The organism is Paenibacillus illinoisensis NBRC 15959 (assembly GCF_004000925.1).
Lineage (GTDB): Bacteria > Bacillota > Bacilli > Paenibacillales > Paenibacillaceae > Paenibacillus > Paenibacillus illinoisensis.
The window spans coordinates 344,916-460,258 of the sequence record NZ_BIME01000004.1 but is presented as its reverse complement, the minus strand read 5'-3'; the positions used below and the strand labels follow the sequence as shown (position 1 = coordinate 460,258).

The window sequence follows — 115,343 nt, the reverse complement described above, 5'->3', positions numbered from 1 at the left end:
CTGCCATTGATAATTTTGGAACTGACTGCTTGCGGATGCCGCCGTATTTTGTTCTTCCATCTCCTTCAGTACTTCTTCATCCGTTTTGGTTGCATTTCCCTCAGTTTGACTGCTGGCATCAGGTGTAGCGGTTGTTCCTTTATCTGCTTCTTCATTCGATTCAGCCTTGTTCTCACCTGACTCTGCTGCTGGAGTTTGCTCTGTTTCAGCAGCCTGCTGTCCTTCTGCAGCCGCAGGATTCTCCGTTTCCTCGGAAGCTGGCTGGCCAGCAGGATCAGAACCGGTTACTTCACCTTCGTTCACAACTTCATTGACAACCAAACCTTCTGTAGGATCAAGAATGCCGGCTGTCTCTTTGACTTCCCCCTGATTGATACCATCCACTTGCTGGCTTTCCGCCACTGGGGCATTAACTGGACCAGAGTCCTCTGTGAACAGATAATATGCGGACAAAATGACCATCAGACTCAGCATAGAAACGAGCCATACCGTTTGGCGTTTGTTATTCATTAGAACTTCCTCCTCAAATTAGCTTGATTCGCATAATAACTGGGCCATTCCACTTGGATTGCGCTTGACTAGTCCTGCTTACGCGGCACGACCGATATTCGGTATGCAGCGACATTCAGTCCTTTTTCCACGGCATCGGTTATCAAATCCTTCACGACCTTGTTTTCGGCGCCTTTGGCAACGACGAGCACCCCCCTGATCTGTGGTTTGAGCTTTTTCGTAACAATCGGTGTCTGATCCCCTGAAATTTCATAAGTAATGATCTCGCCATCGCGGGTATATTGGGTCATGTGCCTCTTGCCTCCGTTTGCATCCGTCTCCTCGGTCAACTGCTGCGAATCTTTTACGTTTCGTTGCACGACCAATTCCTCGGTGGAGTCGACAGTGACCATGACATCCACCGTTCCTACACCAACGATGTTTTCAAGTACACCCTTGATCTTGTCTTCAAATGCGAATTCTATGGCCTGAAACGGATTTTGATCTGCCGGATCAGTTGGTAAAGACGCCATCGATGCTACCGGATCCGGGGGTTCTCGTCCGATGTTCTCGGAATCAATCTTTTTCACATTGACGAAGGAGTTAAACAGCATAATTCCTACTCCGATCAGGCCCAGAATGATGAGCCAGCGGAACGTCTGGCTTCGTCTGGCTCCGCCTTCGCCTCCACCGAGCAGGCCTTCAATCTTTTTAAGCCATTGCTTCATCGGATACCCTCCTTTTTTTTACAACGCCTGAGCGCTTTTCTGTTCCTTCACCTGTACGTTGGTGGCATCAATATCCCACTTTTCGGTGAGCAGTGTAATAATTTGCACAGCTTGCTCGGAGCGGGACGTCCCCTGTTCTTTTTGATCATTGCCTCCAGAAGCTCCATTCACAGGCTCGGATACGGTCCCATTGGGTTCATCAACATTCTCTTTGCCCACCTCAATCTGTACTTCAGGCACCTGTACCTGTCCAATCTCGATTGGCTTCGGAGATGAAGCTGCTTCAGAAGAATCCCCAGCTTGTTCAGCTCCAAACACCGGACTGGAGTTTACCGCTGTACCTTGCTGTTCAGCATCATTTCGCTTCCCGCTCCCAGGAGGGGACATTTGCACGATGACACTTTTAATCACGGGCAGATCCCCTGCGGGAGAAGCCTCTGTATCGGCCTGGCGTTTGGACATGACCAACTGGACTTCAACGGATTGAACCCGTTCTCCAGTCGTTTCCTCGATCTGCCCCTTCATCACACTCGCGAGTTCCCGTGCCGTCCACTGCAGGGATTGTTCCTGCTCATTCGATTGCAGCTGCCTGCCTTGAGCCAAGATCTGTTCCAGTGTGACATTCCCATCCGATGGTGATTCCATGGCTGTCATGGCCCGCTTCAGTTCACCAACCGGATCACTCCGCAGCAGCTTGGTAATGGGAGACAGGAGTGTTAGGAGGATAAGGAGGCTCAGCACAAGCTTGACGTAACGCTCCATGGAGCGGTTGGGTAACAGCATATCCACGAATGTTGCCAGCAGCACGATCATGATCAATTCCCGGAGCCAAGTGCTCAGCCACCCCATCCTTCCAGCTCCTTTCCCGAGATCACCTTCTCATCTCATCATGATTGTCAGGTTGCCCGCAGTAAGCAGTATCGTAATTGCCAGAAAAAACATCAATCCCACGGCAGCCAGAGCTGCGAAGACATAGATCATCGATTTCCCTATGGCTTGCAGGCAACCAACGATCGGCGTATCTCCTAACGGCTGCATGATTGCTCCCGTAATGTTGTAGATAAGGGCAAGTGTCAATATTTTCAGCGCAGGAAACGCACATAAAAACAGAATGATAATGACACCCGTTAGGCCAATGGCGTTTTTGACCAGCATGGAAGCCGTGATAACGGTGTCTGTTGCATCTGCAAATGTTCTTCCCACAATGGGGACAAAATTGCCTGCGATATACTTGGCGGCTTTGAGGCTTACGCCATCTGCAACGGAGCTTGAAGCCCCCTGTACTGAGATAACCCCGAGAAACATCGTCAGCAGAATGCCGAGTAATGCAATGCTAATGTTGCGAAGCAGATCTGCCAGTTGAGTCAGCTTATATTTGTCTGATATTGAACTGACAAGGTGCAGTACAGCCGAGAAAAATAATAGCGGAAATACAACGATGTGAATCAGCGTGCTGACCAGATGGATCATGAAAATGATCAGCGGATGCGTAACAGAAACGGTAATGATGTTACCCATGGAGGCCAGGAGCGTGAATAGCAAAGGCACCATAGCCATCATAAAGTTGACCATACCTTCAATGGCTTCCTTGGCATATCCAATGGCTACGCTGAAGCTGTTAATCGCAATGACGATGATGACCATGTAACAGAGGGAGTAGGCGATTTTACTTATGTTGTTTTTCTCAAATGCGGTCTGCAGTGTTTCCAAAATCATGCTCAGCACACTCAGCATCACGATGGTGACGAGCAGTTTGCCGTTATATAAAATCTCATGCAGCATGAAAGTCCCAATGGCCACAAACACTGATTTTAGACTGAATCCCTCATTCCCCGGGATAAGCATATCCATGAAAGAAGGGGTCTTCCCATCCGGAAAAAAGCCACCATATTGCTGCATGAGCTGATCCCAATATTTCTCCACTTGATCCTTGGGAAGCTGATCGGCCTGCTGCTGCATCCATTCATCCGAGGGTGAGCTTGAGCCTGCTGCAACCTGTCCCATTATGGCAAACAGAAAACACAGCACCAGCACAATTGTAAGACGCCATCGCTGCTTGTCTTGCATCATGTTCATTTGCTGTATGCACGCCTCCTTCTAGACCGGCATCAGCTTCATGACGGTTTCAATAATAATGCTGATGATCGGAATAGCGAGTACGAGGATCAATACCTTACCGGCAAGTTCAATCTTGGAAGCGATGCTCTCCTGCCCGGCATCCCTTACAATCTGAGCACCGAATTCGGCAATGTATGCTATACCAATAATTTTCAACACCGTTTTCAGATAGATATTTTCCATGCCTGAATTTTCGGCCAGCCGCTTCAGCACCTCAATCACAGCGCCAATCTTGCCAATGAGCAGCATGAAAATCACAATGCCTGTCGCAGCCGCAATCAGAAAGGCAAACATCGGCTTCTGTTCCTTAACGATGAGAATAAGAACTGTTGCAATCAGGGCTAGACCCACGACTTGGATAATTTCCACAGGTCACCACCATCCCGGCTTCATGACCGTTTTCATTGAAACAGAAAGATCGATTTGATCTCTTGCAGCAGGCTGTCCAGCATGCGAACAACCATGAACAATACAACGACAAATCCGATCACGGTCACCCAGTGCGCCATATCTTCCTTTCCCATTTGTTTCAGCACCGTATGAATCATCGCAATGATGATTCCGATGCCCGCAATTTGGAAAATTGCGTTCACTTCTAGATTCATGACCTTGGCACCTCACTATCGCGGCAATTTCAAAAGATCAGAATGACGATTAACGCTCCGACAAGCATCCCGAGACTGCGGCTCATCCGTTCGTATTTCATTTGATCGGCTTGAGCACGGGATTCCTCATGCATAAGTTGTTGAATGGCTAGCGAAATGTGTTTGGTCTGATCCTGACGGTCGCTGGTGCCAAGGCTGTAGCTTAATTGCAGCATGACTTCCCTCTCATCTGCTTTCATCGCTGATTTTCCCCATGCTTGTTCAATTCCGGACTGCAGACTCTCTCGTGCCGTGTGACCCAGCGGAGGCTCCATTTGCTTGGCTGCATGAAGAAATAGGGTTTTGACAGGCTCTCTGGTTTGAACTCCCATTTTCCCCATCGCATCGGGAAGCGGGGTCAGTCCGTAGTTGATCTCCGTCATCAACCGCTGCAGGGCAGCAATCAATTCTCGCAGCTGTCTAGGTCTGAGCGCATACTGTTTGGCACGGTAGAAACCCGCGAGTGTGCTGGCAAGCAGAATCATTACAGCACCCAGCATGTTAACCAAAGGCTTCACCTCCTGCCTCGGTCTGCTGAAGACCTCGCATTTTGCCATCGGCCACCTTGAAGCTCATGCCTCGGCTCGTCCGCTGCAGCTGAACATAACGCTGAAACATCTGTGCTGCGATTAAGGTGCGCAATGCAGGCCTGGAAGACAGCTCGGACAGATCCCGGCCGTGGGCAGTTGCAATAACCGAAACACCGGAATGCAGTGCCTCCATCACAGCTTCTGCATCTTCCGGACGGCCGATCTCGTCCACGATAAGCACGTCTGGCGACATGGAACGAAGCATCATCATCATGCCTTCCGCCTTGGGACAACCATCCATGACATCGGTTCGGGGACCGATGTCAAACCCGGGTACACCTTTATAACTTCCGGCGATCTCGGATCGCTCATCCACAATGCCAACCTTAAGACGTGGCCTTAGCCCCTGAATCAGCTCACTGACACCTGTTAGCTTGGTTCCACTACTGATTTGTCTGGCCAAATCTCGCAGCAACGTCGTTTTCCCTTGCTGAGGCGGTGAGAGTATCAACGTGTGGAATACCTGTCCGCTCTTCAGATCCAACAGATGGGGCAGGATTCGATCAGCTACCCCATGTACTTCCCGAGCTACCCTGACGTTGAAACCATTAATATCACGCAAATATTCCACTCGGCCGCCGCTTAGCACCGTTCTGCCGGCCAATCCAATTCGGTGGCCTCCCGGAATGGTGATGAATCCTTTGCGCAGCTCTTCTTCCAGCGTATAGAGCGAATGATTGCTGATCAGATCCAGAAGCCGGTGTGTTACCTCTTTTTGAGGAATATAAGCTTCTTCAGGCTTCGCTGTCGTGCTGCCTTGTGCGGTAAGGAAGTGATAGGCGTTCCCAGCATTGATCTCGAGCGGCCTTCCTTCGCGGATACGTACTTCCTCCACTTGTTCCAATATAGCGGGCGGCATCCTTCCCAGAATGGTTCGAATCGGTTCCGGAAAGAGATCCTTCCAGTTCACCTTCATGAATAGGACCCTCCAACCTAAAATCGTATTTACCGCGTATCAGGTGCTTGTTCCTATCTCAAGTCTATGCCTGTACATTCAATTTATGACGCTGAAATCTAGCATTTCTTTCAGAACAGGCCTGAGAGTCAAATATCATAGATCCAGCTTCTTCTAGGCACCCGTCTATATCATCATGCATATAGTGCTTGCAGACATGTGAAATCCATTCCGGATGGAAGACAGTACCATCTATCCCCAATTGAAGAGAGGAGTTGTGGGGAGTGCAAGTCGACGTGGTAGGCAATGTGAATGAAGTTCGAAGAATCGATATCGCAGGGCGAAGTGCCGTTGTAATCGACGTGCTGCGTACAACAAGTACAATCGTTACAGCCTTGGCCTATGATGCTGCGGGTGTCATCGCGGTGGAGACCGTTCCTCAAGCCAAACAGATGACTGTTAAAGATTCGATTCGCGGAGGGGAGCGTTTCAACAAAAAAATCGCTGGATTCGAGGTGGGCAATTCCCCCTATGAATATATGACGCAGGAGATCGCGGGTAAAACCGTGATCCTGACCACTACCGATGGGACACGTGCGCTGATCAAAGCTTCCAGGGCAAAACATGTGCTGGCGGGTTCATTTCTGAACGTGCAGGCTGTTGCAGCTGCTCTCTGCCTGCTCCGAAGAGACGTTCTGTTGTTATGTGCAGGAGATCAGGATGAATTCGCACTGGAAGATGGATTGTGTGCAGGATGCATTATTGAAGAGCTGTACCGTCAGTCCCATTACCCTATCAGGCTGAACGATCTTGGCAAGGTACTGCATCAGGCGGTTACCCAGTGCGAGGACACTTTACCGGATCTTGTCCGTGTATCTACAGGTGCAAGGCGGCTTGACAAATTGGGCAGGATGCATGACGTCACCTACTGCTCCCAGTTAAACGTGCTCGACTGTGTACCAGAGATGAGAGAAGATCATCGTATGGAATTGTTTCGGGGCTTGGAGGGAGAAAGGATATCCAAATTACTGTGAAGCAAAAAAAAGGTGTTCTGTCGCCTGGGTGGCGATACAGAACACCTTTTGTTCATTTATACATAGGCATCAAATTATCTGCGAACTTGTGGACCTCCCACGACAGCCTGTTCTGCCGTGTCGAGATCATACGCTGTGTGCAGTGCTTTGATCACATCATGAAGTTTGTCACCATCGATGACGCAAGATACCTTAATTTCGGATGTGCTGACCATTTTGATGCTCACACCTTGAGAAGAGATCACTTGGAACATTTTAGCTGCAACTCCTGGATGGCTGACCATGCCAGCACCCACGATTGATACTTTAACCAAATTATCTTCCGATGTGACTTCACGGTATGGCAAACGGCTGTGAAGGCCCTCTAGGACACGCAGCGCGTTCTCGCGATCAGACAGTGCCACCGAGAATGAGAAGTCTGCTTTACCGTCCATCACACCACTTTGTACGATAATATCGACATCAATCTGTTCAGATGCAAGTGCACCAAACACCTCGGCAAGAACTCCCGGTACGTCGGGAACTCCCAAAATACTGATACGAGCCACATTTTTGTCATAGGCAATTCCGCTTACCACGACGCCTTGTTCCATTGCTGCTTCCTCCTTCACAACCGTTCCTTCATTATGGTTAAAGCTGGATCTTACAATCAAAGGCACACCGGAATGCTTCGCGTATTCAACCGCACGCGGGTGCAGCACTGCGGCCCCTAGGTTTGCAAGTTCCAACATTTCGTCATACGAAATTTCCTTAAGCTTGCGTGCGACTTTGACAATCCGGGGATCTGTCGAATAGATTCCGTCTACATCCGTATAGATCTCACACGCATCCGCCTTGATGGCTGCTGCCAGCGCTACTGCCGTTGTATCCGATCCACCGCGACCAAGTGTTGTAATTTCTCCATCTTCGGTCATGCCCTGGAATCCTGCAACGATTACAATATTGCCGTCCGCAAGCGCTTCATTCACACGTTCCGGATGGATATTATTAATTCTTGCTTTTCCATGTACCGGTTCAGTACGGAAGCCTGCTTGCCATCCGGTAAACGAAATTGCCTTACGTCCCAGTGCCTGAATGGCCATGGATAATAGCGAAATCGAGATCTGCTCTCCTGTGGTCAGCAGCATATCCATTTCCCGCGCAGGCAATTCACTGTTCAGCAGCTTCGCCTGATCAATCAGATCATCTGTCGTGTCTCCCATAGCCGAAACCACAACCACACACTGATGTCCTTCATCAGCTTTCTCTACAACACGTCCGGCTACACGCTTCATGCGTTCCGTATCTCCGACCGAGCTGCCCCCAAACTTCATGACGTACAATGACAACGCAAATCCACTCCCTACCTTGTGCAGTATGCATAATTATGTCCATCGCCATTATTCTCTCCGAAAAATGACTTTAACCCAGTATATTACGAAAGTGACTGATAGGCTAATCTTTTTTCGAAAAAACCCTCTGCCAAATCATTGGCAAAGGGTTGAAATCATTGTGTATTTTGCTTACACCCGTGAAAGTTACGCGCGGGAAGAGTATTTACCTTCACGTGTATCGATCAACAGCACATCGCCTTCGTTGATGAACAATGGCACTTGTACGTTCAGGCCAGTTTCCACTTTAGCGTTTTTGGTAGCACCTTGAGCAGTGTTACCTTTTACGCTTGGCTCAGTCTCGATAACTTTCAACTCTACGCTTGTCGGCAGGTCAATACCGAGGATCTCACCTTGGTAGCTAACGATTTTTACGTTCATGTTTTCTTTCAGGAAGTTCAATTCCCATTCCAGTTGGTCGCTTGTCAATGTGAACTGATCGTATGTTTCGTTGTCCATGAACGTGTGCTCTGTGCCACTTGCATACAGGTAAGATACGCCACGGTTTTCGATGATCGCACGGCCAATCGTTTCACCTGCACGGAATGTACGCTCAACGGTGTTACCGTTACGCAGGTTTTTCAATTTGGAACGTACGAAGGCAGCGCCTTTACCTGGTTTAACGTGTTGGAAGTCAAGTACAGTGAAGATATCTCCATCCACTTGTACGGTCAAGCCTGTTTTAAAATCGTTTACTGAAATCACGAAAAATCCCTCCTGATATGGTTGAAAAGTAGGCGATATAAGACGATGGTTATTTTAAAGTCGGACATCTGACTCATGACAACCTGCAAGGTGACCGTTACGGCTACGGATCGTTCTTCCGATCGCTGTTGTCTCCCCCTTTTTCTGAATATACTTCATAAATGGGAAAATGGGGAGACAAAGGCGAACGCTAACGCTTCTCCAGAATCGATTCCGTCTCCTTCACTACATTGCTTGTTGCCCATGCTTCAGAGGAAAACCCAACTAAAAAATAAAAATCGTATTATATCGCTAGTGGCTAGAATGTTAGCCGATAACGGTGAACTTCTTGTCCGACTTCGTTAAGATATGAATGCCTGTTTCCGTGATAACCACGTCATCCTCAATACGCACGCCGCCAAGTCCATCAATGTAGATTCCCGGTTCAACGGTTACAACCATGCCCGGTTTCAACACATCGTCACTTAGTTTGGACAGGCGCGGAGCTTCGTGAACTTCCATACCCAAGCCGTGGCCTGTGCTGTGTCCGAATTGATCTCCATATCCGTATCCTGCAATGATATCACGTGCCAGCGCATCTGCTTCCCGTCCGGTCATGCCCGGTTTCAGGTTTTCAAGCGTATGTAACTGGGCTTCCAGTACAATATCATAAATTTTACGCAGCTCTGGTACAGGTGTACCCGTTGCAATCGTGCGTGTCAGATCTGAACAGTATCCGTCAAGCAATGCACCAAAGTCAAATGTAATTAGCTCATTTTGTCCGATGACCTTGCTGCTCGCTACGCCATGCGGCATTGCGGAACGTTCACCCGAAGCTACAATGGTGTCGAAGGAAGAGGATGTCGCTCCATGCTTGCGCATGAAAAACTCCATTTCCAAATCCACTTCACGCTCAGTCATGCCCGGTTTGGCAAACTGCAAAACGTGGCTAAACGTAGCATCGGCCAGATCAGCAGCTTTTTGCATTACAGCGATTTCATCCTCATCCTTGAAGATGCGAAGTTGTTCCACGATGCCGGATACAGCTTTCAATTCAATGGATTGAAGTGCTTCAGCATAAGCGGAGTGCGTGCCAAATGTGACCGTATCCTGCTCGAAGCCAACCTCTTTGATGTTTGCTGATGCCAGCAGTTCCCGCACCGATTCCATCGGTTTTGGTCCATGCTCCACAACGGTAAATCCTTTTGCTTGCTGCGGTGCCTGTGTCATATAACGAAAATCAGTCAGCAGATAGGCTTCCTGTTCCGTAATCAGCACATATCCCGCTGACCCTGTAAAGCCCGTCATGTAACGACGGTTGATCGGGTTCGTAATCAGCATTGCGGTGAGTTCGCGCTCACGCATGGCCTCCCGCAACTTATTTACTCGTTTGTTTTCCATCGGTAACCCTTCTTTCTCTCACATTCCCGGGTCCCCGGCTCAGGTTTGTTTGTCCAGATGACGCACGAGAGCCAGCAGCCCCAGTTCATAGCTTACTTCGCCAAATCCGGCAATCTGCCCGATTGTTTCTGCAGCAATCACTGAATGATGTCTGAAAGCTTCGCGTGCATGAATGTTGGATAGATGTACTTCCACGGTAGGCACTTTGACTGCATTAATCGCATCACGTATAGCATAACTGTAATGTGTGAACGCTCCGGCATTCAGCATGATTCCGTCTGCATCGTCCATCGCAGCATGAATACGATCAATGATGTCTCCTTCGTGGTTGGATTGATAAAAAGCGATGGAGACGCCAAGCTCCTCAGCCTGTCTGCGAATCTTGTCTTCAATATCCTTCAGACTAAGCGTTCCATAGATGCCAGGTTCACGTATACCGAGCATGTTCAGGTTCGGGCCATTGATCACAACAATCCGTTTCATAGCTGCTCCATCCTTTCTGCAAATAACCATCTGCTATTTTAACACAGCCATTGCCGGATTGAGAAGCTTTTTTGCGGCTATGCTCCCGCTTTCTCGGGCTCGCGTTTCCGTTCGTCCGTGTACTCCATGGCTACGGTATAGCCGATGAACAGCCCCCACAGCAAAAAGAAGCAAAACTCAGTGATAATGGAATCCCAAGTCAGACGGTTTATCGGCTTCACCATGTCCAGTTTGGGGCCAACCAGTACAAAGATGATAAGCCACCAAACGATCCCGTAACCAATACCGGGCAAGGGGCCTTTCCATTTTCTCAGAGTATATGTGTAAATTAGTGCAGCCACAATGGAGAACACAATGAAAAACAGCCAGCCTGTCAGATGCCCTGCAGCGGTATAGATGTACTCATGTTTGAAAAAGGGCTCCGCCAAAAAGCCTAACGGGACGATACTGAAGTGAAGCAGGTAGTTTAGCCAATGTATCCCTCCCCAAATAAAGCCTGCAAAGAAACCAAGCTCCACTGCAAAAGAAAACGGTTTGGTATAATAATGCTGCCCCTGGCGCTGCTTGGAGCGTCTGCCCTGATTCGCCTGAATTTCCGCATCCCCATGCTTTGTATCCACATGAGAAGCGTGTCTATCCGTATATTCTGCCATCGATATTCTCCTTTGCCTCAGTCATCTGTGTCTAAATAAAACCAGATTTCGATCATTCTCTACCGGGTAGTATGTTCAGAACAGGACAAACTTAACAACAACATCTCAAGGTTTGTCCCTGAAACTAGAAATCGGTCTCAAAATTCGATACAATAGGGGTATCAAACTACCTTTGAACCTGAGGGTATAGAACAGAATAGGAAGGTGAATAATTTGCCTCAACAATCCAAGCCTGTCAGCTACGGGGGGCAAGCTGTCATTGAAGGCGTAATGTTTGGCGGTAAACATGTCAACGTTACAGCTGTTCGAAGAAAAGACGGCGAAATTACGTATCTGGAAGTTCCCAAGCAAGACAAGACCTGGGTCATGAAATTGCGGCGGATTCCGTTACTGCGCGGGATTGTCAGCATTATAGATTCAAGTGTCAAAGGAAGCAAACATCTTAATTATTCTGCTGACGCTTATGCTGATGATGAACTCGAACCTGAAGAGAAGGCGAAACAAAAAGAAAAAGAAGGTTCCGGTTGGAGCCTTAGCATGATTATTGGTGTTACCGCGGTAGCCATTCTATCATTCCTTTTTGGTAAAATTGTGCTCACGCTGCTTCCTGTCGTCATTGAGAATTTTTTGTTTAAAAATGCATTCGACAATCAGTTTTTGCATAATTTACTGGAAGGCGGCATTAAGCTGATTCTGCTTCTTGCTTACCTGTGGTTGATCTCACAGACGCCAATGATTAAACGATTATTCCAATACCACGGAGCTGAGCATAAGGTCATTAGTGCTCATGAAGCCGGTGAGGAACTTACACCTGAGAATGTTCAGAAATACAGTAGACTGCACTACCGCTGTGGGAGCAGCTTTATCATGCTGACGGTGATTATCGGTGTTTTCCTGTATTCCCTTTTCACCTACGACAACCTCTGGGAACGGATGGGACAGCGCTTGCTGTTACTGCCTGTTGTCCTCGGGATTTCATTCGAACTATTGAAGCTCACCAACTCGGTGCGTGACATTCCCGTACTGCGTTACCTCGGATATCCTGGACTTTGGCTGCAATTGCTAACTACCAAAGAGCCAACCAACGAACAGGTGGAAGTGTCCATCGCTTCATTTAACCGCATGCGTGAACTGGATGCCAAGCTTGCCAATGTATCAGCTACGTCCGAAGTACCTGTTGCAACACTCGATCCTGTGAAAGGGTGATTGATATGAACAAGCAGGCGGTCATGACTATCGTTTTTTGGGCAGCCATTGCTCTTGCTGCATTTGGAATAATAAGCACACTGGGAGACAGAGGTATTCTCGGGTTGATTATTCCTGTTGTCGTTCTTGGGGCTATATTCCTGCTTTATAAGTTCCCACCGGGGCGTTGGGCACGTAAAACCAAGCCCAAGATCAAACCTTCGGCACGCACCATGGCTAAGATGAAGGCTCAATCCGGGTCCGGAGCAAGAAAAAGCAGCGGTTCCTCCAAAAAACGGAAAGATTATCCCTTTCATGTCATTCAAGGAAATAAGGGAAAAAGCGATGACGATATTCCCAAGTTTCACTAGTTTTTATATGCAAAGTAAAAAGCACTGCTTCGTAACAGGAAGCAGTGCTTTTATTTGGTTATACAGGCGTTAAAGGCGGCGTTTGAGTTTTTTTTCGCTCTTCTCTTTTTTGTTTATCCAACTGCTCATCATAGAACTTTGTGTTCCACCGACTGAAAAACTCCGTACCTGCTGCAACACCCGATAAATACAATGCAGTACTTTCCTGTACGGACAGATTAAACTGTGTCGGCTTAACGCCCAGGGTTGGTATTTTAATCGTTCGGAAACGGTTAATCTGCTCAATATATCGCTCATCATGCGCTGTGAGCATCGTCTCAACCAATGCCTGAAGCATGCTTAAAGGACCTTTGATTCTGCTAGGCTCCCCCTCCGTCTTGCCAACCAACTTGAAACCGATCGTGGGAATGATGTCTCCATCGCGCGCTGTACGTTCCCCGTCAAACAACCATAACGGAAAATTACTAAGCAATCCTCCGTCCACGACATACACGAACTGATCGGGAAAACGCATGCCTTTGGACATCACAGGTGACCTGCGTATACCCACCGGATCGAAAAAATATGGAATACTGCAGCTCATTCTTACAGCCTTGGCTACTTCGAACTTATTAGGATCAATACCGAAACGCCGTATATCATCTGGAAGTACAAGTATAGTCCCGTTCGAGATATCTGATGCGGTAATCAGAAGCTTACCTGGTGGCAGGTCTGCGAATGTTCGAATTCCTTTTTGCTTGAGCATGTTCCCAATCCATGATTCAAGTGCTTCACCTGAATATAAACCCTTTTTCAAAAACAGCCTTGCCGCTGGTCCAATCCAGCGTATATCAAATATAGGTGATCGCCGCAGCAATGAGGCAAATGGCGTATTCTCTATGATGGATTTCATCTCTTCCGCTCGATATCCTGCGGCAATCAATGAAGCTACGATCGATCCGGAGGACGTCCCTGCCACACGATTGAACTGGACACCATAGTCCTGTGCACTCTGCACGGCACCTGCAAGCGAAATTCCCTTTACGCCTCCGCCTTCAAACACCCCATTGATTAACATATTAAAAACCCCCGTTCTCCAGGCAGTCCATTCCTACTGCCACTCTATGAGAACGAGGGTTGGTCATATTACGCTAAAATGAACTAAAGTCCATAATATGCTTTTAATTTCGCAATCAAGCCCAGCGGATTCTTCGTCAAATACTGCGAGCTAAAGTAAATATCGCCTTTGATCGTATCGTATTTCTCATTGTACACGAGCTGATCAATAATTTCCTGGGAAGTCTGCCAGCCAACCTCAGGCGTACCCAGCTTATAAGGCGAGTGCCCAATATACAGTTTAACGTCCGTATTAGCGACTTCGTTTGCCCACCAATCCACCACTTTGTCATAGCGTGCTGCACTTAACGTCATGCTCCAGTATACTTGAGGTGCGACATAGTCAATCCACTCCTGTTTGATCCATGTACGCACGTCCGCATTCATGCTGTCATAGGCAGTTACTCCCGCTTTGGTATCGGAACCTGTAATATCGACGGCTTTATTGCGCCATACACCAAAAGGGCTGATTCCATACTCTACACCAGCTTTTACTTGGTGAATGCTCTCACCCAGCTGTTTAACAAACTGATTGATATTATCCCGTCTCCACTCGGCACGGTCTTTGGTATTCAGTATGTTATAGGCCTTAAAGGCAGCATCATCGTTAAACGTTACGTTAGAAGGATAAAAGTAATCGTCCAGGTGAACACCATCAATATCATATTGGTTTACCACTTCCATAATAGTGTCGATGATATGCTGTCTGGCTTCCGGAATTCCTGGATTAATGTAAAGTTTACCAGATGCATTCACGATCCAGTCCGGATGCAGTTTGGAAACATGATTGGCAGCAAGTCCGGTTGTGCTGGCCGAGTTGGTTGCTCGGAACGGGTTAAACCAGGCATGGAACTCCAGACCCCGTTTATGAGCCTCCTCAATCATGAAGGCAAGCGGGTCGTATCCTGGATCCTTGCCCTGAGTCCCTGTTAGCACACTATTCCATGGTACAAGACCTGAAGGATAGATGGCGTCTGCATTGGCCCGAACCTGAACAAATACGGCATTGATTCCCATGTCTTTGAGCGTATCCAGCTGTTGAGTATACTCCAGCTTTTGCTTTTCCACATTGCCTTTGGCACTGGAGGAAGGCCAATCACCGTTCACTGTTGAGATCCATGCACCACGCATATCATCCGTGCTTGGCGTACTGCCTGTTCCTCCTGGATTTGCCGGGGTAGCCGGGTCTGGCGTAGGAGCGTCTCCTGTCGTCAAACGAATTGTCTGTTCTGCCTGATTCCAATTCACTGTAATTCCAAGGTTTTCACTAACGAATCGAATCGGAACCATAACACGGCCCTTCTTCAGTTCAACCGATGCATCCAAATCGACCGCGATACCATCTACCGTCGCTTGCTGGCGTCCACTGGTCATGGTGATGACCGATTCGGATTTCTTGATCGTTACAGTCCTCGAAGCTTGTGACCAAAGGACGGACGCTCCCAATCCTTCACTAATTACACGCAGCGGAACCATCGTCACATTCACTTTGGGCAAAATGTAGGGCGATACATCGGATTCCAAACGTTGACCATCCAGATAAATATCAATCTCTTTTTGTGAAGCAGCCTGCGCACTCAACCCAGCTGTTTGTAAACCCAGCACGAAAATGAGCAGCAGGATCAAACCATTACGAAACTTCATCAGTACAATCCTCCATCATCATTAAAATTCTCGGCAAATTCTGCTAGTTTAATAGACGCTCCAAAGGATTGGTTAGTTGCGATAATTCACCAAATTATGGACAACAAAAAAACAGAGGTATTGCTCTGCCATTTACAACGACAAAGATACACCCTCTGTTTTTTAAAAGTTTAAGCTCTTAAGGACCTCTGTGAATGGTCCTGTGCTGCCTCAGGATTCGGTATTGCTCATGAGTTCCTGAATATTTTGCAGATCACGCAATCGGCTCTCGTCCTGACGGAAATATTCTACCAAAGACTCGATGCAGGTAATGGAGTCCCAACTTAGATGATGCTCGATTCCTTCCACATCCTTGTAGATATTCTCTTCCTGAACACCGATCGTCGTCAAAAATTGTTCAAGCAGATGATGGCGTTCCATTAAACGTTTCCCCATCTTTTTCCCTTTTGGAGTAAGTACCAACCCGCGGTACTTTTCGTAAATCAGGTACTCGTCTTTGTCCAGCTTTTGGATCATCTTGGTCACCGATGAAGGATGCACTTCCAATCCTTCAGCTATATCTGACACACGAGCATAGCCCTTTTCATCAATCAGTTTGTATATACGCTCCAAATAATCTTCCATACTGGGCGTTGGCATCTGCTTCCCTCTCTTCTCTCTGACCGGCAATATTCTTGCCTGATCCCTATCTTATAATGATACATGTTATCAATACGCATTGGCAAGTCTTGTACGAATCAATCGCTATGTCGTTTGTAACACATGGGCGCTTCTGATCCGGTACGCAAGTATTGGCAAGGGTGACTTCTGCCCATGTGAGGCAAACTAAGCAAGTTCCTATTGAAAGGAGTGATTCCGTGAGTACAAGTGTAGCGCAGCCCCCGGTTCGCAAAGCAAAAGGTACTAAACCCTTTATTCCCGATTTGGTCTATTTTGAACCCGGTGCGCTGGAATATGAGAAGGGCAAACGGATTATGGAATGGGTCACTTCAAAAGAAATTCCATATCAGATGACGACCTCCCATAACCGGATCACCAATCTGCCTGGTGAAACAGAGCAGGAAAAATACCGGATGGCAAAGCGGACCCTGGTCGTAGGTGTGCGCAAAACACTCAAATTTGATCAGTCCAAACCTTCCGCTGAATATGCGATCCCCATCTCAACAGGATGCATGGGCCATTGTCATTATTGTTATCTTCAAACAACGCTTGGAGCCAAGCCTTACGTCAGGGTGTATGTCAATACCGATGAGATCATTCAGGCGGCCAAAGGCTATATCGATGAGCGAGCACCTGAAATCACCCGGTTTGAAGCAGCCTGTACTTCCGATCCGGTAGGACTCGAGCATATTACCGAAAATTTGAGTGATTTAATCCGTTTTATGGCGGATGAGGAATACGGACGTTTGCGGTTTGTGACGAAATATCATCACGTGGACCCATTGTTGAACATCAAACATAACGGTCATACCCGTATCCGGTTCAGTGTCAATTCGGATTATGTCATCAAGAACTTCGAGCCTGCTACCTCAAGATTTGAAGAACGTATTGAAGCTGCAGGCAAAATAGCCCATGCGGGGTACCCGTTAGGTTTTATCATCGCCCCCATCATGTGGTATGACGGATGGCAGGAAGGATACGCGGAGCTTTTACAGAAGCTTGCCGACACGCTTCCGGAAGATGCCACGAAGGATCTAACGTTTGAAATGATTCAGCATCGATTTACCAAAACGGCAAAAGCCACCATTGAGAAACGCTACCCAAAAACCAAACTCGAAATGGACATCGAGAAAAGAAAAATGAAATGGGGCCGTTGGGGGCAGTATAAATATGTGTACAAGGATGACCAACAGGACGCACTACGTGAGTTCATCACAGAGCAAATTTTTGAACACTTCCCGTTAGCGAACATTGATTACTTCACCTAAGTACTGACATCATATCCACGGTAGTGGCGATCAAAAAAGCAGGTTACATGGGACAGAATGTGCTCTGGCCTTCATGTAGCCTGCTTTGCTTATTTTCATATATTAAATAGATGGCCTTAACTGATACTTTGCTCAAATAATCATCCAATCGGGTGTAATCTGCTGCAGCCATATGGTGATTTTGGTCATTTGATCCGTGAATAGCAGCACACCCAAAAACAGCATCAGCGCTCCACCCGCTTTCATCATCACATTGGAATATCGCAAGATCCAGCGTGTCGAACCAATGAAAAAGGCTAGGATGAAAAAGGGTAAAGCGAATCCCGCCGTATAGCCGGTGATCAAGGCCAGCCAGGTTGTCGGTTCACTCGCAGCCATTGCAATGATCGCTGTCAGGATAGGACCGATACACGGCGACCAGCCTGCCGAGAAACCAATCCCGAAAATAAAAGAGCCCAGGTAACCTGCTGGCTTCCATTTTAAATCCATCTTGCGCTCTTTCATCAGAAACTGCGGTTTGAATACCCCTAGCAGGAATAAACCCATGAGCATAATTAAAATGGCAGATAACTGACGGATCAAATCACGGTTATCATTGAAAAATCGCCCAAACAATCCTGCTCCAAGTCCAAGCGAGTAAAAAACAGCCGAGAATCCCAAAATAAACGCCAGCGTGTGCGTTAACGTTTTAAGCCGTACTTCACGCTGATTGCGATCGTCTTTTAACCTTTGTACTGTCATTCCCGTAATGTAGGATAAATACGAAGGGTAAAGTGGAAGACAACACGGTGATATAAATGAAGCCAATCCTGCGATAAAAGCCAGCCACACATTAACATCAGGCATGAAGCGGTGGTCTCCCTTCCCTGGGGCTCACTTGCACGCGTATTTCTTCAGGCTCGGAACCCTTTTTTTCCAATCATCGTAAGAATCAGCATCATGATAAGCAATAATACAATCGTTGCTCCTGGAGCCAAATTCCAAATTCCTGCTACCACCAGACCAATGACTACTGCAATCTCCCCGATAACAACCGAGAGAATAATGGCCGACTTGAAACTGCGAGCCATAAGCAAACTTACCGCAACAGGAATGGTCAATAGTGCTGACACCAGCAGTGCCCCCACAATCTTAATCGCAGTACTAATCACCAGAGCCGTCATCACCGTAATCAGCATGTTAAGCAATTTTACAGGCAGTCCTGTAACTGCCGCAGCGTCTTCCTCAAAACTGAGCAGGAAAAACTCCTTATGTAGCAGCGCAACAACGATGACTACAATCAGCGTTACCACTCCAACCAACTTCAAGTCGGTAGAATCCAGTGTATAAATGCTGCCGAACAAGTAACTCATTACATCCGTATTGTACCCTTTGCCCAGTGTAAAGAACAACGAAGCAAGCGCGACGCCACCTGACATAATAATAGCGATGGATAACTCGGCATAAGTCTTATATGCCTTGCGCAGCTTCTCTATGGCAAAGGATGCGAGCACAGCAAAGACAAGTCCCACTGCAATCGGATAAACCTCAATCAAAAAACCGAGGGCAACCCCGGCAATCGTTACGTGAGATAGGGTGTCCCCGATCATGGACAAACGCCGCAGCACCAGAAACAGTCCAATCAGTGGAGCTGTAATACCGATCAGCAATCCTCCTGCCAGTGCACGCTGAAAAAAATCACTCATTAAAATCTCCAAAACACACGACTCCTTCAGCCTTGTCTAATCTAGTTGTACAATATCATTATCGTACCAGGGCAGTAGTATGCTGCAAATTGGTCTCGGCACAATCCTCCACCTCATGCGAATGACGAACATGAAAGTTGATTTTCCCGTTGGTTGCAGCCGCTTCTGAACCAAGATAGTTCTCCATCCGGTCCATATCATGTGAAACCATCAGGAACGTCATCCGGTGGTGTTCATGCATATGGGTTATGAGCTCAAAGAAACTTGCTTGAGACTCGGCATCAATCCCCACTGTAGGTTCGTCCAAAATCAACAAATCCGGGTGATTGATAAGCGCACGTGCCAAAAACACACGCTGCTGCTGTCCTCCGGACAATTGTCCAATCCGTTTGTTTGCCAGATCCTCGATACGCATAACCTCCAGTGCATCCGTGCACTGCTGCTGCGATTTGCGCGTCATCCTGCGGAACATATTCTTATTGTTGTACAAGCCAGACATGACCACTTCCCGCACGGTGGCAGGGAACAATGGATTAAATGCATTTTTTTGCGGGACATAGCCGATCCGTTCCCAATCCTTGAATCTGCGAATCGACTGTCCGAACAATTTGATATCCCCCTGCGCTGGAGGCAACAGTCCCACCAACATGCGCAGCAGTGTCGTTTTTCCCGCTCCGTTTGAACCGATAATACCGACAAAATCCCGTTCCTTGACCATAAAATCAAGATTTTCGATCACTCGCTGGTCACCGTAAGAGAAAGATAACTTCTCAATCTCAATGATTGGATCATGACATAGTGGCATGATTTGCTGCATGGCAAAGCCGCCCTTCATTATATATAAGGATTGCAAAACGAATCCTTCAGTCTATCTTATTTTAATGCGATCAGCAGATTTTGCAAATTTTTCTCCATCAGGGTGAAATAATCATCCCCATTGGCTGCCTGTTCCTTGGTAAGCCCTTCAACCGGATTCAGCACCATCGTTTCCACACCAGCTTCGCCAGCGAGTGTTTTGGCCAATTTGTCGGAGACCAGCTCTTCGAAGAAGATGTACTTGATGCCCTCTTCCTTCACAAGCTTGGACAGATTCACAATATCCTGACCTGTTGGTTCAGCATCCGGGGATAGCCCCATGATCGCATGCTGGGTCAAACCATAATCACGTGCAAGATATCCAAATGCTTGATGGGACACAACAATTTCTTTATTGGAGACTTTGGATAATTCGTCCGTAAAGCGCTGATCTAGCGCTTCGAGTTTGGTGCGAAGTTCCTCATAACGCTGTTCGTAACCATCCTGATGATCAGGATCTACTTCGACCAGACTATTTTTGATATTTTCAGCCATTACGATAGCCGACTTGGGACTTACCCATGTATGAGGGTCCACATGATGGTCTGCAACGTCCTCTGTGCCTGCTTCTTCTGCGTGTTCGTCTTCATGCTCTTCTCCATGGTTATGCCCATCATCACCTTCAGCAGTCAGCAAGCTCACTCCATCACTTACAGCCACAGACTTCACTTGAGTATCGCTGTTAAGGGACTTGAGAAAGTTAGGTACCCATCCTTCAAGGCCTGCACCGTTGTATAGGAACAATTGTGCCTTGGAGGTGTTTACAATGTCCTGGCTCTTTGGCGTCCAGTCATGGGGTTCAACGCCGGTTGGCAGCAAATTAATAACGTTTGTGTCTTCACCGCCGATGGCTGTTGTAAAAGCATATACAGGATAAAAACTCGTGATCACATTCACTTTGCCTTCCTCGATCTTGGCACTTTCCGAATTACTTTGTCCGCACGCCGACAACATGAGCAAACTGAGAATAAGCAAGCTGCTCCATAACCATTTCGTTCTGGTTTGGCCACGTTTGCTTGTATGCTGTATCCGGGTACCCCTGGTTTGAGTTGTTTCATTATACCATTTCACTATTGCTTCACTCCGCATCTCTTAATCGTAAACATTACTGAAAGAATTATAGGTAACCTGAACGTGGTTGTCAAGCGGTCGGGTCCTATTTATTCTCCCCTGTAGCGCAGAGTTCATAACAGTATATGCTTGTTTTCCTACGTTATTAGCAGGGCAATCAAGAGGAAAGAAAAAAAGCGACCTGATAGCATCGGGTCACCTTCATTCTTCATATAATCAAGCGTCGGACTAAATGTTCAGCAAAATTTATTTTACTTGTGCACCATTAGGCATATTGTCCGGCACCGTAGCCAGTGTTAATTGGTCTCCATGAGATGCCGCCAAAATCATACCTTGGGACAGCTCACCGCGCAATTTTACTGGTTTGAGATTCGTTACACAAATGACTTTGCGTCCAACCATCTCTTCGGGGGAGTAGAACTTCGCGATCCCTGATACGACCTGACGCTGCTCATAACCGAGATCCAGCTGCAATTTGAGCAGCTTATCGGCTTTTTTGACCGGTTCACAGGCGATAACCTGTGCTACACGCAGTTCCACTTTGGCAAAATCGTCGATGCCGATTTCTTCCTTGCTCTCAGGTGCAGTCACAGGTTCGGAAGCTTGAGCAGAATCACCAGCATTACCTTGTGCGCCATCCGCTTGCGGTTCCGCTTTTTTGCCTCCGGTCATGGCTTCAGCAATATACGCAACCTCCTGCTCCGAGTCGAGACGAGGGAAGATTGGGTCACCCTTTTGCAGAGCATTACCCGCTGGAATGACACCCCACTGCTTAGACGTATCCCAAGCTGTAAGTTCGCCTTCCTGAATACCAAGCTGTTCCCAGATTTTATGCGGAGCACGAGTCAGGAACGGCTGCAGCAAGATGGAAGCAATACGCAGACTTTCGATCAAGTGAGACATAACGGATGCGAGTTCATCCCGTTTCGCTTCATCGCGTGCCAGAGCCCAAGGCTGTGTCTCATCAATATATTTGTTACTCCGGCTAACAAATTGGCTGATCGCCGTCAGCGCAACGGAAAATTGCAGATTTTCCATCGCCTGCTCCACTTTATCCACCGCTGCAAGGCCGGCTTCTTCCAGTGAAGCATCGAATTCCGTTACACCCGAAGTAAATGCAGGTGCCTTGCCTTCAAAATATTTATCCACCATCGCAACGGTACGGTTGAGCAGGTTCCCCAGATCATTGGCCAGATCCGAGTTCACACGCTCTACAAAGCTCTCTGGAGTGAATGTACCATCCGAACCAAATGGAACTTCACGCAGCAGATAATAGCGCAGTGCATCCAGGCCGTAACGGTCAATCAGGGTCACTGGATCAACCACATTGCCCTTCGATTTGGACATTTTGCCGTCCTTCATCAATAACCAGCCATGCGCAAATACTTTTTTCGGCAAAGGCAGGTCAAGTGCCATCAGCATGATTGGCCAGTAGATGGTATGGAAACGAACGATTTCCTTACCTACCAGATGAACGTCTGCAGGCCAGAACTGGTCATACAGTGATGAATCGGATGATCCGTAGCCGAGAGCCGTAATATAGTTGGACAATGCATCGATCCAGACATATACGACGTGCTTCGGATCGCCTTTGACTTTAACGCCCCATTCAAACGTTGTACGGGAAACGGCCAAATCTTCCAGACCCGGCTTGATAAAGTTGTTGATCATCTCGTTCTTGCGGGATTCCGGCTGAATAAAACCAGGATTCTCTTCATAATATTTCAGCAAACGATCTGCATATTTGCTCATGCGGAAGAAATAGGATTCCTCTTTGACAAGTTCTACCGGGTGTCCGCTATCCGGACTTTTGGCAGCGACAATTTCACCCTTCTCATTCTTTTCCACATCAACCAGTTGGGTTTCCGTGTAGTACGTTTCATCTGGAATGCTGTACCAGCCCTCGTACTCACCCTTATAGATATCTCCCTGTTTAAGCAAACGATCGAAAATATCCTGTACAACCGTTTTGTGGCGTTCTTCCGTTGTACGAATGAAGTCGTCATTGGAGATATCCAGCTTGTTCCACAGCTCCTTGATGCCTACAACGATGTCGTCTACAAATGCCTGTGGTGTCTGCCCCTTCTCCTGAGCCTTGCGTTCAATTTTCTGTCCGTGCTCATCGGTTCCTGTCAGGTAACGCACTGCATAACCGCGCAGACGTTTGTAACGAGCCATTGCATCTCCAGCTACCGTTGTGTACGCATGCCCAATATGCAATTTGTCACTCGGATAATAAATCGGCGTCGTCAGATAAAATGTTTTTTGATCAGTCATGAAAGACTTCTCCTCCTTCATATGTCATGCTTGCTTTCGCGTTCTTAACTAAAAAAGAACACAAAAAACTCCCGCCCCTATGGGACGAGAGTAGATCTCACGTGTTACCACCCAAATTCCCCGTGCTTTTTGCAAAACACAGGCTCTGCCGGTCCTTCGACCGCCCATTAACGCTGGATCACGCCCCAGCCTTACGACAGCGTCTACATACACGTCTGCACGCTCGGAAGAGGTTCCTCCGGGACCATATTCCATCCTCCTCCCAGACCGGTTCTCAGCTCATCCGGCTCTCTGCACTGGGGGTGTGTCTGTACTTATCCCTTCACTGGAAATCATTATACGAAAAATATACTGAAATGCAGCCCTCTTTGTCAAGTCGGCAGCAGCACAACTACAACCATGTCATTTGATCATAGGTTAATGACTCCACCTTCATCCCTCATCATGTACCATGACCGTTTTTTCTGTCTTTGGCGGAACCAGATCAACGCCTCCCGGATGAAACGGATGGCATTTTGCGATACGCTTGGCAGCCAGCAGCGAACCTTTGAATGCACCATGAACCTCTATCGCTTCCATTGCGTATGCCGAACAAGTTGGATAGAAGCGACATGTAGGTGGCTTCAAGGGAGAAATATAATTTCGATATACCCGAATGGGCGCCTGTGCCACTCTGCGGGATAGCTTCATGGTTAGTGTTTCCCGTGATCGTGTGAATGCCCAGTGGACACTTTCGCCGGAGCATATTCCGCACAATCTTTGCAGTATCCGAACACTTCAAATTTATGATCCACAACCTGAAACTGTTCTGGAGCATCTGCCAGCTGCATCGGACAAAAAACGATCGGATAGGTCTTCTGACATTTTAGACAGATCATATGATGGTGATGGTGATCTTCACTGCAATGCGCTCTGAATTTTACACCGTCTTCAAAAATGACCTGCTCCAGCACACCCAAATCCTGCATGACACGCAAGTTCCGATATACCGTGTCAAAGCTCAGTCCGCTGTAAGTCTTACCCATATATTCATAGACGTCCTTGGGTGTAAGATACCCAGGAGATTCGGCAAATAACCGGGCCAGTGTCTTCCGCTGATCCGTAATGCGAAGTCCCTGTGAGGACATAGTATTAATAATCTGTTCTGTCGACAGCATGACTTCAAGCACCTCCTGTCATACAAGCATTATGCATACATCCTAAGAGCAAATCCAAATTAGCAAAAAGCTGGATTACTAAGGTTTATTCGTCCAGATGCTACCCATTGGACTTCATGGGAATTACAATTATGCAACGCTGATACCATGCTTGTTATTATAATTCTAATAATGCCTCAAATTCGGATTAGAGTCAACGAAACGACTAGCGCACTGTTCACCTCAGATCATTAAAAAGGACCCCATTCACATGGAGTCCTTCTCTGACGGTTCAGAAGATCATTTCTTCGGGCGACTTTTGGGGTGATCGGGTATATGAAATATAAGCTTTCACTCCAAACCGTCCGTTCCTTGTTGCCTGGTCAAGATTACTTCTCAGCCGGAAGCGGGGTGAACAGCAGATTTACAGGAAGATTGCTTCCTGGTGCCGCTGAAAACAGAATGGTAACACTCTCACCATAAGAGCCTGTGCGATAGAGTACACTTTGCTCGTTAGGAGCACTCAAGGATTTACCCTCGGAAATTTGTACAACCTGGCCGTTAACAAGTGCCACACCCGAATATTTACCGCCACGAGGGTTGAACGAGATCAGCGTACGCGGTGCTACGTTATTCAGTGTAATTTTATAAAGCACACCAAAGTTACCGGCGTTGGAAGCATCTGTGTAGGCCATCGGGTCTGTTCCGACAAGGTTTGGATCACTTGCATTGTCACCAAGCGGAAGACGGGAAGGCTTCGCACCTACTTCTTGATCATACGTGATGACACGTGTTGCATTCGGGTATGTTCCCCGGTTGTGAACACCGTCACGATCCAGTACAGGCAGCGTAGACCATACTTCCATCGGGTCTTTGTTTTCTTCAATCATAATAATGTTGTAGTCCAGTCTGTAATCGCTGAATACATCGGAGTACAGGGAAATGACCTGGCCCTTTTTCATCGGCAGGGCACTCAGTTCCGTAAGGATCAGCTTGCTCTCTCCAGGCTGCAGGACAACATCTGTTTTGCCAGTGCCTTCCTGCATGGATTTGAACCAGCGGTCAATCGACAGTTTCCCGGCAACAGTAGCAAACGGAGAAGGACCTGCGAAGCCCATGTTCTGCTGTTCCAGTGTCGCTGGATACATATTGTTGTTGGTAGCCACAACATACATTTTCACGTTTTTGCCCGTGTTGTTCACATGGTGAATCATGAAACGTGTTTGTCCAATGGAAGATTCCTTGTAGACAATCCCTTCGGTATTAACGGTTTCGGGACTGTTACTGCGAATCAGAATGCTTTGCTCATCATAGTAAGTGTACGGAACCTTCTCCATGGCAGGCACTTCTCCGCCATTAAAAGTGAACTTTCCACCTACCGGTGTGAACAATTGATTGAAATCGGAAAGAGTATACAACGTTTCACCCGTGATATTGATGATTTTGGAGTAGCTGTTACTCAGACCGTGTTTGTCTGTAACGGTAATCGTAATCGTCTTCGGTCCTGGGACAAAGAATGCCAGAGCGTTATTATCCCACTCCGTTGTCTCAATGGCATTTTCGTCGTCTGTGCTTTGATCAATGTAGGTGATCTTTTCACCCATTTTGTACTCTTCCTTGTCTGTAGTGAACATCGCTACAGGAGGAAGATTCGGTTTTTGGACCTGGATTGTTACAGAGTAAGGATCACTCCATTGACCGCTTGAATCCTGGACAGCATACGTTACCGTATATGTACCTGGTTGGTCGAACGAATCCTGACGGCCAGTCCAGCGCTCATCCACAATATCCAGTCCTTTGGGAGAACTGTATTTCGTTGTGTATGTTACGTTGTCACCGGCAAAAACTTCTTTGGGTACCGTGAAACTGGCTACCGGTTTGGTACTCAGTTTCAATACCACCGTTTTGGCGGATTGGTTCACTGTATAAGTAATGTTGAGTGCCTGTGTAATTGAAGTCAGCGGCACCATAAACGTATTCTTTTGTTGGTAAGCAGCGCCCTTCATCGTTCTTGCTTCACCATTAACGGTATAGATTTTGCTGTTGGTCTTGAAACGCAGCTCATCTTCCCCGCTAATAATGATCGTTTCCTTGGTCGTGTTGTCGTACTTCACATCATAGCCAACTCGGTCAACCAGCGCGCGGATCGCTACATAGGATACACCATTTTTGACAGCCATCGGCTGTCCGGCAAGGTATGTCTTGCCATCTTGCACCATTTTATTGCTGTTCATGTACAGCGTCAGGTCTCCGCCGGCAGTTCCGGACTGACCACTAGTGGAAGGCTGCTCAACCTCTACAGGTGTAGGTGCTGGCGCTTCTTCCTCTGTACCTTCTGCATCTTCAGATTCAGCAGGAGTTGCAGGGTCAACTGGAGTAACGTCTGTACCTGATGATTCTGTGGATTCAGGATTCGTCTCCTCCGTTGTATCGTTATCGGAAGTCTGTGTACCTGATTGATCTTTTACTTCGGATTCCGCTATGGTTTGTTCTTTCTTAATAACCTCAACGGATTTAACTTTGGCTGTATTCACTGGTGTCGAATCGCTCTGATCAGCTGCCTGTGCATTCGCAGGAATGGCTGCAAACGCCTGAAAAACAGCTAAAGCGGTAAGTATAGACAATTTCTTCTTCAAATTCATTCTTTTTCTTTGGCTCCTTCTGCTCCCATTTTATTAATATCCCCCTCAAAAAGTCATACTATTAGACGCTTGTCACCGGGAAAAGTTGCTAAAAATAATAGATTAGAAATGTAAAGTTTTAATAGAGCGAAAACACTATGAAAATAATTAGTTATCATTTCATCATCATTCAAAGATTTAATTGATATATTCAACAAAAAAACCTTACCATTATATGGATGAATATCACCACATAATAGTAAGGCCGTCTTTATCACTTTAAAGTTAACTTAATCGGACGGGCAAGCTTCCACTCGGATTCAGTTCACCCGTAATTAACAAGGAGAGTGCACGCACGACGGCAGGTGTATTTTCGTAAGTACATACGTAAGCTCCCGGCCTGGGTATTTCCAGCAGATCATAGGGATTACGCAAAGCTACAACAATTAATGAATGGTTTACACTCAGCCGTTCAATCAAGTAACGCTGACCTTTGGGAAGAACCCCGGCTGAGGTGTACGTGCATACAATGACTTGTTCTCCCTCCATCACACTTTTCGTAATTCGTTCTGCTTCTTCATATGACGGCTGTGTTGTTATTTTATGCTCCCGAACATGTTTTTTGTATTGCCCAAGCACCTTCCCAAGTGAATCCGAATGGGACCAAGGTTCATCTACCTCTGTTCGCTGTACAACCTCAGGCCATACAACAAACACATTTTGTTCGGGCTTTAATGGCAGTACACCGTCATTATGCACTACGGTAATGCTCTTGCATGCAATTTCATCTAACAGCACATTCTCCGGAACGGATGAAAACGAATATGGCATACTTAATTGTTCACTTGATTGTTCACTTAATTGATTACCGCAGCGTTTTTGCTTCCAATCCACGACACGCTCCAGTGCCAGGTCAATGATCTGCTCTTCGATGTCTCCATAGCGGACCGCTTCTACCACAGCATCTATAGCTGCAATTTGCTCCTCCAGGGTATGACTGACCAGAATCAAATCTGCTCCTGCCTTAACTGCACGAACAGCCGCATTCGCAACCCCATATGGTTTGGATATTGCGTGCATCTCCAGACAATCTGTAATAATAATTCCTTTAAACCCCATTTGTTCGCGCAGCAATTCATGTAATACGTTACGGGACAACGTTGCAGGAATAGGCTCAGGTTCAATTGCCGGAAAGATTACATGTGCGGTCATGATGGCATCCACACCTGCCTCAATGGCCCGGCGAAAAGGCCGCAGCTCCACCTGCTCCAGCCTTTGCCATTCATGCGGAACCGTTACCATGCCAAGATGTGAATCTACGGCTGTATCTCCATGCCCCGGAAAATGCTTCGCTGTTGCAGCTATGCCGCTGTACTGATATCCAGCAATGGCTGCCGCACCATGGACGGCGACGTTCTCGGCATTTTCCCCATAAGATCGCACGCCTATCACCGGATTAAGAACGTTATTGTTCACGTCAACAACGGGTGCAAGGTTCATATCGATCCCAATCCGCTTAAGCTCAGCCCCAAGAATCCGTGCACATTGATACGTGTAGTCCGGATGACCTGTTGCGCCAAGAGCCATGCTTCCCGGTACTCTGGTAATCCCGTCCTTATCAATTCTCGCAACCATACCGCCTTCCTGATCTACCGAGATCATAAGCGGCAGCTCACTGCTTTTTGCGGCCAAACTCTGCAGCTCGGCAGACAGTCGGGTCAATTGTTCCACACTTTCCACGTTGCGCCTGAAGTAAATAACACCCCCAACATGGTAGTCCTGTATCAACCTTGTAATCTGTTCGTCCACTTGCTGTTCATGAAAACCGCACATAAACAGCTGACCCACCTTTTGCTCCAGTGTGAAATGTCCCCATGAGCTCATGTATGCATTTCCTCCTCCAATGAAGTGGCTACTCTATGGCTTTGCCTGTATTCGGACGGCTTCATATGAAAATGTTTATGAAATACCTTGGAGAAATAACGCCGCTCTTTATAGCCCGTGGCTTCCCCAATCGACGTAATGCTCCATTCCGTTGTACTCAATAACATCGCTGCTGTTTCCATCCGTTTCTGGGTCATATATTCAACAAATGTAACCCCGACATGGCTTTTGAACAGCTGACAAAAGTAACTCGAACTGATTCCCAGCCAATCCGCTACCTCATCTATGCCAAGATCATGATCCAGACGTGTATCCATATACTCACATGCAGACTTGATCCATTCCGAAACCGAAGGACGCGAGGCGCTTTGTTTCTGACAATGCCGGTATCGCTCAATAATCTGGTGGTCCAGACATACGGGCGTATCGTCCAGAATAATCCTTGTCTTCATCGCTGAGTCTGCAGCAAAGATGGCATTAAGCCTCTTTTGAATACGCTGAGCTAGTTGATCTGCTCTGGTCTCCCATCCAAGCGAAGCCTTAAGCAATATCCCCCATTCTCCCTTACGGACGTGAGTTATGATGCTTCCTTCTATTACTTCTGTTAGATCTCTAAGATTGGTATGAATTTCATCATGCCATTGCTGATGCTGGTCAGCAGACCAGCCGAGGGAATGGCGGAAATAACCTTCTGCATCCACAAGGATCAGGACATAGCGATCAGCAGAGGGCAACGTTTCCGAGGATTGCACTGGGAAGCATGCCAGGTTTTCCTTTTCACCCCGCAGCAAGTCGGTCACATGTTTATGTCTGATCCAGTTTTCCATTTCTATACTCCGATGGCGTTCAGACTCACTTGTTATTCGTTTCTGAATAATTTGTTCGGTTAACTCACGTAATTTGTTCTCCAGATCCAAGTAATCAATGGGTTTGCATATGTATTCATGTACATTGTAACGGATGGCCGTTCGGGCATATTCGAACTGCTGATATCCGGTCAGCAAAATAATTTCACATGTCTCGCCCCGCTCGCGCAGGATTCGAATAAGTTCCAAACCATCCATGGTAGGCATGCGGATATCGCACAGCATGATGTCAGGATGGCAATCAGCCACCTTATCCAGTGCTTCTATTCCACTTCTGGCCGTGCCCGTAATTTCAATCCCCATGTCCTCCCAGGGCAGGATCAGTCTCAAATTTTCCAAAATCGGCAGTTCATCATCAACAATCATTGCCGTCAGATTCATCTAGGCATCCCCCTGCTCATATCGTGGAATTATGCATTGAATTACTGTCCCATGGCCTGGAGCAGAACATATGAATATGCCATATCCCGCCCCGTATCGGATTCGTATCCGATCTGCCACACTTCGTAAGCCGAGTCCCCGGCGTTCAGCCATGGAGGATACGGACTGCTCCCCTTCTTTTGCATGCGAATGTTCCGGAGGATCCTCTGCCATGTATTCGAATCTCCCCATTATTTCCTGGGGAATGCCAAGCCCGTTATCCTCCACTTGCAGTATCAAGTTATGGTGCAGCTCAAACGCACTGATTCGAAGGACTCCCTTGTACTCAATACCCTCGAAGCCATGCTGGATGCTATTTTCTACTAACGGCTGCAAGGTCAGTTTAAGTACGGAGGATGCATATAAATGAGTAGGAATATCCACTTCGTACGTAAACAATTCGCTGAATCTGTATTGCTGAATTTCAAGATAACTCTGGAGATGCCTTACTTCCTCTCCCAGTGGAATTTCTTCCTGATCCTGAATACTGATCCGAAGAATATTGCCAAGACGGTTTACCATTTCGCTGACTTTCCGTCCCTCTCCCCGCATGGCCAGCCCGTTGATGGATTCCAATGTATTGAACAGGAAGTGTGGTTTGATCTGAGCCTGCAGCACGCGCAGTTCAGCCTTGGCCTTTTGCTGCTGCTCTGCCCGCACACGGCGAAACAGGCTTCCAATCCTGTCCAGCAGTTCATTGAATCCATGGGCAAGAAGCTGCATCTCATCGAAACCCTTACCCTCAACCCGTGCGTTGAAGTCACCATCCTCGACTCGCCGCATGAAGCGGACCAGCACCGCAATATTGCCGGTTATACGATTCATGAAAAACAGGTTGAAGACCATCGCAGCAAGAAGACAGACCAGAATAATAATCACCGACCAGCCTGCAAACACGTTCGTTTCAGCCGACAGCGCTTCCCAAGAGGTGACACTGATTAAACTCCAACCGTAGTTTTTCAGATGATACTGGGACAGGATACTCTCCGTGCCATCAAATACGGTCCGGATGCTGCTGAAACCAGGTCCATAACTGGCCGCGTTCACACCGAGGTTCTCCATCTTCTCCCCACTGTACCGCCCGGATGGATCATAGACTACCAAACCTTCTTCATTAATTAATAGAAAGGACGTATTTTGAGCGGAATCACTGATCTGCAAATGCCGGAAGATGCGATCGATCTCCCCCTTTTTGATTTGTACCACCAGAATTCCGATATTTTGAAAATAACTGAGTTCCTTCACCAACCTGATCTGCGTAAAGACAGGATCGTTACCGGTAAGTTCGGGATACTCAAGCGGGGCAAGCCATTTGGGCACGCCATTAAGCTGATGGATTTCCTGAAATAAAGGGTGTACCTTGAATTGCTGAAAAGGAAGCGTTTCAAAATTTTCCTTGGTAAATATGGAGACGATCTGATTGTTCTGGGACGAACGCAGATCATACAAGAAAGCATAGCTAATGAACGGATAGTTATATAGAAGAGATCGGAAATTGCGCTGGCTGGCATTGAGCGATAATTGATTACCGGTCCCGAGATCCTGCTTGGTCGGGTCTTTGGCGTTGAGTGCCATTTGAAATACCGACGTGGCGATCCCGTTATCCGTGACATTGTTTATCTGCTGAAAAACATTTTCGATATTGTAACTAATGGCCTGGAGGGCATATTCGGCCTGTTGGTTGTATTTCTTCTCAATCGTATGTGAGGTGACCAGAAACATCCCGACACCCAGTGCACACATCGGTACAATGATTAACAGCAGAAATGCCAAGGCCAGCTTCATGCGCAAGTTCATATCCGTTCTCCCCAATAACCGCGTAGGCCATCAACCCTTGACGCCGCCTGCGGTCACACCTTCAATAATTTTCTCCTGTAGTATGGCGTAAATAACAATGACAGGCACAACACTATATACAATTCCTGCGGACATCTGGGCATAGTTCATCTGGTACTGATCACGAAACTGGACCATGCCTACAGGCAGGGTGCGCAGCTTATCTGTAGATAGGAAATAATTGGCGAGCAAAAATTCGTTCCAGTTGCCGAGGAAATTCACGATAAATACCGTAACGATGGCTGGAACTGTAAGAGGTATCACTATTTTAGCAAAGATCCCCGGGGCCCTCAAGCCATCCATTACCGCTGCTTCCTCTATCTCTCCGGGGAGTGATCTCATAAAAGCAGCCAGTATGATAATCGTAAAAGGAATGGCATTCGCTACATAGGGAACAATCAGAGCCAGATGCGTGTCCAATATGCCCAGCTTGCGGACGAGCAAATAAATGGGCAGCATCAGCGCGTTATTCGGAATAAGCATGCCGGCCAGTATAAGACTATAGAGAAACAGGCTCCACTTGCGGTGTCTCATCCGGGTTACAGCAAAAGCAAACATGGCGCCCAGTATAATGGTTCCTGCCGAAGAGAGCACCGAAATGTACATGCTGTTCCAGAAATACGTACCAATCTTGGCGTTGACCCAGGCTTCCACGTAATTACTGAATACCCAGTTAGTTGGCAGACCGAATGGATGGAGAGCAATTTCATTGTTATCCTGTTTGAATGAAGAGAAGATGACAAATAAAAACGGAAACAAAATTGCGATCAAATATAACATCAACAACACATGAGGAATACTGGCTCGTATATTCTTTACCATCAATACTCCACCCTTTCGTTGTGCCTTGCCACGAGCAGTTGGTACACAGCCGTCAGCACAAGTGTCAGAGCAAAGATCAGAACCGCTACCGTATTGCCGTACCCATATTTAAAATTGGTAATCGCATATTTGATCATATACGTAGCAAGCACCTCGGTGGAGCCGGCCGGTCCGCCTTTGGTCATTACAAGCACAATATCTGCTGCCTTCATCGCTCCGGCAATGGACAACATAATGACAACCGAAATAATGGGCCTGATCAGTGGCAACGTGATTCGGGTCGCGCGCTGTATTGCGGTTGCCCCATCGATTGCAGCGGCTTCGTCCAGATCACGGGGAATGGCGAGAATGGCCGCCAGTACCATGACAATGTAAAATCCGGTCCACTGCCAGGCATTGGTTACAAGAATGGACAGCATCGCGAAACGATTATCCGAAAGCCAATAAACCGGCGGAATGCCAAACGTATTCAGCAGTTGATTCAACAGCCCGATGTTGGGCTCATAAATAAATCCCCACAAAATGCCGATGACTGCAGTCGACATAATAGAAGGTAAAAAAACAGCCGTTTTGTATACTCCCTTTAATCGTTTGACATTGGCAATAAGCAATGAAAATAATACAATCAGCGGAACCTGGATCAATACGGAAAATCCGATAAAAAAGCCATTATTCCGTGTAGATATCCAAAACCGTTCATCGGTTAAAGCCTTGGCATAATTCGACAAACCCACAAATCGTGGGTCTGTCGAAACGCCATTCCAGCTGGTCAAGCTATAGTACAGTGAGCTGCCAATCGGATATAGGAAAAACATGACAAACAAAATCAATGCCGGTAATACAAACAGCGTGTAAACAAGTGGGCTGCGGAGTGAAGTATTCATATTCAGCCTCCTTCAGTAACTTCAGTTGCAGCTTTGGGTAGAGTAGATTCATTATTCCACGGAAGCGTTGGCTTCCTCCTGAACTTGCTGCAGCTCCTCCGCCATCTTCTCCGGCGTGGTCTGTCCGCCAACTAGTTTTTGAATCTGCAGATTGCTGATCTCGGTGGTCACATCCGCCTGTACCAGCGCATCAAAGGCTGGGAATGATGTCTGGGATGCATTCAGGACAGCAACGATTTCCTTCATCAGCTCGTCGGTAATGCTGTCCGTTAATACCTTCTCATCCAGCTTCATGGCAGGAAGGACTCCATCTTCCACAAGTCCACGCACCTGCATATCTTCATTATAGAAGTTTTTGATGAACGCCTTTACCGCTTCCAGCTTCTGAGGATCTTCCGCTACAGATGCCGAGAAGCCATATCCATTATTGACATCACGCATGAGGGAAGTCTGATCTCCTACGCCATTCTCTACCGGCGGCATATTGAAGAATCCAACCTTGCCGATCAACGATTCCCCGCTCTGTCCTTCCTTGAATACAGATGATTTCCATGTTCCGTCATACATCAATACCGCTTCACCACTTGTGAATTGAGTCGTGTATTCAGCGTATTCGAAGCCGAGCTCGCCTTTTTTGAAATACCCCTTATCGACCCATTCCTTATGCTTCGCAAAACCTTGAATCACACCCGGATCGGTCCACTTGGCTTCACCAGTTGCAAACTTCGCAGTAATCTCGGGACCGGCATAACGGGACCACAGATGGTTCGTCAACATCAGCGGGACCCAGCCGGCCTTGGAAGCAGAGGCAAGAGGCACTTTCCCATCTGCTTTGATCTCGGCCAGCATATTATCAAGCTCAGCCATGGTCGTTGGTGCTTGCCAGCCCTTTTTTGCAAAATATTCTTTGTTATAGAAAAAACCTTCGCCTGAACCACCAATCGGCAATCCATACACTTTGCCTTCATACGTGAACGGTTCAAGGGATGTAAACTGATCCTGAATGCCCAGCTCTTGCAAAATCGGTGTCAGATCCAGCAGCATGCCTTCCTTGGCATACACTTTGGAGTCCGGGCTCCCGAACAGTTCGAAAATATCAGGTGGATTGCCGGCCGCCATTTCCCCGCGAAGCTTTTCCTTCCGGTTCACATCTGATTCAACCCCGTCCAGCGTAAAGGTCAGATTAGGGACCTCACTTTCCACTTTGTCGACGACGTCCTGCAGAATGGCCAGCCGTTTCTGTTTATCCGCCCCTACTTGGGTGTGACGCAGCAGCATTTCCACCGGTTCCTTGCTCGTCTCCGGCTCGGAGCCTGAGGCTCCCTGCGGATTTTCGTTCCCTGAGCCCGAACATGCAGCCAGCGTCCAGGACGTAACCAGCAGCAGTGAGAGCAGCATTATCATTCTTTTTTTCATCGTCGTTGACCCTCCTCGGCATATTGCGCATTTGGTTTTACACTCTGATTATAAAAAGCCGGAGCTACCATCGTAAGGATGACAATTCATCAATGAGGGGATAAAATCCTTCACTGAACAAGCCTTTTCGTAATCCTCATGTAAAATGCAACAAAAAACAGCCCTTGCGACGTCTGTCGCAAAGACTGTTTGAAGAGTGGGTCCATTTTTAAGGAATGTTCATTTTCTATCGGACCCATGGATATGGATCATTTTGCCCGAGCAAGTGTGTCTGTCGTTTCTTTCCGCCCCTGTTCAATCAAGCGATAAGCCCGTTCCACTTCTTCTTCGGTAGGAGACGGAACGCCTTCGAGCGGATATACTTTTCCCAGTGCCTGCCATTTGTATATGCCCATCTGGTGATATGGTAAAATCTCAAACTTCTCCACACCATTCAATGTTCCGATATAGCGTCCCAGATTAATCAGATCTTGTTCATCATCATGAATGCCTGGCACGTATACGTGCCGAATCCACATTTTCCGGCCATGATCCGATAACCAGCGGGCCATCCGAAGTGTTCTCTCATTGGATTTCCCGGTAAGCTTGATATGCTTTTCATCATCGATATGTTTCAGATCCAGCATGACCAGATCCGTATGGTCCAACAAGTCAAGAATACGATCAGGTTCATTGTAGCCGTTGCTGTCCAGGGTGGTGTGCAGTCCCCAGCGCCGCTTCACTTCCTTGAAAACCTGGCCGACGAAATGAGCCTGCAGCGTCGGTTCGCCTCCCGATACCGTAAGTCCGCCACCCGAACTGCGATAATAGGTCAAGTATGGCTCGATCTCAGCGAGAACTTCCTCCACGCTCATATCCCGGCCTCCATCAAGCGCCCATGTATCCGGGTTGTGACAATATTGGCATTTCAGGTGACATCCCTGCATAAAAAGCACGAAGCGGATGCCTGGGCCGTCAACCGTCCCGAAAGTTTCGAGTGAGTGAATATGTCCGTTAACCATGCTGCCTCTTCCTTTCTGTATCCGCATCCGCTGTGCGTTTATGATGGTGATCTACTCCTGTTTACCGTGTTATTACATCGAACCGTGGAAGGTCCGGTTAATGACATCCAGCTGCTGCTCACGCGTCAATTTGATGAAGTTTACGGCATAACCGGATACCCTAACGGTCAATTGTGGATAATTTTCCGGATGCTCCATGGCGTCAATCAACTGCTGACGATCGAACACGTTCACGTTCAGATGGTGAGCACCTTGACCGAAATAACCGTCCATCATGGCAACCAGATTGGATTTGCGCGTATCGGACTCTTTACCAAGTGCTTTAGGCACAATCGAGAATGTGTTGGAGATACCGTCCAGGCTGTGTTCGTAAGGCAATTTGGCTACAGAACCCAGGGATGCCAGAGCTCCTTTTTTGTCACGTCCATGCATCGGGTTGGCACCTGGAGCAAACGGTTCGCCTGCTTTACGTCCATCCGGTGTTGTACCGGTTTTTTTGCCGTACACCACATTGGATGTAATGGTCAATACAGATTGGGTTGGAATGGCATTGCGGTACGCTTTATGTTTGCGGATCATGCCCATGAAGCTCTCTACCAGTTCAACCGCGATGCTGTCGACACTGTCTTCATTGTTACCGTAACAAGGGAAGTCTCCTTCAATTTCAAAATCAACGGCGATTCCTTGCTCGTTACGAATCGGTTTAACTTTTGCATATTTAATTGCACTCAGGGAGTCGGCTGCAACGGACAGGCCGGCAATACCACAGGCCATGGTGCGTACGATATCGCGGTCATGCAGAGCCATCTCGATTCGTTCATAACTGTATTTGTCATGCATGTAGTGGATCACGTTAAGGGTATTCATGTACAGTTTAGCCAGCCATTCCATCATCGGTTTGAACCGTTTCATGACCTCATTGTAATCCAGCACTTCGCTTGTAATGGCCGGATATTCCGGTCCGACCTGTGCTCCGGATTTCTCGTCGCGTCCACCATTGATCGCATACAGCAGTGCTTTCGCCAGGTTGGCACGAGCGCCGAAGAACTGCATTTGTTTACCGATCTTCATGGCCGATACACAGCAGGCAATCCCGTAATCGTCTCCGTAGATTGGACGCATCAGATCATCATTCTCATATTGGATCGAGCTGGTTTCAATGGATACTTTGCTGCAATACTCTTTGAATGCCTCGGGAAGTTTGGTAGACCAGAGTACGGTCAGGTTTGGTTCCGGTGCGGGTCCCAGATTGTGCAGCGTGTGCAGGAAACGGAAGCTGTTTTTCGTTACGCGTGTTTCCCCGTTCACGGACATCCCGCCGATGGACTCGGTTACCCATGTCGGGTCGCCGCTGAAGAGCTCGTTGTAGTCCGGTGTACGCAGGAATTTGACGATCCGCAACTTCATGACGAAATGGTCAACCAGTTCCTGAGCCTGCTCCTCGGTGAGATGACCTTCCTGCAGGTCACGTTCAATGTAAATGTCAAGGAATGAAGATACACGTCCAAGGGACATGGCCGCACCATTTTGCTCTTTGATGGCAGCCAGGTAACCGAAGTACAGCCATTGGAACGCTTCTTTCGCTGTAGTAGCCGGCAGGGAGATATCAAAGCCGTGCATTTCGCCCAGCTGCTTCAATTCCTGCAGAGCCCGGATTTGTTCGGATAACTCTTCACGCAGACGGATGACATCTTCATCAATGACATCCACTTCAAGAGCGTTCAGTTCTCCTTTTTTGGCGCGGATCAGGAAGTCCACCCCGTACAGAGCAACCCGGCGGTAATCGCCGATGATCCGGCCGCGGCCATAAGCATCAGGCAGACCGGTAATGATACCTGCTTTGCGTGCTGCACGCATCTCGGATGTATACGCATCGAATACACCCTGATTATGTGTTTTGCGAATATTAGTAAATATATCTATGACTTCTTGAGGCATTTCGAAGCCGTAAGCCTGACATGCATCAATCATCATGCGAATTCCGCCTGTTGGCTGAATGGAGCGTTTGAATGGAGCATCGGTTTGCACACCGACGATCTGCTCTTTGGATTGATCCAGATACCCGGGTTGGTGAGACACGATCGTTGCCGGAGTATTTACGTCCACATCCAGTACGCCGCCGTTGTCCCGTTCCTTTTTAGTCAGATCGGATACGATGTCCCACAGGTCTTTCGTATTCTGTGTTGCCCCTGCGAGAAATGACTCATCCCCATAATACGGAGACAGGTTATGTGCCAAGAAATCATTCACATCCACGGATTTGGTCCATGTGCCTTTCGTAAAGTTTCTCCAGCCTGTTTGTTGTTTTACGTCTTTTTCGATCACCGACATAGTAATCCCTCCACAAATTTGGATTTCCGGACACATGACAGGGTGCAGCAAAATCGTCTCATCTGTGCCCAGAGCCGCGATTAATGTGAACTTTTTCACATATCAGCCGGAACACGTTCTCTCTACATGGGAACCGGAACCGCGGGATGGATGTTTTTCTTACATTTTCAGTATACGTCTTGCGGGTTTCACCATCTGTGATTTTTATCACAAAGTTAGTGAACTTCCTCACTCCACCATTGCAGGATCATGGTGAACCCCATAATTATTCACACTTAGCCACTGCGCGGGCCAGAACAACTTCCGATCGCTGTTATCACTGGATTTTTTTCATTTCTTATTCTAATTGGGAAAATCCATTGATAAAGGCGAGCGCTTCGCTTCTTCAGTTTTTTCTGTCCTCTCCGTTATTGTGTGAATACCAAACCGTTCAACGGATCCCCAAAGGATTCCGTCATCGACAAAAAGACGGCAATCGGGGCTCCCCTCCCGGGGAACCCTGAACCTATTGCCTAAACCCTGCTGTTGCTTTAATTGTTTATTCAAACCGTCCGTAGAAGGCATTGCGGTAAACGTCTGCCAGTTCAGTCACCAGCGGCAGTTTCGGATTGGCGGTTGTACATTGGTCTTCGAAAGCACGATCGGCCAGGTAATCTACATGAGCTTCAAAATCCTTGGCATCGAATCCGATTTCCTGGAACGATTCCTCAATACCGAGTGTTTTGTTCAGTTTGCGAATTGCATTGATGAGGCTGTTCACCCCTTCTTCTGTAGTACGTGCAGGCAATCCCAGAATCCGGGCAATTTCCGCATACCGCTCATCTGCCACAAAGTGCGAATATTTCGGGAATGATGCAAATTTGGTTGGTTTTTTCGCGTTGTAACGAATGACGTGCGGCATCAGGATTGCATTGGTACGTCCATGTGCGGTGTGATACTGTCCGCCCCATTTGTGCGCCAAGCTGTGGTTAATCCCCAGGAACGCGTTAGCAAAAGCCATACCGGCAATCGTCGAAGCATTATGCATTTTCTCACGTGCCAGTTTGTCACCTTGCAGCGCCGATTGCTCCAGGTATTGGAATACCAGCTGGATAGCTTTGATCGCCAGACCATCCGTGTAATCATTTGCCATAACCGATACATAAGCTTCAATGGCATGAGTCAGTACGTCCATACCTGTATCTGCAACCGCTGTTTTCGGCAGTGAATAGACGAATTCAGGGTCTACGATGGCTACATCCGGTGTAAGCTCATAGTCTGCCAGTGGATATTTGGTGTTGCCCAGATTTTTATCTGTGATTACGGCAAACGATGTTACTTCCGATCCTGTACCCGATGTTGTCGGAATCGCTACGAATTTTGCTTTTGATCCAAGGCGTGGGTATTTATAGATCCGTTTACGGATATCCATGAATTTTTGCTTCAGATCGTTGAAGTCCGTGTCCGGATATTCGTAGAACAACCACATGGCTTTGGCAGCGTCCATTGGTGATCCACCACCAAGAGCGATAATGCAGTCAGGCTGGAAGCGGCGCATCATTTCTGTACCGCGGTCTACCGTTGTTGTTGATGGATCGGGCTCTACATCCGAGAATACTTCGATTGCTACTGGCATTTGGCGTTGACGCAGATAATGCTCCACTTTTTCCACATAGCCCAGTTTGACCATCATGGCATCCGTAACGATGGCTACGCGAGTAATATCAGGCATTTTGGCCAGATACTGCGTTGCTCCTTTTTCGAAGTACACTTTGTTTGGCACTTTGAACCATTGCATATTCACGGTACGGCGAGCCACCCTTTTCACATTGATTAAGTTGACGGCAGTGACATTCGATGAGGTCGAGTTACGGCCATATGAACCGCATCCCAGGGTCAATGACGGCATGTTTGTGTTGTAGATGTCCCCAATGGCGCCGTGTGTGGATGGCGAATTCACGATAATCCGCCCTGTTTGAAGACGATCCGCAAATTTGCTTATCACTTCTTCGTTATTCGAGTGAATAACAGAGGAGTGACCCATGCCGCCAAAGGCAACCACTTCCGCAGCACGCTCAATCCCTTCAGCTGCCGTTTTTACTTTGTAACAAGCCAGTACCGGACTTAATTTCTCTGCAGACAGCGGGAACTTGGTGCCGACACCTTCAATCTCTGCTACAAGAATTTTGGTGCCAGCCGGAACCTCGATACCACACATTTGCGCAATGGTTACTGCCGATTGACCGACAATCGCCGGGTTAACCGCACATTTCTCCGCATTGATGGCACCTGCTGTCAATTTGGCAGCTTCATCCTTGTTGACAAAATAACAACCGTTCGCAATCATTTTCTTTTTCACCTGATCGAAGATCGGTTCTTCGATGATGACCGCTTGCTCGGATGCGCAGATCATACCGTTGTCGAATGACTTGGACAAGATCAGATCCGTTACAGCCTGATTGATATCTGCCGTTTTCTCGATAAAGCAAGGTACGTTCCCTGGTCCCACGCCGAGTGCCGGTTTACCACAGCTGTACGCTGCGCGTACCATTGCTGATCCACCTGTCGCCAGAATGAGCGCCACATCGTTATGATTCATCAGTGCATTCGTGCGGTCCATGGAAGGATCATCAATCCACTGGATACAGTCGGCCGGAGCACCATGCTTCACCGCGGCTTCAAGCAGAATTTTGGCGGCTTCGCGGCTGCAGTTCTGAGCTGAGGGGTGGAAACCAAAGATGATCGGGTTACGTGTTTTGATGGAAATCAACGCTTTGAACATCGTGGTGGATGTCGGATTGGTCACCGGGGTAATCCCCATGATAATGCCGACTGGCTCCGCTATTTTCTGGAAGCTCTCGTACTCGTTATCTTCAATTACACCTACGGTTTTGTCATATTTGATGCTGTGATACACATATTCTGTTGCAAAGATATTTTTGGTGATTTTATCTTCATACACTCCGCGGCCTGTTTCTTCCACCGCCATTTTGGCAAGCATCATGTGTTTGTCCAGACCTGCCAGTGCCATGGCTTGCACGATGCGGTCAATCTGTTTTTGATCCATGGACATGAATGCTGCGTGTGCTTTATTCGCTTTGTCAATTAACGTTTGAATATACTGACCTGCTGTCGGTTCTTTTGCTGGGGCGACTTCGTTCTTTACAGCCATCTCCCTCATCCTCCTAAAGGTTCGTATTGGTTTTTGGTTTGTCTCTCTTCTTTACGTACACATCGTAACATGTCGAAAAGGTTAATTATGTGATTATTTTCACAAAGTATAACAAATTTAATTTAAGTTTTTTGGAGTTCCTTCCACAGGTCATTTTCACTTCCTAGTTTAAACTATATAGCTGTCAAATGCAGCCTTCCCTCTCTAAAGTGAATTTAATCACAATGTTTGAAATTTCGCCATTTTTGCCCCCTTTCCATGCCCCTCAAACGGTAAGATTAGGTATATACTGAACTTAAAAATTGAACCACCGCAATTTGTACCGTCCTCCCCGGCGGAGATGGCCCTAATCAGGACGGTAACGGTTGCGGCGAACCACGGAGTGCGGACTGCATGTAATCCCCTCCGGTGGATACAAAGGGGAGATAGACTTATGAGAGAACAACTGAGTGTCATGGAAAAACGCGGCAATACCAACTGTTTCTCGGAAGTGAATTTCAATCATCTGCTCGTAACCATGAAAGACCGTACCTATCCTGAAGGGACCCACCTGTATTGGGAAGGTGATGTGTCCGACAAACTTTATTATATGAAAAGGGGCCGTGCCCAGATCACCAAATCAACGGATGAAGGCAAAGAGCTTATCATGTACATGTACCAGTCCGGTGATATGATTGGTCAGGCAGATCCGTTCTTCGGTTCCAAGCATACGTTCTCGGCGGAAGTGCTGGAAGACAGTGAAATCGGTGTACTGGAGCACAAAGACCTGGAGATGCTGATCTGTCAGCACTGTGACTTCGCCATTGACTTTATGAAATGGATGGGCATACATCACCGCTTAACCCAAACCAAGTTCCGTGACCTGATGTTATACGGTAAACCTGGTGCGCTCTGTTCCACCTTGATCCGATTGTCCAATTCTTATGGCGAGCCCCACGGCGATCACGTGATTATTCATAAAAAAATTACCCACACGGATCTGTCCAACATGATTGGAGCTACCCGCGAAAGTGTGAACCGCATGCTTAGCGATTTGCGCAAAAAAGATGCTATTGAATATGATAACGGCATGATTGTTATTAAGGACCTGAAGATGCTCCAAGGCATCTGTCATTGTGAATTATGTCCCAACGAGATCTGCCGCATCTAAGCATTACGTGCTTGAAGTCATCACCTTTCGGTACTAAGCTTAATCTATACGTGACATGAAAAAAGCCCGTCCTCCTGCAGAGGTCCGGGCTTTATAATTATGTTTAAGATGCCGTTAACTGTAATTTAACCGCATCCCGTGGATTCAACTTCATATCCAAACCATTTTCCATCAGTTCCTTATCATTCACCATGATCACCCAACGCTGATTCATGCGAGGAACAACATTTTCAACCGAAACGACGTATTTGTTGTTTTCCGACATTCTGACGATGCCGCTGGACTTAAGTACATCCCGAACCGTGCACTCCTGGATATAGACACCCGCATATTGACGATTAAGGTCTGGCATAATATTGCCGCCGCTGATCTTGAGCAGGGTTGTCTGATATGCAACACCTTCTCCTGTACTGTCGGCGGCTTTTACATAAATGATCACTTCATCCTTGGCATGAAGCTCCATGCCCCAGTTTTCCGGATCAATATCCTTGCCGTTTAGCTTAACTGCCCAGCTTAGCGAGGAATCAAGTGAAACTTCCCCTACGGATTGAATCCGCTTGCCGTCGGCCGTAAAATCAACCAGACCACTGTTCAATAGCGCCTTCTTAAGCGTGAGTCCTTCACTAAAATCCCTCTTGATCGACTTCGTTGCATCAGGCAAAAAAGTGCTTCCATCGACAGCAACGGTAATGGTATTGGAAGTATCGGTCTCCTTGACCACCGGCTGTTCAGAAGGCTGTGTCTCTGTACATCCGGCTAGAATTGCCATGATAAGCAAACATAAACCGATGTAACCGGGGAACTTCTTCATCATGTCGGTAACACCACCCTGCGTAAAATCTTCACCCTGTTGTCCATAACCTCTATTATGGCACAATATTCATCCAAAAAAAGTGTCAATGCCGTTACTTTTCTTCCATATTCCTTCCTGCAGCACAAAGAGCCCGCTTGCGGGCTCCTTCGTTCGGATCGTTCAACCCTTATATTTATTTACCCTCTATTGAACACAAGCCTGCATATAAGTCCGGCCCCCGTCTCCATTCTTCAGGTACGGATTAAGCCCATGGAACTGTTCCTCCGACACATATACACCTGTCAAAAGTCGCCCTTCGAGCAGCTCTCCATCCATCTGTACACAGAATGTAGGAGCTGTTACGTATTCCTGATACAGCGGGATCTGACTGTACGGATGGTGAATCTTGAAGAGCTTGCCCTGCTCATGCAGGGGACGTTCTGAGAAGTATGTCGGTACAATGTACCGGGCGATGACATCCAGCTCTTGTGTGGTATAAAAAGCTTCATCACCAAGCCATGGTGCCAGCAGCCTGATTTTTTCATATTGAGACCATACAATGGCTTGAATTAGCATTTCGGGTTTCACATATCTTCGTTTCCCGGCAGTTCCAATAAGCTGACCACGTGGAAAATCATCATCCAGCTTATCCTGCACAGATCCCGGGTATTTTAATTCACAACCAATGCATTTCCAGCCTGACGATGTCTGAATCCACTTTTGCAGGACAACCGGAGCCAGTTCCTGCCCGGTGCTGTTTCCAAGTGTAGATGCTTCCCCTGGGTCCGGGTTACCCACGCGGGGATTAACATAATATTTAAACAGTTCCGCAGCTTTTTTGTAAATCAGATGAACCTGAATGGATGCGCTCTCAAGTTCAGAAATATCTTGCTTGCCGTAGCGTACTTCACGGGATAAGCTTTCTTCTCTCATGACAAGTGGCCTCCTCGCTCCGGCCGCCTGCGGCCATTTTTCTTAAATTATACTATAACTTCTGTCAATATGTGCAAGGCCTGCAGGAAAAAGGTGGTTTCTTTCTACATTCCTATATATTGAACAGACAAGCCGTGATGACTGATTAAGCATATAAGACAAAAAACTCCTGATTTCAGCGAAATCAAGAGCTCTCTGTTGTCAGGTCACATCATTGAGCCTGGACATATGAATCGTTTAATCTACCCATTGCTCTGCCCAATCCTGAATTTGGTTCATTACAGGCTGCAAAGCTTTCCCTTTTTCTGTTAGCTCGTATTCAATACGAACCGGCGTCTCGGGATAAACATGACGAATCAGAATACCTTCACTCTCCAAATCCTTCATCCGTTCAGATAACATCTTGTCACTCATCGACGGAATCAGGTTGGAAATATCCTTGAATCGCTTAGACCCACTCATCAACGTTTGAATAATCAGACCGTTCCAGCGTTTGCCCAAAAACGAGAATGCCGTCTCAAAACGCGGACACATCCGTAAATCTTGGCCTTCCACATTAATCACCTCTTTAGAGATCACTGAACTTACATTTAGTTAGTATATTTCATAATAACACATTTACGTCACAAAGAAAACGTCTGCCGTAAAAAAGTTAAAATTTAATAGGCATCTTTGCACTTTGACTATACAACAAGTATACCTCAGGACGATTCGATGAACCATGGCAAATATCGTATAACTCCCATGTACCTATCTTACCCAAAAAGAACCCAACTGCCACAGTCATACTTGACTCGGAGAAGGGTTCTTAGGTATACGTTTCATTTGCCCATCAGATACTACTTTTGCGGCCTAGACCAGCACGCCACCAAATGGTCTTACAGGTTCGCTCTTGCCAAATTGCGGCTTGAAGCTGCGGGCAGGATATGCCCATTTTACTGCATTGCTGATCACTCTCAGAATTTCCGGCTTGTAATACGTCGGATAGGTTTCATGGCCTGGACGGAAGTAGAAGATTTTGCCTTCGCCGCGACGGAACGTACAGCCGCTTCGGAATACTTCCCCACCCTGGAAGTTGCTTACGAACACGAGCTCATCGGGTACCGGAATATCGAAGAATTCACCGTACATTTCTTCCTTTTCAAGTACAATCTTGCCTTCAATCCCATCCGCAATGGGATGAGAAGGATTGACACACCATACGATCTCCTGCTCGTCAGCTACACGCCATTTCAGATCACAACTGGTGCCCATCAAGGCCTTGAATGGTTTGGAGAAATGCCCGGAATGTAGAACAATCAATCCCATGCCGTTAAGTACTCGCTGTGCAACCTTCTGTGAGACCTCGTCGCTTACACGATCATGTGCCATATGTCCCCACCATATCAGCACATCTGTGGAATTCAGCACCTCATCACTTAAGCCGTGTTCAGGCTGATCCAGTGTAGCTGTCCGAATCGCAAATCCTTCGCCGCCGAGTCCGTCTGCCAGTGCCCGGTGCAATCCGTCCGGATAGACTTCCCTTACTTCATCGTGAATTTTCTCATGGACAAACTCATTCCAAATGGTGACGTTAATCATATTCAATTTCCCCCTAGTATAGCTCTAAACCCACCACATATCGCCCAGCGGTTCCTCAATCAATACTTGCTGGAGATTTTGTACGGCTTTAGAGAATCCTTCTTCAACCGACATCAGACCGTCTTCGTGTTCAATACTTACAACGTAATCGTAGCCTACGAGACGCAGGGCACTGATAATATCTGCCCAAGTCTTGTTATCATGACCATAACCTACCGAGCGGAACTGCCAAGCGCGGTCAAGCATGTTTGTGTAATCCTGCATATCTGTCAAACCATGTTTGTTTACGTTTACCGGATCGATCGTTGTATCTTTAGCATGGAAGTGATGGATCGCGCCTTCACGTCCCAGAATGTGGATCGCTTGTACCGGATCAATTCCTTGCCACCACATGTGACTTGGATCCAAGTTCGCACCAATGACTTCGCCTGCAGCTTCACGCAGTCTTAACAATGTAGCTGGAGTATGCACTGAGAATCCACCATGCAGTTCCAATCCTACTTTCACATTGTGATCTGCTGCATACTTGCCCCACTCTGTCCAGTACGGGATCACTTTGTTCTCCCATTGCCATTTCAACACTTCCTGGAAATCATTCGGCCACGGTGCAACAGGCCAGTTCGGATACTTCGCATCTTCATGGTCTCCCGGACATCCGGAGAATGTGTTCACTACAGGAACTTCCAGCTTTTGTGCCAATTGAACTGTTTTCACGAAATCATCGTGGAAACCTTTGGCGATATCTTTTTGCGGATGAAGCGGGTTACCGTGACAGCTCAGTGCGCTGATGGTCAGACCGCGTGATTCCACTGCATTTTTAAAGTTTTTCAGTGCTGCTTCATTGTTCAAAAGCTCCTCCGGGTTGCAATGTGCATTGCCTGGATGGCCTCCAGTTCCGATCTCTACTGCTTTCAAACCCTTGGATGCTACGTAGTCAAGTGCATCCTCCAATTTACGTCCTCCGAATAGTACCAAAAATACGCCGAGTTTCAAGTGCGATTCCTCCCTGGATTAAATATCGAATAATTGCTGATTAAATGAACCAAGAACTGCATAAATGTACCGTTCAGATCACAAGTTTGTTTTAATAGTGTGGAAAATCTAGAGCATTTCTATCCTGAAATTAAACGTAACAATACTGGTTATTCCAGATGGAAAAACCATCTTCCTGTGTTGCCCTAACTTCAACTTAAATCAACTGAATTACCTTAATTCGATTGCACAATTTCTGTCGGATCCTCATTTGCTTTGGTGGCTGCATTTGGATCGTAAGTACTCTCAAGCATAACGTGCTTGCCCTCCAAAGAAGAGCGCTGGAATGCATGCATCGCTTCTAGCACGTGATACGCGAGCTTGCCGCTGGCTTTGTGTTCCCGTCCGGCACGAATGGATTCGACCATCTCGGTAACACCAATTCCGCGTTCATTCTGACTGCTCTCGAAGACAGGGGTTACCGTTTCCCAGGTGTCCTGACCGAATCTGCGCAGCTTCACTTCCCCATTGAAATAGTTAGGATCCGGTACACTCAGCGTGCCTTCGGTTCCGTAAATTTCAATCCGAGGCAAGTCTGAAGCTCCACGAATATCGAAGCTGGTAATCATCGTTGCAATGGCTCCGTCAGTAAAATCGATGGTACCTGCCAGATGCGTCGGAGTTTGTACCCGGAGAGGCGTTCCTTCCTTCGGTCCCGAGCCAATAACACGATCGGTAATCTGAATGCCTGCAGAAGAGCTAATTCTCCGAATTGGTCCCAGCAATGTAACCAGCGCTGTCAGATAGTATGGTCCCATGTCAAACATAGGTCCTCCTCCCGCAATGTAAAAGAACTCGGGATCGGGATGCCATGCTTCAGGTCCGCCACCCATGAAGAAGGAAGTCGCCGCAATCGGTTTCCCGATCAGACCGTCTACAATAGCCTGACGTGCCGTCTGAATGCCTGATCCAAGGAAGGTATCCGGTGCGGAACCAACATACAATCCCTTCTCTTCAGCAAGTTCAATGACCTTGCGGCCGTCTTCAAGCGAAATGGCCAGTGGCTTCTCGGCATAGACATGCTTGCCTGATTCGAGCACAGCCAGATCGGTCATGGCATGACTGCCAGGCACCGTCAGGTTTAGCACAAGCTCGATTTCCTTATTTTGCAGCAACTCATCTACATTGTAAACGTTTGCGATATTAAATTCATCTGCCCGTTCCTGAGCACGTTCACGGATCAAGTCCGCTACGGCTACAATTTCAATGAGCGGGCTATTTTTCAGATTCTCCAGATAGATGGCGCTGATGTTACCGCACCCGATTATGCCTGCTTTTAATTTCTCCAATGTGACGTTCATCTCCTTACGCATGGTGAGAAGCTGTGATGAATGTTTTGTGCCTTGAATTTAATACTATGGTATTCCGTTTTGGGTTCAATTAAAATGAATAATATGATCGAAACATGAACTATCTGGTCATAATTTTCAAATTGCAAGGAGTATGCCAATGCCGACCGATTATTCCTGCCAGGTTCTTACAGCAGGCTTCTCATTTCATCGCAAACCCTATGCTGGTATTCATCCCGACGGGGTTAAGAACTACCTCCTAAGGCTGCAGACCGACGGTCGCTGCCGGGCTCGAATAGACGGCGAGATGTCACTCGTCGATGCGGGCGATCTGCTTCTTTTCAGTCCGGATGAGCCTTATGAACTCAAAATAGACAATGAACGGAATCCGATGGGAGAACGACTCGTAGAGAGCGGTGACTACCATATCTTTTTTAATGGTTCCTGGGTGGATGAATGGTGGGAACGCCACAAAAGGCCAAACCGGATTAAGGTCGAATTGACCGAAAGCCTGCTGACCCTGTTCCGTCAACTCGTGCTGGAGCAGCGCCGAATCTCCAATCCATATCCCGAGATCTCCAGTTACTACATGCGTATCTTATGTCTGGAAGTGGATCGTCTTCTCTCCGAACATCCGACCATTACCAACACCAACTATGTGGCGTATGAAATAAAAAATTATATCGAGGAGAATGCTTCCTCCCTGTTCAAACTTGAAGATGTAGCAACCCATGTTGGCATCAGCGTTTCACGCGGGGTTCATCTGTTCAAGGAAGCGTTTGGCAAAAGTATCATGCAGTATACCCTGGACGTACGGCTGAACATGGCCAGAGAACGGATCATCTTCAGTCCAATGACCCTGGAGCATGTCGCCGAATCGTCGGGGTTTAACAATTACACGTATTTCCACCGCGTATTCCGCTCCCGGTTTGGCATGTCGCCCAAGGAATTCCGGCTCATACACCGGGAACAGATGTAGTATTATACGTAAATTCTGCTTATTTGCGCGCGGCGATTGCCTCCGATACCACCATGGCCAAGTCTTCGTTGCCAAACATGGACAACACACCCAGCACCGTATCATCCGGAATCTCTCCGGCTTCCTCCTTCGGCACAACCAGCTGCAGCACTTGCTGCAGCCGTTCATTGCTCTGCTGATCCGGGTAAGCTTGCCGGTACATCTCTTCTGGGTCCAGTCCATGATTGGCACACCACTGGGCAAATACAAGAATCATCATTTCTTCTTCCTGTTTATAGGTTTCTACGACCGCTTCTTCGATCTGTTTTCTGCGTTCCTTTTCATATTCGTCCATTGTGTCATTCCTCCATGAGTTATGTTCTTTATCCCGTTTCAACAAAAAATCACTTGCGAATCAGCTGCTCTGCCAGCTCATGGCTATCCATTACGTGACTGGAGCTAATGATGCAATCGTCCGGCGTGTCCAGGTTAGCCAAGAAATGATCTACGGCTCCGTTAAATCCTCTGCGCGTTAATATGGAGTCCCAGCTGCCGAAAGTTTCCTTGCGTTCAAGATCTCCTCCTTCGATATATCTGGCCTCTTCCATATTCACAACCTCTACCGATCTGCCTCCGCCGTGGAGTTCGATCTTCTCCAGGTCAGCCCCCGCCTCGCGCACCATATCAAATCGTCCGATGGCCTTTCTTCCAAGCTTGGCAGATCCGGCAGCATGAAGAAGCTGGTCCATATCATTCGTCCGAATCCATTGATGAACCAGCTCCACATGGTGATCCGAATACCATAACATCAGATCCAGCATATGAATCAGATCATCATAGATCGTTTTTGCTGCAGGAAGATTCTGAATGCCTGTCCGATGCTTTGTTAACATCAAGGATTCAAACCCCTGCCCGCCTTGCATCCACGCTTTCGCTTTCTGATACATGGGTGCAAATCTTCGGTTAAAACCTACCGCAAGGAGCAGCCCCTGCGCCTCGGCAAAAGCAGTCATTTCTTCGGATTCACGCAAGGTGTAGGACAGCGGTTTGTCCACATATACAGCTAGTCCCCGTTCCAAACATTGCATAACAATGTCAAAATGTGCTTCCGTTGCTGTATGTACAAAAACGGCATCCAGATCCCAGGACAATAGTTCTTTCAGATCCGTCGTTCCGTTATCTAATCTATAAGCATGCTGAGCAGCCGCTACCGGCTCTGGAGAACGGTTCATAATACCGGCAATTTCCACATCAGGATGCGCGGTTAACAGGGGCAAGTATACTTTGTGAGCAATACCCCCAAGTCCGATGATCCCAGCTCGGGTTCGCTTCGTTGTTTCCATGATAAGCATTCCACCTTCAGATGAGTTCTAAGTTCCACGACCTATAGTGTAACCCTTCAGCCAGCAACATGCCAGTTGATCAGCACAAGAAGGATTGAATTATCCGGTTCCCTATCGAACGTGGTACACTTGGGTAGAAAGGCATGTAGGATCAGGAGATTGGAGTAGTGCCCTGACCTGAAAGGAGCGTTTGGGGATTTGCGGAAATGGTTATGGCTCCTCTTGTATGTTTTGCTCGCCGGAGTCACGTTTATTTACAGATACGAACTGCTGGCATGGACCGATCAGAATCAGTCCATACCCCTTCTAATTATCATAGCAATGCTTTTTGCATTGGTACCTGTGATTCCCTACAAGTTTGTAATCGCAGCTTTGGGGTACAGTTACGGCACCACAACAGCAGCTTGGGTATGCTGGGTGGGGACCACCCTCGCAGCAGTGCTCGTTTATGCGGGAGCGAGATATGCTTTTCGTCATCAGGCCAGAGCTTACCTGGATCGCATCCGTGGATTGAGTCGTTTTACCACCTGGATGGAGGCGCATCCCTTTATGGGCATTATGACGCTTCGCCTGCTTCCTGTTGTGCCTCAAACTGCGGTCAATATCTATGCCGGCATTACCTACACCCCTTTTTGGGTGTTCATGGTGGCTACGGCCATCGGGAAAATGCCTGCCATTTTAATTTTTGCCTATGCGGGCGCGCAAGCGGAAACTTCCATCTGGGCGAGTCTGCTCATTTTGTTGGGATACTTTGCCATTATGGGCCTTGTCTTGCTGCTGTTTCGTGTTCGCTCGCGAAAAAAGACCTGATTATTACTTATCACCTTGACTCACGGGCTTCCTCGTCCCTGTCCGGCTTGGTTGGCTTGCCAATTCAGGATATAATAGAAGTGTAAGCCAAATTCATTGATCTTCATCAGAAATGGAGTGACTATAGCATGGAACAACATTCAAGCGAAAAAGCAACATTTGCAGGCGGATGCTTCTGGTGTATGGTATCCCCCTTTGAGGAACTTCCCGGAATCCACAAGATCGTATCGGGTTATACAGGAGGACATACCGAGAATCCCACATATGAGGAAGTCTGTTCGGAGACGACAGGACACGTAGAGGCCGTTCAAATTACGTTCGACCCTTCCATCTTCCCTTATGAGAAGCTCGTCGAGTTATTCTGGCAGCAGATCGATCCGACAGATACGGGTGGACAATTCCATGACCGCGGATCTTCATACCAGACGGCCATCTTCTACCACAGCGAAGAACAGCGTCAGATTGCAGAAGCCTCCAAGGCGGCTCTGGAGCAGAGCGGACGGTTTGATAAGCCGATCTTTACACCCATTTTGCCTGCCAAACCATTCTATGAGGCGGAAGAACATCACCAGGACTACCACCACAAAAATCCGGCTCACTACAAACGGTATCGCAAAGGCTCCGGCCGTGAAGACTTTATCGAACGCAACTGGTCCGGCAATGTGGATAAAAGCAATCTGAAAGAGCGTCTGACTCCACTGCAATACGAAGTGACCCAGAATAATGCAACGGAACCTGCGTTCCACAACGAGTTCTGGGATCACCACGGTGACGGAATCTATGTAGATATCGTTTCTGGCGAGCCTCTCTTCAGCTCAACGGACAAGTACGATTCCGGCTGCGGCTGGCCAAGCTTCACGCGTCCATTGCGTGATTACAACGTGAAGGAAAAAACAGATCTCAGCCATTTCATGATTCGCACCGAAGTCAGAAGTCGTGAAGGGGATTCCCATCTGGGGCACCTGTTTAACGACGGTCCTGTCGAAGCGGGTGGTATGCGGTACTGCATCAACTCCGCTGCTCTTCGCTTTGTACCGAAGGAAGACTTGCAAAAAGAGGGATACGGCGAGTATGCAGTCCTCTTCAAATAAATTAAATACGACTGCCTGACCGTAGAACCAACACACGGTCCAAAAAAGCAGGAGCAGCGGGTTATCACCGGTGCTCCTGCTTTTTTCATGTTCTTATTTGAATCAGATGCGACATGTAAAGAATTCTTGACACCTACACATTTTTCCATTTACAATACAGCTGTAAAGAGTTCTTTACAACCTAGGGGCACGAAAAGAGGTTGATTCATGCAAAACCGCATTAAGCTGCTGCGTGAAGAGCTGGGCATATCCCAGGGCAAACTCGCCGAGATGTGCGACGTCAGTAGACAAACCATTAACGCCATAGAGAATGACAAATACGACCCCAGCCTTCCGCTCGCCTTTGCCATTTCCGAGGCGCTTGAGGTCACCATCGAGCAGTTATTTCAGTACGAAAGGAAGAACCCAGAATGAAAATAAAGCATTGGAAAATGACCCTTACAGGTGCTGCAGCATTTATTGTGCTTGCTACCGTTATTTATCGTACTGCAACAGGAAGGGACATTGGATTGAATGATATTGCTTCACTTGGTGCAGTTACGATCCTTTTCCTGTCAGCCCTAACTTGGGGCACCAAAGAGGATCGTGATGGGGTGCGTGAGGATGAGGAACTGGGCAGACACATTACGGAGCAGAGCTCGAAGGTGGGATATTTTATACTGACCCTGTTCATTCTGGTGGCCGTTGGCATAGATCAATGGGTCCATGAAAAGCCAAGCCTCCTGCTATTATCGTTGCTCGGACTTTCCATGGTTACGCTGCCTTTTATCGAATGGGTTCACATCCGCAAATACAGGACAACAGAGGATTAACGTGTTCTGCGCAGCATCCCTCCCCAGATGTGTTCCATTTACTTCTTCACATCCAGCTGACGATCCAGCCAATCCAGTAGGCAAATGGAATGAGCAGCAGCTGGGCCACAAGCGTGCCGAATAAACGAGATACCAGCATGCAGCCATAAATCTGATTCATTCGGTCCAAACGGATTTCGCCTCGCAGGGATTTGTCACTGAGCAGAGAAATTCGCGGATCGATCAGGATCGTTAGCAAAATGGTCGCAATTCCGTTAATTAGCCCTGTCGATTGAGAGGCAGCCACTGCCTGCCCTGGATATAGATAAGCTGCGTACAAACTGGATAATACGCCCGTTGTATAAATGGCTGTCACCGCTACATTAAGCGTCATTAGACGTCTTGGCATACCATGCTGCACTAGCCGCTTAGCCATCTTCCAGGAAGGTGGCGTAATATAGTAGGCTGCGTTTCTGATTTTGGTGCCGTTCAGCAACCCTCGTACCATCACCGGAATGGACCCCGCTGCTTCAAAATGCACAACCATTCTGGACGCAAGCTTCACCATTGTTGGAAAACACAATATGGCGATTGCGGTTCCTGCTGTCGCTGCCCCCATCAGCCAGTGCAGCTGCACGGCAAAATGTGAGTTCCCTCCACTTGCTGCGGTATCCACCAGATTCCCTACCATCGGTCCCTGGGCCATATTGGATGTACGCGATACCAGCAGCAGAATCCCCGACAAGGAAAGGGCCAGCGCAATTCTGCGGGTTCTTAGCCCGCCAAGACGAAGCGCATAGGACAGGCTGTCTGCAGCATGAATAAGCATGGTAAACAGCATCGGAATAGCCAGACTTAGACTGAACATATGATTGTACTCCTTTTATTTTCCTGTATTGGACTTTATGTACATGTGACAGCATTATACCCCTTTAGCATGCAAAAGTATAGGAATGCCATCCCTGTATGACAGCTCATTCCCCCTTCACAGCCTGTCCATTTTGTCGTTTATCCCTTCTCCCATAGGGTAATATAAAACTAACCATTATTACTATACAGGAGGGATTCAGGCATGCCTTGGAACAAGAATGATTATCCGGTATCCATGAAAAATCTGGAGCCTCGTATCCGAAATAAGGCGATTGAAATCGCCAATGCTCTGCTGGATGACGGGTATGAGGAAGGACGCGCTATAGCGATAGCCACTGCCAAAGCCGAAGAATGGGATGAGAATCATCCGGCAACGGGCTCATCCGATTCAGAACAATCATCCGGTGGCAGCGGTTCTGCTTCTAAACGTCGCCATTCGGAACCCGTCTCCTCTTCGAAAAGCCATGACAATATTCACGTCGTACCTACGGATTCGGGCTGGGCCATTAAGGAAGAAGGCCAATCCAAATATGTATCCACATTTGATACCAAATCTGAAGCGGTGAACGCCGCCAAAGAAATCAGCGACGAGCAGAACATTCGGGCCATTATTCATAACCAGGATGGACAAATCGCGTCTTCCATTAAACCCTGACAGGTTTGTGAATCGCCCTGACCTTGAATCCATATGAAGAGTAACTTTCCAGCTTAGAAAAGCATCAAAAAAAGTCCTTTTCACCGCCGCTCAGGCAGTCAAAAGGACTTTTTGGTTAATTTCATTTAATGTGTTACTCCTCTCGCCACCGAAGTCCGTGGTGCAGGGGCAGTCACCGCCTTGGCTGCCGAAGGCATGGATACCTTCACAGCTGAGGTCGTAACAGGCCGGCGTACTGGAACACTGACCACGTACGTAATGACTTTGCTGGCAATCCAAACGGCCAGAATGGTATATAAAGTTTCTTTTACCGGAAGAAAGAAAAGGGATAAGCCCAGTACAAACGCATCAATGACAAAGAAAACTGTTCCCAGCTTCCATCCCTTCCAGCGGCTAACGAGCACGGCGAGAATATCGTCTCCGCCTGTCGCTCCGCCAAATCGGAGCACGATCCCTGCCCCTACACCCGTCAATACGCCGGATAGGACTGCCGGAATCCATAGGTTTCCGTTGAATGACATCTGCAATGTGGAGTATCGCTCAAAGCCGTCATAGAACAGGGAGAACGCGCCGACGCCAATCAGCGCCTGAATCATGAACTTCCAGCCCTTGATGAACCAGGCCAGAATCATGACCGGAATGTCGAGTAACAGCATGCCAATGGCAGGCGATAACCCCGTGGCGTATTTTCCGAGCAGGGCCAGACCGACAAATCCGCCCTCCGATAAATGATTCTGAAAATTAATGTGATAGTAGGCAAATGCCAAAATAAAAGTACCGAGCAGCATGATGGCGAGTTTTCCCGCCTCAGCCTTAATGTGTTGTTTGGTTAACGATGTTCTCTTCATTCAGGTTCCCTCGCAGTTTGTAGGTTGGTTTTTAGACCGACCGTACCCTGCAAAAGGCAAGCCTGGAAGAAATCATCGTATTTGTCCTTCGAATATTCATTCCAATCCCCTCTTTCGCAGAGTCAGCCGTTTTTTTGAATACGGTTGGTTTACTCTACAAGGGGCGCTAAGTGTATGAGAGATCGTAACGTTTCCAGATCGTCCTTGGGGAGATTGTCCTTCGGGAACTCATGGTATCCTGATCCTTTCTGTCTGTTTGTGGTTAGCTACTTCAAATTAAACTGGCGAACATCACACGTTTGACTCATGAACTTTACACTTGACCACTACGATTGCAGCACCCTCTTCCGATCGCTGTTATTCCCGGATTTTTTTGATTCCCTTCCAAAGGGAAAATCCAGTAATAAACGCGAGCGCTTCGCTTCTCCAGATGGGTTCTGCATTCTTCGTTCCGTGTAAATGACCGTCTGATGAAAAACATGTAATTTTTACTATCCAGTTTAAACTTCTATAGCTAACTTGCTTGTTCTTCTATTATATAACACCGACGTGGACGGGTCTAAACAGCAGACCCTTCAAAAATGCTCATAAAGCATGCTCTGGGCGGCTCCAGCAGGCAAACAGCCACACCAGGACAATCAATGCTTACTAATGGTGCAACCTGCTCCTTCATTCTATGACCGATGATTGCGAATATAACTGTCCAGTCACCCAACTGTGACAATTTGGGGCCATTTTTTATTTTTGTGCGAATTTTGAAGGAATCATCGGGAGCTTTCACATACACTATAGCAAACGAAAATCGGCTCATTCTTGACCAGCGTGGACGTTTTCCAGACTTACTCTGCTTTTTATGGTATAATATAACAATTGATTCCCACTACCGTTTAAGCGAGGCGGATTGATGAAAACGTTGAAGCCAAGAGTCTTTATTGGCTGCTCGCTGGAAGCGAAGCCGATTGCAGCCGCAGTACACGAAAATTTGCGTTTCTCAGCCGAAGTTACTCCTTGGTACTCCGGTGTTTTCAATCCAAGCAGCTATACGATGGACGATCTGGAAACAGAGGTGCGCACGACGGACTTTGCCATTTTTATTTTTCATCCGGATGATATATCCAAAATTCGCGGGAAGTACTATGCATCTGTCAGGGATAATACAATGCTGGAAATGGGTTTGTTTATGGGCCGTTTGGGACGGAAGCGTATTTTTTTCATTCTTCCGGAGGATATTACAGACATCAAGGACGCTGCAAAAATCGAGGGATTACGTATGCCTACCGATCTTCTTGGTTTGAATCCACTGGTCTATGAGATTCGTTCTGATGGCAAGTGGGCGCCAGCCGTGTCGGTTGCATGCTCCAAAATCGCTGACAGTATAGAAGAACAAGGACGATGGGTAGATCCAGAATTGGAGAAAATCATCAATCAGCATAAAGTGACTGAAGGAGAAGCACGGTTACAATTGCTAAAGCTTCTGAGGTTCTTCAGAGAGCTGCTGCGGGTTCGCAAAGCTGATGCCGCCATGCTCGACCGAATGAGTGATGCCCTTCGTACGGCATTTGTGTCCCATCCTCCATTCGCAGTACGTGGTACAGCCATATACCGTACAGATGACAGTGGTTATATCGAGCAATTATGTGGTAATGTAGGGGAACCGGGGAGAAAATATGAGTTGTCTGCCAATGACGACAAAGAGCCGGATGACCCCAAGCGCATCCTGGTCATTGATTCTTACCGTGAAAATAAAATCAAGATTAACCTGTATGACGATTACCTTGAGAAAGAATATCTGCTATGCTATCCTGTAGCCAAGAGGTATGTGATTACGGTTCATATTATTGGACATATAGAAGCGGATGAGGCGGTATTTCAACAGATTGACCTACAGAATCGTCAACTGTTTAACGCCATCAACGATTTGTTAGGAGGCGAACCGGAATGAAACCGGAAATGAAAAAAATAAGCAAGCGCTGGGGCAGCGAAAAAAAGGTACGCCTCAGCTCTGCGCCCGAATCATCACGACCGGTTCCGGAACCTAAGGAAGAAGATCGTTTCCACAAACCGGCCGTCCCGCTAATTACGATCGGCCCCTCGCTTAAGGGGAAGGAACGACCTTATAAGGTCATCCTGGAAAAAGAAGCTTTGTACGAGAAACCTCAATATTTAGCTTAACTTTCTATGCATTGTTCTCGATTCTGCCGCTGAAATCGGCAGTACGTCCATGCCCCGCCGCCCAAGGCAGGGGCTTTTTTTGTTGGCATTCTCCCGCAAGTAAACCAACCAACCGGAACATTCTCTCCCCACTAACCTCGTAAAGCTTAAGAATCCAGCCCTGGAATTGCATTAGGCCATTTCTTACGCTCTTAGGTTTCCTGCAAAACCCAGAAATTATACCTAAAATTTGGAGTATGCTTGTCCTGATCAATCATCCCCATAATGAATGTACATGGCCCTGCCGAAAGCCCAATCCCATTTTTTTCTTGTTGTATTCCGTATCATCATTGCATATATTGATTATAATATAAGAACACATGTTCTGTAAATATATATGTTCGAATTCAAGGTTAAGGAAGTGAATGTATGTCATCCTCCCCTTCCGCCCCATCCCCTACGGATGAAGACCATCAATTGGTTAAAAGCCTTGTTGTGCGTACCCTGCTGCTGGATGTGCTTGAACGGGATATTCACACCCTGGATTCACTTCTGCTGAAAATGCCCGAGGTGTACGTCCTATCCCTGACCCGCATTCAAAATCAGGTACTACAAGAAATGCTGGCAGTTCGGCAGCAGATGCGGAAACGCGGTGTCAAAATTCTTGAGGAGAAACGTGAACAGGATGGCATTGAAACAGTCTACCTGTGCAGGGGATATTGGCAGCGATTCTATATGCTCTGGACGTTCGCACGTAATGAAGTCAAGCAAGAACTCAGCCGACATCTGCATATTGATCTGACGCAGCGCTTGTAGCTTGAACCAGAATACAGGTTGACCCGGAGTGGCCGGGTTCATTAAGATGGAATGGAACGTTATCGTTATCAACGATGAACCTATATTAGACGTGAAATGAATTCTTCCTAAAACAAAAAAGCCTGTCGTCTATAATAAGGCGAACAGACTCTATGATTAGAAATTCCCTCAGACGTCTCATTACTCAAGGAGTTGTACTTCATGAATTCAAATTCGGGTAACCAACCATCCACCAGATATACAGGCATTGCTGCAGATGTCACCGAGTTGATCGGACAGACGCCGGCGGTAAAACTCAATAGGCTCACAGGCAGCGACTCTGCTGATGTATATGTGAAACTGGAATATTTCAATCCAAGCGGCAGTGTCAAGGACCGTGCCGCTTACAATCTGATCGTTCAGGCTGAACGGGCAGGGCTGCTGCTTCCCGGAGCAACCATCATCGAGCCGACCAGCGGCAACACCGGCATCGGTCTGGCCATGAATGCAGCCGCCAAAGGATATAAGGCCATTCTCGTCATGCCGGACAATATGTCCAAGGAGCGCATCAACATTCTGAAAGCCTATGGCGCAGATGTCGTACTCACTCCAGCAGCTGAACGGATGCCCGGAGCTATCCGCAAAGCCAAGGAGCTTCACGCTGACATTCCGGGAAGCTTCATTCCTCAACAATTCGAGAATCAGGCCAATCCGGACATTCACCGGGTTACCACTGCTCCCGAGATTATACAGCAGATGGAGGGCAAGCTGGATGCCTTCATTGCAACCGCGGGCACAGGCGGCACCATTACCGGAACAGGTGAAGAGCTGCGCAAGCAGCTGCCGGATATCCGAATCTATGCGGTGGAGCCCAAAGGTTCACCCGTGCTATCCGGCGGCGAGCCCGGTCCCCACAAGCTCGTCGGTACAAGTCCGGGGTTCATACCGGACATTCTGAATACCGACGTGTGGGACTCCATTATCCAGGTGTCCGATGAGGATGCACTGGATACCATGCGGCAGCTTGCTGCCCGGGAAGGGCTGCTGCTCGGCCCTTCATCTGGTGCTTCGGCCTGGGCCGCACTGCGCATTGCGCGGGAATTGGGGCCAGGCCACCGAGTGCTCTGTATTGCGCCGGATACCGGGGAACGGTATTTGAGCATGGGTATTTTTAACACAACATAATCTGTACTCCCAAAAAAGGCTGTCCCTTAAGTCATCATGTTGACCGAGGGCAGCCTATTCACGTTCACTTACTCCATGAACCTGATACACGCTTAGCTAGGAGTAAGGGAAACTCCACTTCAGGCACCCTCAATATCATATCAAAATCAAAATAAGCTCCTGCTCACCTGCAGATGATTCATCCGCAGGGAACAAGAACTTATTCGATAAGGAATCATTTTAAGAACATTTAACCTAAACCAATCAGTGTGTCAACGTGGTCCATTCCACACCTTTGGGAAGCAGGGCCGCAATGCGGTCTTTGGCTTCCTTTCTGGTATACAGCGATTCATCGAGAATAACCGCAGAACCCGAGTCACTGCTTGTGCGAATCAAACGTCCCAGACCTTGCTTCACGCGCAGCAGCATGTATGGAAGATCAATCTCTTCGTACGGTGCCGCCGATGCACTGCGTTTAGCATTAAATACAGGATCCTGCGGTGGATAGGGAAGCGACCAGATCATGACATTGGATAATGAAGGTCCTGGAACGTCCAGTCCCTCCCACAGATTGACGGAGCACAGCACACTCTCCTCATCCTGCTGGAACGCTGCAATCAGATCACTGATCTCCCGGTCGCCTTCGTACATGAATCGCAGTCCCTGCGCTTCCGGGACATGAACGATGTCCTGTTTAAACGTTAGCAGCTCTTCCATGGTACGGAACAGAATAAGCGCACGACCGCCACTTTCCTGAAGCATCGACACAGCATCGCGCATCCGATTTTCGTTCTCCGGGTGACCTGGTATAGCTTGATCTGTAATCTTCATCTGCATTTTATCCGCATAGTCATATGGAGAAGCAACCGAGAATGATACAAAATCATCAATCCCCAGACTGTCCGCTACATAACGGAAGGAATTGTCCACAGACAAGGTTGCAGACGAGAATACAATTGGAATCCCGGTATTGAACACGCGCTCGTTCAGGATTTCTTTTACCGTGCGAGGCATGATGGACAGTGTCGTCTCGTCCTCATTCTCTTCAGCCCAGCAAATGTAGCCATCTTCCTTGCGGAACAGAGACAATGCTGTCTGGATCATATCCAGATGTTCTTCCACTACTCGCATTTGATACCCATCCAGCGAGAACAGTCCGCTCTCAAACACCAATTCTTCACCGATGGCATCCAGCACACTGGTCAGACGTTCAATTTCACGCAGCAGCGGTGCTTCTACCCGAACTTCCTTCCGTTCCGATCCAGGGATAGCTACTGTGTAGGTATCCAGCAGCTTAAACAATCGTTCACTGCTCTCAATGGCTTCGTCCACACGTTCTGCAAGGGTTTCACGAATCTCCCCTTCCAAAAGCCGGGTTACAAGTTCCTCAAAGATGCGGTGTTTCAGTTTGTAGCTGAGTGCGTTCAGCGCTGCCTCTTCAAGCAGATGTCCTTCATCAAATACAACCGAGCTGTGATCAGGCAGCAGCGGCAGCTGTCCCTCGCGTTTGCGGGCCTCATAGGTCCACACATGCTCCATGTAATAATCATGGGAGCAGATGATGATGTCCTTGGAGCGGCGATAGTGGTCACGTGATAACGTCAGGCCGCAGCGTTGTCTTTTTGGACAAACAAAGCAATCCTGGAATGGGTCCCAGTTGATCTTGTTCCACTGGCGATCGTTCAAATGCGGATACTGTTTGCGGTCACCATAGGGATGGAAAGCCTGAAGCGTTCCAGGTGTATTCACGAAGTCCGGAAGGCTCTCATGCACTTCTTCAATGACAGGTGCATCCTCATCCGCGAATCGCACCGCACTTAATTTGTTCAAACAAACGTATTGATCTGGTGATTTACCAAGACGAGCGTCTACCTGAAGATCCAGATGTTCAGCCAGCTTCGCAATATCTCCGCCCGGCTTCACCAATTGTTCAATCAATGACTCATCGGCGCAGGCAATCACTGCCGGTTTGCCCGTATAACGTGCATAACAGACTGCATAGAGCAGGTAGACTAACGTCTTGCCTGTCCCTACACCAGCCTCAGCCATAATAGTCTTTTTATCTCCATAGGCCCGTTCGAGCTGGTACGCCATAAAAATCTGTTCATCCCGTACCTCGAAGCCGGACTCAGGCAAAATATCGTAAAAAACATCGGCTACCCACTCTCCCAATCGGGATACAAAGGGCTCTGCCGGGTCATATGCAAAAGGATAACGTTGTGTAGACAATCCTTGGTCAGCCTCCTTCTTATACAAGCGGTCCTCAACATTTCCCGTTCAAAAAAGGCCGCTGGGCAAAAGTCAATTATCTCACACCATGAGGTAAGTGACAAGCTTTTTTTACTACAAGAAATGTATAGAACAACGATGCAGGGAAAATATATATTCGAATCCATCAAAAGGAAAGGCGGTGCTCCATGAATCATCATTCTTCACACTCAGAGCATTCCCCAGACACGTCACCAGAGACTTTAACGGATCGTCAGGGCCATCCCGTCACTGATAATCAGAATGTCCGAACCGTCGGCAGCCGGGGACCCACTACGCTGGAGAATTATCATTTTCTCGAAAAAATTACGCATTTTGACCGCGAACGTATTCCTGAGCGGGTGGTACATGCACGCGGTGCTGGTGCTCATGGCATATTTGAAGCATACGGAACAGCGGGTGATGAACCCGTATCCAAATATACACGTGCTCGTCTGTTTCAGGAGAAAGGCAAACAAACCCCTGTGTTTGTCCGTTTTTCCACGGTAATCCATGGTGGGCATTCACCAGAGACGCTCCGTGACCCGCGCGGCTTCGCTGTGAAATTTTATACCGAAGACGGCAACTGGGATCTGGTTGGCAACAACCTGAAAATCTTTTTCATTCGTGACCCGTTGAAATTCCCGGATATGGTACATGCCTTTAAACCGGACCCGTTGACCAATGCACAGGACATGGAGCGGTTTTTCGACTTCGTTTCGCTTAGTCCAGAAGCTACCCATATGATTACGTTCCTCTTCTCTCCATGGGGAATACCGGCCAATTATCGCCAAATGCAGGGATCGGGCGTCAATACATACAAATGGGTAAACCAAGAAGGCATGGGCGTACTCATTAAATATCACTGGGAACCCCTCAAACAAGGGATACGGAACCTGCTGCAAAAAGACGCGAGCGAGATTCAGGGACAGAATTTCAACCATGCCACCCTGGATCTGTATCATGCGATTGAACAGGGCGATTACCCGGAGTGGGAGCTGTGCGTTCAGATCATGGAAGACGGCGAACATCCGGAGCTGGACTTCGATCCACTCGATCCGACCAAGCTGTGGCCCCCAGAGCAATTTCCATTTTTGCCTGTTGGAAAAATGACCTTGAACCGCAATCCTGAGGATTACTTTAACGAAGTGGAACAAGCTGCGTTTGGCACGGGTGTTCTCGTGGATGGGCTGGATTTCTCGGATGACAAATTACTGCAAGGGCGCACCTTCTCCTACTCGGATACCCAACGTCACCGGGTTGGTGCGAACTATCTGCAGCTGCCTGTGAATGCTCCCAAAAATCGCGTAGCTACCAACCAAAGCGGTGGTCAGATGCAGTACAAGGTGGATCGCGCTCCAGGACAGAACCCGCATGTGAACTACGAGCCTTCTTCTCTGGGGGGTCTTTCCGAAGCGGCTCCACGCGGCAAGGAGCATGAACCTCTTATTGAAGGTCGTCTGGTTCGGGAGAAAATTCCGCGTCCTAACGACTTCGGTCAAGCCGGTGATACATACCGGGCGTTTGAAGATTGGGAGCGAGAGGAACTGGTCAGCAACCTGGTTGATGCACTCTCCAAATGTAAACCGGACATTCGTGAACGCATGATCTCACACTTCACTCAGGCCGATGCCGACTACGGTCGCCGTGTAGCTGAAGGACTGGCATCTGTGCCGACCGATGACAGTGCCACGGTTCAGCCGAAACATGAACCAAGCACGGAAGAAGCATCCCGGCGCGGGCACGAAGCAGATCCGTATTAAAATTCGAAACAAGGACAGCTGTGACAGAAGAGGTTAGCAAGTAGTACCGTATCGAAATTCATTTTGGATCGTGACCACCATGTGGCAAGGGTCCCGATGGCATCTGCCTAATGCAGCTGTAATCGGGGCTTTTTTGAGTTATATCCATGGACAAATAATCTTCCAATTAAGTCCGTCTTTTCCAAGTTTGATGAAGACCAGGTTCATTTCGGTGGATCAACCTTGTTTTCATGCCATTTTGTCATCCAGTTGACCCCTTCCCCGCGTTCATTTCAGATGATTGCTCGTTAAATTAAGGCGATCTGCCAATGTAAGGATTATGCACCACCTTTTAGATAGCAACACTTGAGACCTCAACGTCTGACATACCGGCTTGTATAGCTGACCTAATGAAATGATTATTGTTGATAACGCTTACACGTTTTACGATGAACCTGTGCCTTACCGAAATGCACTATCCCATTAACCAAGGAGGTTTCACAATGAAATGGTTCCCTTCTGTTTCTAATTATCCATCTGTACGCTCTGAACGTTCGTTGAAATCGAAAATGGCCTGCCTCTGCCTGTGTGCTGCTTTTCCTGTATTGTTATTTGGCGGGGGGTCCGCTGGAGCGTTGGAACTCATCGAGAATGGTGCACAAAATTCATCAGAACAGGCTGCCTCGACAACTACCGCTACACTCGCTGCTGGTGATTTATATGTCGCTCCTAACGGATCAGCGAGCAATCCGGGAACACTGGCAAGCCCAACCACACTCGCAAATGCACTGACTCAGATTGCTCCGGGCAAGACCATTTATCTGCGAGGTGGAACCTACAGCTTTTCGGAAACGGTTACCATTGAACGAGGCAACAGCGGGACATCGGGACAGCGCAAAAATCTGATTGCCTACGGAACGGAGAAGCCTATCTTCGATTTCTCGGCCCAAGCCTTTGCGTCCACGAATCGGGGCTTGCAAATGTTCGGGGACTACTGGTTGGTTAAAGGGCTTGAAGTAAAAGGGGCAGGCGATAACGGGATTTTTATCGGGGGCAGTTACAACCGTCTGGAGCAGATCGAGGCTCATCATAATCGGGATACGGGGATTCAGCTGGGACGATATGCTTCCACCGCCGCCAAGAGTGAATGGCCTGCTTACAATGAAGTCATCCGCTCCTACTCTCACGACAATTATGATCCTGATAACGGCGAGGATGCAGACGGCTTTGCCGCGAAATTGACCGTGGGCCCGGGCAACCTCTTCGATGGCTGCATTGCAGCATACAATGTGGATGATGGATGGGATCTATACAGCAAAACGGATACGGGTGCTATCGGTGTGGTCACGATTCGTAACAGTATTGCGTACGCCAATGGAGCTACTTCCGACGGTACATCCACCACCGATAGCGATGGAAACGGATTCAAGCTAGGCGGCGAGAAAATTGCCGTGAATCATATTGTGGAAAACAGTATTGCCTTTAATAATAAAAAACATGGCTTCACATACAACAGTAATCCCGGTTCGATCCAGATGAAAAATAACACCTCCTGGAACAACGGCCAAAGCAATTTTGCCTTTGATGTAGGCACCCACATCTTCACCAACAACCTGTCCTTCCAGGGCGGCGCCAGTGACAAAACAAGCGGAACGGACGTCAGCAGTACCAACGTCTGGTGGAAAAACAAAAAGAGCGTAAATGACAAAGGCCTGCTCGCAACTGCAGACGACTTTGTCTCCCTTGTACCATCTGTAACTCGCAGCAGCGATGGGACGCCCGTTCTGGGTAATTTCCTGAAGCTTGCTGCAGGGAGTGATCTGATTGGCTCGGGTACGCCATCCGGTACAAATATTGGCGCGAGGTAGTTGGTATGTAGTTTTGAGTTAGAGTTAAACATGTAAGTTGAGTGCACATGTGGAGTAAAGTGTAACGGTTTAAAGATAAACCCCCTTCACGATGCCAGCCAAATTTGCTGGTGTTGGTGAAGGGGGTTTTTGAGTTGCTGTGGAGATCCGGTTGTGACCTATGAATTTTCGCTAATTCTCCTTTGGATATATAAATACATAATTACTCTCATCCGACTTCTCTTCGGAGAAAACAAAATCTAACCGATCAAAGTTTCTAATCTCCTGTACATCTGTAATCTTACGCTCTGCCATATACCGCACCATCTCACCTCTGGCCATTTTCGCCCGGGTTGCCTTTTCAACCATCTTCCCATTGACCATTTGTCCAAATACACAATTGATAAATCGGGTTTCCTCGCTCAGAAAAGGAATGATGTTTTTGCTGTACTCTTTGGAAGCCAAATTTAGAATACAATTGCTCTCTGATTGAAGCTGATCTGCGAGCTTGCTGCCCCAAAAATGATAGAGCGAGCTGAAACCCGGACCTTGCAGCTTGCCCTGCATCTCCAACCGATAAGGTGTAACCCCGTCCAGAGGCCGTAACATGCCATAAAAACCGGATAATATGCGCAAATGCTGCTCCAGATACGCCAGTTCTTCCTGCTGAAAAACACCCGCTGCCATATACTGATACTGAATGCCCTCATAGGCATAGATGGCTGGCGTAAGATTGGCTTTTAGATTCATTTTTTGAATACGTTCCATGTTCTGTTCGGCGATTGCATCATTACACTTCCATAACGCTTTGAGCTCGTCATAGGATAACTTTTGGAGCACACTCAACAGCTGTTCTGACTCGTTTATAAAACGCGGCATCTGCGCGCTGGTCATCAGATCGGTATCGATCTTCATCTTTTTGGCAGGTGATATGATAATTCTCATCGTGCTGATCCATCCTTAATCTACCGTTGTTTTTATCGTTATCCATTGTACAGGATTGGACAGGCGAATCCAATGGTGAAGCATATTTTCCTCTTTTGTCTTAGTAAAAAACTTGGAACAAACAGACTGTAGTCTAGGTTACATTTCAAAATGACCAATCGATCGAACCCGCTTTGTCTGGCATAGGCCCTTGCTACTAGACCCAAGCAAGAACTTATCAATATGCTATTAGCTGAAGTTGGGCCCATATTCTCATGGTCACCATGAACTGTTTTGTTATGATTATGTACGATGTATTTGTATTGCTATTTTCCAAAGAGAAAGGGTGCCGCATTTTATGTTTGTTTTTCATTTACTGCTCGCTCTTGCACTTTTGGGCGGTTCAGGCAGCTCCAATGATGCCACATCTGCACCACTGGAAATCAATCCGTTACAGCCTCACCCTGCTGATTCTGAGCTTGTCTTGGAATCCGGTTTAAAGCCTTTCCGTGCAGAACTAACATACAAAGGACTTAAGCCAGATTATAATCCATTCGAGCAAGCTGCCAGCGATCTTCAGGATAAGCTTTTTGAAAGTGCACCATCTCCGCTTCTGTCCGAACCGGGAGATACAGGCACATTTGATTACGGCGGACAACTCAAACTGTTAAAAGCTGTGCATCTGAAACAAAGTATTGAATTCGGGCCATTAACGATTCATATTATGGATGTTCAATTATTAGAGGCTCGTGAGATTCCTGAGGATTCCCGAGAAAACATTGTAATTCTCAATCAAGAAGATATCGGTTCTGATATGACTTATATCAAAATCGTCTACAGTGTAGAAAATACAACGGATCAAAATATCGGATTTTACGGTTTGAATTCAATCCATCCGAACACGGGTAAACCCATCTCAGCAGATCGTAATTTCATGAGGAAACCTTATGTTTATCATCAATACGACGGCGTAGTCATGGATAATATGGGCTATGGTTTCGTATATACAGATGACCCCGACAAGCTGGAATCCATTGAATTGGTTTTCAATAGAATCTATGACTATGACACCGGAGAGACCATTGTAGAGCCTACTTCGTTGAGTATTCCTTTCACGGTCCAACCATAAAAATAAACTCATATTTACTTCAGTGCCGAGATATCATTTGTCCACGATAACATTATTGTTAAACCCCAGCCACGTACCTGCAGAAGCGCAGCATACACAACTGGGGTTCCTTGTTGTTATTAAAAAAATGTATTTGCTCTATCTACTGCCTCAACCTGCCTCATCTCGTAAAATCATGCTGCCCAATCGTCAGGAGTGTCGGCCTGCTTTTGCTCCATAGCGAGGTTGCGATCTTCGGATTGTAATAATAGAGCGCACCATTCGTCGGATCAACACCATTCAAAGCTTTCCGTGCTGCCTTATAAGAAGTAGCCGTTGGCTTTGTATTGAACTGACCATCATCAATCGCAGTGAACTGCCCTTTCTGGAAAATCACCTGCGGGATGGATGACGGAAATGCATTGGATTGCACCCGATTCAAGACGACCGCCCCTACAGCAACCTGTCCTTCAAAGGATTCCCCGCGCGCTTCCCCGTGAATTAGCTTCGCCAACTGGCGCAGCGTCTCACCTTCGGCTTTGGCCTTTTTGTTCAGCCTATTCAGTGTCGCCGGGCCTGCAATCCCATCCGCACTCAGGCCCTGAGCCTGCTGAAATTTGCGTACAGCGCTTTTGGTAATGGAACCGTAATATCCGGTCAATCCGGCTTTGAAGTAACCCAGATCCCGCAATTGCTCCTGCAATTGCAGCACATGCTCACTTTGAACGCCCTGCTCCAGCTTCTGAGCTCCCGCAGATGGAGCTGCCATCGTGAGGCCAAGAGCAATCGCAAAGGCACTGAGTAGTACACTGACTCGTCCTGCTCTTTTGCCAGCCTTTTTCCCCCTCCGATGAGTTACTGCCCGACTCACGGTGATCGGTTCCATGTTGCCAGCAATTTTACTTAATTCTAACCTATAGGCCCTGATCAGTTCATTGGCACTTTTCGTTCCATTCACATTATGCTTTGTAGCCATTTTATTCGTTTGATCCATTTTATTATCGTTTTTCATGATTCAATTAACCTCCATTATTCTGAGTCCAGACCCCACTTTTTCCCCTGAACCCTCCCTTATGGACATCCCGAGTGTCATTATAGGATATCGCCAAAGTGCCGTCTATCGGACCGATGGAGCATGAAAAACAGGGCCTTGAATATAGCAAAAAGAGGCATGAGCCCATGGTCATATCAGGGCTATGCCTCTTCTTGTATCAACCTTATGCCGCTTGTCCAGCCTCCATTTCCGTAGGCAGGCAGACCCGCACAAAAGTTGCGCTTGAATTTATTTACATCTACTCTGCCAGTTCCTGACCCTTCGTTTCCCGGCCAAGGAACAGTACAGCTGCTGCCCCAATCAGGATTGTCACGAAGAAAATCGTGAAAATCATGCTGATGGCTACCTCACGCTGAACCAGCATGCCGACCATCAATGGAGCAAGTACGCCCCCGACGCGGCCCACCGATGTGGCAAGACCCACACCTGTCGAACGAACCGAATCTGGATATAGTTCCGGACTATACGCGTACAGACCACCCCATGCCCCCAGATTGAAGAAAGAAAGGCAGATGCCTGCGGTGAGAATCGCCGCTTCAGTTGTTGCCAAACCAAAAGCAATTGCACTCACTGCCGTCAGTGTAAGATAAACGACCAGGACGAATTTACGTCCGTACCGCTCGATAAAATAAGCCGCTGTAAAGTAACCTGGCAGCTGTGCCAAGGTCATAATCAGCACGTACTGAAAGCTTTTGACCAGAGTGAAGCCTTTGGCCATCACGACGGAAGGCAGCCACAGGAACATGCCATAGTAGGAGAATATTACCGTAAACCACAAGATCCAGAGCATGATGGTTGTCCGGCGATGCGGAGCAGACCATACTGCAGCCACTTTCTCCCGGAACGTCGTCTTCCGGATGGTCTTGTTTTGCTTGTAACGCGGCGGGTCCTGAATGACACGGCGCAGATACAGCGCGTAGAATGCCGGAACGGCACCAATCGCAAATGCAATTCTCCAGCCGTATTCAGGAATCACAAAGTTGGCAATGAGTGCCGATACAATCCAGCCTCCAGCCCAGAAACTCTCCAGCAACACGACGGCACGGCCGCGTTCTGCTGTTGGCATGGACTCTGATACCAGTGTCGAGGCTACAGGTAGCTCGCCACCAAGCCCAATTCCAGCAATCAGGCGCAGTACGCACAGTACGGCAAAACCGGTCGCCAGTGCAGACAAACCGCTCGCAATGGTGAAGATTAACAGGGTCCACATCAAAATGGCCTTACGGCCAAAACGGTCAGCGAGTGCACCCGCAAGCAATGCACCCAGCGCCATACCGATGGAGTTGATACTGGTCAGCACACCGACTTGTCCGGGACTGAGGCTCCATTCCTTGGCAAGAGCTGCCACGATGAAGGAAATCATGCCAACCTCCATTGCATCAAACAGCCAGCTCATCCCGGCACTAAACAGCAGCTTGCGCTGCTTGGGATTCCGCAACACTTCCAGTTTAGTCATAACGATAGCTCCTTGATCTCTATGTAGTCATTCTGACACTAAACCATTATTATGCAGAATGATCCAGAAATCAATGAAAAATACGCTCTCCTCCACGTCACCTTCCAATAGCTCACCCCTTGAGTGAACCCGCTGTCAGACCTGCAACAAAATAACGCTGGAGCAAAATGAACAGCACAATCATCGGAATGGCCGTCACCAGTACTCCCGTCAGCATCATCGGATAGTTCGTCACGTACTCCCCGCGGAACTGCATAAGTGCCAGCGGTAACGTCAATTTGGACTTGCTGCTGAGCATGAGCATCGGAATGAGCAGATCATTCCAAACCATGACCAGCAGGAACGTAGCCGTTGCCGCAAGTGAAGGCGCAGCCAGCGGCAGCGCAATCCGTGTGTATAGGCGCCACTCGCTTGCCCCATCCATGCTGCCCGCCTCCAGAATTTCGGCATTCAGCATGCGCATGAAACCCGTCAGCATGAATACGGAGACAGGCATCAGCATGGCGGCCGATACAACGATCAGGCCCGTCAGACTGTCAGACCAGCCCAGCGTACGTGTAAGGGAGTAGATCGGCAGCATGCTGACCTGGGAAGGAACAATAAGCCCAGCCACAAACAGGCCAAACACAATTTTACCCACGCTTCCGCCCCAGCGAACAATGGCGTAGGCAATCATGCTGCTCAGCAGCAGCTCAATCACCACCGTACCCAGTGTCACGACAAGACTGTTTCCGAAATATTGCCACATTGGTTGATTGCGAAACATGCCCGTAACGTTATCCCATGTAAACGGATCAGGCCAGCTGAATGGACTGGTAAAGAAGTTGCTGCTTGTTTTGAATGAGGATACAAATACGAAGTACAGCGGCACGATAATCAGCAGCGCGTACACCAACAATATCAGGCGATTGAACCATTTAAGAAACATGTGAACTCCCTTCTGCCTCTTGTGTAAGCACGTTCCGGCATCAATAGCTTACCCGGTCGGCACGCAGTGCCTTGAACTGCACAAACGTCAGCAAGGCCAGCAGAACCAGGAAGATCATCGAACCCGCAGAAGCGAGGCCAAATGAATAGCTGCCAAAGGCGGTATGATAGATATACGTCGTCAAAATTTCAGTTGCGTAGTTCGGGCCTCCGTCCGTCATGGTGAAAATAAGATCAAATGCCTTAAACGATTGGATCGTTGTATAGGCAACGACAATCGTAGCCGAAGGGGCAAGCAGCGGCCAGGTCACCGTACGGAATACCTGCCATTTGCTGCCACCGTCCATTCGGGCGGCCTCATACAGTTCAGCCGGAATACCTTGCAGGCCAGCGATAAACACAATCATCATTTGCCCGGCATGAGCCCAGACCTGCACGGCTGCAATGGAGTAGATTGCAATTTTGGGATCACCGATCCAGTTGCGTGCAAGACTCTCCATACCTGCCCCGTTTAACCCATAGTTGATCAATCCAATGGATGGATCATACATGAAAGCCCAGATCAACCCAACCGATACGGAGGACAAAATGGCCGGGAGAAAATACAGGGCGCGAAGTACAATCCGCGTTTTGGTGTTTCGGACGAGCAGTAATGCCAGCACAAGTGAAATAAAGGTTTGGGCAATAACCACCGTGAGCATGAATTCAACGTTATTGCCAAAAGCCTTGCGAAAGACGATGCTGCTGAGACTGTCCTTATAATTATCCAGCCCTACAAACGCATACGACGGGGATACCCCGTCCCAATCCGTAAAGGAGTAGAACAGCCCCGTCAATGTAGGAAATACGAACAGTCCCACGTACAGCAGCAACCCGGGTAACAGAAACAGGGATAGCTGAATACGATTCTTCATGACTTATTTCCCGATATGCTGATCGATGATCGCTTGTGCCTGCTGCGCAGCTTCTTCAGGAGAAGTACCGCTAAGCACAGCCTGAATGGAGTTGGTGACTGCCTTCTGATTATCTCCGTTCAGAATGGTGAACCGTGGCTGGAACACGGTCTTTTTGTTTGCCCACTCCCCTGCAACCTGGAGTTCGGCAGAATCATACTTCACGTCATTTACGGTTACGTTCTGACCCGTCTGGTTGGCATACGCTCCAGCCACTTCGGGTTTGCTCAGAAACTCGATAAATTTCTTCGCTTCTTCCGGATGTTTGGACTTGCTGTTTACCGCAAGCATGAACGTCGTGGTATGAACCCCTTCATACTTTGCCTGATCTGCACTTACGGTAATAGGTGCAAGCAGCTTTTGCTCCAAATTCGGATTTTGCAGCTTGTTCTGAGCGAGCTGATAGGAACCACTTGCAAGCATGGCTGCCTTCTCTTGAATGAACAGCGCTCCTGCCGCCGGGTCCTTGGTACCCAGTGCATCCTGCTGGAAGTAGCCTTTATCGTTCAGCTCCTTAATTTGCGTGAGTGTTTTCACCCAGAACTCATCTGTCAGTTTCGCCTCGCCTGCTTCCACTTTGGTAAAAATGTCGTCACTTGGTGCATTATTCATCACCATGGTGTTCATGAACTGCCCTGGACCAATGTCCGCTCCCGCAAAGGCAATCGGGATAATTCCGTTATCTTTCAGTGTCTGGCAGAGCGCCAGGAAACTGTCCCAGTCCTTCGGCGGTGTCAGACCGTATTTTTCAAACAGCTTCACATTATAAATTGGATCGTTGTATACGAGCTGATACGGAATGGCATATTGCTTGCCATCCAGCTGGCCTGCCTCGATCAGCTTGGAGTTATAGGCAGAGAGAAAAGATGATCCTGTCAGGTCCGTGAACAATCCGGCTTTGGTAAAAGCATCGAATTGTGCACCCGGGAAGGAGGCAAATACATCCCCTACCGAACCATCACTGATTTTGGATTGTACTGTGGATTGATACTGGTCTGAAGGGAGCGTCTGCATCTCCACATGAATGTTCGGGTTTTCCTTTTCAAATGCATCAATGGTTTTGTTCAGCGCTTCAGCATCTTCACCGCGCCAGTGCATGAAGCTAATGGTGACTTTGCCTGAACCGGAGGAACCGTTCTCGCCTGCTGCAGAGTTATCCCCGCCCCCACAAGCGGACAGCAGCAAGGACATGACCAGCATACTGACCAGGGGAAGGATGAATTTTTTATTTTTTCTCATGAAAGACGACCTCCTGAGTAATGTTGAATTAGGTGATAATTGAATTAATTGCTGCTAAGCTGATGCTTCACATTTCTCGCACTCCACTTGCTGCGAATGATCGGCATTACTTTCTCGCCAAATATTTCGGCTTCTTCCAGATGTGGATAGCCTGACAATATGAATGTGGTCACGCCGAGATCCGCGTATTCCATCAGACGCTCAGCAACTTGTTCTGATGTGCCCACGATGAGGATTGCCCCGCCTGAACGGACAACGGACAAACCTGTCCACAAGTTGGGCCCTACAACGAATTGCTGTTTCTCGGACAATTCACGGAGCTCATTCTGTCTGCGCTGGTTGGTGGCGTCTGTCTCAGCAAAAGCCGCTTTCGCTTTCTCAATGGCTTCAGGGGGAACTTTGCTAATAATCTCCCACGCTGCTGCCCAAGCTTCTTCCTCGGTATCCCGAATAAGTACCTGTGCCCGCATTCCGTAACGCAACTGGCGATCCTGTCCTGTTTCATGTTTCACCTGTTCGCGGATCACTTCGATCTCCTCAATCTGTTCCTGAATCCAGTCGTGCGGTTCACCCCACATGAGGAACGTATCCGCATGCTCTACAGCCACTCTTTTGGCAATGGGTGAACTTCCCCCCAGATAAAATGGAGGGTAGGGCTTCTGGACCGTTTCCGGCATGCCTACCGGACCCTTAAAGTTGTAATACTGACCATTAAACTCCGAATTATCATCGCTGGATGCTTCGGCGTTCGCTTTGGAACCACTTCCGGCAAACTCGGTCAGGTTGAGTCCGGTCGATTGTGTCCACGAACGCTTCATCACTTCCATGTACTCGCTCGCCCGTACGTAACGTTCGTCATGGGCATGCGCCAGCGGATCTCCCAGTTCCTCCAGATCTCGGACCGAGCTACCCGTCACGACATTAATCATGGCACGTCCACCAGAGAGTTGATCTAGTGCAGCTCCCATCCGTGCGGCGAGCACCGGTGTAACCAGGCCTGGTCGAATGGCCACGAGAGGACGAAGTGTTTGAGTGTGACTCATTACTGCCGAACCGACGACCCAAGCATCCAGACATGCCCCACCGGTCGGGATCAATACGAATTCAAATCCTGCCGTTTCGGCCGTTTGTGCTACCTGTATCAAATAATCCAGGCTCGGTTCCCGTTCCGGGGCGACCCCAACATATTTTCCGTCTCCAGCCGTTGGCAAAAACCATCCGAATTTCAGTTCTTCGTGTTCACTCATATAAGGTCATTCCTCTCTGTTGATAAATAAAGTCCCATTTCAAAAATAAAACTAACAGCTGCGAAGTAGCCGTTCCGGTAACGAATCGTCTTCCGATCGCTGTTATCCCCGGATTTTTTTGCATCCCTTTCTCAAGGGGAAAATCCCGGGATAAAGGCGAGCGTTACACTTCTCCAGAATCGATTTCGTCCCCTCCACTACTTTTACACTTATCAAAAACGGATTTTAAGATTGCGCCTTATTTTCTAATTGTAATTTGTAAGAAGCATTCGAATACCGATTAATTAACTTGGTTTAATAGGTATGGTCATCATATCAATTGATTTGTCTGTGATCAATGTCATTTTACGACAATTTTATTTTGTCATTTTGTGGTCATCTTACAGGAATAAGTCATCCTGTTCTTGAATATGTACAAAACCCACCTGTATAATAGGGTATATTATATTAACTCACAGATAGATATTGAAATTAAACTTATTTTAAAGAGGTGTTCCTGATGACGGAGAGCATGAAGGAGGACCACCACGAGTTTTTGGATATTATTTTTTTTACTCCGTCCGAATTCGAGAAAGCTGGTGGAGCCTGGCCAATACGAATTGGACGCAATATCGCCAAGAACAATTATCATATCGGCCCTCGTACAACACCTTATCATTACCTGCTGTTTGTCCTCGAGGGAGAGGGTACTTTTATACAGAACGGACAACAGTATCCCCTTAGGGCCCGGGATGCATTCTGTCTGTTTCCGCATGTCACTCATGAGTATTGGACTGATCCCAAGGAGCCGCTCCAGAAGATCTTTATCGCCTTTGATGGTACCCATGCAACCGAACTTCTCTCGCGGCTTGGACTTACGCCAGATGCTCCTCATCGTTCCGCTATACTGACTCCGGAGACGGCTAGTGGAATGCGTGCTTTTATGGAGGAAGTTCGCAGACCTCAGGGGGGAGCAAGTGACCTGGGACGACTCACCCGGTTTCTCGGTCTGTTTGATCGCGTTTCTCGTTCCTCTGCCGCCAAGGGACTGCAGCCGGATGCGGCTATCCCCTGGCTGCAAAAAGGGAAGGAATACATGGATATCCATTTTGCCGGAGGGATCACGGTAGAGGGCGTATCTGCTCATGCGGGGGTGGACCGAACCCATTTTGCCAAACAATTTCGTAAAGCGTACGGGTTGTCTCCGGTGCAATACATCCAGCAGCTCAAAATGGACCAGGCCAAGCGCCTGCTCGTCCAAACCCCTTTGACCTTGACGGAAGTAGCTCATTCGGTCGGTTATCCGGATTTATTTTCCTTCTCCAAAGCGTTCAAAAAACAGGTGGGTCTGCCGCCCAATCGGTACCGGACAAGCGAAAACGGTAAAAGCTGATTGCCAAGTCCAGCGCGGCAAAAAGCAAATAAAAAGAAAAAGGCAAGTCTCCATTCACCGGAAACTTGCCTTTTTGCTATCCTGCTTTTCCCATACTGTCCGTTATTTCTCCTCATCACTCTTGCGAGCCAGGGGAAGTCCGTTTTCCTTCGCATACCACGCTTCATAATGATGCACAGCGACTCCAGCAAAGGAGGAATGAGATCCGGCCAGGTCAAACACCCTGGCGATCTCTTCATCCATATTGCTTATGGATTTCCCGAAAAAGGTCAGATGCTCACCCTCATGTGTATCGGCAAGCTCCGCTCCAATCCATACGTCCTTATGCAGTTCATCCGCCTCATCCAGCTCTTCCTTCGACAGGTCGTACATCTGCTGACCACTATCCCGGTAAGCCATGATCGCAACGGCATCAAAGTGGGAAATGACCCACCTACTGAACGTTCCTCCGCCTTCGGTTGCCTGACGGGCATCCAGCCAGAACGGTATGGCTGCACTCATATAGAGTCCCGCATCCTTACCAGCTTTCGTCCAGGCCTTCATGTTGTCACTCCACTCTGCAATGACGCTGTCCTGCTCATTCTCCCAGCGCTGCAGTTGGTAGGGCTCCACATCCAGCTGAATGCCTTCGAAACGCTCATTTTTTGCCGAAGCGGCATTATACGCACGAATGCGCTCAATGAAAGCGAGTCCCTCTTCCTGTTTGTCCCTGTAGGCCCAGTCCGCATGACCATTCAGGGCATGTACCTGGATCTCTGCCTGCCGGGCAGAAGCAATGAATTTGCGATACGTATCATCCGATACCTCATCCTGTATCTGAAGGAAAATGACATCAACACCCTGCTCCTTGGAGAAGGAGATGATATCCGGGGTCTGTTCTGCGATGATGGAAGCATCCCACAGCCAGGTCGCTTTTTTCTCCTCTGCCGAGAACCATTTGAACAGCCAGGGCAACAGCAGCAAACAAAAGGTCAGCGCGAGCAGAGCCCATTTTGTCCTCACCGACATCCTGCCCCAGCGAATCATGTTGTTTCTCAGACGAGCAACGCTTCACTTGGTTCCAGCACAGGATGCTGAACCGAGTGTCCAATTTTGTAGATGTGCGGCTGTGTGTATGTCCGGAACGCATTGCGTGTATCCAGAATTGGCACACCCAAATCGGCAATATCGCTGTATGGCAGATCTCTGTGGTTGGTAATCAGCACGATGCAGTCATATTTCTTGAATTGCTCCAGGTTGAATGCTTCGCTGTACACCGTATCGTCATGCTTGTCACGGAAGGAATCGGCATATGGATCGAAGTAGCTGACATTCGCTCCGCTTTCCTTGAACAGTTCATATACTTCGAGTCCCGGTGACTCACGCAGGTCTGCAATATTCGGCTTGTACGACATGCCGAGCAGCAGGATGTTGGAGTTCCGAACAGATTTCGCGTACTCGTTCAAAATGGTTGATGTTTTGTTCAGCACATAGTACGGCATGTTGTCATTGGTCGATTGTGCCAGCTCGATAAATTTGCTGTAGAAGCGGAACCCTTTCGCTTTCCAGGACAGATACATTGGATCAAGCGGAATGCAGTGACCGCCGATGCCTGGGCCTGGGTAGAACGGCATGAATCCGAAAGGCTTCGTCGCCGCTGCATCAATGACTTCCCAGATGTCGATGCCCATGCGGTCACACATCATTGCCATTTCATTTACAAACGCAATGTTTACGCTGCGGAACGTATTTTCCAGCAATTTGGACATCTCTGCCACTTTTGGCGAAGATACCGGTACAACCGTTTGTACATACTTGCTATACAGCGCCGTTCCGAGTTTCAGGCAAGCTTCTGTGGTCCCCCCGATAACTTTCGGCGTATTGTACGTGGTGAAACGTCCGTTGGACGGGTCCACTCGTTCAGGCGAGAAGCAGAGGAAGTAGTCCTTGCCAGCTTCGTGTCCGATTTTGTCCAGCTTTTGCTGAATCAATTCCTCAGTTGTACCCGGATAGGTTGTACTCTCCAGTGTAATCAGCATGCCCGGTTTCATGTGCAGTTTGATCTGATCCACTACAGTCTCGATGTAGGATGTATCCGGATCCTGGTTCTCACTGAGCGGTGTTGGCACGCAGATGCTCAAGGCATCAATGACGCGCAGCATGCTGTAATCCGTTGTAGGCTGGAAGCGGCCTGTTTGCATCACTTTTTTCAATTCCTCGGACGAGATATCGTGAATATAGGAATCCCCATTATAGATACTGTCGACCTTGGACGCATCCAGGTCAATACCGATTACCGTAAAGCCTTGATTCACCATTTCCACGGCAAGTGGAAGTCCTACGTAACCGAGCCCGACCACGCCGAGCACCGCTTCTTTGTTTTCAATGGCATTCAGTAAAGTATGGAATTGTTGATTCTCCATGATATTCCCTCCAGGTTAATGTATTTGTAATGTTCCGTAATTCCGTTTCGGTTGATCATCTTATTAGTGCAGGCAGCGACGAATACGTGCATCCAGCTCCACAGGGGAGAAAGGTTTGGTCATATAATCGTCCACACCGCTGCGGAAGCATTGGCTGATCGTCTGTTCGACACGCTGCTCGGTCAGCACAACAATCTTCGGCGGCTGCTCGACATCCAGGTTCTGAATATGGTGAATGAACGGCAGGCCGTCAATGCCATACAGATTCAATTCGGTCAGCACCAGATCAGGTGACACCTTCTCAATCAATTCAAGTGCAGCCAGTCCATCTACAGCTTCATACGTCTCATAACCTTGCATTTTCAGGCGGAGCTGCAGGAACTCGCGAACCGTTGGATCGTTATCCACGATCAAAATTCTGCCCGGCTCGTCCGCCGTATTGTCCAGCGTGTAGATATGAATCTCCTCAGGGTCAACCAGCTTCGCGGATTCAGCCATGTGCTGAATCGTCGCCTGAGAAGGACGCTCACTATCCTTGAAGCTCGCCAGCGTAATCTGCGGCTCGGCTCCAGGAACCGTCTCCTGCAGCTCATGCTTGATGCGAAGCCCTTCATAGTGGACTTCGTTCAGCGTCAAACCAGGCAGCAGGACCGCAAGCGTCTGGGTTGCCCCATCCTTCCACAGCTGGAAGGCGAACTCACTCGTTTGCTCCAGATAGTTCCTGACCTGCTGCTCCGGCTGGGCCTGTACACCTCCGCAATGGATGAACATTAAGCCGCAAGTTCCGGCACCCGTATCCTTCAATCCCTGTTCTACACTTCGGTACACATTAACGGCAGCTTCACGCTGCAATGTTGCCGTATTAGGCATGTTCTTTTCCACCCTTCTCCCTTGGTTATCTATTCTGTTGCTGCTGTATTGCCATTAGTGCCAATCGATGCTGCCCAATGGACTGCACCTCTCGATGCAGGCTGTGATTCAGGCAGCTTCGCTTCCCTTTTGTTCCTCGGACCAGCTCTGACGTGTCATGGTTCCCCATGAATTGTTGTTTTGCATGAACTGAATATGTCCCTGCAATCTCCACAGAACGCCAAGCTGGTGATAGCCCACAAATTTCAGAGCAGAGTAAACCAGCATTTTGACCAGATCCGACAGCTTGTTGTATCTCCGGAACGCAATTTCTTCCAGAATCAATGCCCCTACGCTCAGCAGATAACCGCTCACGAAGTTCAGCAATCCGAACAGAACAAGAACCGGCCACTGTGTCATATCGAGCAGCACATATCCGGCAAGGGCCAGCAGTCCGGTAATCCGGAAATAAGGGTTGAGCGCTTCAAAAATGACGTTGTATGGCATGGTCAGCATGCCCATCACCTTATATTTCGGGTTGAACAGCATGCCGCGGTTCTCCAGCATGTTCTTCAGATTCCCGCGTCCCCAGCGCTTACGCTGACTGGACAAGATGCGGTAGGAATCCGGCGCCTGTGTCCAGCAAACAGCTTCAGGACAAAAGGCTACGCGGTATTTCAATTTATTTTCCAGCATATAGCGATGAAGCTTGATGATAATGTTCATGTCTTCCCCCGGATAACCGTCCCGGTACCCACCAACGGCAATAACAGCATCCTTGCGGAACATGCCGAAGGCACCCGACACGATGATCAGTCCGTTCATATGGCTCCAGCCAATTCGTCCGCCCAGAAAGGCTTTGAGATACTCAATGGATTGGAACATCGGCCACATTTTGCGCGGCAGGGAGACATCCTGAACAGCTCCGTTTTCGATTTTGCAGCCATTCGCTATGCGAACATCTCCGCCAATCGCCACGGTCTCTTCGGGATTTTCCATGTACATGCGTGCCATCCGAATCAGGGCATCCTTTTCCAGCAACGAGTCGGCATCAATGGAAGAAATCAACGGATAATGGGACAAGTTGATCCCGGCATTAAGCGAGTCTGCCTTTCCGCCATTTTCCTTATCGATCACATACAGATCCGGGAATTCCGGATTGTGGTATATCCCCCGAATGGTTTGACAAGGAATTTTGCCACGGATCTTGGTATCAGGTACGGGTTTCAGGCGGTATTCCTTCAGCAGCACCTTCAGGGTACTGTCGCTGGATCCGTCATTCACCACGATGACTTCGTACGTCGGGTAGTTCAGTGTCATCAGACAGTTCACATTTTCAATAATCGTCAATTCCTCGTTGTAAGCCGGCACCAGCAGTGATACCGAAGGCACCAGTTCCGAGCCTGACAATGTATTGTATTTGGAATAATGCGACCGTCTGAAAATGGTCCAGATGTTGCGGAATGATAGCGCCAGAATGGAAAAATAAAGCGCATTTACAGCAACGACATAGTAGATGGCTACCATGCCATAAATCAATAACAGATCCCTAAGCAGTGTAATCCCCTCCTACCGCAGCCACACTGGTGCGTCTCTTCGTTGTTCGGTTACCCGGTACAGGGGCAAAATATTGGTCATAGAGCAGCCTTCTCTTGTTGTGCACAATCATCTGGTCAACCGCTTTGTGATCGGCTCCGGATTGTTTCATCGTGCTCTCGATTTGCTGCATTGCAATTTCACGTTCAGCACCGGTACCTTGTACCGCTGCCTGACATAACGCTTCGAATCCGGGTTCGCCCAGCATGCTCAAGCTCTCTGCACTCGTATAGCGCACTCGCCAGTCTTCGTCACGGAGCGCCTTGCGCAGCAGTGGAATGCTGCCTGCCGCATGCTTCGAACCAAGCGCCTGAACCACTTCTGCCCGTACTTCCGGATCAGCATCCTTCATCAGCTTGAGAATCGTCTCATCCTGAAGTGCCGGACTTGCGCTCAGATACAGCTTCACCGCTTCCGCCCGTACATCCTGATGTTCTGCACCGACCAACCGGTCGAGTGCCGGCATGACTTCAGGTACAGCCTGTCCCCACATGGCAACAAGTCCAACCTTTACAAAATCAGGATTGCGGTCTTCCAGCAGCTCAATCAGAAGTCTGCTTGTATCCAGGCTGGTCTCAAGCAAGATATCTGCAGCCAGATGATGAATCGATTTTCCTTTTGTGAGTAACACCTCAAGCATGTCCTTCAATTCACCCTGACGGGTTGTGCTTCTCGCAATGGAACGTCCAATCATGAATGCCATCGGTCCGGGCTTCTCATCCTTGAGTATTTCCATCAGGCCCGGGACAGCTTCGGGACAGCGCATGCCGCCCAATCGATATGCTGCATCGATCTGCCGGCCATAACGCAATCGGCCCAGTTCTTTCAGATCATGTTCTACAAATCCTGCTTCGCGGCAGAGTGCAATCAATTTGTCCCGGTACTCCCCTTTGAATTGATCAATCCACTCAATAAGCTTGCTCTGAATCACCTGTCGTTCAACCGGAGCCAGCTTGCCGGGAGGCAATCTCAGCGGACGGCCTTCAGTCAGTGCCGTTTGCAGATACGTGAAGTAATCCCGTTGCTTTTGTTTGTAGAATTCAATCTTGCGCCGTTTGCCGTTATGGGACACTTTCATGGCAAACAGCAGGATCACACCCAGAGCGACGAGCGCTATACAGATGTATAAAAATAGATAGGCCAACGCCAAACTCGAAAACATGTGAAAAGGTCCTCCTTTATACTCACTTAATTCATCTGAGAACTTGGAATTTGTTCAAAGACTTTCTTCATTTCTTCGTAACTCAGCTTCAGTCGTTCACTGTATTTCACCTGTTCCCACGGCTGCCAGCTATACACAGGCAAGGTTGTCAAATCCAGCGTCGTCTGATCACCTGCGGGCCAGGTCACGTTGCCCGTCGATCGATCCATTAACCATGGAACCAGCGTTATGCCTTCAGTCGTCACCGTCTTAAACGCCCGTCCTTCCTGCAGGGGTCCATAATCGATCACTTGCAGTGAACTTGGGTCACCAAACCCAAGCAGCATCCAGGGAATTCGCATCTCCACCTGATTGCCGTCATACTGCCAGGTCGTCAATGAATCCGTATCGGACTGTCCGGGAGCCGTTGTTCCCCGCTTCAAGATACCCACCTTCTCATTCATAAACGGATGAGCGGACCGGGTATCCGGCGGCGTCATCCTCAGGCTGACTGCCAAATTCCATGGATGGAAGGGATCAGCGGCATTAGCTTGCTTGTCCGGAAGCATATCGTATCCTTCCTTGCCGTACAGACGCTGGTTAAAATCATAATCCTTGGCGATCTCTACCTGGGATTCATCATCCTGTCCCAGCGTGATGACCGTTTCGAGACCGTCACTTAGCGTTCGTTCCGGAAGCCGCTCGCCAGGCTGATTGCCGCCTGCCAGTGTATCCGTCCCTATGCGGAGCACCGTTTGATCTGGATCATACGGCTGGTCCAGTTTCATCCCAATGTACAGGTAGGCCTCGTCGTGGGTCAGCTTCATTTCCTGAATGCCGTCCACTTTTCCCTGCCATACCGTAACCTCTTCTTCGTTCAGCGCAACCCAGTCATCCAGTTTCCCGTCGATGGTCAGCTGTTCCTGTTTGCCGGGGTCCATGGCGAGCAGACCGAACATTTTCTCGTTGGTCAGCACGTTTAGCCAGTAGGCCCGCCGATCAGCAGGAATTTCAAAAGGCATCGTGTTCCAGGTTTTCTTGAACCATTCATCCTGCCACATGAACAGAATCGCTCCCGCATACCCTTCGTCATAGATATCCTGAGTTAGTGAAGCGTCAATGGCTCCTTGTTCGGCCTCGTTATGTCCGCCCTGATCCCTTCCCCCCATGCCTAGATGAGAAATCCCCAGGGAAGAAGGTACACCATACTCTGTTACCATTACAGGCATATCGGAATACTCGGCTTTTAGCTTGCGTAGATAGCTTTTGTACGTGTTGTACTCGCCGTTTGCATCCTTGATCGTTTGAAGGGTCTGGTCCGTATGGAATAAGTCCGGATAATAGGGATATACATGATATGCTGCAAAATATCCTCCCTGCCAATCCTCCGGCTGAATATGCCGGGCATCCACACTGACGAGATCCTCCTCATACAATGGCTCGCCTGGATGTTCCAGCACATCGGTTGTCACCCAATTGGTGAACGTCATCGGATGTTCCCATCCATACTTCTTCTCCAGAACGGCTGTGTAGTCGAGCAGCTCGGCTAACCAGTTCTCGAAAGGCGAAGCATCTGCAGTCCCGGAAAAATGAACGCCCTTGTATTGCGGAACATCGGGATGTTTTTCATTCGTGTTGTCTACCATCGTGGGATCCCACTCGGTGCCAACATGCCAAGCCATCAGATATTTACCGGCATTCTTTTTGTACTTGCCGCTGGAGGCTCCGGCCTTTTCGGGAATATCCGCATCCCCATATACCGCCGTTACCGCTTTTTCAATCTCCTGCTTGAACGTCTGTTCAATATGATCAGCATAAGCGTCCTGCTTCTCAATCAACTCTTCTTCCGGCGACCATATACCCTGTATAAAATATAACGGCTGCTCCCGGCCACGGTTATAATCGACCAATGCTGAGTAAAAAATCGGTTCGTGGACCGTATACACCCGTATGACATTGGCCCCCATCTCCTGAATCTGCTGGAACCACCTTAGGTAATCCTCTTCGGTCAGGGGAAATTCTCCCGGATAATATCCCGGCGAAGTTGCACCCAGGTTGACGCCCTTAACGAACATCTCCCTCCATGTTCCATCGGGCCCGTATTCCATGAACCGGTCTCCCTCGGTCTTGAATTTCATCTCCGTGCCATTCTCGGCTGTGTAGGTAACGAGCTGGGGCTGCATGTAGTGCCAACCGGCCAATATTCCACCGGTCAGTACAACCGCTCCCGTCAACATCGTTAACATCCAGCGCTTTCTTCTTCGTCTGCTCATGGCTCCTGATTGCTCACCTCTCTATTATGCATCCTGCCTGTTTTCGTCTGAATCTGAAATTAAAGCTAACAGACATGCAGCCATTCATACTGCTTGGATGTCCGCTCCGGGTAGAGATGCCAGCGGTGTGTTCTCACTATAGCGCCAATACTCTGCATTTGTAACTAGGCTGATGGAAGCAAACGTGGAATGCAACATTCTGCCCATAATTCGTAAAAACGGCCATGAACTAGCATGAAAAGTTTGCCTAGCTTCTCTTCTTCACGAATGCCATTTTGACATTGATAAAACCACATTCCGAACTCTCTAACCTGTTGCAGTTCTCTACCCGTTAAAGTTATATGCAACGCGGTATGCAGCAGCTGTTTCGGCTTGAACACTTACCCCTTTAAACGCAAGTCATTTGTTAAAGTTGCGGACGTTTTTACAGTATTAACCATAAAGATTACAAAATTGATACTATAGTCCGATAACGCATCAGTGAAAACCCGCGGCCTGACAAGGTTTTCTGAAAAGTGCAGAAAAGCAAAAAAGGACATCAGTCCCCCCTTATAGGACTGTGCCCATTTATATTACTTTTACAAAAAACGAAATGAACACCGGGTCATCACCCTGAAGTCACGAATCTCTTACATCAAATGTAAAAAAGCACATCTTATTTCCTAAATTCTGACTCTATTATTTGGATTCCATAATTGTGTCCAATTTGCAAAAAAATTCCGGTTGCCGCTTTAGAACATTCGGGATATGCTTATAAAAACAGGAACGCATGTTCCATACTGTAAATAAAATGTAAAAAAACATACGGCTGAATAGTTCTGTCTGTTCGTGAACAGCCGAATCATGGAATAAAGGAGAGACCTGTTATGTCCCGCAAAGATGGACGCGTCATTATGCTGGCAGACTGCCAGTCATTTTATGCCAGTGTGGAGAAATCGGCACATCCCGAATACAAAGACCGTCCCCTTGTCGTAGCGGGAGATCCAGCGCGCCGTTCAGGCATCATCCTTGCGGCCTGCCCTATTGCCAAATCTTATGGAATTACGACGGCTGAGCGACTGGGTGAAGCCCTTGCCAAATGCCCGGACGTTGTCGTCGTTCGCCCCCGGATGGCAGAATACATTCGCGTGTCACTGCACATCACCAGGATTCTTCAGTCCTTCACTGACCTTGTTGAGCCCTACAGTATTGATGAGCAGTTTCTCGATGTCACCGGAAGCCTGGAGCTATTCGGCAGCCCGGAGACGATTGCCCGCAGCATTCAATCCAGGGTCATGGAGGAGACGGGCGTATACATTCGGATTGGCATCAGTGATACCAAAGTGGTGAGCAAAATGGCCTGTGACTTATATGCAAAAAAAGTCCCCGGAGGCATCTGTGTACTTAATCGTAAGGACATGGAGAAAACAATCTGGACCAAACCTGTCCGAGAGATGTTCATGGTCGGTTCACGGATGGGGAAACATCTTTATAACATGGGTATTCACACCATTGGTGATTTGGCACGGACGCCTCTGACCAGACTGAGGGAACGTTGGGGAGTTAATGGTGAAGTAATATGGCGAATTGCCCGTGGTATGGACGATTCACCTGTGAAACCCGGGACATACACACATCAGCAGCAGGGCATTGGACATCAGATGACGCTTCCCAGAGATTATGAGTCCTGGGAAGAGATCAAGGTTGTCCTGCTTGAGCTGGCAGAACTCGTCTGTCGACGCTCCCGGGACAAATCACTAATGGGTAACGTGGTCTCCGTGGGATGCCGCGGGCAGGATTACGACCGCCCAACTGGCTTCTCGCGCCAGATGAAGGTAAACGAGCCAACCAACATCACGGATGAAGTCTATGATGCGGCCGCGGCGCTCTTCCTTCGTCATTGGGACGGATTACCCATCCGCCGCATCAGCATCTCACTGACCGGGCTGGTGCCTGATTCCGAAGTACAGCTGTCCTGGTTCGATGATCGTGAACGCAAAAGAGAACTGGAACGTGCCACAGATGACATCAAGCGCAAGTTCGGAGACACTGCCATCATGCGGGCTTCCTCGCTCTGCTCGTCTGCACAGGCACAGGACCGTTCCCATAAAATCGGAGGTCATTACAAATGAGTAAAAAACTACAGCAAAACGGACTCTTTGAGTCTTCGCGCATGATGCTTCCCGAGCACCGGGAAGCTTACATTCTTCATCAGGAACAGCTTGCTCCCCGGACCCGTCCATCACTGGATGCTCAGGCAGCGGAAGAAATGTCCCGTTTGCTCAGCAATTCAATGATGCTTGGAGATACGGTGACCATAACCCTGTTCCATGAACATGACGATATCCGGTTTACTGGACAGGTACTGAAGCTGGACCCTACTGTACGAACTCTAAGGCTGCTGACATCTAACGGGACCCGGGACGTTCAGATGAATCTGATTACCAATGTGACACTGGCGAATGAATGACGCAGCAGATAGCACGTTCCAACGTTCAAGCTTATATCGGCAATAGGAACTATTCACTTTGCCAACTCTCATTAGCGAATATTCCGCAATAGATGCAGCCGAATTCATGCATGCAGGACCCTCTTCCTACACTTCCAATAAGGCTTTACGAGGCAACCCAACACCCATTATCGCCGAAGCTGCCTTCGGCCCAAAGAAGCAAAATGACCGATATGTGATTCATCGGCCATTTTGGTGGGTATATGGGGAAATCTTTAGAAAAGACTCCAGTCAAATTCCTTGGAAAGGCGCTCCAGCAAATGCACGCCCGCAATGCTGTTCCCTTTTCGATTTAGTGCCGGTCCTACAAGACCAATGCCAAACTGGCCAGGAACAAGGGTGATAATTCCGCCGGATACTCCGCTCTTGGCAGGCAGCCCGACTTCAATGGCAAATTCGCCCGATGCGTTATACATACCGCAGGTCGTCATGAAGGTTTTGGCAATCTGCACATAACGGCGTGGAATGAGCTCATTTCCGGTAATCGGATCTGTGCCATCATGAGCAAGCACCAGAGCCATACGCGCCAGATCCGCACAAGTCACCTCGATCGAACAGTGGCGGAAATAGACACAGAGCACATCTTCCACATCTTCCTTGATCACACCATTATGCTTCAAAAAGTAAGCCAGCGAACGGTTCAAGTGACCTGTCTCCGATTCGGACCGGAAGACCTCTTCGTTATAGTCCAGCCGTTCATTGTTCGCGAGCTTGCGGAAAAACTCCAGAATTCGCCGTGACTTCTCTTCCTTGCAGTCTCCCGCGACCAGGGAGGAGACCGTTATGGCTCCTGCATTGATCAGCGGGTTAAACGGGATACCCGGTTCAACCAGTTCAAGCTTGATCATCGAATTGTAATCGTCACCCGTAGGTTCTTTTCCTACATTAAAGAAAACCGCTTCTTCCCCATGATCCATCAGGGCGAGAATTAGTGTGAACACTTTGGAGATGCTCTGCATCGTAAAGGGTACACCGCAATCTCCGGCAGATACATGATTGCCTTCGGCGTCCATAATATGTATGCCCAGCTCATCCTGTGAAGCCTTGACCAGCTCCGGGATATAGGAAGCGACCTTTCCCTGCCCTGTATGCAGACGACTGGTCTCCAGCCATTCCGGCAGCAATTCGTTCAGACGCTCCATTACCGTATTGCTCATCTCCATCCCCTCCATATCTCTGTGCAGCATCCTGCATTATTCCCGGCCGGGTATGAGCTCCATGCCAGGTATAAGCAGAATGTGTGTATATCATTACCCTTCTGGCTTGATCGGTTACCGACGTACTTGAAGGTTTAATTCCAGAATCTCACCGGGGAGCCCTTCCATATCGCCTGTCCATGTCGATACAAAATTCTGTCTGGTTAATATTCGACGGGATGCCACGTTGGATGGGTCAATGATCGCATAGAGCACACCAATTCCCGCTGCCTGTGCTTTTAAAATGAGACGCGACGCAATGGACGTGCCATGACCTTGGCCCCAGTATTCAGGCAAAACCATATAGCCCATCTCCGCTCGGGACGAATCGGATTCATCCGGAATGAGTTTGGCGTAAGCCAGCCCAGCTCCGTCTGCACCTGATACCCGGAAATATCCGCAACTGGAGCTCAGATTATAATCAAGCATGGACCGGAATTGGGTCTTCGCCTCCTCCTCCGGGAGGGTACGTTCCGTAATTTGTTTCATGACTTCCATATTGGAAACCAGAGCATAATAGTCTGCAAAGTCAGGTTCAGCATATTTAACGAAGTTCATCGAAATCCTCCTCCAGCTCCGAACAGATGTTGTTGTGCTTTAATTCACCTAGAGTATAGCAGAAGCACAGGATACAATGCACGCTGCCCCCAAGTGATCCAATACCAACCAGTAGTTTTTGCCTATCCCTATTGAAAAAAGCGGCCTCCGCAGAGACCGCCATACATTTATTTAACATAGAACTTTAAATTATAACAATATTCAAAAATTCGAATTCACTCAGCTTGCCCGGGATGAAGGTTTGAGACTCATTTGACCTTCATGCTGACGTGTACGACGATTTTGACCCGGAGGTGTAATCATCAAGGCAAGCAGCAGGGAAACAGCACAGAGTATGGCAATAACGATAAACGTCAGATGGAATCCGCCCAGCAGGGCACTGATAAAGGATCCAGCCAATGCTCCAATGCCAAATCCCTGATAGATGACGCCATAGTTTTTGCTCTGATTTTTCAGTCCGAAATAATCCGCGACAATCGCCGGAAATACGGTAATGTTACCACCGAAACAGAACGCTACTGCAGCCACGCAGGCGAAGAACACACCATAGGTCAGCGGAACGAGGCTTAGTGTCATGACGGCGGCTGCCGTAACCAGCAGTGCCCCGGCAATCACTTTCATCCGGCCTACTTTGTCCGACAAGGCCCCCAGAATGATACGCCCTGCTGTATTGAAGATCGCAACCATCGCAACGGCATTCGCAGCAGTAGCCACGTCAAGACCTGCCAGCTGCACGCCGATGTCTTTGACGATACCGATCAGATACAATCCGCTCATACAAGCCGTAAAGAAGATAACGAACAGCATATACGCTTCTTTCGTGCGAAGCATTTCTTTTACCGTGTACTGATGACGAATAACTTCTTCCTGCTTCGCCCCTTCAGTCTTGCTAACGGGAGCCTGTTCACGAACTATGGCTTCACGAATCAGGAAAGATCCGGCCACAACCAGGACCAGGACGATGATACCCCAGTACATAAATGCCTGAGCAGGTCCTACAGCACCAATCAATGCCGAGTTCACATATTTAAACAACAAACTGCCTGTACCAAAAGCACCAACGGAAATACCTGAGATGAGACCTTTGCGTTCCGGGAACCATTTGATTAAGTTGGATAACGACGTAATATAAGCGGTCCCGTCTGCAAATCCAACTACGAATCCTGCCAAAATGTAGAGCAGTGTTAATGAAGTGACCTGAGAACTGAGCACCAGTCCCAGACCAAGGACAATCCCCGCAACACGGATCAGGCGCTGCAGTCCCCACCGTTCCTGCAGACGGCCTGCAAACAGCGTAGCAAATGCGAGTGCAAAACTTGTGATCGAAAAAGTTATCGCGACCGAGCTGACGTCCCATCCGAAACGGTCAGACAGCGGTTGATTAAATAAACTCCAGGTGTAGATGGTTCCAAGGCCCATTTGTACAATGATTGTTCCCAGTACAATAAGCCAGCGATTCATTTTTATGGATGTCGATGCTGAATTAGGTGCTGATGAAATAGCTGCTTTCATCGTGATCTCCCCTTTGCCGATGTCATGTCTGAGCACACTGTCCATCACTTGGTGAATGACAATGCTGCTTTGAATGCGTTCACAAGCTAATCATACATGAAAGGGGATTCATAACACCGATTTAAGCATGAGTTGCATCAGAAACGGAATGAAATGCCTCTATATGCGCATGAGCTGCCTGAATTCCTTGACCTTGCCCCGGCTAACCGGCACTTCCGCTTCCAGATCGCGCAGACGGAGCAGATAGGTATTGTTAAACCAGGGTACAATTTCACGAATTTGAGACAGATTGACCAGGTAAGAACGGTGACAGCGGAAAAAGGACTCCTGAGGCAGTCGGCCATGAAAATCCGAAATGCTCACTGGCATCGTAAACTCACCATTTTTGGTATACACCTTCGTTACTTTCTCTTGTGCTTCCGCATAATAAATGTCGGCTGTATCCGTTACGATAATGTTATCGTTTCGCAGCAGATTAATTCGTATTCCACTTCCGGCGACAGATGCTTTTGGCGGTGATCCTTGTACGGAAGTGTCATCCGTCACTTGAGCCTGCCCATGTTCAACCAATCCCTCTCCCGCATGATCACGTTTGAAGGCATTCTCCAGCTTGAGCAGCATGGCTGCAATTCGTTTCTCATCATAAGGCTTCAGAATGTAGTCAAAGGCTTCCAGCTCGAATGCTTCTGCTGCATGCTCCTTGTACGCAGTCGTAAAGACGATATAAGGCTTACTGGCGAACTTCCCGATATGATGGGCCAGCATCATGCCGTCCAGAGATGGAATGTTAATATCGAGAAAAATAACGTCCACTTCCTGCTCCTGCAGAAATTTGAGTACATCCAGACCATCCTCCAGGCAGGCAACCACTTCAATCTCACTATGTTCCTGAATCAAATAATTCAATTCTTCACTTGCAGGAATTTCATCCTCCACGATAAGGGCTCTCATAGACCAATCACCTTGTCACGACATCTCCTTTGGGTACGTCAAAAATAATATCAGTTCCTTGCTCCAGCCGCGTAATGGTTACACCTTGTCCATAAATGAGCTTCACCCGCCGATGAACATTATATAGACCAATCTGATTCCCCGGCATTCGGTCATGATAGACCTTCTCAATGATATCGGGGTTGATACCAGCACCGGTGTCACTAACTCCTATTCGTACAAAATCAGGGTAATCCTGTACCCGAATCCGCACCGTTCCAGGACCTTTGACCTTGAGGACACCATGAATGATGGCATTTTCAACAAGTGGCTGAATGACCAGACTTGGAATATGCACCGCCACCTCATCAATCTCATAGATCACGTTAAGCCTGCTGCCATAACGGGCTTTCTCAATCTCCACATAATTGCGGACCTGCTCCAGCTCCTTATGAATATCGATCAGCTCATCCGACAGCTCCAGATTATAGCGCATATATCCCGACAAATTCACAATCAGCTCCCGTGCCCGGTCAGGCTTCGTTCGAATAGAAGAAGCAATCGCGTTCAGCGCATTGAAGAGAAAATGAGGATGAATGGTCGTCTGCAATGCCCGCAGTTCCGCTTTGTTGGCGGCTGCCTTAATCTCTTCGACCCGGGAAACTTCCATCTGAGTGGAAATAATCTGGGATAGTCCCACAGCCATCGTTTGCAGCGGATACGTAATTTTATAAGCTTTACGGTAATAAATCTTCAGGGCTCCCGTGACTTCGCTCCGCTCCTTGAGCGGAATAATCAGCAGGGAATGAATATCCGGTGTTTTCTCATCCGTCACATCATTACTGATCGTAATCTCTCCGCTGGAGATCGTCTGCTTCGTCATCTCGCTAATAATCTCATTGCCAATGTGATATCGTTCTTCCCCGAACCCGACATAGGCCAGTACATTGCGAGTATCCGTAATGGCAACAGCGTCAGCCTGGATATCCTCCTGAATAATGCGACAGATGGTCCGCAGGGAGTCCTCATCAATGGAGCGGAAGTAGGGCAGCGTTTTGTTCGCAATTTCCAAGGCCAGTTTGGCCTGGCGTGCTGCGATCATTTCCTTTTCCCCTTCCACACTCTGCACCAGCAGTACGATCAGTCCAATATTGACCTCACCCAGAATCATGGGCAATGCAATCTTGGATACAATGTCCGCACCGAGCGGGTCCGGATAGGAATATAGCAGAATTAGCAGCATCGTAAGTGCTTCACAGATCATCCCGGCCGCAATACCAACCATCCACCGCTTCGACTTGGGTGTGTATTTATGAATGTAACCCGACACCAGACCGGCAATGATACTCGTTATGAGACACGGAATGGCCGTAATCCCATCCATATCAATCAAATACCGGTGCACTCCCGATACTATCCCCGTAATAATCCCTACAGGTGCTCCAAACAAAATACCTCCCGACAAAATAGCGATAATCCGCACATTCACCAGTGAACCTTCCACATTGATCCCGGTATAGGTGCCAAAGATCGCAAAAGCACAGAATAGCAGCGTCACGGCCACATATTCCTGCGGCCTTAGTTTCCCCTTCTGCAAAATCTGTCTAAAACGAGGTACCCTCGATAAAAAGAATAAAAAGATAATTAGCAGCGCCGCCCGCTCAAATAAACCCAGCAGCATCGTAAACATTTCCATGAAGCCCGCTTCCTCCAAATCCATCAAAAATCAGCAATATGCCTTATGCTTTGTTATTGCATCTCCGGTTTTCGTTCCCTTTTACACGATCCTATGAATGCTCATTTTGCGTTCATCCTTTTTGCTCGTATGCACCAGTTTACCGCTCTGCCAAGGAGAAAGCAAAGTCATCAGATAGAAATGAGATGTAAAAGGATGCAGTAGAGTCTTTTGCTCCATTCAGACAGACTTTAAGGAATCCGTTACACCTTATTACGAGAATTAGTATGGAATAATAACTTTAACGAACCTATGCCACGCTATATAAGTAAAAAACTGCTATTAACCTCCGCGAAAGACGATATAACAACTCTATGATTCGTTACGACACCGAACCTGATGATTTACCCGGATAGCGTGCGCTCAGTTCGTTACAACTACTTTATCTTTCCGTGAAACACGTCTTTATCATGCATCACGGACGCTTGGTCTGATGTCTAACATCAAAAAAGGCAGTCCATAAGTCATTTCCTGACTTATGAACTGCCCCGCCCTTTAACCAACCTACACCCTCGGTGTAGGTTGAGTCTTTATAAAATAAACAGATCATTCACACAAAACGAAGAGGACAGAATAAACCTGAAGAAGCGAAGCGCTCGCCTTTATCCCCGGATTTCCCCATTGAGGGCGTTCAAAAAAATCCGGGAATAACAGCGATCGGAAGATGGTACTGCAATCGTAGCGGCAACGTGTGCTGTCCTGCATGCATTTTATACCCTCAACCTACAGCGACCTCACCGAAACATCCCCCACAGCTTAATCAAATGAAACGTATTGTTAGGATCAATCTTCTGGGCGATGACGAAGGCAACGAACTGCTCCTCCTGAGCTGACGAGAAGTTTTCATTCAAGATGACAGCAGATGACTTGACCAATCTTCTAACCTTGGCCCGGTCCTGAAGGTCGGACTTCGTAATTCCGTCAATCAGCTTTTTGATGCGATCTTTGACAGCAGGATTCTTCATCTTTAATTTGATCCGCTCCACCAGCTGCGGACTGATTCCATATTGTTGGTAACCCAAAACGTACAGCACCTCCCAAAAATGAACTCACTTTCTATTCATATGACGGGAGGGCTTGTTCACTTGACTTTTTTCGCACGAATTGCAGGAAAGCAATGCATTCAGGCCACAATCAATCGATCAGATCACCCTGGAATACCTGCTGCTGCTGTAAATACTCTCGCAAAGCCGTATAGTCCACAGATGTCCAGAAATTCGGATCGCCGATCAAACCGGACACATCATCCCTCGCTTGCTCCAATACGGCAAAGTCTGCAACCATATCCGCCAGGCGGAATTCCGGTAATCCACTCTGTTTGGTCCCGAAGAAATCCCCCGGTCCCCGCAGATCGAGATCACGGCGAGAAACTTCAAACCCATCCTCCGTTTCGGTCATGACCTTCATGCGCTCCTGCCCAACCTCTGTTTTGGGATCGGCGATGAGCACGCAATAGGAAGCGTGAGCCCCCCGGCCAACACGGCCGCGAAGCTGATGCAGCTGGGACAGGCCAAAACGGTCCGCATCCATAATAACCATTAACGTAGCATTCGGTACATCGACGCCGACTTCCACCACCGTGGTGGAGACGAGAAGCTGAATATCATTGCTGTAGAACGCACGCATCATCTCTTCTTTCTCCCCAGCGGTCATCCGTCCATGCAGCAGGCCCACACGATAATTCGGAAAATTCTGCTGCATCTGCACATGCAGATCAATCGCATTTTGGACATCCAGCTTCTCGGATTCCTCAATTAAAGGGCATATAAGATAAGCCTGACGGCCCTGATCCACTTCCCGGGAGATGAAACCGAGCACACGCTCCATCATGTCATGTTTAACCCAATAGGTGGAGATCGGAATTCGTCCCTTCGGCCGTTCCGAGATCGTGGATACTTCAATATCCCCAAATGCCGTAATCGCCAGCGTCCGTGGAATCGGGGTTGCCGTCATGGTTAACACATCGGGATTATATCCTTTTCGCCGCAAAATGCTGCGTTGGTTCACCCCGAAGCGATGCTGCTCGTCCGTCACGACAAGACCAAGATCACGGAAGAACACATCTTCCTGAATCAAGGCATGGGTACCCACCACGATATCAATCATCCCCATTTGCAGCGAAGCGATCAGATCCTTGCGTTTTCGTCCATTTACGCTGCCTGTTAGAAGGCCCACCGTTACGCCAAAAGGTTCAAACAGCTTTTGCAATGATCGCATATGCTGCTCGGCCAGAATCTCGGTAGGTACCATTAGAGCTCCCTGGAAACCGGAACGAACCGAGGTGTACAGCGCTATGGCTGCAATCACCGTTTTACCCGAACCCACATCGCCTTGCAGCAAGCGGTTCATGGAATAAGGCGAGCGCATATCGTGAAGGATTTCCAGTTCCACCTTCTTCTGAGCATCTGTCAGTTCAAACGGCAGACTGCGCACAAACTCGCGAATGGTGGCATTATCCGTTGTATGCACAACCCCATCCATCCGATTTCGGTTCAATGCACGATAGGCCTGCATCTTCAGCTGGAACAAAAACAATTCTTCATAGACCATGCGCTGTCTGGCCTGCTGGCCTTCCCGATTATCCTGCGGACGGTGAATCCCCGCAATTGCCTGTTTACGAGGCATCAGTCCGTATTTTTTCATCAGAGATGGAGGTAAAATCTCGGGAATCATGTCTCCAAATTGGATTAACCCCTGATTAATCGTCTTGCGCATCCAGGATTGCGTCAGCTTGCCCGTTACCGAGTAGACCGGCTGCAGCGTACCTGAACGGCCATCTCCCTTATCCGGAAACTCCGAGTCCGAGACGGTCATCTGCATGCGCTTTTGTTCCCACTTCCCCGTAAGCACAATTTCGCGGTTTGGCGTAAGCTGGTCTTTTAGAAAATGACGATTAAACCAGGTTGCCGTAATCATCCACTCTTCTGTCATCACCTTGCAGGTGAGACGGGACTTTTTACCATAGCGCTGCAACACCGGAATACCCATGATCTTACCCTGGACCGTAATCTTGTCTCCATCTTTCACTTCACTAAGAGAACGCAGACGATAATCCTCATAACGGAACGGATAGTATTCAAGCAGGTCTTTAACACTAGAGATGCCAAAGGCGTGAAGCTCTCCCTCTTTGAGAGCACTCACGCCGTTAATTTGCTTAACCGATATTTCTTCCAATTTCATGTCTAATCCCTCATTCCGGAACAGGCCACATAAAGATGGCAATAACGCCAGGCCCAACATGGCTGCCAATAACGGCTCCAATATTGGTGTACACCACTTCATTCAGTGTAAAATGCCCACGCAGCTGCTCTGCACAAGCAATCGCTGTTCCGGGATCTGCGGTATGGCCTACGGCCACGTTCACACGCTTACCCGCAAGGTCCTGCTGAAACAGCTCAATGATGCGTGCCATTGCTTTTTTGTGTCCTCTGACTTTTTCAACAGCGTATATTACACCTTCCTCATCAATGGACAAGATGGGCTTAATATTCAGTAAGGTGCCTAGAATAGCCGCTGCCTTCCCGATCCGCCCGCCTTTTTGCAGGTACTCCAGTGTATCCACCAGGAAAAACAGCTTACGGCTCTTCTGCATGGCTTCCACAGCTGCAGCAATCTCGGCTGCGGGCTTGCCTTGACTCGCGAGTTCAGCTGCCTGAACAACCATCAGACCATATCCATAAGATGCCGACTTGGAGTCCAGCACCGTAATGTCGCCCTCGCGCTCCAGCAGGGATTTGCCCAGTAGTGCCGATTGATAGGTTCCACTCATGCCTGATGACAGGTGAATCGAGACAATCGGACGTTCCGGGTCTTCATCCAGCAGAGTCTGGTAGATGTTCATGAATTCGGTTGGCGAAGGCTGTGACGTTGTAGGTAACGCCGAAGCCTTCGCCAATTTGGCATAAAACTGTTCCGAAGTCAGATCAACGCCGTCTGCATAACTTTCTTCACCAAACAGAACACGCAGTGGAACCACATGAATTCCGTATTTACTTACAAGCTCTTCCGGTATATCTGCGGTACTGTCTGTTACTATCGCAATCTTATGGCTCAAGCGAGATCTCCTCCTTGCGTGAGTGTACTATCAGGACTCCACAGAGAACAAATAATAATAAACTGGCTGTCCTCCGGAATGTACCTCCACCTCAGCATCAGGATATTGCGACTCCAGCCATGCCGCAAGCGCAGCGGTAACCTCAGAGTCAGCTTCTTCCCCTTCGAGGATGGTAACCACTTCATCTCCACTCTCCATCATCTGCTGCAGCAAGCCTTCACACGCACGCAGCATGCTTTCATCTGTTGCAACGATTTTGGAATTATGGATGCCAATGTAATGGCCTGCCTTGATATCCAGCTCATCGTACTGAGTATCTCTTACTGCATGAGTAACCTGACCCGACTGCACGCGGCCAATGGCTTCCAGCATCTGATCACGGTTGGTTTCAGCAGATTCATCCTCCTGGAAGGCAAACGCAGCTGCCATTCCTTGCGGAATGGTTTTGCTCGGGATCACCGTGATCCGGCGTTCGTCTTCAAGCAGTTCTCGTGCCTGTTCGGCAGCAAGGACAATATTGGAATTGTTCGGCAAAATAAATACCTGTTCCGCAGCGATCGAGCGAACTGCATTCACAAAGTCCTCGGTACTTGGATTCATCGTCTGTCCGCCGGACAGCACGACGTCCACTCCGAGGCTTTGGAAGATTTCCGCAATACCGTCACCTGAAGATACAGCGATAAAACCATACGGAGCCATCTCATCTGCCGGAGGTACTGCCTCTTCGTGACTGCGTGTCGTTTCAGGCGGAATCTCTGCAAATAATTCAGGAGAAGGGGCAATATCCATGCCCGCTGTCAGCAGATCCCGGTGCTGTTCACGCATGTTCAAAATGTGAATCTGAGTAATTTCGCCGTAACGAAGTGCCAGATTCAGTACCTCTCCAGGTGTCTTGGAGTGCACATGCACTTTGATTACTTCGTCATCAGCAATAATGATGATGGAATCACCATTAACTGACAACGCTTTCCGGAATGCCTCGTCATCGAATGCCACGCCTGCATTATCTCCCAGCTGACGGTTAATGAAGAATTCCATATCATACAGGAACTCGATATCTTCCGTTTCCAGTCTAGCCTGTGCAGACAACGGCATCTCTGGAGCAATGACCTGCTGCGCAGGCTTTGCAGGCACCTCTTCTGCCGGTACAGCCGGTTTCAATGCGGACGATGCCACAGATGGTTGTACTTCTTTTTGCAGGGATGCACGGCTAACACCGTCGGTCTGCAGCAGAACTTCCATAAAACCTTCGTAAATATATACAAGCCCCTGTCCACCCGAATCCACGACGCCAACCTGTTTTAGTACAGGCAGCAATTCCGGAGTCGTTGCCAGTGCCTCTTTTGCTTTTAACAATACTTCATTCATTAATTCGGTAATATCATTCGTCCGTCTTGCATAGTAGCTGGCATGTTTCGCTGCTTCCTTAGCCACGGTAAGAATGGTTCCTTCAACAGGCTTCACGACAGCTTTGTACGCTGCGTCCACGCCGTTTTGGAGGGCTGCTGCAAATTGGAGCGTATTCAGTTCCTCATAAGGAGCAGCTGAACGACTGAACCCACGGAACAACTGCGATAAAATAACGCCAGAATTCCCCCGTGCGCCCATAAGCAGGCCTTTAGATAAAATACCGGCAGCTTCTCCGATGGAGGCAGAACTCTTGCGTTTAATCTCTGCAACTCCCGCACTCATTGTCAAATTCATGTTCGTTCCCGTGTCGCCATCCGGCACAGGGAAAACATTCAGGGAATTGACGTGCTCTGCATGCTGTCCAAGTTGTTCCGCGCCGGCAAGTACCATTGCGGTGAAATCTGTTCCATTTAAAGAACGTATACTCAAGTGAGAATTCCCCTTCCTAGCTTGATACACGAACATCTTGCACCAAGATGTTAACTGGTCTGTTCATGCGTTGACGCTTCTGCGTCATTCTTCGTCCACACCTTGTCCGGCAAAGGCATACAATTCAACATGTCATCCGGATCTACGGTCTGGGCGGCCGAGCCACCGATATCCTGCAACCGCTGAAGCCCGAGTTCGGGGCATACGGATATGCACCGGTATCGAGAGCCGGCATGAATGCCGCATGGAGACTGGTGCCAGTGATGGAAATGTCACAGCGCACAGCGTTGCCAAATTGCAGACCACCGACCTCTTGGGACGGTCAAATCTCCGGCTTTCTCGCGGCAACAGCCTGTTCACCGCTGTATTATGGACTATTCAACATTGTACTATATTAGGCAGGAGAAATAAATAAAGTTTTTGGATCAGTTGACGAAGCTTTTTTGGGTATGATATTATATTCAAGTATTGTTTTATGCAGGTTAAGTAATGGAAATGATCCGGCCATGCCGGCTTGAACAACGCCATTAGCTACTGGAGCCTGACCACTATGGTCAGGAAGAACAATTTAGCCTTTAAGGAATGACTTTCGTCTCTCCGAAGGCAACTGGTTATTTTAGGATAGGAGGTGTAATCTATGTCTCGCAAATGTTATGTGACAGGTAAGAAACCGGGCACCGGTAACCACGTATCCCACGCTAACAACCGTAACCGTCGTTCTTGGGGCGTAAACGTTCAGAAGGTCCGCATTCTCGTGAACGGTAAACCAAAACGTGTATACGTAAGCACCCGTGCACTGAAAGCCGGTAAAGTGACTCGCGTATAATCACGCAAAGCTACTATAAATCGGATAAGCAAAAAGCACCTTGTTCCTTGCAGGTGCTTTTTTGGTATTCAAAAAAGTACATAAATACCTGCACAAGCATGTGAATGCCCGCCGCATGGCACTTCTCAGGTCGGATTCCCCAATCGTCCTGAAGCCATAGCGGCGGTATTCGCCTTTTGAGCCTGCTCTCGATCTTATCAGTTCTTTTGAAACGTATTAAGGATCGCCTTTACAAACCCTCCCAAAAACTTCGGCAGTTTGAATGTGTAAAATTTCATACTTCACCCTCCCCATCATGCTCATGCATCCGCCGTATCCTATGCTTCAGGGCCTTCTTCACCTTAAACACGACAAAAAAGGCTACATGAGAAACCTGCTCATGTAACCATATTTATGCGGAACCACCTGTCCCTATTCCAACATGACGAGCCCGAAGAACAGCTCATTTACGTTTGGGCAGGAACAAATTGATAGACAGCGATCATGAATACACTCAGCAAGTAATACAGTATGCTGAATATGACGAAGGTAACACGCGATCGTGTACGATCAAACTTTCGAAAATACATAATGACAACGCCCACGCCAATCAGTGAGGTAAGCGCATTGTATGGGGATTGAATGACTGCAAATAACGCAAGCACCAGTCCCGTTACAAGGCTGGCAGCCATTGTCCACAGCGTCTCCTTAAGGCCCATAGATCAGCCTCCGTAGCTGCTACGGATTTCGGCAATGGCGGCTGCACGGTCCTCACGTCCGAATACCGCACTACCTGCGACGAGTACATCCGCGCCAGCTTCAACAACGAGTGGTGCTGTATCGGCTGCAATTCCCCCGTCCACTTCGATGTGTACGTCATGGCGTCCTTTTTCATTCAGCCAGCTGCGAATTTGTCTGATTTTGTTCATGGTTCCCGAAATGAACGCTTGTCCGCCAAACCCAGGATTCACGGTCATGACCAGAACCATGTCCACGTCATCCAGCACTTCCTGAATGGCACTGGCAGGTGTCCCCGGATTCAGAGCAACTCCCGCCTTGACTCCCTGTTCCTTAATCAGATGAATCACACGGTGCAAATGTACACATGCCTCGGCATGAACGGTAATAACAGCCGCTCCTGCTTTGGCAAATTCCTCAACATACCGTTCCGGATTCTCAATCATCAGATGTACATCCAATGGCAGGTTGGTATGTGGCGCAATAGCTTTCACAATGGCAGGACCCAGCGTAATATTCGGAACGAAATGACCGTCCATGACATCAACGTGAATCCAGTCGCCTCCAGCAGCTTGCGCCTCAGCTACCTCAGCACCAAGACGTGCAAAATCTGCAGATAAGATGGATGGAGCAATTTTAATCATAATTAGTACCTCCGCTTCTTGTCTTTCATTTCTGTAAGGAACTGCTCATAATGCCGGTAACGGCTGTCGGAGATTAGACCTTCCTCCTTGGCTGCAAGAACTCGGCATTGGGGCTCATGTGTATGGGTACAGCCGCGGAATTTGCATTGATCCGCATACTGGGCAAATTCACGGAAACAGGTGGATAATTCCTCCACACCAATCTCGAGAAAGTCCAGTTGGCTGAATCCGGGTGTATCTGCTACAAATCCACCATTATCCAGCGGGATCAGTTCAACGTGTCTGGTCGTATGTTTACCGCGTCCAAGACGCATACTGATTTCACTCGTTTCAAGTGTCAGCCCTGGCATCAGGGCATTAAGCATGGATGACTTACCTACACCGGACTGACCCGAGAACACACTGATCTTGCCTGCAAGGCGTTCTTTGAGCAGTTCATTGCCCTCACCGGTTCGCGAACTGGTCGAGATGACTTCATACCCAATCTGTTCATAGAGAGCCTTAACCTCGGCTACAGTGTCCCTGGTATCCTTCTCTGGATCTACGAGGTCCTGCTTCGTTAATACAATTAGAGCATCCAATCCCGCCTGCTCAATATGTACGAGAAATTTGTCCAGCAGATTAAGGTTCATGTCCGGTTCTTTAACGGAGAACAGAAGAACAGCCAGACTGACGTTCGCAACAGGAGGACGGATTAATTCATTCTCCCGTTCCCGGATCTCGTCTACTGTTCCTTCGCCATTCTCAGTCAGCATATAGCTGACGCGATCACCGACAAGCGGAGATATGCCTCTCTTTTTGAATATACCTCTCGCTCGGCATTGAACGGCGGAGCCTTCAACCGAAGGCACCCCGTTCTCTAACAATGGCATGACATAATAGTAACCGCTTAGCGCTTTTACGATGATACCTTCCGGCATAGCTCCGTCGCCCTCCTTTGATTTGTTGTGCATTCCAACCTAACGTCAGCAATAAGCCGTCCTCACGGACGGCTTGTTGCGTTTACGACCTCATTCTTCTCTTTTCCATGACCTTTATCTTTACCTTTATTCATGGCAGACGTATCTTCACTTTCATTATCTTCTTCACCGTCAGCAGGAGTCGAATCAGGTTCACCTTCCTGGTTGCCGTCCACGCTGCCTTCGTCACCACCGCCGCCTTCTTCAGGCTCATTCGCTGGTGGTGGCTGATTACTGATCTCTGGCTCAATGGATGGCACGATTACGGTACCGTTTTTGGCTTCAGCGTAGGTTACCACGTACGTATCCAGGAATTGACCATCACGATATACAGATACAGCACCATTCTCATTCGGAGCAAGAACAAGCGGAATGGTCAGGGCTTGATTCGACTGTTTAATGGTCCGAGTACCCCATTCCTGATTCTTGCCGCGAGCATCTTCGAATGTAATTCGAATCTTGCTGTTTTTGCCTTCTTCTTTTGGTGAAACATTGATATTGAAGGAATACTCGAGCGCCTCAGGAGGATAACCCGTGCTGACGAAAATGGTAATTTTGTCACCAGGTTTCACATCGGCCCCGGCTTCCACAGGCCATTGCTGGGTCACTTTACCCCGCTCAACCGTATAGCTCGACTCTTCCTGAACCTGAGCCAGAACCAGTCCGGCAGACTTGATCATCTGCTCTGCTTCGTTACGGGTGCGATTTTTCAAATCTGGCATTTTCACGGTTTCCGCGCCTCTGCTGACGGTTAAGACAATTTCGGTCTGTTCCGGATCAAATTCTTGATCGGCCCCAGGGGTCTGGGAAATAACCAAGCCTGATGCAACGTCATTAGAATATTCATCTTTACGTTTGATCCGATCCTCACTGATTCCCAGATTCGTCAGATCCTTGACCGCATCCTCGTAGGAATCACCTTCAACGCTGATCATTTTGGTCAGTTCCTTTTCAGCTCCAACACTAAGTTGAATTTCCGAACCTTCCTTGACCACATCACCTTCGTTTCGGCTTTGTTCGAATACGATACCGGGATCGACACCTTCCTTATACTGCCGGATGACATCATCGCTCACAACCAAACCTTCATCCTGTAGCATCTGGCGCGCCTTTTCTTCAGTCTGGTTCACGACATTTGGCACTTTCACTTCAGGCACAACGAGCATGCCTTTGACGTACCACACAACACCCACCATGGCGATTAGAATTAAGACAGTCAATGAGATCAATAGTGTTGGTTTTTTCCAGTTTTTCGTCTTGGGCTTGCCTTTATGGTTCTCCTCGTCCGCTTCCATGACTGGAGCCGCGCCCGTAGAAGTAATTCCACGTGGTTCCGGTTTGATGGCAGGCATGACACGGGTCTGATCCACATCATCCTCATCCGGGAAGTCGATCTTGTTTTCATTGCGACGCTCTGGCATCAAACAGGTTTCCAGATCGTTCTGCATTTCCTTGGCCGACTGATATCGCTCCTGCGGATTTTTTCGCATCGATTTCAATATCACATTTTCCACACTTTGCGGAATCAGCGGGTTGAATTTGCGAGGTTCATCAAATTCTTCCTGCAGATGCTTCAAGGCAACACTGATCGGACTCTCGCCGAGGAAAGGAAGCTGCCCAGTCAGCATTTGATAGAGTACGATACCGAGAGAATATAAATCTGACTTCTCGCCAGTAACAATCCCTTTGGCATGCTCTGGTGAAAAATAATGCACCGATCCGACTACGGAACCAGTCTGTGTAATCGTCGTGGAGGTAACCGCTCGGGCAATCCCGAAATCGGTAACCTTCACACGGCCATTTCGGCCAATCAATATATTATGCGGTTTGATATCCCGATGAATAATCTGATTATGATGTGCATGATCCAGGGCGTCTGCAATTTGGGAAGCAATTCGAACAGCCTCATCCACCTGCAGCGGAGCCCGCTCTTTAATAATCTCATTCAGGTTTTTGCCTTCTACATACTCCATGACAATATAATGAACGTCATCTTCCTGGCCTACATCATAGATGCTTACGACGTTGGGGTGAGATAAGGATGCAGCTGACTGCGCTTCTCGACGGAAACGTCGGATGAATTCCTCATCATGTACAAATTGCTGTCTCAGCACCTTGATCGCCACATTCCGATTCAGAAGCAGATCCTGGGCCTTGTACACAAGTGCCATGCCGCCACCGCCAACACGCTCAATGACTTCATAGCGTCCGCCTAGCTGGTGCCCTATCATGACTCACACCCCGTTTCCGTCACCACGGAACCTTCCTGTTGCACTTCAAACAGCGCAACCGTGATATTATCATCTCCGCCAGCCAGCAGAGCCAGCTGAAGCAGTCGATCGGCACGCTCTTCCAGCGGCAACTCCTGATTCCCTGCCACTTGAACGAGCTGTTCATTGCTGACCAGATTGCTAAGTCCATCACTGCACAACAGCAGAACTTCGCCTGTTTCTAGCTTGATGGGATCCAGATCTACTTTCACTTCTGCATCTGTTCCAAGAGCACGGGTCAGCACGTTGCGACGCGGATGATGAGATACGTCTTCCTTGCTGATCTGACCATTTTTAAACAATTCATTCACCAGGGTATGGTCTTCCGTTAACTGGATCACTTGTTTGTTTGCAATTTTGTAAGCTCGGCTGTCCCCGATATGACCGATAACACCCTCTGCATCATTCAACAAGGCAGCAACCACGGTCGTACCCATGTTGTGGTATTTGTCGTCTCCGGATGCAGTCCGATATATCACTTCGTTGGCATGCAAAATAGCATCGCTGAGGGCAGCAGACAAGGATGCATGTGACAGCCCCGGTTCCAATGTTCCCAGGTCATGCACCAATGTCTCAACTGCCAGACGGCTGGCGGTATCTCCAGCGAGATGCCCGCCCATGCCATCAGCGACAATACCCAGTATATACCCTGTCTCCAGATTGCGGATCCAGGCTGAATCTTCATTAACCGAACGCACGCGTCCGATATGGCTCACATGAACTGTTTTGATCAAAACGTTCTCACCTCAACTCCATATGCTTTGCACGAAGCTGACCGCAAGCGGCAGCAATATCATGTCCCTGTTCACGACGAATGGTTACATTAACACCCTGCTCCGAAAGAATCTTCTGGAAATTGAAAATGTCGCTTCTCGATGTTCTTACATACTTGCGTTCAGGTACGTGATTGACCGGGATCAGGTTCACGTGGCAGAGCATGTTTTTGAGCACACTTGCGAGTTCCGCGGCATGTTCCGGCTGATCGTTCACGCCACCGATAAGTGCATATTCGAATGTGATTCTCCGGCCCGTTTTGGCCAGGTAATACCGAAGGGATTCCATCACATCGTCAAAAGGAAAACGACGGTTTACCGGCATCAATTTGGAACGCAGCGCGTCATTCGGTGCATGGATGGAAATGGCCAGGTTAATCTGTGTATCTTCATCCGCAAACTTGTAGATGTTTGGTACAATTCCGCTTGTGGACACCGTGATGTGGCGCTGACCGATATTCAGGCCCTTTTCGTGAATCATGATGCGCAGGAAAGTCATTGTCGCTTCGTAGTTTTCAAACGGTTCGCCCGAACCCATGATGACAATACTGCTTACACGTTCACCGCGCTCATCCAGAATCTTCTGAGCCTGTACGACCTGAGCAACAATCTCGCCTGCTGTCAGGTTACGCTTCAGTCCGCCCAGTGTAGAGGCGCAGAATGTACAACCGATCCGGCAGCCCACCTGTGTCGTTACACAGATACTGTTACCATAGTTGTGTTTCATGATAACTGTTTCGATTGCATGATCATCATGAAGACCAAACAGGAACTTCACCGTTCCATCCTTGGATTCAAACTTCGTAATTTCGGTAAGGGTTACAAATTCAAATTGCTCTGCCAGCTTCTCGCGCAATGCTTTGGACAGGTTCGTCATCTCACTGAAATCATTTACTCGCTTCACATAAATCCAGTCGAAAATCTGACCACCGCGAAAAGCGGGTTCCCCATTCTCAACAGCCCATTGCTGCAGCTCTTCCAGGGAAAAATCATATATAAAAGGTTTCATTTTGTTGTCAACACCTATTCCTTCTTTTCTTTTCATTCTTCCTATTCTATCACAAAGACCACTTTACATCCATGTATGCCCTAGAGTCTTGCACTTCATGCATTATAACACCTCGGCGCACAAGCCGCACCCCATTACAAAAGAAATCCGCCGAAGTTCCCCCCGGCGGCCTTCCTTGCGTGCTATGGATTTATTCATCAGCTGCACGTGTCAGCCTCGCAATGAAGAAGCCGTCACTGTGTGCATACTGGGGCAGAATCTGCACGCCCCCGTTCACCGGATTCCACTTTTCCATCTCGGTTCCGGTCCAGGCAGAATCCACGGCCTGGTATTCAGGATGGCGCTTCAGGAAGTCAGCGACCATAAGCTCGTTCTCTGCCGGCTCAATCGTACATGTGCTGTAGACAAGAACGCCGCCCGGCTTCAACAGCGGTGCAACCCGGTCCAGCAATTCTCGCTGCAGCCCCGAGATATCTTCGATATCTTCAGGCGATTTGGTCCATTTGACATCCGGCTTCCGGCGAATGACACCGAGACCTGAGCAAGGTGCATCTAGAAGGATCCGGTCGAACGAAACATGAGGATAACGTTCATCCAGATCCAGTGCATCTCCGGTTACTGCGTCGATACAGCTCAGACCCAACCGGTCTGCCTGATCCATGATAAGCTGACGCTTATGTGCATGCACGTCATTGGCAATAATCCGTCCACGGTCCTGCATTTTCTCGGCCATATGAGCTGTCTTACCGCCGGGAGCTGCACAGCAATCCAGCACAATTTGACCTTCTTCAGGTGCGACCGCTTCCGCCACAAGCATGGAACTTTCGTCCTGTACTGAGAACAATCCATCCCGATACCATGACGTTAATGCCATATTCCCACCGCTGCGTACAAGAATGCCGTCAGGACTTAACCGGGAAGGCTCCACCACTGCACCCGTGCTCTCCATCTCGTGCATAAGCTTCTCACGTGTAGTCATTGTCGTATTTACCCGGACACTCACTGCCGGTGGTTCATTATTGGCCTTGCAGATCGCTTCTGCTGTCTCTTCACCGTATTGGCTGATCCAGCGTTTAACCATCCACAGTGGATGAGAGTGCTCCAGTGCGATGCGCTCAGCAGCTGGCAGATCATTCGGAATTCGCAATTCATCCCGGTTACGGATCATGTTGCGCAGAACGCCATTGACCATACCCGAGATTCCTTGGTGACCCAGTTTCTTCGCCAGATTGACGGCTTCACTAACAACAGCATGTTCCGGAATCCGATCCAGATACAGCATCTGGTAGACGCTGATCCGAAGGAGGCTTCGTACCCATGGCTGGAGCTTGGCCATTCCTTTGGCGACAAAACGTTCCAAGAAATAATCAAGCGTGTTTAGTCTTGCGATTGTTCCGTATACGAGTTCGGTTGCCAGCCCCGCATCAGCCGGACTAAGCTCCGCCTCTTTCAAACGACGATTGAGCTCCAGATTACTGTAGGCTCCATCCTGTTCCACAGCACTTAGCACTTTCACTGCAAGTGCGCGTGGAGAAGTTTTGGGTCGTTGAGCGCGCGAAGCTTCTCCCGAGGTTCGGGAGCCCCCAGCGGTTCTGGAACCACCCGATTTCCCTGGATTCGGGCGTCGGTTCTGTTTAGCGTTACCTCTGCTCGGACTGTCTACGGATCTGCCGGATCTATTCTCACTCATCGTAACACCGTGCCCGGTTTCAGCGTACCGCCGCGGCCAAAGTCAGCCGCCTTCATCGCTTTCTTACCGGCCGGCTGAACTTCTGTCAGCCAGAGTGAACCGTTGCCCGTCTGTACCTCGATACCGGATGCATTCAGCTGCAGCACCGTACCAGGCTCAGCTTGTCCTTTGACTCCAGTCTCTGAAGCTCCCAATTCATTGGGATTAGCAGCAGCCCATACCTTAAACACCTGCTCGTCCCACATCGTAAATGCACCAGAGAACGGAACAAGACCACGGATCTGGTTATAGATTTCACGGGATGTTCGATTCCAGTCTATTTTCTCGTCTTCTCTAGTCAGATTGCGGGCATACGAAGCTTCGGCTTCATCCTGAGGGACAGCCGTGGTTTCCCCCGCAATAAGACGGGGCATTTCTGCCTGCAGCAGCTTGGAGCCTGCATCGCTGAGCTTCACAAACATGGTGCCAGAGGTGTCCTCATCCGTAATTGGAACTTCCACACGAGAGATCATGTCCCCGGTATCCAAACCTTCTGCCATAAACATCAAGGTAACTCCCGTTACGGACTCCCCGTTAATAATGGAGCGCTGAATTGGAGCACCACCACGATATTTAGGCAAAAGAGAACCGTGCACATTTACACAGCCTCGTACAGGCATATCCAATACTGCCTTCGGTAAAATCTGCCCAAATGCTGCAGTCACAATCAAATCAGGCTTCCATTCAGCCAATCTGGCCACGGATTCAGGATCACGCAGCTTCACCGGTTGAAATACGGGCAGGCCATGGCGCTCAGCCGCAGCCTTAACAGGCGTTGGCGTGAGCACTTTTTTGCGGCCCTGCGGTTTATCGGGCTGGGTGACTACACCCACCACGTTATAACCCTCAGCGATGAGCATATCCAGAGAAGGAACAGCAAATTCCGGGGTACCCATAAAAACAATATTCAAATCCATCACTCCTTAATTACGTCGCGGTCCAGTCTGATCGGCTGCAATTTCGTACACCTTCTCAGCGATATCCGTGAAGAGTACGCCATCCAGGTGATCAATCTCGTGCTGGAATGCCCGGGACAACAGACCGCTGCCCGTAATAATCAGTTCATTGCCCTCACGGTCCAAGCCTTTAACGGTTACTGTCTCAAAACGGCGAACGTCGCCGTTAATACCTGGAATACTCAGACAGCCTTCCGGCCCAAACTGTTCGCCTTCACTTGCGATGATTTCAGGATTGATCATTTTGATGAGGCCCTGTTCATCCCCGGCATCAATGACAATCAGGCGTTTCAGAATGCCTACTTGAGGGGCTGCAAGACCTACTCCTTCAGCGTCATACATTGTATCCGCCATATCATCCAGCAGTTTTTGTACATTCGGTGTTACTTTTGTAACTTCCTTGGCTCTTTTGTGAAGCACCTCATCTGGTTCTTTAACAATAATACGAATCGACATGTTGTAAGCACCTTCCTAACCCAAATCTCATGTTGGGTATCATTCTTTTGAATATCGTTTGCTTTGTTTTTAATCTATGTTTATACCGCTTGTTCACATCCACATTTTGCTCTAATCATTTTCCCAATTTTTATCACACGAAGTGTCCATGGAAAACGATGCATCATGCTTACATTAACATTTGCGGGTCTACATCCAAACTAATGAGCAGTTTTTGCGCCTGAACATCATCGTCCATGCGCCGGGCTGTCTCCAGGGCGATTCCGATAGCGTCTACATCCCCCCGCCATTTTATCATACATTGGAATCGGTATCTATTCTTGATCCGGGGAATGGGCGAGGCTACAGGCCCTAACACGTCGAAGGCATCGTTGCTGAAACGGTCGAGGCTTCCCAGCCAGCCTGCTGCATTGGCACGTTCTTTCAACAGACGTGTGTAATTTTCAGCCAGCCGGATTAGTACAGGCAATTGCTCATGCGAAAAGGTCACCAGAATCAGGCGGCAATACGGCGGGTATTGCAGATTGCGGCGGTGAAGCAGTTCCTCACGCACAAAAGAAATATAATCATGCTGGCTTGCATGCCCAATGGAATAGTGCTCCGGCGTATAGGACTGCACAAATACCTCACCTGGCAATTGATGGCGCCCGGCACGGCCCGCTACCTGGGTCAACAGCTGGAAGGTCTTCTCGGCAGCCCGGAAATCGGGCAGGTTCAGTGCCGAGTCTGCCGTGATGACACCAACCAGGGTAACATCGGGAAAATCCAATCCTTTGGCAACCATCTGGGTACCAAGCAGCACGTCCGCTTTTTTCTCCCGGAACTGCTTCAGAAGTTTCTCATGCGACCCTTTCTCTGTCGTTGTGTCCACATCCATGCGGATTACACGGATTCCTGGGAACAACTTAGCCAGTTCTTCCTCCACTCGCTGCGTACCTGTACCAAAGTAACGGATATGTTCACTGCCACATTCCGGGCATACCTCGGGAGCAGCTTCCGCATACCCGCAATAGTGACACCGAAGATTGTTTGAACGCTGGTGATACGTCAGTGAAATATCACACTCGGGACAGCCAGCCACATAACCGCAGCTGCGGCACATGACAAAAGTGGAATAGCCTCGGCGGTTCAATAGCAAAACTGTCTGCTCCCCGCGCTCCAAGCGTTCCTCCAGTCCCTTGTGCAGAGCCCGGCTGAACATTGAACGGTTGCCATCCTTTAACTCTTCGCGCATATCAATGATCCGTACATCCGGCAGGTTGTTGCCAAGCGCCCGAGTAGGCATTTCCAGCAGCAGCGGGGCAAAATCATCATTGCTCTGCGAACGTGCGGCATAATAACTTTCCAGCGAAGGCGTCGCGGAGCCCAGGACCACAACAGCCTGATGCTGCTGTGCTCTTTTTACAGCTACATCACGGGCATGGTATTTCGGCGTTTCCTCTTGTTTGTAAGAGGTCTCATGTTCCTCATCCATAATGATTAGACCCAGCCGGTCAAATGGAGCAAAAACAGCGGAACGCGCGCCAATGGCAACCTTTACTTGTCCTTCCCGGATTTTGCGCCATTCATCATAACGCTCTCCACCCGAAAGACGGCTGTGCATAACGGCAACCTGGTCTCCGAATCGTCCTTTAAACCGCTCAACCATTTGTGGTGTGAGGGCAATCTCAGGCACAAGAACAATAGCCTGCCGATCCTGCTCAATACATTGCTGAATCGTCTGCAAATATACTTCGGTCTTACCGCTACCTGTTACACCATGTAACAAAAAGACGCCATGGCGCCTTTCCTGTAATCGGCCATTTATTTTATCGTACACATTCTGCTGCTCTGCAGTAAGAGCAAGCGGTTCAGTGGCGCGAAACTTTCTGCCCTGGTAAGGGTCACGAAAGACTTCCACGTCTTCCGTTACCAGCAGCCCTTTCTCCTCAAGCCCTTTGACGGTAGCCGCAGACACTTGAAGCGTGGCCAGCAATTCTTTCATCGGCATCGGCAGCAGCTCTTTCATTTCCAGCAGAAAAGCAAGAACCTCCTTCTGCCGCTGTGCCTTAGCGGGGAAAGATGCAAGTGCCTCCTGCGCCGCAGCCGCATCTACCGCCAAATCCACTGCCTTCATTGTTTTTTTGTTCAGCTTGTCCTTGATTGCCTGGCTCTCCAGCAATACACCGCCAAGCAGAAGCTTTTTGATCAACGCTGCATGATTGGGATATTTACGGCTCAATTGCTGCAAAGGCACCTGCCCCCGACTTTTAACAAATCGTATAATGTCCTGCTGCACCTTCTCGGAGGTGGACTCCTCTCCCCACACGAAGAGGACATCTTCATCCGACCGTGCTCCGGCCTGCTGTCCATCCAGTGCATCCCCAATAGAGATATATCGTTCTGCTTTACCTTTCAGTGCAGTCGGCACCATGACCTGCAGCGACAAAATGCGGTTGCTGGCATATCGCTCACTCATCCACTCCGCGAGCTGCACCAGATCTTCTGACAAGGGGGGAACGATGTCCAACAGTTCCTGAATGGGTTTCAACTTGAAGGATTCTGTACCGGTACGCGGTACAAGATCAACCACAAATCCCTGCACGGTTCGATGTCCAAACGGCACACCTACCCGACTGCCAATCTCAATCCAATCACGCATCGATTCCGGCACCAGATAATCAAAGGGCCGATCGGTCTGTTTCACCGGAACATCGACAATAACCTTGGCGATCTCCATATTTAATTCCTCCCGGCAATGCGCTCCGCCGCAATCGCAAGCAATCGGTGAGCTATGTCCTCCTTAGACATCACCTGAAGCTCTTCCACCAACCCTTCACGGTCATATATATGAACCGCATTGGTATCTGCTCCAAATCCGATACCCGGACGGGCAACGTTATTGGCTACGATCAGATCACAGTTTTTCCGTTCCAGCTTCTCCCTTGCGTACATCTCTACAGAATGGGTCTCTGCGGCAAAACCAATTAGAAATTGATGACTCTTTTGCTTCCCTAATGTTTCAAGAATATCTATATTTTTAACAAGTTCCAGCGATAGCGTATCGCCTTTCTTTTTTATTTTCTCCTCATGTACTTCCTTGGGACGGTAATCGGCAACTGCCGCAGCCTTAACGACGATATCAGCATGATCCCAGTGACTCGAGACCGCTTCGTACATATCCTGGGCAGACTGCACCTGAATCACTTCCACATTTGTTGGTGGCTGAACTTGTGTACTGCCCATAATGAGCGTAACCTCTGCTCCCAAATCACGTGCTGCTGCAGCTATAGCAAATCCCATTTTGCCGGAAGAATCATTGGTAATATATCTGACAGGATCAATACGCTCAATCGTCCCTCCGGCCGTCACAACCACTTTTTTGCCTTTTAACAATGAGGCCTGTTGTTTCAAGCCCGGTTTGGCTGACTCCTGATCTTCAAAAAAACGTTCAACCACCTCGACAATCGTCTCCGGCTCTTCCAGTCGCCCTTTGCCCACGTATCCGCATGCGAGTTGTCCTTCACTTGGTTCAATCATCAGTGTTCCTCGCTCGGAAAGTAGACGCATATTGTGCTGGACAGCAGGGTGATCATACATATGAACATTCATGGCAGGTGCGATCATTACCGGAGCGGTCGTTGCCAGCAGTGTTGTGGAGAGCATGTCATCGGCCATGCCATGTGCCATTTTGGCAATAACATTGGCTGTTGCCGGGGCAACCAGAACCAGATCGGCCATATCGGCCAAATGAATATGTGATACGACCGATGGCTCACGCTCATCGAATGTATCACTGTAGACTACATTTCGGGTCAACGTTTGCAGCGTTAATTCGGTAATAAACTGTTTGGCAGAGTCCGTCATAATGACATGAACGTCCGCCCCTTTTTGCACCAGTCTACTGCATAATGTAGCCGCCTTGTATGCGGCTATGCCGCCAGTCACGCCAAGTACGATTTTTTTACCGTTCAACATGGTTATTTCCCCCGATATATACGACGTTTAAACGATGAATAGAGAAAAAAATAACAACCTCGCGGTTGTCAAATAAGTCCGGCTTGCGCCGTATGCAGTTGAAGAGCAGCCGCAGGCGGCTTACTCTTCTTCCTCTTCGTCCTGTCCTTTGATGACAACGAGATGATCACCATAAATTTCTTCGAGTGCAACGCCAACCTGTTTATGGGATCTTGCATTTCTCAGATCCGTTTTTTCGCCTTCACGAAGCTGTCTGGCCCGGCGGGAAGCAGCAACAACAAGAGAATACTTGCTGTCGACTTTGTTCATCATTTCATCAATAGAAGGATACAGCATGTTTACAAAACACCTCTTTGCATTAGTATAATCCCTTTGACCTGCCTAACAGAATGCAACCATTCAGTCGTTCACATGAACCGAACTTCGCCCGACTATCTATAGATATATGTCAGCAGTTCTCCGAATAATTGCATCCTGCGGCAGCCAAAAAAATTATTTATTGATCTTACAATGTTCGGCGATAATAATGCTTTCTATTCGTTTGCACGCCAAATCAATCTCGTCATTAACGACAGCGTAATCGTACTGCTCCAGCAGACTAATCTCATCCACGGCTACGGACATCCGGTGATCAATTGTTGCCTGACTCTCCGTACCGCGTCCCTGGATGCGATCTTTGAGCTCGTCCAATGAAGGAGGCAGCAGAAATACAAAAATCCCTTCCGGGAACTTCTCTTTCACTTTTAACGCGCCTTGAACTTCAATCTCAAGAATGATGTCGCGGCCTTCGTTAATCGTTTTCTCCACAAAGTCACGTGGTGTTCCGTAATAGTTACCTACATATTCTGCATGCTCCAGCAGCTGGTCTTCAGCAATCATGTTCTGGAACTCTTCATGACTTCTGAAGAAGTAGTTCACACCATGCTCTTCACCCAGACGAGGCTGGCGAGTCGTTGCAGACACAGAATAGATCAACTCCGGCACACGTTTGCGCAAAGCGCTGCATACTGTACCCTTCCCGACCCCAGATGGGCCGGACAACACTATCAGTAATCCCTTAGACATATTACACTCCATTTTATTCGTCGTTGTCATCATCTTTCGAAGAAAGACGATGGGCGACCGTCTCAGGCTGAACCGCCGACAGAATGACATGATCGCTATCCGTGATAATCACGGCACGAGTACGTCTTCCGTACGTTGCGTCTATCAGCATATGACGATCTCTTGCCTCTTGTATAATTCTCTTGATCGGCGCCGATTCCGGACTTACGATGGATATAATCCGGTTCGCCGATACGATGTTACCGAATCCAATGTTAATGAGTTTGATTGCCATAATCAGGTTCTTCCCCCTATACATGCGACTCTCTTGCCGAAATATGGCCGTTCATTCGATATTCGCCGCCTGCTCGCGAATTTTCTCCAGCTCCGCCTTCATCTCGACAACACGGTTCACCAGAGCCAAATGGTTGGCTTTTGATCCAATCGTATTGACTTCCCGATTCATCTCTTGAATAAGAAAGTCCAACTTGCGGCCTACCGGCTCTTCACTCTTCAGCAGTTCCCTGCTCTGTCCGAAGTGGCTGAGTAGACGCGTAAGCTCCTCCTCTATGTTAGAACGATCGGCAAACACAGCAATTTCCATACCCAATTTATGCTCGTCAAAAGGGAAAGAGCCTTCCTCCTGCATTTCCGTAAGCCTTTGTCTTAACTTGTTGCGGTAATCTGATACCACAGTAGGTGCAAGAGCAAGCATCTCGGTATGCAGCGATTCCAGACGACTAATCCGCCGTTCCAGATCACTGGCCAGATGAAGACCCTCACGCGCGCGCATTTGCTCCAGACTGGACAAGGCCTCTTCCAAGCTCTGCTGCAGCACACGCTCCCATTCGTCCTTCTCTTCCTCCGGAATTGAACTCGTTCCATCGGAATGAACCATGACATCCGGCAATGAAAGCATGTCCATAATGCTCGGTTTGCCCTGCATCCCAAAGCGGGATTCCAGCTGTTCTGCTGCCTGCAGATAGGCCCTGACTGCCTGCTCATTAAGCACGGCAGGAAGAGCCTGATCTTCATCTTTTTCTTTCATTACATAAACATCAATCCGCCCGCGCTTCAGCCGGCTCTGTACTCTTTTCCTCAATCCGTCTTCATAACATGTCCATTCTTTCGGCATGCGCATCATCACTTCACAGTAACGATGATTGACGGATTTGATCTCCAATTGTACCTTGTAGCCTCCAAAATGAAAGGCGGATTGACCGTATCCGGTCATACTGAATGACATCGGCATCACATCCGTTACACTATTGTAATTGATTATTAGGGTTGAAACAAGTAGGACATTGGTGCTCGGACTTCTCCCATACATATTGGGTCAGTTCGGCAGTCATGCCGTAGAACATAAACGGAGTCATCAGGTAGATCCCCTTGAAATGGGCTGTTGCCACATCCAATAGCTCTTTGGCAATTTTTACGCCCATAGCCCGTCCTTCTTCTCCTTCGAGACCAGCCATGCGAGAACGAACTTCAT

General features: G+C 48.4%; 105 protein-coding genes (2 of these 105 cut by a window edge). 22 read left to right on the top strand and 83 right to left on the bottom strand.

Annotation, left to right across the window (positions count from 1 at the left end; all coding sequences use genetic code 11):
* The 8 genes from PIL01S_RS13465 to spoIIIAA form a co-directional block, all read right to left on the bottom strand.
* A protein-coding gene (locus PIL01S_RS13465; protein ID WP_127537932.1) for a SpoIIIAH-like family protein crosses the window boundary here: on the bottom strand, window positions 1-510 show its 5' portion. It extends 321 nt beyond the left edge of the window; only the first 510 of its 831 coding nucleotides appear in the window; its start codon is at window positions 508-510; its stop codon lies off the left edge, out of view.
* A 68-nt stretch (window positions 511-578) separates the two neighbouring features.
* Entirely contained in the window at window positions 579-1,217 is a 639-nt protein-coding gene (gene spoIIIAG / locus PIL01S_RS13460) for a stage III sporulation protein AG (RefSeq protein ID WP_095290425.1), read from the bottom strand.
* A gap of 18 nt (window positions 1,218-1,235) precedes the next feature.
* Window positions 1,236-2,066, bottom strand: coding sequence for a stage III sporulation protein AF (gene spoIIIAF / locus PIL01S_RS13455; protein ID WP_127537931.1), 831 nt, complete (start codon window positions 2,064-2,066; stop codon window positions 1,236-1,238).
* Window positions 2,067-2,096: 30 nt separating this feature from the next.
* Complete coding sequence (spoIIIAE, locus tag PIL01S_RS13450; protein WP_174818695.1) at window positions 2,097-3,293, bottom strand: stage III sporulation protein AE; 1,197 nt, start codon at window positions 3,291-3,293, stop codon at window positions 2,097-2,099.
* A gap of 21 nt (window positions 3,294-3,314) precedes the next feature.
* Entirely contained in the window at window positions 3,315-3,704 is a 390-nt protein-coding gene (gene spoIIIAD, locus PIL01S_RS13445; protein ID WP_095359283.1) for a stage III sporulation protein AD, read from the bottom strand.
* A gap of 32 nt (window positions 3,705-3,736) precedes the next feature.
* Window positions 3,737-3,940, bottom strand: coding sequence for a stage III sporulation protein AC (gene spoIIIAC / locus PIL01S_RS13440; protein WP_017687585.1), 204 nt, complete (start codon window positions 3,938-3,940; stop codon window positions 3,737-3,739).
* A 29-nt stretch (window positions 3,941-3,969) separates the two neighbouring features.
* Window positions 3,970-4,488: a stage III sporulation protein SpoIIIAB gene (spoIIIAB, locus tag PIL01S_RS13435; RefSeq protein WP_095359284.1), complete on the bottom strand. Its 519-nt coding sequence runs from the start codon at window positions 4,486-4,488 to the stop codon at window positions 3,970-3,972.
* Window positions 4,481-5,485, bottom strand: a complete 1,005-nt coding sequence (spoIIIAA, locus tag PIL01S_RS13430; RefSeq protein ID WP_127537930.1) for a stage III sporulation protein AA — start codon at window positions 5,483-5,485, stop codon at window positions 4,481-4,483. Before spoIIIAA ends, spoIIIAB begins: the two co-directional genes overlap by 8 nt.
* Window positions 5,486-5,748: 263 nt before the next feature.
* On the opposite strand from spoIIIAA, the gene PIL01S_RS13425 reads away from it, so the two are divergent.
* Window positions 5,749-6,498 (top strand): 2-phosphosulfolactate phosphatase, encoded by a 750-nt coding sequence (locus PIL01S_RS13425; RefSeq protein WP_127537929.1) that lies wholly within the window; start codon window positions 5,749-5,751, stop codon window positions 6,496-6,498.
* A 74-nt stretch (window positions 6,499-6,572) separates the two neighbouring features.
* Here PIL01S_RS13425 and PIL01S_RS13420 read toward each other — a convergent pair whose 3' ends face one another.
* From PIL01S_RS13420 to PIL01S_RS13400, 5 genes are all read right to left on the bottom strand, one after another.
* Window positions 6,573-7,826 (bottom strand): aspartate kinase, encoded by a 1,254-nt coding sequence (locus PIL01S_RS13420; protein ID WP_110759098.1) that lies wholly within the window; start codon window positions 7,824-7,826, stop codon window positions 6,573-6,575.
* 189 nt (window positions 7,827-8,015) lie between these two features.
* The gene (gene efp, locus PIL01S_RS13415) at window positions 8,016-8,573 is read right to left on the bottom strand and encodes an elongation factor P (protein WP_095290413.1); all 558 of its coding nucleotides are present in this window, start codon (window positions 8,571-8,573) and stop codon (window positions 8,016-8,018) included.
* Between the two features lie 306 nt (window positions 8,574-8,879).
* Complete coding sequence (locus PIL01S_RS13410) at window positions 8,880-9,953, bottom strand: M24 family metallopeptidase (protein ID WP_127537928.1); 1,074 nt, start codon at window positions 9,951-9,953, stop codon at window positions 8,880-8,882.
* Window positions 9,954-9,992: 39 nt separating this feature from the next.
* A complete protein-coding gene (gene aroQ, locus PIL01S_RS13405; protein WP_095290410.1) occupies window positions 9,993-10,436 on the bottom strand; it encodes a type II 3-dehydroquinate dehydratase in 444 nt (147 codons plus the stop codon).
* A gap of 77 nt (window positions 10,437-10,513) precedes the next feature.
* On the bottom strand, window positions 10,514-11,089 hold the full coding sequence (locus PIL01S_RS13400) for a YqhR family membrane protein (protein ID WP_127537927.1): 576 nt from the start codon (window positions 11,087-11,089) through the stop codon (window positions 10,514-10,516).
* 213 nt (window positions 11,090-11,302) lie between these two features.
* Here PIL01S_RS13400 and PIL01S_RS13395 point away from each other — a divergent pair, with 213 nt between their 5' ends.
* Window positions 11,303-12,295: a DUF1385 domain-containing protein gene (locus tag PIL01S_RS13395; RefSeq protein ID WP_095290407.1), complete on the top strand. Its 993-nt coding sequence runs from the start codon at window positions 11,303-11,305 to the stop codon at window positions 12,293-12,295.
* 5 nt (window positions 12,296-12,300) lie between these two features.
* Window positions 12,301-12,645 (top strand): hypothetical protein, encoded by a 345-nt coding sequence (locus PIL01S_RS13390; protein ID WP_127537926.1) that lies wholly within the window; start codon window positions 12,301-12,303, stop codon window positions 12,643-12,645.
* Window positions 12,646-12,703: 58 nt separating this feature from the next.
* Here PIL01S_RS13390 and PIL01S_RS13385 read toward each other — a convergent pair whose 3' ends face one another.
* From PIL01S_RS13385 to mntR, 3 genes are all read right to left on the bottom strand, one after another.
* On the bottom strand, window positions 12,704-13,702 hold the full coding sequence (locus PIL01S_RS13385; RefSeq protein WP_127537925.1) for a patatin-like phospholipase family protein: 999 nt from the start codon (window positions 13,700-13,702) through the stop codon (window positions 12,704-12,706).
* 83 nt (window positions 13,703-13,785) lie between these two features.
* Window positions 13,786-15,384, bottom strand: coding sequence for a family 10 glycosylhydrolase (locus PIL01S_RS13380; RefSeq protein ID WP_127537924.1), 1,599 nt, complete (start codon window positions 15,382-15,384; stop codon window positions 13,786-13,788).
* 210 nt (window positions 15,385-15,594) lie between these two features.
* Window positions 15,595-16,023 (bottom strand): transcriptional regulator MntR, encoded by a 429-nt coding sequence (gene mntR, locus PIL01S_RS13375; protein ID WP_095290400.1) that lies wholly within the window; start codon window positions 16,021-16,023, stop codon window positions 15,595-15,597.
* A 218-nt stretch (window positions 16,024-16,241) separates the two neighbouring features.
* On the opposite strand from mntR, the gene splB reads away from it, so the two are divergent.
* Window positions 16,242-17,312 (top strand): spore photoproduct lyase, encoded by a 1,071-nt coding sequence (splB, locus tag PIL01S_RS13370; RefSeq protein WP_127537923.1) that lies wholly within the window; start codon window positions 16,242-16,244, stop codon window positions 17,310-17,312.
* A gap of 132 nt (window positions 17,313-17,444) precedes the next feature.
* Here splB and PIL01S_RS13365 read toward each other — a convergent pair whose 3' ends face one another.
* From PIL01S_RS13365 to adhE, 17 genes are all read right to left on the bottom strand, one after another.
* Window positions 17,445-18,158 carry a cytochrome c biogenesis CcdA family protein gene (locus PIL01S_RS13365; RefSeq protein ID WP_127537922.1) on the bottom strand — a complete coding sequence of 238 codons (714 nt, stop codon included), beginning with the start codon at window positions 18,156-18,158 and terminating at the stop codon, window positions 17,445-17,447.
* Between the two features lie 47 nt (window positions 18,159-18,205).
* Window positions 18,206-19,009 (bottom strand): metal ABC transporter permease, encoded by an 804-nt coding sequence (locus PIL01S_RS13360; protein ID WP_095290395.1) that lies wholly within the window; start codon window positions 19,007-19,009, stop codon window positions 18,206-18,208.
* 46 nt (window positions 19,010-19,055) lie between these two features.
* The gene (locus PIL01S_RS13355; protein ID WP_095290554.1) at window positions 19,056-19,814 is read right to left on the bottom strand and encodes a metal ABC transporter ATP-binding protein; all 759 of its coding nucleotides are present in this window, start codon (window positions 19,812-19,814) and stop codon (window positions 19,056-19,058) included.
* Window positions 19,815-19,870: 56 nt separating this feature from the next.
* On the bottom strand, window positions 19,871-20,806 hold the full coding sequence (locus PIL01S_RS13350; RefSeq protein ID WP_246058249.1) for a metal ABC transporter solute-binding protein, Zn/Mn family: 936 nt from the start codon (window positions 20,804-20,806) through the stop codon (window positions 19,871-19,873).
* A gap of 363 nt (window positions 20,807-21,169) precedes the next feature.
* A complete protein-coding gene (gene metG / locus PIL01S_RS13345) occupies window positions 21,170-23,200 on the bottom strand; it encodes a methionine--tRNA ligase (protein ID WP_127537920.1) in 2,031 nt (676 codons plus the stop codon).
* Window positions 23,201-23,632: 432 nt separating this feature from the next.
* Window positions 23,633-23,890 (bottom strand): membrane protein insertion efficiency factor YidD, encoded by a 258-nt coding sequence (gene yidD / locus PIL01S_RS13340; protein WP_127537919.1) that lies wholly within the window; start codon window positions 23,888-23,890, stop codon window positions 23,633-23,635.
* Between the two features lie 2 nt (window positions 23,891-23,892).
* A complete protein-coding gene (locus PIL01S_RS13335) occupies window positions 23,893-24,357 on the bottom strand; it encodes a Fur family transcriptional regulator (RefSeq protein WP_127537918.1) in 465 nt (154 codons plus the stop codon).
* A 368-nt stretch (window positions 24,358-24,725) separates the two neighbouring features.
* The gene (locus tag PIL01S_RS13330; RefSeq protein WP_127537917.1) at window positions 24,726-26,978 is read right to left on the bottom strand and encodes a stalk domain-containing protein; all 2,253 of its coding nucleotides are present in this window, start codon (window positions 26,976-26,978) and stop codon (window positions 24,726-24,728) included.
* A 264-nt stretch (window positions 26,979-27,242) separates the two neighbouring features.
* Window positions 27,243-28,841, bottom strand: coding sequence for a beta-N-acetylhexosaminidase (nagZ, locus tag PIL01S_RS13325; RefSeq protein WP_127537916.1), 1,599 nt, complete (start codon window positions 28,839-28,841; stop codon window positions 27,243-27,245).
* Window positions 28,838-30,088, bottom strand: coding sequence for a response regulator (locus PIL01S_RS13320; RefSeq protein ID WP_127537915.1), 1,251 nt, complete (start codon window positions 30,086-30,088; stop codon window positions 28,838-28,840). The genes nagZ and PIL01S_RS13320 overlap by 4 nt, the downstream gene beginning before the upstream one ends.
* Window positions 30,089-31,924 (bottom strand): cache domain-containing sensor histidine kinase, encoded by a 1,836-nt coding sequence (locus PIL01S_RS13315; RefSeq protein ID WP_127537914.1) that lies wholly within the window; start codon window positions 31,922-31,924, stop codon window positions 30,089-30,091.
* A 30-nt stretch (window positions 31,925-31,954) separates the two neighbouring features.
* Window positions 31,955-32,785 carry a carbohydrate ABC transporter permease gene (locus PIL01S_RS13310; RefSeq protein WP_095359302.1) on the bottom strand — a complete coding sequence of 277 codons (831 nt, stop codon included), beginning with the start codon at window positions 32,783-32,785 and terminating at the stop codon, window positions 31,955-31,957.
* Window positions 32,785-33,669: a carbohydrate ABC transporter permease gene (locus PIL01S_RS13305; RefSeq protein ID WP_127537913.1), complete on the bottom strand. Its 885-nt coding sequence runs from the start codon at window positions 33,667-33,669 to the stop codon at window positions 32,785-32,787. The genes PIL01S_RS13310 and PIL01S_RS13305 overlap by 1 nt, the downstream gene beginning before the upstream one ends.
* A 51-nt stretch (window positions 33,670-33,720) precedes the next feature.
* Window positions 33,721-35,085 carry an ABC transporter substrate-binding protein gene (locus tag PIL01S_RS13300; protein ID WP_127537912.1) on the bottom strand — a complete coding sequence of 455 codons (1,365 nt, stop codon included), beginning with the start codon at window positions 35,083-35,085 and terminating at the stop codon, window positions 33,721-33,723.
* Between the two features lie 248 nt (window positions 35,086-35,333).
* Window positions 35,334-36,086, bottom strand: coding sequence for a pyruvate formate-lyase-activating protein (gene pflA / locus PIL01S_RS13295; RefSeq protein ID WP_127537911.1), 753 nt, complete (start codon window positions 36,084-36,086; stop codon window positions 35,334-35,336).
* A gap of 72 nt (window positions 36,087-36,158) precedes the next feature.
* Window positions 36,159-38,417, bottom strand: a complete 2,259-nt coding sequence (gene pflB / locus PIL01S_RS13290; RefSeq protein ID WP_127537910.1) for a formate C-acetyltransferase — start codon at window positions 38,415-38,417, stop codon at window positions 36,159-36,161.
* 538 nt (window positions 38,418-38,955) lie between these two features.
* Complete coding sequence (gene adhE, locus PIL01S_RS13285) at window positions 38,956-41,568, bottom strand: bifunctional acetaldehyde-CoA/alcohol dehydrogenase (RefSeq protein ID WP_127537909.1); 2,613 nt, start codon at window positions 41,566-41,568, stop codon at window positions 38,956-38,958.
* A 433-nt stretch (window positions 41,569-42,001) separates the two neighbouring features.
* Between adhE and PIL01S_RS13280 the strand changes: the two genes are divergently transcribed.
* Window positions 42,002-42,718 (top strand): Crp/Fnr family transcriptional regulator, encoded by a 717-nt coding sequence (locus tag PIL01S_RS13280; RefSeq protein ID WP_095290364.1) that lies wholly within the window; start codon window positions 42,002-42,004, stop codon window positions 42,716-42,718.
* 103 nt (window positions 42,719-42,821) lie between these two features.
* Here the strand turns inward: PIL01S_RS13280 and PIL01S_RS13275 are convergent, their stop codons facing one another.
* The 6 genes from PIL01S_RS13275 to PIL01S_RS13250 all read right to left on the bottom strand — a co-directional run bounded on the left by PIL01S_RS13275 (window position 42,822) and on the right by PIL01S_RS13250 (window position 48,346).
* Window positions 42,822-43,532, bottom strand: a complete 711-nt coding sequence (locus PIL01S_RS13275) for a hypothetical protein (RefSeq protein ID WP_127537908.1) — start codon at window positions 43,530-43,532, stop codon at window positions 42,822-42,824.
* A 183-nt stretch (window positions 43,533-43,715) separates the two neighbouring features.
* A complete protein-coding gene (locus PIL01S_RS13270) occupies window positions 43,716-44,444 on the bottom strand; it encodes a hypothetical protein (protein WP_127537907.1) in 729 nt (242 codons plus the stop codon).
* A 237-nt stretch (window positions 44,445-44,681) separates the two neighbouring features.
* Window positions 44,682-44,978, bottom strand: a complete 297-nt coding sequence (locus PIL01S_RS13265; protein ID WP_148565210.1) for a winged helix-turn-helix transcriptional regulator — start codon at window positions 44,976-44,978, stop codon at window positions 44,682-44,684.
* Between the two features lie 318 nt (window positions 44,979-45,296).
* Complete coding sequence (locus PIL01S_RS13260; protein WP_127537906.1) at window positions 45,297-46,025, bottom strand: ThuA domain-containing protein; 729 nt, start codon at window positions 46,023-46,025, stop codon at window positions 45,297-45,299.
* Between the two features lie 24 nt (window positions 46,026-46,049).
* Window positions 46,050-47,018, bottom strand: a complete 969-nt coding sequence (locus tag PIL01S_RS13255; protein WP_095290356.1) for a sugar phosphate isomerase/epimerase family protein — start codon at window positions 47,016-47,018, stop codon at window positions 46,050-46,052.
* 215 nt (window positions 47,019-47,233) lie between these two features.
* On the bottom strand, window positions 47,234-48,346 hold the full coding sequence (locus PIL01S_RS13250; protein WP_095290354.1) for a Gfo/Idh/MocA family protein: 1,113 nt from the start codon (window positions 48,344-48,346) through the stop codon (window positions 47,234-47,236).
* Window positions 48,347-48,506: 160 nt separating this feature from the next.
* Between PIL01S_RS13250 and PIL01S_RS13245 the strand changes: the two genes are divergently transcribed.
* Window positions 48,507-49,325, top strand: coding sequence for a helix-turn-helix domain-containing protein (locus tag PIL01S_RS13245; protein ID WP_095290352.1), 819 nt, complete (start codon window positions 48,507-48,509; stop codon window positions 49,323-49,325).
* A gap of 19 nt (window positions 49,326-49,344) precedes the next feature.
* Here PIL01S_RS13245 and PIL01S_RS13240 read toward each other — a convergent pair whose 3' ends face one another.
* The gene (locus tag PIL01S_RS13240) at window positions 49,345-49,659 is read right to left on the bottom strand and encodes a hypothetical protein (RefSeq protein ID WP_095290350.1); all 315 of its coding nucleotides are present in this window, start codon (window positions 49,657-49,659) and stop codon (window positions 49,345-49,347) included.
* A gap of 49 nt (window positions 49,660-49,708) precedes the next feature.
* Window positions 49,709-50,647 (bottom strand): Gfo/Idh/MocA family protein, encoded by a 939-nt coding sequence (locus PIL01S_RS13235; RefSeq protein WP_127537905.1) that lies wholly within the window; start codon window positions 50,645-50,647, stop codon window positions 49,709-49,711.
* 198 nt (window positions 50,648-50,845) lie between these two features.
* On the opposite strand from PIL01S_RS13235, the gene PIL01S_RS13230 reads away from it, so the two are divergent.
* From PIL01S_RS13230 to PIL01S_RS13215, 4 genes are all read left to right on the top strand, one after another.
* Entirely contained in the window at window positions 50,846-51,457 is a 612-nt protein-coding gene (locus PIL01S_RS13230; RefSeq protein ID WP_127537904.1) for a TVP38/TMEM64 family protein, read from the top strand.
* Window positions 51,458-51,585: 128 nt separating this feature from the next.
* Window positions 51,586-52,548 carry a peptide-methionine (S)-S-oxide reductase MsrA gene (gene msrA / locus PIL01S_RS13225; RefSeq protein ID WP_095359314.1) on the top strand — a complete coding sequence of 321 codons (963 nt, stop codon included), beginning with the start codon at window positions 51,586-51,588 and terminating at the stop codon, window positions 52,546-52,548.
* A gap of 207 nt (window positions 52,549-52,755) precedes the next feature.
* Entirely contained in the window at window positions 52,756-52,962 is a 207-nt protein-coding gene (locus tag PIL01S_RS13220) for a helix-turn-helix transcriptional regulator (RefSeq protein ID WP_127537903.1), read from the top strand.
* Window positions 52,959-53,360 (top strand): hypothetical protein, encoded by a 402-nt coding sequence (locus PIL01S_RS13215; protein WP_127537902.1) that lies wholly within the window; start codon window positions 52,959-52,961, stop codon window positions 53,358-53,360. The genes PIL01S_RS13220 and PIL01S_RS13215 overlap by 4 nt, the downstream gene beginning before the upstream one ends.
* Window positions 53,361-53,406: 46 nt before the next feature.
* Here PIL01S_RS13215 and PIL01S_RS13210 read toward each other — a convergent pair whose 3' ends face one another.
* Complete coding sequence (locus PIL01S_RS13210; protein WP_127537901.1) at window positions 53,407-54,207, bottom strand: lipid II flippase family protein; 801 nt, start codon at window positions 54,205-54,207, stop codon at window positions 53,407-53,409.
* A 204-nt stretch (window positions 54,208-54,411) separates the two neighbouring features.
* On the opposite strand from PIL01S_RS13210, the gene PIL01S_RS13205 reads away from it, so the two are divergent.
* Window positions 54,412-54,864: a DUF2188 domain-containing protein gene (locus tag PIL01S_RS13205; protein WP_127537900.1), complete on the top strand. Its 453-nt coding sequence runs from the start codon at window positions 54,412-54,414 to the stop codon at window positions 54,862-54,864.
* 125 nt (window positions 54,865-54,989) lie between these two features.
* Here the strand turns inward: PIL01S_RS13205 and PIL01S_RS13200 are convergent, their stop codons facing one another.
* The gene (locus PIL01S_RS13200) at window positions 54,990-55,712 is read right to left on the bottom strand and encodes a YitT family protein (protein ID WP_127537899.1); all 723 of its coding nucleotides are present in this window, start codon (window positions 55,710-55,712) and stop codon (window positions 54,990-54,992) included.
* 904 nt (window positions 55,713-56,616) lie between these two features.
* Here PIL01S_RS13200 and PIL01S_RS13195 point away from each other — a divergent pair.
* The 4 genes from PIL01S_RS13195 (at window position 56,617) to cysK (ending at window position 59,843) form a co-directional block, all read left to right on the top strand.
* Window positions 56,617-57,654: a nucleotide-binding protein gene (locus PIL01S_RS13195; protein ID WP_127537898.1), complete on the top strand. Its 1,038-nt coding sequence runs from the start codon at window positions 56,617-56,619 to the stop codon at window positions 57,652-57,654.
* Window positions 57,651-57,884, top strand: coding sequence for a hypothetical protein (locus PIL01S_RS13190; protein ID WP_095290332.1), 234 nt, complete (start codon window positions 57,651-57,653; stop codon window positions 57,882-57,884). The genes PIL01S_RS13195 and PIL01S_RS13190 overlap by 4 nt, the downstream gene beginning before the upstream one ends.
* A gap of 408 nt (window positions 57,885-58,292) precedes the next feature.
* Entirely contained in the window at window positions 58,293-58,679 is a 387-nt protein-coding gene (locus PIL01S_RS13185) for a hypothetical protein (RefSeq protein WP_127537897.1), read from the top strand.
* Window positions 58,680-58,880: 201 nt separating this feature from the next.
* Complete coding sequence (cysK, locus tag PIL01S_RS13180) at window positions 58,881-59,843, top strand: cysteine synthase A (protein WP_127537896.1); 963 nt, start codon at window positions 58,881-58,883, stop codon at window positions 59,841-59,843.
* A gap of 243 nt (window positions 59,844-60,086) precedes the next feature.
* On the opposite strand, the gene PIL01S_RS13175 is transcribed toward cysK, so the two are convergent.
* The gene (locus PIL01S_RS13175) at window positions 60,087-62,051 is read right to left on the bottom strand and encodes an ATP-dependent DNA helicase (RefSeq protein ID WP_127537895.1); all 1,965 of its coding nucleotides are present in this window, start codon (window positions 62,049-62,051) and stop codon (window positions 60,087-60,089) included.
* Between the two features lie 188 nt (window positions 62,052-62,239).
* Here PIL01S_RS13175 and PIL01S_RS13170 point away from each other — a divergent pair, with 188 nt between their 5' ends.
* Window positions 62,240-63,832: a catalase gene (locus tag PIL01S_RS13170; RefSeq protein WP_127537894.1), complete on the top strand. Its 1,593-nt coding sequence runs from the start codon at window positions 62,240-62,242 to the stop codon at window positions 63,830-63,832.
* Window positions 63,833-64,314: 482 nt separating this feature from the next.
* Complete coding sequence (locus tag PIL01S_RS13165) at window positions 64,315-65,679, top strand: right-handed parallel beta-helix repeat-containing protein (protein WP_246058236.1); 1,365 nt, start codon at window positions 64,315-64,317, stop codon at window positions 65,677-65,679.
* 171 nt (window positions 65,680-65,850) lie between these two features.
* On the opposite strand, the gene yaaA is transcribed toward PIL01S_RS13165, so the two are convergent.
* Window positions 65,851-66,603, bottom strand: a complete 753-nt coding sequence (yaaA, locus tag PIL01S_RS13160; protein WP_127537893.1) for a peroxide stress protein YaaA — start codon at window positions 66,601-66,603, stop codon at window positions 65,851-65,853.
* A gap of 337 nt (window positions 66,604-66,940) precedes the next feature.
* Between yaaA and PIL01S_RS13155 the strand changes: the two genes are divergently transcribed.
* The gene (locus PIL01S_RS13155; protein WP_127537892.1) at window positions 66,941-67,711 is read left to right on the top strand and encodes a hypothetical protein; all 771 of its coding nucleotides are present in this window, start codon (window positions 66,941-66,943) and stop codon (window positions 67,709-67,711) included.
* 160 nt (window positions 67,712-67,871) lie between these two features.
* Here PIL01S_RS13155 and PIL01S_RS13150 read toward each other — a convergent pair whose 3' ends face one another.
* The 6 genes from PIL01S_RS13150 to PIL01S_RS13125 form a co-directional block, all read right to left on the bottom strand.
* Window positions 67,872-68,459 (bottom strand): cell wall hydrolase, encoded by a 588-nt coding sequence (locus PIL01S_RS13150; RefSeq protein ID WP_127537989.1) that lies wholly within the window; start codon window positions 68,457-68,459, stop codon window positions 67,872-67,874.
* A gap of 523 nt (window positions 68,460-68,982) precedes the next feature.
* Window positions 68,983-70,200, bottom strand: a complete 1,218-nt coding sequence (locus PIL01S_RS13145; protein ID WP_127537891.1) for an MFS transporter — start codon at window positions 70,198-70,200, stop codon at window positions 68,983-68,985.
* Window positions 70,201-70,312: 112 nt separating this feature from the next.
* Window positions 70,313-71,128, bottom strand: a complete 816-nt coding sequence (locus tag PIL01S_RS13140; RefSeq protein ID WP_127537890.1) for a carbohydrate ABC transporter permease — start codon at window positions 71,126-71,128, stop codon at window positions 70,313-70,315.
* A gap of 40 nt (window positions 71,129-71,168) precedes the next feature.
* Entirely contained in the window at window positions 71,169-72,041 is an 873-nt protein-coding gene (locus PIL01S_RS13135) for a carbohydrate ABC transporter permease (RefSeq protein ID WP_174818694.1), read from the bottom strand.
* 3 nt (window positions 72,042-72,044) lie between these two features.
* Entirely contained in the window at window positions 72,045-73,319 is a 1,275-nt protein-coding gene (locus PIL01S_RS13130) for an ABC transporter substrate-binding protein (protein WP_095359329.1), read from the bottom strand.
* Window positions 73,320-73,363: 44 nt separating this feature from the next.
* Window positions 73,364-74,566 carry an LLM class flavin-dependent oxidoreductase gene (locus PIL01S_RS13125; RefSeq protein ID WP_127537889.1) on the bottom strand — a complete coding sequence of 401 codons (1,203 nt, stop codon included), beginning with the start codon at window positions 74,564-74,566 and terminating at the stop codon, window positions 73,364-73,366.
* A gap of 499 nt (window positions 74,567-75,065) precedes the next feature.
* Here PIL01S_RS13125 and PIL01S_RS13120 point away from each other — a divergent pair, with 499 nt between their 5' ends.
* Window positions 75,066-75,938, top strand: coding sequence for a helix-turn-helix transcriptional regulator (locus PIL01S_RS13120; RefSeq protein WP_127537888.1), 873 nt, complete (start codon window positions 75,066-75,068; stop codon window positions 75,936-75,938).
* Window positions 75,939-76,040: 102 nt separating this feature from the next.
* Here the strand turns inward: PIL01S_RS13120 and PIL01S_RS13115 are convergent, their stop codons facing one another.
* From PIL01S_RS13115 to PIL01S_RS13090, 6 genes are all read right to left on the bottom strand, one after another.
* Window positions 76,041-76,946 (bottom strand): hypothetical protein, encoded by a 906-nt coding sequence (locus tag PIL01S_RS13115; RefSeq protein ID WP_246058222.1) that lies wholly within the window; start codon window positions 76,944-76,946, stop codon window positions 76,041-76,043.
* Between the two features lie 26 nt (window positions 76,947-76,972).
* The gene (locus PIL01S_RS13110; RefSeq protein ID WP_127537886.1) at window positions 76,973-78,340 is read right to left on the bottom strand and encodes a nucleotide sugar dehydrogenase; all 1,368 of its coding nucleotides are present in this window, start codon (window positions 78,338-78,340) and stop codon (window positions 76,973-76,975) included.
* Between the two features lie 63 nt (window positions 78,341-78,403).
* Window positions 78,404-79,210, bottom strand: a complete 807-nt coding sequence (locus PIL01S_RS13105; RefSeq protein WP_127537885.1) for a response regulator transcription factor — start codon at window positions 79,208-79,210, stop codon at window positions 78,404-78,406.
* A gap of 108 nt (window positions 79,211-79,318) precedes the next feature.
* Entirely contained in the window at window positions 79,319-80,716 is a 1,398-nt protein-coding gene (locus PIL01S_RS13100; protein WP_174818697.1) for a glycosyltransferase family 2 protein, read from the bottom strand.
* A 22-nt stretch (window positions 80,717-80,738) separates the two neighbouring features.
* Window positions 80,739-81,947, bottom strand: a complete 1,209-nt coding sequence (locus PIL01S_RS13095; RefSeq protein WP_127537884.1) for a HEAT repeat domain-containing protein — start codon at window positions 81,945-81,947, stop codon at window positions 80,739-80,741.
* A 26-nt stretch (window positions 81,948-81,973) separates the two neighbouring features.
* Window positions 81,974-84,199, bottom strand: coding sequence for a hypothetical protein (locus PIL01S_RS13090; RefSeq protein ID WP_127537883.1), 2,226 nt, complete (start codon window positions 84,197-84,199; stop codon window positions 81,974-81,976).
* 866 nt (window positions 84,200-85,065) lie between these two features.
* On the opposite strand from PIL01S_RS13090, the gene PIL01S_RS13085 reads away from it, so the two are divergent.
* Both PIL01S_RS13085 and PIL01S_RS13080 read left to right on the top strand, forming a co-directional pair.
* Window positions 85,066-86,310 (top strand): DNA polymerase IV, encoded by a 1,245-nt coding sequence (locus tag PIL01S_RS13085; RefSeq protein ID WP_127537882.1) that lies wholly within the window; start codon window positions 85,066-85,068, stop codon window positions 86,308-86,310.
* On the top strand, window positions 86,307-86,648 hold the full coding sequence (locus tag PIL01S_RS13080) for a YolD-like family protein (RefSeq protein WP_127537881.1): 342 nt from the start codon (window positions 86,307-86,309) through the stop codon (window positions 86,646-86,648). Before PIL01S_RS13085 ends, PIL01S_RS13080 begins: the two co-directional genes overlap by 4 nt.
* Before the next feature lie 254 nt (window positions 86,649-86,902).
* Here PIL01S_RS13080 and glsA read toward each other — a convergent pair whose 3' ends face one another.
* The 9 genes from glsA to PIL01S_RS13035 all read right to left on the bottom strand — a co-directional run bounded on the left by glsA (window position 86,903) and on the right by PIL01S_RS13035 (window position 98,511).
* Window positions 86,903-87,844 carry a glutaminase A gene (glsA, locus tag PIL01S_RS13075; RefSeq protein WP_127537880.1) on the bottom strand — a complete coding sequence of 314 codons (942 nt, stop codon included), beginning with the start codon at window positions 87,842-87,844 and terminating at the stop codon, window positions 86,903-86,905.
* 114 nt (window positions 87,845-87,958) lie between these two features.
* Entirely contained in the window at window positions 87,959-88,441 is a 483-nt protein-coding gene (locus tag PIL01S_RS13070; RefSeq protein WP_127537879.1) for a GNAT family N-acetyltransferase, read from the bottom strand.
* A 219-nt stretch (window positions 88,442-88,660) separates the two neighbouring features.
* On the bottom strand, window positions 88,661-89,953 hold the full coding sequence (locus tag PIL01S_RS13065) for an L-lactate MFS transporter (protein ID WP_174818693.1): 1,293 nt from the start codon (window positions 89,951-89,953) through the stop codon (window positions 88,661-88,663).
* 159 nt (window positions 89,954-90,112) lie between these two features.
* Window positions 90,113-90,904, bottom strand: coding sequence for a LytR/AlgR family response regulator transcription factor (locus PIL01S_RS13060; protein ID WP_127537878.1), 792 nt, complete (start codon window positions 90,902-90,904; stop codon window positions 90,113-90,115).
* Between the two features lie 7 nt (window positions 90,905-90,911).
* A complete protein-coding gene (locus PIL01S_RS13055; RefSeq protein WP_174818692.1) occupies window positions 90,912-92,579 on the bottom strand; it encodes a sensor histidine kinase in 1,668 nt (555 codons plus the stop codon).
* Between the two features lie 773 nt (window positions 92,580-93,352).
* Window positions 93,353-93,640 carry a stage VI sporulation protein F gene (locus PIL01S_RS13050; RefSeq protein ID WP_095359342.1) on the bottom strand — a complete coding sequence of 96 codons (288 nt, stop codon included), beginning with the start codon at window positions 93,638-93,640 and terminating at the stop codon, window positions 93,353-93,355.
* 112 nt (window positions 93,641-93,752) lie between these two features.
* Window positions 93,753-95,798, bottom strand: a complete 2,046-nt coding sequence (gene recG / locus PIL01S_RS13045; RefSeq protein ID WP_127537877.1) for an ATP-dependent DNA helicase RecG — start codon at window positions 95,796-95,798, stop codon at window positions 93,753-93,755.
* A 10-nt stretch (window positions 95,799-95,808) separates the two neighbouring features.
* Window positions 95,809-96,672, bottom strand: coding sequence for a DegV family protein (locus PIL01S_RS13040; protein WP_127537876.1), 864 nt, complete (start codon window positions 96,670-96,672; stop codon window positions 95,809-95,811).
* A 30-nt stretch (window positions 96,673-96,702) separates the two neighbouring features.
* Window positions 96,703-98,511, bottom strand: coding sequence for a DAK2 domain-containing protein (locus PIL01S_RS13035; RefSeq protein WP_127537875.1), 1,809 nt, complete (start codon window positions 98,509-98,511; stop codon window positions 96,703-96,705).
* Window positions 98,512-99,148: 637 nt separating this feature from the next.
* Here PIL01S_RS13035 and rpmB point away from each other — a divergent pair.
* The gene (gene rpmB / locus PIL01S_RS13030) at window positions 99,149-99,337 is read left to right on the top strand and encodes a 50S ribosomal protein L28 (RefSeq protein WP_024631107.1); all 189 of its coding nucleotides are present in this window, start codon (window positions 99,149-99,151) and stop codon (window positions 99,335-99,337) included.
* Between the two features lie 197 nt (window positions 99,338-99,534).
* On the opposite strand, the gene spoVM is transcribed toward rpmB, so the two are convergent.
* From spoVM to PIL01S_RS12945, 17 genes are all read right to left on the bottom strand, one after another.
* Complete coding sequence (gene spoVM, locus PIL01S_RS13025) at window positions 99,535-99,615, bottom strand: stage V sporulation protein SpoVM (protein WP_019424875.1); 81 nt, start codon at window positions 99,613-99,615, stop codon at window positions 99,535-99,537.
* A 168-nt stretch (window positions 99,616-99,783) separates the two neighbouring features.
* Entirely contained in the window at window positions 99,784-100,035 is a 252-nt protein-coding gene (locus tag PIL01S_RS13020) for a hypothetical protein (protein WP_095359346.1), read from the bottom strand.
* Between the two features lie 3 nt (window positions 100,036-100,038).
* The gene (gene rpe / locus PIL01S_RS13015) at window positions 100,039-100,698 is read right to left on the bottom strand and encodes a ribulose-phosphate 3-epimerase (RefSeq protein ID WP_095290279.1); all 660 of its coding nucleotides are present in this window, start codon (window positions 100,696-100,698) and stop codon (window positions 100,039-100,041) included.
* A gap of 2 nt (window positions 100,699-100,700) precedes the next feature.
* Complete coding sequence (gene rsgA, locus PIL01S_RS13010; protein WP_127537874.1) at window positions 100,701-101,618, bottom strand: ribosome small subunit-dependent GTPase A; 918 nt, start codon at window positions 101,616-101,618, stop codon at window positions 100,701-100,703.
* Window positions 101,619-101,680: 62 nt separating this feature from the next.
* Window positions 101,681-103,888: a Stk1 family PASTA domain-containing Ser/Thr kinase gene (gene pknB, locus PIL01S_RS13005; protein ID WP_127537873.1), complete on the bottom strand. Its 2,208-nt coding sequence runs from the start codon at window positions 103,886-103,888 to the stop codon at window positions 101,681-101,683.
* The gene (locus tag PIL01S_RS13000) at window positions 103,885-104,661 is read right to left on the bottom strand and encodes a Stp1/IreP family PP2C-type Ser/Thr phosphatase (protein ID WP_127537872.1); all 777 of its coding nucleotides are present in this window, start codon (window positions 104,659-104,661) and stop codon (window positions 103,885-103,887) included. Before PIL01S_RS13000 ends, pknB begins: the two co-directional genes overlap by 4 nt.
* Before the next feature lie 7 nt (window positions 104,662-104,668).
* Window positions 104,669-105,709 carry a dual-specificity RNA methyltransferase RlmN gene (rlmN, locus tag PIL01S_RS12995; protein ID WP_095290542.1) on the bottom strand — a complete coding sequence of 347 codons (1,041 nt, stop codon included), beginning with the start codon at window positions 105,707-105,709 and terminating at the stop codon, window positions 104,669-104,671.
* A gap of 190 nt (window positions 105,710-105,899) precedes the next feature.
* Window positions 105,900-107,399 (bottom strand): 16S rRNA (cytosine(967)-C(5))-methyltransferase RsmB, encoded by a 1,500-nt coding sequence (gene rsmB, locus PIL01S_RS12990; RefSeq protein ID WP_127537871.1) that lies wholly within the window; start codon window positions 107,397-107,399, stop codon window positions 105,900-105,902.
* Window positions 107,396-108,355, bottom strand: coding sequence for a methionyl-tRNA formyltransferase (fmt, locus tag PIL01S_RS12985; protein ID WP_174818691.1), 960 nt, complete (start codon window positions 108,353-108,355; stop codon window positions 107,396-107,398). The genes rsmB and fmt overlap by 4 nt, the downstream gene beginning before the upstream one ends.
* 6 nt (window positions 108,356-108,361) lie before the next feature.
* Window positions 108,362-108,850: a peptide deformylase gene (gene def, locus PIL01S_RS12980; RefSeq protein WP_095290270.1), complete on the bottom strand. Its 489-nt coding sequence runs from the start codon at window positions 108,848-108,850 to the stop codon at window positions 108,362-108,364.
* A 169-nt stretch (window positions 108,851-109,019) separates the two neighbouring features.
* Window positions 109,020-111,569 carry a primosomal protein N' gene (gene priA, locus PIL01S_RS12975; protein ID WP_127537869.1) on the bottom strand — a complete coding sequence of 850 codons (2,550 nt, stop codon included), beginning with the start codon at window positions 111,567-111,569 and terminating at the stop codon, window positions 109,020-109,022.
* 2 nt (window positions 111,570-111,571) lie between these two features.
* A complete protein-coding gene (gene coaBC, locus PIL01S_RS12970) occupies window positions 111,572-112,807 on the bottom strand; it encodes a bifunctional phosphopantothenoylcysteine decarboxylase/phosphopantothenate--cysteine ligase CoaBC (protein WP_127537868.1) in 1,236 nt (411 codons plus the stop codon).
* A gap of 120 nt (window positions 112,808-112,927) precedes the next feature.
* Window positions 112,928-113,143 carry a DNA-directed RNA polymerase subunit omega gene (gene rpoZ / locus PIL01S_RS12965; protein WP_095290265.1) on the bottom strand — a complete coding sequence of 72 codons (216 nt, stop codon included), beginning with the start codon at window positions 113,141-113,143 and terminating at the stop codon, window positions 112,928-112,930.
* 156 nt (window positions 113,144-113,299) lie between these two features.
* Window positions 113,300-113,872 carry a guanylate kinase gene (gene gmk, locus PIL01S_RS12960; RefSeq protein ID WP_127537867.1) on the bottom strand — a complete coding sequence of 191 codons (573 nt, stop codon included), beginning with the start codon at window positions 113,870-113,872 and terminating at the stop codon, window positions 113,300-113,302.
* 13 nt (window positions 113,873-113,885) lie between these two features.
* Window positions 113,886-114,146, bottom strand: a complete 261-nt coding sequence (gene remA, locus PIL01S_RS12955) for an extracellular matrix/biofilm regulator RemA (RefSeq protein ID WP_006209218.1) — start codon at window positions 114,144-114,146, stop codon at window positions 113,886-113,888.
* A gap of 51 nt (window positions 114,147-114,197) precedes the next feature.
* Window positions 114,198-115,097, bottom strand: coding sequence for a YicC/YloC family endoribonuclease (locus tag PIL01S_RS12950; RefSeq protein WP_110759221.1), 900 nt, complete (start codon window positions 115,095-115,097; stop codon window positions 114,198-114,200).
* 19 nt (window positions 115,098-115,116) lie between these two features.
* Window positions 115,117-115,343, bottom strand: the 3' portion of a protein-coding gene (locus PIL01S_RS12945; RefSeq protein ID WP_127537866.1) for a bifunctional homocysteine S-methyltransferase/methylenetetrahydrofolate reductase. It continues 1,663 nt past the right edge of the window; the window shows 227 of its 1,890 coding nt (coding positions 1,664-1,890); its start codon lies beyond the right edge, outside the window; the stop codon is at window positions 115,117-115,119.

Excerpts from the sequence above, each read along its gene's own strand:
- spoIIIAG (WP_095290425.1), bottom strand. The coding sequence starts at position 1,217 with ATGAAGCAATGGCTTAAAAAGATTGAAGGCCTGCTCGGTGGAGGCGAA.
- spoIIIAF (WP_127537931.1), bottom strand. The coding sequence starts at position 2,066 with ATGGGGTGGCTGAGCACTTGGCTCCGGGAATTGATCATGATCGTGCTG.
- spoIIIAE (WP_174818695.1), bottom strand. The coding sequence starts at position 3,293 with ATGAACATGATGCAAGACAAGCAGCGATGGCGTCTTACAATTGTGCTG.
- spoIIIAC (WP_017687585.1), bottom strand. The coding sequence starts at position 3,940 with ATGAATCTAGAAGTGAACGCAATTTTCCAAATTGCGGGCATCGGAATC.
- spoIIIAA (WP_127537930.1), bottom strand. The coding sequence starts at position 5,485 with ATGAAGGTGAACTGGAAGGATCTCTTTCCGGAACCGATTCGAACCATT.
- PIL01S_RS13410 (WP_127537928.1), bottom strand. The coding sequence starts at position 9,953 with ATGGAAAACAAACGAGTAAATAAGTTGCGGGAGGCCATGCGTGAGCGC.
- aroQ (WP_095290410.1), bottom strand. The coding sequence starts at position 10,436 with ATGAAACGGATTGTTGTGATCAATGGCCCGAACCTGAACATGCTCGGT.
- PIL01S_RS13400 (WP_127537927.1), bottom strand. The coding sequence starts at position 11,089 with ATGGCAGAATATACGGATAGACACGCTTCTCATGTGGATACAAAGCAT.
- PIL01S_RS13390 (WP_127537926.1), top strand. The coding sequence starts at position 12,301 with ATGAACAAGCAGGCGGTCATGACTATCGTTTTTTGGGCAGCCATTGCT.
- PIL01S_RS13385 (WP_127537925.1), bottom strand. The coding sequence starts at position 13,702 with ATGTTAATCAATGGGGTGTTTGAAGGCGGAGGCGTAAAGGGAATTTCG.
- PIL01S_RS13380 (WP_127537924.1), bottom strand. The coding sequence starts at position 15,384 with ATGAAGTTTCGTAATGGTTTGATCCTGCTGCTCATTTTCGTGCTGGGT.
- mntR (WP_095290400.1), bottom strand. The coding sequence starts at position 16,023 with ATGCCAACGCCCAGTATGGAAGATTATTTGGAGCGTATATACAAACTG.
- PIL01S_RS13365 (WP_127537922.1), bottom strand. The coding sequence starts at position 18,158 with ATGCCTGATGTTAATGTGTGGCTGGCTTTTATCGCAGGATTGGCTTCA.
- PIL01S_RS13355 (WP_095290554.1), bottom strand. The coding sequence starts at position 19,814 with ATGCAGCAAATCATGCCACTATGTCATGATCCAATCATTGAGATTGAG.
- PIL01S_RS13350 (WP_246058249.1), bottom strand. The coding sequence starts at position 20,806 with ATGTTGTCGGCGTGCGGACAAAGTAATTCGGAAAGTGCCAAGATCGAG.
- metG (WP_127537920.1), bottom strand. The coding sequence starts at position 23,200 with ATGACTGATCAAAAAACATTTTATCTGACGACGCCGATTTATTATCCG.
- yidD (WP_127537919.1), bottom strand. The coding sequence starts at position 23,890 with ATGAAGCTATCCCGCAGAGTGGCACAGGCGCCCATTCGGGTATATCGA.
- PIL01S_RS13335 (WP_127537918.1), bottom strand. The coding sequence starts at position 24,357 with ATGCTGTCGACAGAACAGATTATTAATACTATGTCCTCACAGGGACTT.
- PIL01S_RS13330 (WP_127537917.1), bottom strand. The coding sequence starts at position 26,978 with ATGAATTTGAAGAAGAAATTGTCTATACTTACCGCTTTAGCTGTTTTT.
- nagZ (WP_127537916.1), bottom strand. The coding sequence starts at position 28,841 with ATGAGCTCATGGGGACATTTCACACTGGAGCAAAAGGTGGGTCAGCTG.
- PIL01S_RS13320 (WP_127537915.1), bottom strand. The coding sequence starts at position 30,088 with ATGAATCTGACGGCAATGATTGTTGATGATGAACTGCCGATTTTGGAA.
- PIL01S_RS13315 (WP_127537914.1), bottom strand. The coding sequence starts at position 31,924 with ATGAACTTGCGCATGAAGCTGGCCTTGGCATTTCTGCTGTTAATCATT.
- PIL01S_RS13310 (WP_095359302.1), bottom strand. The coding sequence starts at position 32,785 with ATGGTAAAGAATATACGAGCCAGTATTCCTCATGTGTTGTTGATGTTA.
- PIL01S_RS13305 (WP_127537913.1), bottom strand. The coding sequence starts at position 33,669 with ATGAATACTTCACTCCGCAGCCCACTTGTTTACACGCTGTTTGTATTA.
- PIL01S_RS13300 (WP_127537912.1), bottom strand. The coding sequence starts at position 35,085 with ATGAAAAAAAGAATGATAATGCTGCTCTCACTGCTGCTGGTTACGTCC.
- pflA (WP_127537911.1), bottom strand. The coding sequence starts at position 36,086 with ATGGTTAACGGACATATTCACTCACTCGAAACTTTCGGGACGGTTGAC.
- pflB (WP_127537910.1), bottom strand. The coding sequence starts at position 38,417 with ATGTCGGTGATCGAAAAAGACGTAAAACAACAAACAGGCTGGAGAAAC.
- adhE (WP_127537909.1), bottom strand. The coding sequence starts at position 41,568 with ATGGCTGTAAAGAACGAAGTCGCCCCAGCAAAAGAACCGACAGCAGGT.
- PIL01S_RS13280 (WP_095290364.1), top strand. The coding sequence starts at position 42,002 with ATGAGAGAACAACTGAGTGTCATGGAAAAACGCGGCAATACCAACTGT.
- PIL01S_RS13275 (WP_127537908.1), bottom strand. The coding sequence starts at position 43,532 with ATGATGAAGAAGTTCCCCGGTTACATCGGTTTATGTTTGCTTATCATG.
- PIL01S_RS13270 (WP_127537907.1), bottom strand. The coding sequence starts at position 44,444 with ATGAGAGAAGAAAGCTTATCCCGTGAAGTACGCTACGGCAAGCAAGAT.
- PIL01S_RS13265 (WP_148565210.1), bottom strand. The coding sequence starts at position 44,978 with ATGTGTCCGCGTTTTGAGACGGCATTCTCGTTTTTGGGCAAACGCTGG.
- PIL01S_RS13260 (WP_127537906.1), bottom strand. The coding sequence starts at position 46,025 with ATGATTAACGTCACCATTTGGAATGAGTTTGTCCATGAGAAAATTCAC.
- PIL01S_RS13245 (WP_095290352.1), top strand. The coding sequence starts at position 48,507 with ATGCCGACCGATTATTCCTGCCAGGTTCTTACAGCAGGCTTCTCATTT.
- PIL01S_RS13240 (WP_095290350.1), bottom strand. The coding sequence starts at position 49,659 with ATGGACGAATATGAAAAGGAACGCAGAAAACAGATCGAAGAAGCGGTC.
- PIL01S_RS13235 (WP_127537905.1), bottom strand. The coding sequence starts at position 50,647 with ATGGAAACAACGAAGCGAACCCGAGCTGGGATCATCGGACTTGGGGGT.
- msrA (WP_095359314.1), top strand. The coding sequence starts at position 51,586 with ATGGAACAACATTCAAGCGAAAAAGCAACATTTGCAGGCGGATGCTTC.
- PIL01S_RS13220 (WP_127537903.1), top strand. The coding sequence starts at position 52,756 with ATGCAAAACCGCATTAAGCTGCTGCGTGAAGAGCTGGGCATATCCCAG.
- PIL01S_RS13215 (WP_127537902.1), top strand. The coding sequence starts at position 52,959 with ATGAAAATAAAGCATTGGAAAATGACCCTTACAGGTGCTGCAGCATTT.
- PIL01S_RS13210 (WP_127537901.1), bottom strand. The coding sequence starts at position 54,207 with ATGTTCAGTCTAAGTCTGGCTATTCCGATGCTGTTTACCATGCTTATT.
- PIL01S_RS13205 (WP_127537900.1), top strand. The coding sequence starts at position 54,412 with ATGCCTTGGAACAAGAATGATTATCCGGTATCCATGAAAAATCTGGAG.
- PIL01S_RS13200 (WP_127537899.1), bottom strand. The coding sequence starts at position 55,712 with ATGAAGAGAACATCGTTAACCAAACAACACATTAAGGCTGAGGCGGGA.
- PIL01S_RS13195 (WP_127537898.1), top strand. The coding sequence starts at position 56,617 with ATGAAAACGTTGAAGCCAAGAGTCTTTATTGGCTGCTCGCTGGAAGCG.
- PIL01S_RS13190 (WP_095290332.1), top strand. The coding sequence starts at position 57,651 with ATGAAACCGGAAATGAAAAAAATAAGCAAGCGCTGGGGCAGCGAAAAA.
- PIL01S_RS13185 (WP_127537897.1), top strand. The coding sequence starts at position 58,293 with ATGTCATCCTCCCCTTCCGCCCCATCCCCTACGGATGAAGACCATCAA.
- cysK (WP_127537896.1), top strand. The coding sequence starts at position 58,881 with ATGAATTCAAATTCGGGTAACCAACCATCCACCAGATATACAGGCATT.
- PIL01S_RS13170 (WP_127537894.1), top strand. The coding sequence starts at position 62,240 with ATGAATCATCATTCTTCACACTCAGAGCATTCCCCAGACACGTCACCA.
- PIL01S_RS13165 (WP_246058236.1), top strand. The coding sequence starts at position 64,315 with ATGAAATGGTTCCCTTCTGTTTCTAATTATCCATCTGTACGCTCTGAA.
- yaaA (WP_127537893.1), bottom strand. The coding sequence starts at position 66,603 with ATGAGAATTATCATATCACCTGCCAAAAAGATGAAGATCGATACCGAT.
- PIL01S_RS13155 (WP_127537892.1), top strand. The coding sequence starts at position 66,941 with ATGTTTGTTTTTCATTTACTGCTCGCTCTTGCACTTTTGGGCGGTTCA.
- PIL01S_RS13150 (WP_127537989.1), bottom strand. The coding sequence starts at position 68,459 with ATGGCAGCTCCATCTGCGGGAGCTCAGAAGCTGGAGCAGGGCGTTCAA.
- PIL01S_RS13145 (WP_127537891.1), bottom strand. The coding sequence starts at position 70,200 with ATGACTAAACTGGAAGTGTTGCGGAATCCCAAGCAGCGCAAGCTGCTG.
- PIL01S_RS13140 (WP_127537890.1), bottom strand. The coding sequence starts at position 71,128 with ATGTTTCTTAAATGGTTCAATCGCCTGATATTGTTGGTGTACGCGCTG.
- PIL01S_RS13135 (WP_174818694.1), bottom strand. The coding sequence starts at position 72,041 with ATGAAGAATCGTATTCAGCTATCCCTGTTTCTGTTACCCGGGTTGCTG.
- PIL01S_RS13130 (WP_095359329.1), bottom strand. The coding sequence starts at position 73,319 with ATGAGAAAAAATAAAAAATTCATCCTTCCCCTGGTCAGTATGCTGGTC.
- PIL01S_RS13125 (WP_127537889.1), bottom strand. The coding sequence starts at position 74,566 with ATGAGTGAACACGAAGAACTGAAATTCGGATGGTTTTTGCCAACGGCT.
- PIL01S_RS13120 (WP_127537888.1), top strand. The coding sequence starts at position 75,066 with ATGACGGAGAGCATGAAGGAGGACCACCACGAGTTTTTGGATATTATT.
- PIL01S_RS13115 (WP_246058222.1), bottom strand. The coding sequence starts at position 76,946 with ATGTCGGTGAGGACAAAATGGGCTCTGCTCGCGCTGACCTTTTGTTTG.
- PIL01S_RS13110 (WP_127537886.1), bottom strand. The coding sequence starts at position 78,340 with ATGGAGAATCAACAATTCCATACTTTACTGAATGCCATTGAAAACAAA.
- PIL01S_RS13105 (WP_127537885.1), bottom strand. The coding sequence starts at position 79,210 with ATGCCTAATACGGCAACATTGCAGCGTGAAGCTGCCGTTAATGTGTAC.
- PIL01S_RS13100 (WP_174818697.1), bottom strand. The coding sequence starts at position 80,716 with ATGGTAGCCATCTACTATGTCGTTGCTGTAAATGCGCTTTATTTTTCC.
- PIL01S_RS13095 (WP_127537884.1), bottom strand. The coding sequence starts at position 81,947 with ATGTTTTCGAGTTTGGCGTTGGCCTATCTATTTTTATACATCTGTATA.
- PIL01S_RS13090 (WP_127537883.1), bottom strand. The coding sequence starts at position 84,199 with ATGAGCAGACGAAGAAGAAAGCGCTGGATGTTAACGATGTTGACGGGA.
- PIL01S_RS13085 (WP_127537882.1), top strand. The coding sequence starts at position 85,066 with ATGTCCCGCAAAGATGGACGCGTCATTATGCTGGCAGACTGCCAGTCA.
- PIL01S_RS13080 (WP_127537881.1), top strand. The coding sequence starts at position 86,307 with ATGAGTAAAAAACTACAGCAAAACGGACTCTTTGAGTCTTCGCGCATG.
- glsA (WP_127537880.1), bottom strand. The coding sequence starts at position 87,844 with ATGAGCAATACGGTAATGGAGCGTCTGAACGAATTGCTGCCGGAATGG.
- PIL01S_RS13070 (WP_127537879.1), bottom strand. The coding sequence starts at position 88,441 with ATGAACTTCGTTAAATATGCTGAACCTGACTTTGCAGACTATTATGCT.
- PIL01S_RS13065 (WP_174818693.1), bottom strand. The coding sequence starts at position 89,953 with ATGAAAGCAGCTATTTCATCAGCACCTAATTCAGCATCGACATCCATA.
- PIL01S_RS13060 (WP_127537878.1), bottom strand. The coding sequence starts at position 90,904 with ATGAGAGCCCTTATCGTGGAGGATGAAATTCCTGCAAGTGAAGAATTG.
- PIL01S_RS13055 (WP_174818692.1), bottom strand. The coding sequence starts at position 92,579 with ATGGAAATGTTTACGATGCTGCTGGGTTTATTTGAGCGGGCGGCGCTG.
- recG (WP_127537877.1), bottom strand. The coding sequence starts at position 95,798 with ATGAAATTGGAAGAAATATCGGTTAAGCAAATTAACGGCGTGAGTGCT.
- rpmB (WP_024631107.1), top strand. The coding sequence starts at position 99,149 with ATGTCTCGCAAATGTTATGTGACAGGTAAGAAACCGGGCACCGGTAAC.
- spoVM (WP_019424875.1), bottom strand. The coding sequence starts at position 99,615 with ATGAAATTTTACACATTCAAACTGCCGAAGTTTTTGGGAGGGTTTGTA.
- PIL01S_RS13020 (WP_095359346.1), bottom strand. The coding sequence starts at position 100,035 with ATGGGCCTTAAGGAGACGCTGTGGACAATGGCTGCCAGCCTTGTAACG.
- rpe (WP_095290279.1), bottom strand. The coding sequence starts at position 100,698 with ATGATTAAAATTGCTCCATCCATCTTATCTGCAGATTTTGCACGTCTT.
- rsgA (WP_127537874.1), bottom strand. The coding sequence starts at position 101,618 with ATGCCGGAAGGTATCATCGTAAAAGCGCTAAGCGGTTACTATTATGTC.
- pknB (WP_127537873.1), bottom strand. The coding sequence starts at position 103,888 with ATGATAGGGCACCAGCTAGGCGGACGCTATGAAGTCATTGAGCGTGTT.
- rlmN (WP_095290542.1), bottom strand. The coding sequence starts at position 105,709 with ATGAAACCTTTTATATATGATTTTTCCCTGGAAGAGCTGCAGCAATGG.
- rsmB (WP_127537871.1), bottom strand. The coding sequence starts at position 107,399 with ATGAGTGAGAATAGATCCGGCAGATCCGTAGACAGTCCGAGCAGAGGT.
- fmt (WP_174818691.1), bottom strand. The coding sequence starts at position 108,355 with ATGGATTTGAATATTGTTTTTATGGGTACCCCGGAATTTGCTGTTCCT.
- def (WP_095290270.1), bottom strand. The coding sequence starts at position 108,850 with ATGTCGATTCGTATTATTGTTAAAGAACCAGATGAGGTGCTTCACAAA.
- priA (WP_127537869.1), bottom strand. The coding sequence starts at position 111,569 with ATGGAGATCGCCAAGGTTATTGTCGATGTTCCGGTGAAACAGACCGAT.
- coaBC (WP_127537868.1), bottom strand. The coding sequence starts at position 112,807 with ATGTTGAACGGTAAAAAAATCGTACTTGGCGTGACTGGCGGCATAGCC.
- rpoZ (WP_095290265.1), bottom strand. The coding sequence starts at position 113,143 with ATGCTGTATCCTTCTATTGATGAAATGATGAACAAAGTCGACAGCAAG.
- gmk (WP_127537867.1), bottom strand. The coding sequence starts at position 113,872 with ATGTCTAAGGGATTACTGATAGTGTTGTCCGGCCCATCTGGGGTCGGG.
- remA (WP_006209218.1), bottom strand. The coding sequence starts at position 114,146 with ATGGCAATCAAACTCATTAACATTGGATTCGGTAACATCGTATCGGCG.
- PIL01S_RS12950 (WP_110759221.1), bottom strand. The coding sequence starts at position 115,097 with ATGTCATTCAGTATGACCGGATACGGTCAATCCGCCTTTCATTTTGGA.